The sequence below is a fragment of the Mycobacterium sp. ACS4054 genome, from assembly GCF_001667275.1.
In the GTDB taxonomy this organism is placed as follows: Bacteria; Actinomycetota; Actinomycetes; order Mycobacteriales; family Mycobacteriaceae; genus Mycobacterium.
In genome coordinates, this window is the sequence record NZ_LZHV01000071.1 from 1 (window position 1) to 87850 (window position 87850).

Consider the following 87850-nt stretch of genomic DNA (forward strand, 5'->3'; position numbering starts at 1 on the left):
CCTATACCACCCCCTTTGTGTGGGGCCGTTTTTTTTTTTTTTGGGGGGGGGGGGGGGGCCCGCGGGCGCGGCGGTTTATTTTTATTTGCTTCGTGGGGGTTTAACAGGCATCCGGCCTACTGCGGGCCCGCCCCGCGTTTCCCGTTCACAGGTAGCGCAAAGGTAAGCCATAGCCACGGCTCAGCACGGTGCGCATACTGGAACGTGTGACACAGCCGCGAGCGTCCGTCGAGCGGGTTGTCATGTGTCGCGCCGACGGCAATCCGATCAACGTTCTGGTGGTGGACGACGAGTCCGTCTTGGCCGAGATGGTGTCGATGGCGCTGCGGTACGAGGGCTGGAACATCGCCACGGCCAGTGACGGGTCATCGGCTATCGCCGCGGCCCGCGCCCAGCGCCCGGATGTGGTCGTCCTCGATGTGATGCTGCCCGACATGAGCGGGCTCGACGTCCTGCACAAGCTGCGCGAGGAGAACCCCCAGCTGCCGGTGCTCCTGCTGACGGCCAAGGATGCCGTCGAAGACCGCATCGCCGGGTTGACCGCGGGCGGCGACGACTATGTCACCAAACCGTTCAGTATCGAAGAGGTGGTGCTGCGGCTGCGGGCGCTGTTGCGGCGCACCGGCGTGACGACGGTGGACAGCGGCGCGCAACTGGTGGTCGGCGACCTGGTGCTCGACGAGGACAGTCACGAGGTCACCCGCGCCGGCGAGCCGATCGCGTTGACCTCCACCGAATTCGAGTTGCTGCGCTTCATGATGCGCAATTCCAAGCGGGTGCTGAGCAAGGCCCAGATTCTCGACCGGGTGTGGAGTTATGACTTCGGCGGCCGGTCCAACATCGTCGAGCTGTACATCTCGTACCTGCGCAAGAAGATCGACAACGGCCGCGAGCCCATGATCCACACGCTGCGAGGCGCGGGCTATGTCCTCAAGCCCGCCCGCTAGTAGCGATCGCAAGCGCGGCGAAGCCGGGCGCCGCGGGTTGCGACCGTCGAGTAGGAGCAATCGCAAGCGCGGCGAAGCCGGGCGCCGCGGGTCGCGACCGTCGAGTAGGAGCGATCGCAAGCGCGGCGAAGCCGGGCGCCGCGGGTCGCGACCGTTGGCCAGCTCGCGCCGGGTCTGGTCGCTGCGCCTGCGGCTGCTGGTCGGACAGATCGTCGTGCTGGCCATCGTGTGCGTCGGCATCACCGCGGTGACCGAGCTGGCGCTGAACCACCACTTGGTGAAGCAGCTCGACGGCCAACTCGCCGGCACGTCGTTCCGGTCGGCGCTGATGTACCCCGAACCGAACCGGCCGCGGCGCGACCACTCCTACTATCAGCGGCCCGGCCCGGGTCCCCGATTCCTGGACGCCCCCGGTCAGCCGGCCGGCATGGTCGCCGCGGTGGTCAACCACGGCAAGACGGTCGACGCCGGCTACCTCACCAGCAGTGGGACCCGGGCCGCACTGACCTCAACCGCCCAGACCCAACTGGAACAGATCGCCGACAGCCGCGCGCCCGTCACCCTGAACCTGGACGGCCTCGGCCGCTACCGGGTGGTGGCGGCCCCGAGCCGCAACGGCGGCGACATCATCGTCACCGGCCTGTCGATGTCCAACGTCGACGCCACCCTGATCCGGATGCTGATCATCTTCGCGATCGTCACCGTGATAGCGCTGGCGGCCGCGACCATCGCCGGGGTGATCATCATCCGGCGGGCGCTGGCGCCGCTGCGTCGCGTCGCGCAGACCGCGAGCAACGTGGCCGACCTGCCGCTGGACCGCGGTGAGGTCCAGCTGCCGGTCCGGGTCCGCGAATCCGACGCGAACCCGGCCACCGAGGTGGGCCAGCTCGGGTCGGCCCTCAACCGGATGCTCGACCACATCGCGGCCGCGCTGTCGGCGCGGCAGGCGAGCGAGACCCGGGTCCGCCAGTTCGTCGCCGACGCCAGTCACGAACTGCGCACGCCGCTGGCCGCGATCCGCGGCTACACCGAACTCACCCAGCGCATGGACCGCGAAGGGGGAGACCGGGAGGCAATAGCCCACGCGATGAGCCGGGTGGCCTCCGAGACCGAACGGATGACGCGCCTGGTCGAGGACCTGCTGCTATTGGCCCGCCTGGATTCCGGCCGGCCGCTGGAACGCGAACCGGTCGATTTGTCGCGGCTGGCGGTCGACGCGGTCAACGACGCGCACGTCGCCGGAGGCGACCATCAATGGGAGCTCGACCTGCCCGAGGAGCCCGTGATCGTCACGGGTGATGGCGCCCGGCTGCACCAGGTGCTGACCAACCTGCTCGCCAACGCCCGCCTGCACACCGGCGCGGGCACGGTGGTGACCACGCGGTTGAGCACCGAGCCGGCACACACCGTGCTGCAGGTCATCGACAACGGACCCGGCATCCCGGCGGCGTTGCAGTCCGAGGTGTTCGAGCGGTTCGCCCGCGGAGACACCTCGCGTTCACGCAAGGGCGGCAGCACCGGACTGGGTCTGGCAATCGTGTCCGCTGTGGTCAAGGCGCACGACGGCACGATCACGGTAAAAAGTTCACCCGGCCATACCGAGTTCACGGTGCGGTTGCCACTGAACGGGTGGCAACCGCCCGCGAGCTCAGCTAGCTAGAGCAGTTGACGTCGATTTCGAACGGCTTGTTCACCGGTTGCATCGGGTTGGCCATGTCGACCCCGGTGGCTGTGCCGGTGATCTTGTAGCTGTTGCCGTTCTTTTCGGCGGAGGCGTTGCCCTGGCCGGTCCCGGAGGTGTAGCCGAGCGTCACGCCGTTGACGTTGCCCAGCCCAACCGATTTCACCTGGGGCGGGTTGGCGTCGGTGAGCACGGCGGCGATTCCGGTCGCCGCGCCGCCGATCGCGATGTTCACGTTGCCGCCTGCGGTCGTGCACACGACCGAGCCGCTCACGTTCTGGTCCTTGCCGTCGATGAGGACCTTGGTTCCGCTGGCAGCGCCCGCCGAGGTGTTGATGGCCGAACTAGTGCCCGAACCGCCCGAACTCGACTTGTTGCTGGAACAGCCGGAAATACCGGCGGCTAGAACTGCCGCTCCAACCGCCGCGACCATCAGTCCACGCTTCACGTGTTCTCCTTCGCCCGAAAGTTGCGACCCTCGGCATTGAGGGCCGTCTGGGCAGTATGCGGCTTAACTGGACTCAATATCTAGGGTTCGAGGTAATTGTTTGCCTGTTCATTGGTCGGTTGCCAATGAACGCTGTGCGGAATGGCCGCGCAATGGCAATGTATTGGCGTGGAACACAAACGCCCCACCGCGGTCATCGAGGCGGCACACGGCGCGCACGCGCTGCCATTCGAGGACGACGCGGACTTCGACAACGCCGATCGTGGCTTCATCGCCGCCCTGTCGCCGTGCGTCATCAAGGCGGCCGACGGACGGGTGGTGTGGGACAACGACGCCTACGCCTTCCTCGGCGGCCCCGCTCCGACGTCGGTGCACCCCAGCCTGTGGCGGCAGTCGACGCTGGCCGCGAAACAAGGTCTCTACGAAGTGGTTCCGGGCATCTACCAGGTCCGTGGGCTCGACATCTCCAACGTCACGTTCGTCGAAACGGACTCCGGCATCATCGTCATCGACCCGCTGGTCTCCACCGAGGTCGCGGCCGCCGCCCTGGGCCTGTACCGCACGCACCGCGGCGACCGCCCCGTCGTCGCGGTGATCTACACGCACAGCCATGTGGACCATTTCGGCGGCGTCCTGGGCGTCACCTCGCAGGCGGAGGTCGACTCCGGTGCGGTGGCCGTGCTGGCGCCGGAGGGTTTCGTCGAGCACGCCGTGCAGGAGAACGTGTACGCCGGCCCGGCCATGACGCGCCGCGCGACCTACATGTACGGCTCCCTGCTGCCGCGCGGCCCAATGGGCCAGGTGGGCTGCGGGCTGGGTCAGGCCCCGTCCACCGGCGAGGTGGCGATCATCGTCCCGACCATCGACATCCGTGAGACCGGCGAGAAGCACACCATCGACGGCGTGGAGATCGAATTCCAGATGGCGCCCGGCACCGAGGCCCCGGCCGAAATGCATTTCTACTTCCCGGCTTTCCGCGCGCTGTGCATGGCCGAAAACGCCACGCACAACCTGCACAACCTGCTTACGCTGCGCGGCGCGCTGGTGCGCGACCCGCACGCCTGGTCCGGCTACCTCACCGAGGCGATCGACACCTTCGCCGACCGCGCCGACGTGGTGTTCGCCTCCCACCACTGGCCGACCTGGGGCAGGGACAGCATCGTCGAGTTTCTATCCCTGCAACGCGATATGTACGCCTACCTGCACGACCAGACGCTGCGACTGCTCAACCGGGGCTACACCGGGGTGGAGATCGCGGAGATGTTCCGGATGCCGCCCGCGCTCGAACGCGCTTGGCACACCCACGGTTATTACGGGTCGGTCAGCCACAACGTGAAGGCGGTCTACCAGCGCTACATGGGCTGGTTCGACGGCAACCCGGCCCGGTTGTGGCCGCATCCGCCGGAGGCCCTCGCGCCGCGTTACGTCGAGGCGATGGGTGGAATCGACCGGGTCGTGGGCCTGGCTCAGGCGGCGTACGACGCCGGCGACTTTCGTTGGGCGGCAACGCTGCTGGATCACGCGACCTTCGCCGACGACGGGCACGCCGGTGCCCGCGAGCTGTACGCCGACACGCTCGAACAGCTGGCCTACGGCGCGGAGAACGCGACCTGGCGCAACTTCTTCCTCAGCGGCGCAACCGAATTGCGCAGCGGCAACTTCGGCACCGCGGCTCAGGTCGCCTCGCCCACCATGCTGTCCCAGTTGACGCCGGAGCAGATCTTCGACAGCCTCGCCATCCGCGTCGACGGGCCGAGAAGCTGGGATCTCGACGTCGCCATCGATATCGCCTTCGCGGACCTGGCCGTCAACTACCGGCTCACCCTGCGCAACGGGGTGCTGGTGTACCGCAGGGCGGCGGCCGATCCGGAGACGGCCACCGTTACGGTCAAGCTGGACAGCAAGTCTCGGATCCTCACGGCGGCGCTGGGCGACTTCGCCTCGCCCGGCCTGCAGATATCCGGCGACCAGGACGCGCTGCGGGCCTTCTTGGGGGTGCTGGACCAGCCGGACCCGAGCTTCAACATCGTCACGCCGTGACGTCGATGACGACCTTGCCCAGCACCTTGCGGTCCGCCACATGCCGCAGCGCGGCTGCGGTGTCGGACAACGGGAATCGCGCCCCGATGTACGGCCGGATCGTTCCGGCGGCGAACATCTCCGACAATTCCCGCATGTCGCGGACGGCCTCGTCGGGATGGTCGGTCATGAAGGTGCGGATCTCCATGCCGCGCACGCAGATGTCCTTGAGCAGAACGAGGTTCAGCGGGATGGCCGGTATCGTCCCGGCCGCATAGCCCAGCGTGACGAAGGTGCCGCCGCGTGCCAGCGCGCGTAGCGCCGGCTCCGCGTACGGCCCGCCCACCGGGTCGATGACCACCCTGGCGGCGTCGCCGGTGAGCTCGCGGATGCGTGCCTTCAAGTCCTCCCGGTCGTAGTCGACGGTCGCCTCGGCGCCGCGTTGGCGGCAGAGTTCGAGTTTGTCGGGGCTCGACGCCGCGGCGAGCACCCGCGCTTTCAGGGCGACGGCCAGGTCGACGGCGGCCAGATGGACGCCGCCCGCCGCGCCCAGCACGACCACCCAATCCCCTTGCGCCACCGGGGCGGTCGAGCGCAGCGCGTGATACGCGGTGCGGTAGGTGACGCCGAAGGCGGCCGCCGAGGCGAAGTCGGCGTCGTCGGGGACGAGCGTCGCCTGGCTCGCGTCCAGCAGCGCCTGCTCGGCGAACGCCCCGAAAGTGGTTCCGGCGACGCGCTGACCCGGGCGAAACGGCGCGCCGTCGCCGGCGGCAATCACCTCACCGGCGATCTCGTTGCCCGGGATGAACGGCGGCGGGATCTTGACCTGATACTTGCCGGCGATGAACAGGACGTCGGGGAAGTTGACGGCGGCGGCGTGGACGCGCACCAACAGCTGCCCGGGACCGGCCACGGGATCGTCGACATCCTCGAGAACCAGATCTTCCGGGGTGCCATAGGAACGGCAGACGACCGCGCGCATCAACGGACCCCCAGGCCGCGTAGACAGAATTGCACCAGGTGTGCGATGTCGTCGGGCTTCGGCCGGTCGCCCGAGCCCACGTATCGGCGCATCGTCGCCGCCGTGCAACTGAACACGGCGTCCACGTCCCGCTCGACGTCGCTGCTGCCCAGCGCCGCAACGGGTTCGACGAGCAGATCGCGCAGCGGCCGCATCATCTCCTGATCCGCCGCCCGCCAATTCGTGCCGGCCGACATCTGCCCGGCGGCCGCGCGGCTCATGCTGATCAGGTGCGGGTCGGCCACCTGCGCGAGCGTGCCCTCGATCCAGCGCGCGACCTGGTCCCGGGGCTTCGGCTCCTTGGCCATCTGGTGCTCGAGGTAGGAAACCACGATGCCCACCCCGCGTTCCATCACGGCCAGGATGAGTTCGTCCTTGCCGGCGAAATAGCGGTAGAACGCCTTGTTCGACGAGCCGGCCTCGGCGACGATGTCGCTGACCCGCGGCGGTTCGGGCGCAACGCGTTCCATGACGCGCACCGCGGCGGCCAGGATGCGCTCGACCTCTTCGGTGGCTTCGCGCTGGCGGTCGTCGAGCGCCCGCTCGACCGCCGCGGTCACCCTGCTACTCACGGCGAATCGGGCAGCGCCGGAACCCGGTCGATGAGGTCGCGGTACTTGGACCGGGCGGCCTCGCGCCGGATGTCCAGCAGTTCGCTCGGCCATTCGGCGTCCTCGGCCTCGTACCCCTTGAGCAGCAGCCGGGCCAGGTTCACCTTGTGGGCCTCGGTCGGCCCGTCGGCCAGCCCGAGCGCAACCCCGCCGAGCAACACGTTGACCAGCGGCAGCTGATCGGTGGTGCCGAGGGCGCCGTGCACCTGGATCGCGCGCAGCCCAATCGATTTGAGCACCTGCGACGCCAAGATCTTGCACGCGCCGATCTCGGCGCGTGCCGCGTGCTCCCCGGCGGTGTCGATCAGCCATGCCGCGTGCAGTACCGCCAACCGGAACGGCATCAATTCGGTGTAGGAGTCGGCGATGAACGCCTGCACCAGCTGCTTGTCGGCCAGCGAACTACCTTGTGTGAAACGGCTTTTGGCGCGCCGGGCCATCATCTCCACCGCGCGTTGGGCCACCCCGATCGAGCGCATCGCGTGGTGCAGGCGCCCACCGGCGAGCCGGGTCTGCAGGATCATGAAGCCCTGCCCTGCTTCGCCCAGCAGCGCGTCCGACGGCACCCGGACCCCGTCGTAGTGCACCAGCGAGTGCCCGGGCTCGTGCGGCAGCGCGCCGACCAGGTGATGGGTGGCCTCGATGGTCAGCCCCTCGCTACCGGCCGGCACCAGAAAGGTCGAGGCGCCGCGGTGGACGGGCACGTCCGGGTCGGTGATCGCGACGACGATGAAGAAGGACGCGACGGAGGCATTGGAGGAGAAGTACTTTCGCCCGGTGATCACCCAGTCGTCGCCATCACGGAAGGCGCGCGTGCGGAAGACTCGCGGGTCGGCCCCGCCCTGCGGCTCGGTCATCGAAAAGCACGAGAAGATCTCCCCGGACAACAGCCCGGCGAGATAGCGGTCCTTTTGTTCCTGCGTGCCGAAGCGGGCGATGATCTCGGCGTTGCCCGTGTCGGGCGCCTGGGTGCCGAACACGATCGGCGCCCACGGGCTGCGGCCCAGGATTTCGTTGATCAACGTCAGCTTCACCGCGCCGAAGCCCTGGCCACCGAGTTCGGGGCCCAAATGCGGCGCCCACAGGCCCTTGTCGCGGACCTGCTGCTTGAGCGGATCGACGATGCGCCGGCGCTCGTCGTTCAGCGGCAGGAACTCGCAACCCGGGAACAGCACCTCGAGGGGTTCCACCTCCTGGCGGACGAACTCGCGGACCCAGCCGATCTTTTCGGCAAATTCCGGTTCGGTGGAGAAGTCCCAAGACATTCGATCGCTCCTATCTGCTAGGGGATTCCGCCGTCGGCGCGCAGGATGGAGCCGGTGGTGAAACTGGACGCATCGGACGCCAAAAACAGTGCAGCGCCCACGATTTCGGCCGGATCCCCGGCCCGCTGCAGGGCCAGGTGCGCGAACGGCTTGCCGTGGGCCGCCTCGAGGTTCCAGGCCTTGCTCACGTCGGTCAGGAACGGGCCGGCCATCAACGTGTTGACCCGCACCGCCGGCCCGAACGCCTTCGCCAAGGCTTCGGTCATGGCATTGAGGCCGGCCTTGGCGGCGGCATAGGGGACGATGTCGGGTGTCGGGCGCAGCGATCCGGCCGTGCTCACGTTGATGATCGACCCGCGCCCGGCCGCCACCATGCGCTCGCCAACCAGGGCCGACAACCGGAACGGTCCCTTGAGGTTCGGGTTGACGACCGCGTCGAACAGCTTCTCGGTGACGTCGGTCAGCTTGTCGTACAGCGGCGACATGCCGGCGTTGTTGATCAGGGTGTCGACCTTGCCGAACCGGTCATAGGTCGCCTCGACCAAGCCGTCCAGCTGATCCCAGCGGCCCACGTGCACCTGATACGGCATGGCTGCGCGCCCGGTCTCGGCCTCGATCTCCGTGGCGGTGGCCACGCAGTTGTCCATGTTGCGGCTGGCGATCACCACGTCGGCGCCGCAGCGGGCGGCGCCGAACGCCATCTCGCGGCCCAGCCCGCGGCTGCCGCCGGTGACCAGCACCACCCGGTCGGTGAGGTCGAAAAGCCGCTCCGCGTAGGTCATTTCAGTGTGCCCTCGCCAGCTCGGCCGCCGTGGCGATGAGCTGGGGGATCATCGCCCCGAAGGCGCCTTGAATCTTGGAGTCCACCTTGCCGGTTCGCACGCCGGCCGCATAGGTCTTCTCCAGCACGATGCCGAGCTTCCAATTCGCCAGCACCAGGTAATAGTCGATGTTCTCCGTCGACAGCCCGCTGATCCGCTCGTAGTGCTCGAGCAATTCGCCGCGCCTGGGCATGCCGCCCATGTCCAGATAGAATCCGTCGGCGCGGGGCTCCTCTCCGTCGTAGCCCAGCAGGCACCACGCCAGGTCCAGCAGCGGGTCGCCGACCGTCGTCATCTCCCAGTCGACGATCGCGGCCAGTCGCGCCGGCTCCCCGTGCGCGAACATCACGTTGGCGAACTGGTAGTCGCCGTGCATGATGCCCGGCCGGTAATGCGCCGGGCGGTTGTTGCGCAGCCAGTCGGCGGCCTCCTCGAGGCCGGGCAGTTCGCGCACCCTGTAGGCGTCGAGGAAGGCCAGCCAGCGGTCGACCTGCCGCTCGTGGAAGCCGTCCGGGCGGCCGAAACCGTCCAGGCCCTGGGCCCGCCAATCCACCCGGCCCAGCTTGGCGGCGCCCTCGACGAGCTGGAAGGCCAGCCCGCGCCGGGCGGCAAGGTCGGTGTCGAACGGTGGTTGCCAGCCCCCGTCCATCGGGCTCCACCCGTCGATGGCCTGCATGACGTAGAACGGCATGCCGAGCACGGTGCCGGTGTCGTCGGCGGCGATCAGCGCCGCGTGCGGGACGTCGGTGCCGGACAGCGCGCGCACCAAGCGGATCTCGCGCAGCAGGCCGTCGATGCGGGCGGCGTCGGCGCGGGCGCCGGGCATGCGCAACACCATCCGCTCACCGCCGCGGTCGAGCAGATACAGCGTGTTCTGCGAGCCGCCCTTCAGCTGCTCCAGCCGCGGTGGTGCACCGTTTCCCGGGGCGCCGTTTGAGTCCAGCCAGCGGCCAAGCACGCCCGCGTCCAGTTGGGTCTGACCTACCGTCGTCATCCGCACACCCCACTCTCTGCGCGGAGAATAGCATTCTCCGCAGCGTGGGCGGGCCGGATCAGCCCGGCTTGTGGGCGCTGAGCAGAAAGCCCGGCGCCATGAAGTGGCCGTCGCCGTCGTGTTCCAGGTGCGGCAGCGGGTAGTCGGGCGAAGCGTTGCCGTAGACCTTGGCCGGCCGCAGGTCGTCGACCCGCCAGAGCTCCGACACGGCGTCACGCAACTCGGCTTCGGCGAAGCCGCGCGGGCCGCCCTGACTCGCGTCGCCGAGCGCGCCGGTGGCGAAGGCCAGGATGTACAGCGTCGCGCCGGGGGCGGCCGCCCGGAAGATCGACCGCAGGTAATCCTGGCGCCGTTCCGGCGGCAGCGCGTGCAGCAGCCCGCTGTCCAGGACAGTCGAGAAGCGGTCGTCATAGCCGCGGAAGTTGGTGACGTCGGCTTGGGCGAAAGTCGCTGTGGTCAGCCCCCGTTCCGCGGCCGCGGCGGCCGCGGCCTCGATGGCTGTGGCGCTGGCGTCCAGGCCGACCACGGTGTGGCCCCGCTCGGCGAGCGCCAGCGACAGGGCGGCGTGGCCGCAGCCCGCGTCCAGCACGTCGCCGCGGATCTTGCCCTGGTCGATCAGCGCCGCCAGCTCGGGCTGCGGCCGGCCGATGCTCCACGGCGGCGGCGTTTCCTGCCGGTATGCGGCGTCCCAATCCATGCTCGGCCCGGTCATTCGTCCTCCTCGCGATCGGCCTTCCCCTGAGCCCTATTCTGCGGGGGCCCCTCGAGGAGCCTTGAATGAACACGTCGCGCTGAACCACAGACAGGAACGAACACATGCAATTGCTTCTGGTCCGGCACGCGCTGCCGCTGCGCAGCGAACACGGCGAGGGCTCCGACCCGGACCTGTCGGACGAGGGATTGGCGCAGACCGAGCGTCTGCCCAAGGCGCTGGACCGGTTTCCCATTTCCCGGGTGGTGAGCAGCCCGCAGCGGCGCGCGATCCAGACCGCCGAACCGGTGGCGGCGGCGCGGGGGCTCGCCGTCGAGATCGACGACCGGTTCGCCGAATACGATCGCGACCTTCCGCTGTACATCCCCGTCGAGCAGATCCGCCAGGAGATGCCCGAAGAGTGGGCGCGCCTGGCGCAGGGGCATCTGCCCAGCGCGGTCGACGAGGACGCGTTTCTCGCCCGGGTGCGCGCGGCGGTCGACGACCTCGTCGCCTCCGTCGACCCCGAGGACACCGTCGCCGTCTTCAGCCACGGCGGCGTGATCAACGTGCTGCTGCACCAGATCCTGGGGACCGCCCGGCTGCTGTCGTTCCCCGTCGACTACGCGTCGGTGACCCGGCTGCTGTTCTCGCGATCGGGTCAGGCGACGGTGGCGGGGGTCAACGGGGTCGAGCACGTGTGGGACCTGCTGCCGCGAAATCAAAGGTGGTAAACAAGTCCGGTGACTTCAGCTGACCAACTCGAAGGTCTCGACCTGGCCTCGCTGGACTCCTATCTGCGTTCGCTGGGCATCGGACGCGTCGGCGAGCTGCGCGCGGACTTCATCTCCGGTGGCCGATCCAATCTGACCTTCCGCGTCTACGACGACGCGACCAGTTGGCTGGTGCGGCGCCCGCCGCTGCACGGGCTGACCCCGTCGGCCCACGACATGGCCCGCGAGTACCGGGTGGTCGCGGCGCTGCGCGACACGCCCGTTCCGGTGGCGCGCGCGATCGCGCTGTGCGAGGACGACGCGGTGCTGGGGGCGCCGTTCCAGATCGTCGAGTTCGTCGCCGGGCAGGTGGTGCGCCGGCGCGCCCAGCTGGAAGCCTTCAGCCACACCGTCATCGGGGGCTGCGTCGACTCGCTGATCCGGGTCCTGGTCGATTTGCACAGCGTGGACCCCGAGGCCGTCGGCCTGGCCGATTTCGGCAAGCCCAGCGGTTACCTGGAGCGCCAGGTGCGGCGGTGGGGGTCGCAGTGGGCGTTGGTGCGGCTGCCCGACGACCGTCGCGACGCCGATGTCGAGCGCCTGCATTCCGGTCTGCAGCAAGCGATTCCCCGGCAAAGCCGCACGTCGATCGTGCACGGCGACTACCGGATCGACAACACCATTCTGGACGCCGACGACCCGACGAAGGTTCGCGCCGTCGTCGACTGGGAGCTGTCCACCCTCGGGGACCCGCTGTCCGACGCGGCGCTGATGTGCGTCTACCGCGACCCGGCGTTGGACCTGATCGTCAACGCGCAAGCCGCCTGGACGTCGCCGCTGCTGCCGACGGCCGACGAGCTGGCCGACCGGTATTCACTGGTCGCCGGTTTGCCATTGGCGCATTGGGAGTTCTACATGGCGCTGGCGTACTTCAAGCTCGCGATCATCGCCGCCGGCATCGACTTCCGCCGGCGGATGTCGGACCAGGCGCGCGGACTGGACTCCGATCACATGCCGGAGGTCGTGGCGCCGCTGATTTCCCGGGGGCTCGCGGAGCTGGCCAAGCTTCCCGGCTAGGCCACTAGCGCGACGCCGCGTGGTGCTTCTTGGCGGCGCGGCGCAGCTGCAGGATGCGCGCGGTGCCGACGGCGACCGTGATCAGGCCGCCGACCACCGCCGCCAGCAGGATGGCCACCCCCAGCGGCAGACTCCAGTGCCAGCCCAAGAACTGGAACGGCGTCGACGTCGTGTTCTGGGTGATGAAAATCAGCAGCAGGATCAAGATCAAAAAGCCGGCGATCAGGGACGACCACAGCGCACCGGCGCGGGTGAACCCGATGGCCGGTTCCCTGGGTGCCGCACCCGTCGAGGGCGTCGCTGCGTGCTCGCGATGCGGCTGGCTGGGCGAGTCAGGGCTGGGGCTGCTCATAGTGCCATCTTTGTCCCATCCGGCACAGAATGAAACCAAACCGCGCAACCGGCCCGGCGCGCCCCCGCACCGCCGCGATTCTGGCGTTACTGTCGGCGGTATGGGGATGACGTCGCGCGCGCACCGCGCGATCATCCAGGCGGCGGTATGGCTGACGGCGATCTGCGTGCTCGCGGCGTGCAGCAGTTCCGACCCGCTGGGCGCCGAGGTCGGCAGCCCCAAATCCATCGTCGTGGGATCCGGCGACTTCCCGGAGTCGCAAATCATCGCCGAGATCTACGCGCAAGCGTTGCAGGCCAACGGGTTCGAGGTCGGCAGGCGGATGGGCATCGGCAGCCGGGAAACCTACATCCCCGCGCTCAAGGACCACTCGATCGACCTGGTGCCGGAGTACATCGGCAACCTGCTGCTCTACTTCGCACCCCAGTCGACGGCGACCATGCTCGACGCCGTCGAGCTGGAGCTCGACCGCAGGCTGCCCGGCGACCTGTCGATCCTGACCCCGTCGCCGGCCACCGACACTGACACCGTGACCGTGAGCTCCGCAACCGCTAATGCGTGGAAGCTGAAGACAATCGCCGACCTGGCGGCACACTCGGACGACGTGCGGTTCGGGGCGCCCTCGGCGTTCGCGACCCGACCGGCCGGCCTGCCGGGGCTGCGGCAGAAGTACGGACTCGACATCCGGCCGGGCAACTTTGTCGCCATCAACGACGGCGGCGGCGCCGTCACGGTGCGTGCGCTGGTGGAAGGAAGGGTAAACGCCGCGAACATCTTCACGACGTCCCCCGCGATCCCGCAGAACCAACTGGTGGTGCTCGACGACCCCGAGCACAACTTCCTGGCCGGCAACATTGTGCCGCTGGTCAATTCGCAGAAGAAGTCGGACCGCCTCAAGGGGGTGCTGGACGCCGTGTCGGCGAAGCTGACCACCCCCGGGGTGGCCGGACTCAACGCCGCCGTGGCCGGAAACTCAGGCATCGACCCCGACGAGGCGGCACGGAACTGGCTGCGGGACAACGGCTTCAACCACCCAGTCGGCCGATGATCGTCTTCGACAACGTCACCAAGGCCTTCCCCGACGGCACCACCGCGGTGGACCAGCTCAGCCTGGTGGTCCCCAACGGAAAGCTGACGGTATTCGTCGGCTCGTCCGGCAGCGGCAAGACCACCGCGCTGCGGATGGTCAATCGCATGATCGAACCGACGTCGGGCACCATCACCGTCGACGGGGTGGACGTGTCCACCCTGGACCCGGTGCGGCTTCGCCTGGGCATCGGCTACGTCATCCAGCATGCCGGCCTGATGCCGCACCTGCGGGTAATCGACAACGTCGCAACGGTTCCCGTGCTGAAGGGACAGTCGCGGCGGGCGGCCCGCGCCGCCGCCTACGAGGTGCTCGAACGGGTGGGCCTGGACACCAAGCTGGCCACCCGCTACCCCGCCCAGCTGTCCGGCGGTGAGCAACAACGCGTCGGCGTGGCGCGCGCGCTGGCCGCCGACCCGCCCATCATGTTGATGGACGAACCGTTCTCGGCCGTGGACCCGGTGGTGCGCGTCGAGCTGCAGAACGAAATCCTGCGTCTGCAAAGCGAATTGCACAAGACGATCGTGTTCGTCACGCACGACATCGACGAGGCGCTCAAACTGGCCGACCAGGTCGCGGTGTTCCGGTCCGGTTCGCTGCAGCAGTACGACGAGCCCGCCGAAGTGTTGTCGCGGCCGGCCAACGATTTCGTGGCCAGGTTCATCGGTCTCGGCCGCGGCTATCGATGGCTGCAACTCATCGACGCGGCCGGCTTGCCGCGGCACGACGTCACGCGCGTCCCGGCGGACGACCTCCCCGACGCACTTTCCGGCGGGTGGGCGGTGGTCGTGGACGCCGCCGGCATGCCGATCGGTTGGATCGACACCGACGGCCTGCGCCGGCACCGCGGCGGTGCGCCGTTGTCGGACAGCATGAGCGGCATCGGGTCGCTGTTTCGGCCCGGCGGCAATCTCAGCCACGCGCTGGACGCGGCGCTGTCGTCGCCGTCCGGGGTGGGCGTCGCCGTTGACGACGGCGGCCGGGTCATCGGCGGGGTGCTGGCCGGCGACGTGCTGGCCGCAGTGGAAGCCCAACGGCGGGGGTAAGCGATGCGCTACCTGCTCACCCACCTCGACGACGCCTGGGCGCTGCTTGTCGTCCACCTGCGGCTGTCGCTGGTGCCGGTGCTGATCGGCTTGGCGATCGCCGTCCCGCTGGGCGCGGCGGTCCGGCGGGCGCCCGTCGCCCGCCGGCTGACCACGGCAACCGCGAGCGTCGTATTCACCATCCCGTCGCTGGCGCTGTTCGTCGTCCTGCCGATGATCATCGGCACCCGCATCCTCGACGAGGCCAACGTCATGGTGGCGCTGACGGCCTACACCGCGGCGCTGCTGGTGCGGGCGGTCCTCGAGGCGCTGGACGCGGTGCCGGCGCAGGTGCGCGACGCCGCCACCGCGGTCGGCTACCCGCCGATCACCCGGATGCTGAAAGTCGAACTGCCGCTGTCGATTCCGGTGCTGGTGGCCGGGCTGCGGGTGGTGGTGGTCACCAACATCGCGATGGTGTCGGTGGGTTCGGTGATCGGCATCGGCGGCCTGGGCACCTGGTTCACCGAGGGCTACCAGACCAACAAGAGCGATCAGATTCTCGCCGGCATCATCGCGCTGTTCCTGCTCGCGGTCGTCATCGACGCGCTGCTCGTGGTCGCCGGGAAACTGGTCACGCCGTGGGAACGCGCGGCGCGCGCGCCGTGGCGGCGCTCGGTGGTGGCCCCGATCGTGGGCGGCGCGCGATGAACTTCGTGCAGCACGCCATCTCCTACCTGTTGACCGCCGACAACTGGACCGGCCCGGTCGGGCTCGCCGCGCGCGTCTTGGAGCACCTGGAATACACGACCATCGCGGTGGGCGCCTCGGCGCTGATCGCCGTCCCCGCCGGGCTCGTCATCGGGCACACCGGGCGCGGCACGCTGCTGGTCGTTGGGGCGGTCAACGGGTTACGCGCCCTGCCGACGCTGGGCGTGCTGCTGCTCGGGACGCTGCTGTTCGGGCTCGGGATGGGGCCGCCACTGGTCGCCCTGATGCTGCTGGGTGTCCCGGCGCTGCTGGCCGGCACCTATGCGGGGATCGCCAACGTCGACCCGACCGTGGTCGACGCCGCCCGCGCGATGGGCATGACGGAGGTCCAGGTGCTGCGGGTGGAGGCGCGCAACGCGCTGCCGTTGATCCTGGGTGGGTTGCGCAGCGCCACGCTGCAGGTGGTCGCCACCGCGACGGTCGCGGCCTACGGGAGTCTGGGCGGGCTGGGCAGGTACCTGATCGACGGGATCAAGGAGCGCGAGTTCCATCTGGCCCTGGTCGGCGCGTTGATGGTGGCCGTGTTGGCGCTGGCGCTCGACGGGCTGCTGGCGTTGGCGGTGTGGGCGTCGGCGCCGGGCACCGGTCGACTGCGCCACACTTATCGGACACTTCCCGCACGCTTCGCGGGCACGATTTACGGTAGATGAGTGAACGCAGATTCCCCTGATTCGACTCGGCGCGTGTGGCAGGCGATGCTCACCTGGCGTGCACAGGACGTATCGCGGATGGAATCGGTACGAATCCAGGTGTCCGGCAAGAGAATCAAGGCCAACGGCCGCATCGTTGCCGCGGCCACCGCGACCAACCCGGCGTTCGGCGCGTACTACGACCTGCAGACCGACGAGACCGGTGCCACCAAGCGGCTCGGCATGACCGTCACGCTCGCCGAGCGGGAACGCGTGCTGTCCATCGCGCGTGACGAAGAGAACATGTGGCTGGTCACCGACCACCAGGGCGAGCACCGCGCGGGGTACAACGGCGCGCTCGACTGCGACGTGGTGTTCAGCCCGTTCTTCAACGCGCTGCCCATCCGGCGGCGCGGCCTGCACGAGCAGGCGGAGTCGGTGACGCTGCCGGTGGTGTACGTCAACCTGCCCGACATGTCCATCACCCCAGACGTCGTGAGCTACACCAGCTCGGGCGGCCTCGAGGGCATCAAGCTGCGCTCCCCGGTCGCCGACACCACGGTCAGCGTCGACGAAGAGGGGTTCATCGTCGACTATCCAGGGTTGGCAGAGCGGATCTGATCACCCCGCCGGCCCGGCCGGCGGCGGCCAGCTCCTCACGCCAGTTTTCGGCGCCGATGACGACGTGGAAGACGTCGGATCGCGGGAAGCTGTCGTAGCGCGTCCGGGCGGCGTGGCCCGCCTCGACGAGTTCGGCCACCGAGTTGTTCTCCACCAGCGACTCGCGGGCCCGGCTCAACAGCTCGATGACCCGGTCCACGGCCGGCACCAGGTGATCCGCGTTGCCCTCGGACATCGCCCGAACCAGGTCCGGGGCGGTGGCCGCCACCCGCGTCCCATCGCGGAAGGACCCGGCGGCCAGCGCGAACGCCAGCGGGACCTCCCCGGCGATGACCGCCAGCGCCTCGGCGAGCAGGTGCGGCAGGTGCGAGATGGCGGCCGCCGCGGCGTCGTGGTCGTCCGACTTGGCCGGCACCACCACCGCGCCGCAGTCCAGCGCCAACGCCATCACCATCGACCACACCGCCGGATCGACGTGGTCGTCCACGCTGAGCACCCAGGGCGCCCCGGTGAACAGCCCGGGGTGGCCGGCGGCCCAGCCGGAGTGCGCGGTGCCCGCCATCGGGTGGCCGCCGACGAAGCGTTCCTGCAGACCGGCCGCGGCGACCTCGTCGAGCACCGCTTTCTTGACGCTGGTGACATCGGTCAGCGGGCAGGCCGGCGCGAGTTCGGCGATGTGGGCGAGCATGCCGGCCATCGCCGGCATCGGCACCGCCAGGACGATCAGCGCGCCGGTGTCGGCGGCGCGGCTCAGCGTCGCGGTCAGGTCGGTGGTCGCGTCGAAACCGTCGGCGGCGGCTCCCTGCGCGCCCTCCACCGACCGGTTGTAGCCGAACACTTCTCGGCCCGCCGCGGTGGCGGCGCGCATGATCGACCCCCCGATCAGGCCCAACCCGAGCACGCACACCGGTGTTTGAGAAGCAGGGCTAGCCACAGACCTAAGGTTGGCACAAACCGGTGGCGGGGGTGCGCCCAGATGTTGCCGCGGCGCCCGGTTCGTCTCGCGCCGTCTGGTCAGGGGGCCTGTTCTGCGACTACCGTAAGCGGCCATGGGAGCACAACGAGCCCCAGCCCAAGGGCTGTCCGCCGATACGCCGGACGGTTTCGGCGTAGCGGTCGTGCGCGAAGAGGGCCAGTGGCGATGCTCTCCAATGGCCCGTAAATCGCTGCTGAGCCTCAAGGCCGCCGAGACGGAGCTGCGGGAATTGCGCAGCGCCGGCGCCGTCTTCGGGCTGCTCGACGTGGACGACGAATTTTTCGTGATCGTGCGCCCCGCGCCGTCGGGAACGCGGCTGCTGTTGTCGGACGCCACCGCCGCACTGGATTACGACATCGCCGCCGAGGTGCTGGACAAGCTGGACGCCGACATCGACCCCGAAGACCTGGAGGATTCCGACCCCTTCGAGGAGGGCGACCTCGGCTTGCTGTCCGACATCGGGCTGCCCGAGGCGGTGCTGGGGGTCATTCTCGACGAGGCCGACCTGTACGCGGACGAGCAGCTGGGCCGCATCGCGCGGGAGATGGGTTTCGCCGACCAGCTGTCGGCCGTGATCGACCGCATCGGTCGGTGATCGCAAGCGCGGCGGAGCCGGGCGCAGCGGGTCGCCGCCATCAAACCCGGTCGGTGATCGCGAGCGACGAGGATCTGATCCGCGCCGCGTTGGCGGTCGCCGCGACTGCGGGCCCCCGCGACGTGCCCATCGGCGCGGTGGTGGTCGGCGCCGACGGCACCGAGCTGGCCCGCGCGGTCAACGCCCGCGAAGCCCTGGGCGATCCCACCGCACACGCCGAGATCCTGGCGCTGCGCGCGGCGGCGGGCGCCCTCGGCGACGGCTGGCGGCTGGAGGGCGCCACGCTGGCCGTCACCGTCGAACCGTGCACCATGTGCGCCGGCGCGCTGGTCCTGGCCCGCGTCGGCCGACTGGTGTTCGGGGCGTGGGAGCCGAAGACGGGCGCGGTCGGGTCGCTGTGGGACGTGGTGCGCGATCGGCGGCTCAATCATCGGCCGGAAGTGCGCGGCGGGGTGCTCGCCGACGAGTGCGCCGCACCGCTGGAGGCCTTCTTCGCCCGCCAGCGATTGGGGTAAGCGGCCAACGGTTCGGTAAGCTGCTCGGCGGTGGCGTGTCCGAGCGGCCTAAGGAGCACGCCTCGAAAGCGTGTGACGGCTAACACCGTCCGAGGGTTCAAATCCCTCCGCCACCGCCATCACCGCCGGAGTACGTTGCGGCTCCGCCGGATGAATTTCCATCGCTCGTGAGGCTGTCGGCATGCCCAACGCGACTGATCGGACGATGATGAAGGTGATCGCGTCACGCAAACCCTAGGCAAGACATGCCGCAGTCAATCGATCGCAACACGATCGCCGCCGATCTCGAACGAGCCCGCATCGACTTCCACCGTCTCATCGCGATGGCCGACGACGATGATTGGAGCAAGCCCACCAACGGAACCAGGTGGAACAACGAGCAATTGTTGTTTCACATGGTGTTCGGATACATGGTGGTGCAACGCCTGCTGTTGCTGGTGCGCGTATTCGACCGGCTTCCCGACGCGGTCAGCCGAGGCTTCGCCCGGATGCTGAATGCGACGACGCCGGCGTTTCATGCGGTCAACTTTCATGGATCGCGGCTCGCCGCTTGCGTCTACAACCGGAAACGGATGGCTGCCAAGCTGGACCGGATAATCGAATCGCTACAACGGTCGCTTCGTCGAGCGCCAGACGACGCCTTCAAACGCGGCATGCACTATCCCGAACACTGGGATCCCTACTTCCACGACTTCATGACGTTGGAGGATGTTTACCGCTACCCCGGTCAGCACTACGACCATCACCGGCGACAGCTGACACTGACGAACTTGCGTTGAACCTCGGCCCAGCGGCCTCATCACTTCTGTAAGCAGTACATCCGGTAATCCGTCACGCCCCCACTTTGCAGGCTCTGATGCGTTTTCCACACCAGCTGGTAGCCAGGGACCAACGCGAAGCCGTGCGCGAATGCCGGCACGATGGCGTCCATAAACGCCTTCCACCAGTGCGAGTTCTTCTCCATGCCGCGCGCGACCTCTGCATTGATCAGGCGCTGCGAGAGCATCCGCATCGGCGCGTTGGCCAACTGCGCCTCCCATGCGGCGATGCCGCCCGTGAATCGGAAGTCGGCGTACAGAAGATGTCCCCCCGGTCGCAGCACACGCGCCACCTCGGTGAGGAATCGCGGGAATTCGGCGTACAGGTGCGAGGATTCGATGTTGATCACCGCGTCGAAGGATTCGTCGGGGAACGGCAGATCCTCGGCGTCACCTTGCACGAAGTCCAGTCCGGCCACCCTGTGCCTTTCTCGGCAGAAGGCGATGCCGGCTGGGTTCAAATCCATTCCGGTGTATGAAGCCGGGTGCAGGGCGCGCGTGAGGTATGACGCCCCACCGCCATGCCCGCAGCCGACCTCGAGCACCTGCTTGCCGTTGAGATCCACCTGGGTCGCCACGCGGCGATAGAGCTGAATAAAGAACCGGTTGGGCTCGTCGGACGGAGACAGGGGGACGCCCATCGGGGGATCCTCTTCGTACCCGTAATTGAGAAATACGACGTCGTCCGAGGCAAGCCGGTGGGTCAGATACCGGTACAGGAATCTGTTGTGGAACTCCCGAGCAAGCATCACGTACGTCTCGTTGGCCTTGCCGACGAGAAGCCGAGAAAAGCCGCGCTCCTGGCTCTTCAGCGCCCCCATTTGCGGAGCATAGCTCGGTGGCTGCAGCAAAGTCCGGTTTTCGTCAAGTGGGACCGACCGAATCCGGCATCTGCCCGTGCATTGAATGATCGCCATGAGTGGCCAAGGTCGGTCCGCCGTGGATAGCATCTACTCACGGATAACTGCAAAGCGCGCAGCAAGAGGCTTACATGACGAAGAAAGTCGAGATTGTCGCGGTCTTCTCGCTTTGTGTTGCCCTGGTGCCGATTCCGGGCGGTATTGCTGAATCCGTCGCGCGCGCAGACGATTTCGGTACGGCGCTGTACAGCGGTGTCAACGGACTTCGTCAGCCTTGCGGGCCACTCGCGGACGACCCGCGGCTGCGGGCGGCGGCGCAGCGGCACGCCGACGATCTGCTGCACACCGGTCTGAGTGGGCACATCGGATCGGATGGTTCTTCGCCGCAGACGCGCATCGCGGACGCCGGCTACACCGGATCGCATGCCACGGGGGAGATCGTCTATTGGGGCACCGGATCGGCAGCGAATCCCGCCCAGGCACTTGACTCGTGGATGCACAGCCCCCCGCACCGGGGGCTGATCGTGAATTGTGCTTTCACCACGAGCGGCTTCGCCACCGCCTCGGACGGCAACAAGATGACCGCGGTGGGCGATTTCGCGGCTCTCTAAAGTCATTGGTTTGGAAGCTGTTTCGTGGCTCGTTTCTGCGCTCTCGATCAAACGGTGACATAGAGTCGAGTCGTGACGTCGGCTGGTCGCGGTTTCCTCGGTGCGGTGATCGCCGCGGCGCTCGTGTTGACCGGGGGCGCTTGCACCAACCAAAAGCATGAATCGCAGTCCAGTCCGGCCACACTCTCGGCCGCGCCGGCCGCGACGGGGGATTGCGCTCCAGATCGGTTGGCGCGCTGCGTACCCGGGCTGAGTGACGTCGAGGACAACTTGTTCGGCGGCGTCAGCGTCTACGAGGCCCATCCGGGCTTCGGGGCCGAACCGCCCTTTCCGGGCCGCGGGTCCGCGCCCGAAGACTGCCAACGGCTGCCACGCTTCGGGGCGACCGACAAACCGGAAGTCGATGTGGAATACAACCAGGCTACGGACGCCAATGGGGGTTCGGTCAGCAAGCGATTCGCCGCCCACGACGCCGACGTCGTCCGGGTCCGCCTTACCGTCGCAAGCGACGGTGACGACGTCACCGGCGCGATGGCCGCGTGGTCTCAGCACTGCCCCATGTGGGCCGTCGCCCATCCGATCGACAGCGCCGGCAGCCAAGGTTGGCTGGTCGGCGAATCGAGCGCCGCGCTGACCCAGTATCAAGCGGGGGACACCGGCCAATGGCCCTCCGTCGTCAACATGGCGGCGACGGTGCTTCCCAACCGGGTGATCGTGCAGGCCTGGTACCGGACACCCGATCCGTCGCGGGCCTCGCGTGACCAACTCTTGTCGGGATTGATCGGCGCGGCCGGTCATCCCCGGCCGCGCTCGGCGCTGCCGCCCATGCTCGCCGACTGGAATCAGGCGCAAATCTCGACGCTGCTGCCGGCGCTGGCGGTGGACATCGCCATATCAACCGCTTCCAACGACAACGCCAGCCTCGCAGCCGATCCGGGTGGCGCGTCGTGGTCGCTCTGCCCGTCCGCCGGCCACGTCCCCATCCCGCGGTACGACCCCCTGGCGGGCTGGCAGAACTTCGACCCGTCGAAGTGGGACAACGCCGGGAAACCGCCACGACCCAAGGTGACGATCGCCCGGCCGCATGCGGGCGACGACTTCGTGGCCGATCTGCGGCGCGAGGTCGGCACATGTTCGGCGCATCTGGGCGAGAAGCCCCCAGTCTGTGCCGACCGAGAGAATCATCAAGCACTGCAAGCGGATTCGGCTGTCGCCGAAGGCGAGGACACGGTGCGGCTCACGCATCAGTGGATGCGGGAGGTCGAGGTACGCGGGCATGCCCAATGTGGCGAGGGCATCGAGGCGCTGAGGGTCACCCAGGTGCGGGGGCTGATCGTCATCAGCAGCTCGAGCGTGGGCGGGTGGCTGTTCAATGGGGACGCGCCGCCCCTGCCGCTGAATACTCTCGACGAGCTTCTCGCCAAGACCGTACGCACAATCAAGGCCGCGTGAAACAGGCTTTACACGTGGGGCAGCCAGCCGGAGCCGCGCGGTGAGAGCACGAAGCCACGCCCCTGCGGATCCTTGCACGCGGTCGTCCCCGAATCGTCGACCCCGCAGACGAAGCCATTCACGGTAAGCGAGTGGGCGGGGGGAAGCGTCTTGACAGGCTGTCCGGCGATCACGCGCGACGGTTCGCCGCCGCTCGTCTGATTGAGCCCGCTCGTGGTGCCGATCCAATTGACGCCGGTGATCCCGGATTCGGGGTTTGACGCCGCCGGCGGTATGTCCGGCAAGTTGTTCCCACTGCACGATGCCTGATCGAGCGTGAACTTGCAGACGATGCCGTCTGGCGTGAGGAAATACACCGTGGGTAACGGTTGCCGTCCCGGATTCGGCACCAGGATCTCGTAGTCCTTAGCATTGGCGGGCGTGTCCTTGCTGAGGTCGGGAAAGCTGGGAGCGTCGGCGTGCGCCGTGCCTGCCGCTGTCAACGCCGCGCCCATGACTGCGCTGAAGCCGGTGATTGTCTTTGCGATCATGATGTTCCTCTCCGACGCGTAGGGCCCCTCATCTCAGGTGCTCACTGGAACGGGTTGACTTGTAATTCTCGAGTCAGATAGGGCATGCCGACCGGCACCCCGCTACTGTCCTTCCCCGTATTCCATTGACTTACAAGCACTTTGAGGTCATCCAGTGTTGAGCCGGGCATGATGTACCCACCGTACGGCTGGGGCAGGAACTTCGGTGCAACCGGATCGCCATTCTGCGCCACAATCGTAGTCGGCACGTTGCCGAAGATACCCGTCGGATTCGACCCGACCCGCACTTCCATGCGGCCGCCCTGGGCGTCGACATTGAAACCGGACAAGACCGGCTTACCACCGATTTCACGGAAGCTGAGTTCGCCGTAGCGGTCAGTGGTTACGGGTGCGGCTGGTTGGCCGGACTGTCCCCAGGAGTTCCCGGTCCACGGTTGCCAGCTGCTGCGATCGAACACCTTGTCCGGATCCGCCCGATACATGGTGACGCCCCGGCTGCGGTCGAAGGAATCCGCCGCGATGTATACCTTGCCGTCCGACCCTTTGTAGCCGCTGACTTGGCTGGGCGCGTCTGTCGCGGCCCGGAAGGAGCCCGGCACCATCGTCCACCCCTTGCCGGGGTCGCCGTTTACTTCCACCAGCCACGAACCCGCCGGCTGAAGGTCCCCTTTGGTGCCGGTCACCATCATGTAGGTCTTGTTCCCAAGCGTGATCGTCCCGGCGGGCAGCGTGTCGGTGATTCCCGCCTTGACCGCCTCGGACGGCATCGTGAACAGCTCGTGACCGCTGCCTTCCGGTCCGGTCAGTGGCGCGCCGAAATGCGGTCGTCCGTCGGCATCGAAGGTCACCGGCACGGCGACGGACCGGTAATGCTGGCCGTCGCCAACCTTGTTGCCGGAGAACGAATCCCCGAAGATTGCGAGAAACTTCCCGGGCTGCCCGGGCACCTCGACGATCTCCCCGAGGTCCGCCGCTCCGATCCCCGGGATGCCGGGTACGCCTCCTGTCCCGGCAATCGGGCCCAAGTCGCGGACCTCACCGCGCAGCGGACGCTCCATCGTGTCGTCGACGGGTGGGGGCGGGTCGTAACCCTCGGTGTGCAACGAGCCCAGCGCTTTGTGCAAGGTGTCGGAGTACGCGTTGCGGATCGATTCCATCTGCTTGAGGGCATCGCGGACGTCGTCTACGGCGTCGGCATGCGCAAGTTTGATCAGGTTCTCGAGGGCGGCGCGGTCTTTCGCGGAAAGGCTGCGATCCTCCAAATCCTTCTTCGCCGCTCCGATGATCTTGTCGAGCACCTGCAGCTGGTGGTCCAAGGCGGCGATCTCTGCGGTGCCTTGCTTTTGCGCGTCGGCCAACGCGGCGGCGATGGTTTCCAGGTCCGCGCCGATCTTGGGCAACTGCTCGGACTGCTCGCCGAGGGCCTTCGTCACCCGCTGTACCTCGGCGGAGTCGTTGATCGGATTGTCGCCGTTCTGGTGGTTCCACGACGCCTCGAAGCGTTTTCTGGCTTGCTCGAAGGCGTGGTCGGCTTCGACCGTGTGTCGGCCGGCGCCATGGAAGGCCTCCGCGAGACGTGAGATCTGAAACGGGCTTCCGGCCTGGAGGCTGTGGTTGATCGCCCAGGGATCGCCGCCGGCTGCGCCGATCAACTCCGCTTCGCTCAAGTTTGCCAGCGTCATCGCACCGTCAGCGGTTACTCAACGCCACAAACATCGCCGCCCCCTTCTACGGGGCAAGCCTATACCGCATTCGCGCTGGTCGAGGACGTAATTGGACCGCTCAGCCCCGCCAGAGCCCCGCTCAGGCCTGGCTGCCGGCCAGCTTTCGGGTCGTCAGCGCCTCGGTGTCCTGGAACGGCCGGCCGTCGGGCCGCAGCAAGTCGTGGAACCAGACCTTCGGGATCGCCGTGTACGGGTGGTCCCACGATTCCCACGGAAAGTAGGTCTGCGTTTTGCCCGCGACCAGGCCCCAGTTGATGGCACCGACGTTGTGCCGCTTGGCCACCGGGAGGATTCCCTCCACCGTGCTGCCTCTGGGCCGGGCCATGTACTCGGTGCACAGGATCGGCCTCCCCAGCGGGGCAAGCTCGCCGATCCGGTTCTCGAAGCCCGCGGGATCTGCGTAGGAATGGAACGTGATCACGTCGGCGTTGGCCAGCTGAATGTCGCTAATTGCGCTGCGGCCCTGGGGTTGTCCCCAGTCGCCGCGCCACACGCCGCTGGTGAGCGGCTGACTCGGATCCACCGCGCGCGCCCAACGGAACACCTGGGGGAGCAGGTTGGCGACCAACTGATCCTTGTCGCTGCGCTCGACGTTGCGATACTGGCGCGCGGGGTTGTCGGGCTCGTTCCACAGGTCCCAACCGAGAACGCGGTCGTCGCTGCGGAACTGGGTCAGCACCGCGGTGACGTAGTCGCGCATGACGCCGGCGTAGCGGGGATCACCCAGCCGTTCGGCCCCGGGGCTCTGCACCCAGCCGGAGTTGTGCACCCCGGGCGTCGGGGCCCGCTGCCGGCCCGCCTTGGGGGCGGGGTCCCAGCACGAGTCGAAGAAGACGAACAGCGGCTTGATGCGATGCCGCGCGGCGATGTCGACGAACTGCGCCAGCCGCGTCTGGAAGCCGCGCTGATCCTGGGCCCACAGCTGATCGTGCAGGAACACCCGCGCGGTGTTGTGCCCGTAGAACCGGGCCCAGCCGAGCTCAGCGTCGATGCGACGGGGGTCGTAGGTGTCGGCCTGGAACATCTCGAGTTGGTTGATGGCGTTGGAGGTGATGTAGTTCGATCCGACGAGGAAACCTTGCGCCTGATACCAGCGGTTGGCGCGGTCGGCGGGCCACCGGCCCGCTTCCTCGGCGGAGGCGCGGGGCGCTCGCGCCAGCGCGGTGCCAGCCGCCAGGAAAAGTGGCAGCTTGAGGGCCGTTCGTCGTTGCACGATGTGACGATAAATTTCCCCGGCGATTTCCCCGGGATTTGCTCAGCGCGTCGCGCCAGCTTGACGTGGGAATTGTTATCGCCTCGTCACCCGGCGCCCATCGGAGCGGTTCCCGGCTAGCGCAACTTGCGGCCGTACTTGTCGGTGACGCTGCCGGTGAACATCATGATGGCGTCGACGATGCCCCAAATCATGCCGGCGAGCAGCACCGGGAAACCCACGAAGCAAAACAGTGTGAACAGAAACCCGAACAGGCCCAGACACAGCTGCGCGACGGCGATTTGAGTCGAGTCGAGATAGAAGCGGCCGACCCCGAACGACCCGAAGAACAGCTGCAGCAGGCCGGCCGTCGAGGCCGACTTATCCGACAGCGGCTGGCCGGTGACGGGATCCCGCCCGTACGGCGCATGGGGATCGCCGTATCCGGGGTAGCTCCCATACGGATAGCCGGGATAGGGCTGCGGCGGCGGAAACCCCGGAGGCGGCGGCCGCCAGCCTCCGGGCGGTTCGCCGGACGGGTCTCCGGGCGGGTTCGGCGTCGACATTGGCCCGAGTTAACTCTCGTGCCGGCGCCGCGTCTACTTAGCGGTTTCTCAGCAAAAGTTTGGTATAGGCATAGTTGCCTAATGCTACTATCGCCACACGACATCGTCGGATGTGTGGAGGAGGGGCCCGTGCAGGCATTGTCGTTCGACCCGGCCGCCGCCAACATCGGGTCCGACGTTGTCCGCGGCGCCCTGCAAGGCCTGCAGGCCGGTGTGACGGCTTCGCCCTCGACCACCGCGTTGGTGCCCGCCGGGGCCGACGAGGTGTCGGCGCAGGCGGCCCTCGCTTTCGCCGCCGAGGCCACCGCCTTCTTGGCGCTGCACACGGCCGCCCAGGAAGAGCTGGTCCGAACGGGCACGGCGGTGGTCGACATCGCCCGGATGTACTCGGAGGTCGACGCCGCGGCGGCCGGCGGCGTGCTCGGCATCCGCCCGCCGGGCACCTACCGGATGGCCGGATAGGCGGCCGCCCGGGCGGGACAAATTCGCGCCCGCGGAGACGGCAAAGTTACTTCAAACTTCACCCCCGGGAGCGCGATACTGAAGGGGTGCCCGAGCGAAACGTGTTAGGCGGTCCCCTGGAACCGTGCGGCACAGAGCCACTGACCGGCTACTACCGCGACGGCTGTTGCTCGACGGGCACTGAGGATCTGGGCCGGCACACGATCTGCGCGGTCATGACGACCGAATTCCTGGAGCATCAGCGCTCGATCGGCAACGACTTGCTGACGCCGGTGCCCGAATACCGCTTCCCCGGATTGCTGCCCGGCGATCGTTGGTGCGTCACGGCGCTGAACTGGCTTCGGGCGCACCAGGATGGCTGTGCCGCACCGGTGGTCCTGGCCTCGACGCACGAGCGCACCCTCGAGGTGGTGCCCCTAGAGGCGTTGCAGGAACACAAGGTCGACGTGCCCGACGACTTGGCGAACCTGTAGGGACCACGGCGGATCCACGCCTGGCGCCTGTGTCATATTTCTCTTCGACGACGCGTCGAAAAGAGGATCCGGTGGGCTCTGCCGTGGACGACATCGACTTCGACGATCTGACCGCGCCCAAGCTCACCGACGTTCAACGCCAAATCCTGGAATTCACCGAGGCCAAAGCCGTCGACTTCGACGTCGACCGGATGCTCGGCGAGGCCGTCGAACAGGCGGGAGTCAATGACCTCGACGACTTCGACGGCTTCGGTGATCGGCTCACCGCGCACGTCGCGGCGATAGAAGGCGACGAGGGCCTGCGCCAGCTCACCCGATCCACCCTGCGGCAACGCGTCGTGCGCTTGCTGCGCAACCGGTTGTCGCTGACCGAGCTCCTCAAGCGGTATCCCGAAATCGAAACCATCGCTATCGAGAAGCCGTTCATCGTCGTGGGGATGCCCCGATCGGGCACCACCCACCTGGTGAATCTCATTGCCGCCGATCCCCGCCGCCGGGCGCTGCCGTACTGGGAGAGCCAGGAGCCCATCCCCGCCCGCGGGCAGGGGCCCGACATCGACGGGATCGACCCCCGGTACGCGCGAGCCAAATCCGAGCACGACGCGCTCATGGTCAGCGCCCCGGTGGTGGCCGCCATGCACGACCGGTTCCCGGAGGCGATCGAAGAAGAAGTCGAGCTCCTCGACCTCGATCTGGCCGGCTACGTCCTGGAATGGCATGCGCGCGTGCCGGACTGGCGCGACTACTACCTGAGCCTGGATCAGACCCGGCACTACGCATACCTGCGGAAAGTGCTGCAGGCGTTGACGTTTCTGCGGGGGCCGCGGACCTGGGTGCTGAAGAGCCCGCAGCACTGCGAACAACTCGGCCCGCTCATGGCGACGTTTCCCGATGCGACGGTGGCATTCACACACCGTGACCCCGTGGCGGTGATCCAATCGGCGATCACCATGATGGCCTACTCCGATCGGCTCCGCCGAACCAGCATCGACCCGGACTGGTTGCTGGACTACTGGAGCGATCGGGTGCGCCGGCTGCTCGGCGCATGCGTGCGCGACCGCGAGCTGGTGCCGGCCGAACGCAGCATCGACATCGGCTTCCACCAGCTCAACGGCAACGAAATGGCAATCCTCGAACGGCTTTACGCGTGCGGCGATGTCGAGTTGACCCCGAAGGTGCGTAAACGGTTCGAGAAATACCTCGACGGCAACCCCCGCGGCAAGCACGGCCGCATCCGCTACGACCTGCACCGGCACTTCGGCATCACGGCCGACGAGCTGCGCGCGCGATTCGGCTTCTACTTCGACAAGTTCGACGTCCATGCCGAGACCTGACCGGAGGGCCACCCAGCGATGACTTTCGAACCGGTCTACCGCGGCCGGCCCGGCGCCGACGCCATGCGGCCCGCCGTTGCCGAACGGGCGGAGGAGATCGCGCCCGGGCTGTGGTGCTCGCCGGGGCTCTCGAATTCCTACCTGCTCACCACCAACGAGGGCCGGGTGATCGTCAACACCGGCATGGGTTTCGAGGGGCCGGTGCATCGCGCGAACTTCGACGCCGTCGACCCGTCGCCGGTGCGCTACATCATCTTCACCCAGGGCCACGTCGACCACGTCGGCGGTTTGGACAGCGTGCGCGACCCGGAGACAATCGTCGTCGCGCAAGCCAACTGGACGTTGTGGCGCGACGACAACGAACGTCTCATCCCGTATCGCGCCAGCCGTAGCGCGTTCGCGTTCAAGGACACCCTGGCGGCCGGCATCCAGGCGATCCAGCGGCGCCTGGGCGTCACCCGGTTGGCCGGCCAAAGCGTTCCCGTCGTCGACCTCGACTTCGAGGACAGCATGACCCTGTCGGTCGGCGGCCGTCGGATGGAACTGATCTCGGTGCCCGGCGGTGAGACGACCGACTCCCTGGTGATCTGGTTGCCGGATGAGCGGATCTGCCTGTGCGGCAACACCTTCGGCCCGTTATTCGGCCATATTCCGAATCTGGTCACCATGCGTGGCGACCGGTACCGCGACGCCCTGACCGCCATCGCGTCGGTGGAGCGCGTGCGCGACCTGCGGCCCGACCTCCTGGTCACCGGCCATTTCGGACCCATCGCGGGCGCCGAGCGCATCCATGCGGAGCTGACCCGGCTGAGCGACGCGATCCGGTATGTCCACGACCGGACGGTCGAGGGGATGAACGCCGGCAAGGACGTGCGCACGCTGATGCGCGAGATCACCTTGCCCGCGGAATACGAAGTGGGGCAAGGCTACGGGAAGGTGTCCTGGGATGTGCGGGCCATCTGGGAGAACTACTCCGGCTGGTTTCACCACGAGTCCACGACCGAGCTCTATCCGGTCGGGTTCGACGCCGTGGCCGCCGACGTGGTCGAGCTGGCCGGGGCCGATGAATTGCTGGACCGGGCCCGCGAGCACCTGGCCGGCGGCCGGCCGCTGCAGGCCATTCACCTCGCCGAGCTCGTGGGGTCCGACCAACCGGGGGCGCGCGCCGTGCTGCGGGAGGCCCACGAAAGTCTTCTGGCCGCAAGCACCAATTTCTGGGAAAGCGCCTGGCTCACCAACCAGATAGCGAGGAACTCATGACGGCGAGCGTCAGCTTCGACTTCACCGGGACCACGGCCCTGATCACCGGCGGCACCAGCGGGATCGGGCACGCCACCGCGGTCCTGTTCCGCGACGCCGGGGCTCGTGTCGCCGTCACCGGGACCAAACCGGCGGCGGCCGATTATTCGGCCGACCTGTCCGGCATGGAATACCACAAGCTACAGATCACCGACCCCGGTTCGGTGGACGCGCTGGCCGGGAGGTTCACCACCCTGGACGTGCTCGTCAACAACGCCGGTGCCAATTTCCCTGGCGGCCTTGACGAGTCGAAGCCCGACGGGTTCGAGGCGTCGGTCGCGCTGAACCTCACCGGGCCCTATCGGCTGACGATGGGCCTCTACCGGGCCCTGCGGGCCTCGGCCGCGGCAGGTGGAGCCAGTGTGGTGAACCTGGCGTCGATGTCGGCGCTGCGGGCCGTCCCCCTGGTGCCCGGATACGGCGCCGCAAAGGCCGGGATCGTCTGCATCACCAGAAATCTCGCCGTCAAATGGGCGGCCAAGGGGATCCGGGTCAACGCGGTGGCGCCGGGCGCCGTCGACACCCCGATGACCGCGCCCATGCGCGGCTCCGACGAGTTGATGGAGTCGGAGCTGGCACACATCCCGCTGCGCCGCTTCGGCACCGTCGGCGAGATCGCACCGACGATCGCCTTCTTGTGCACCGAGCAGAGTAGCTACACCAGCGGCGCGGTGTTCGTTGTCGACGCCGCATCGGACTGCGTCTGAAATGCGAGGAACGCCATGGCATTAGCGCTTCGACCCGAAGACCTCTACCACACCGGCATCGTCGTGCCGGACCTCGATGCGGCGATGGAACGCCTGAGCAAGCTGGCCGGCTACCGGTGGATCAGCCCGATGAGTTACACGCTGCCGTTCCGCACCGCGGAAGGCGTCCGGGAACTGACGTCGACCATCGTCTACTCCTTACAAAGCCCGCACCTCGAGTTGGTGCAGGAAGTGCCGGGCAGCCCCTGGGCGGCCGCCCCAGGCAACGCCGTGCACCACCTCGGCTACTTCAGCGACAACCTGGCCGAGAGCGGGCGGGCGCTCGAGGCCAACGGGTTCACCCTGGAGATGACCGCGGAGGTGCCCGGCGCCGACCTCGGCCTATTCGCTTACTACACGGACGATTGGGGCGCCCGCATCGAGATCGTCGACCGCTCGCTGTTTCCCGACTTTCCCGCATTCCTGCAGTCGATGACCGCGCGGGAGGAGGCGTGACGTGCTGCTGACGGTGCTGCGTTTCAACTTCGCCTCCCCGCACGGTGACCCGCGCACCCAGAGCGCGCTGCTCTCCGCCGCGTTGGAGTTGGCGCAATGGGGCGAGTCGCACGGCATCACCTCCGTCAGCGTCGACGAGCACCACGCCACCGGCCAGGGCTGGAGTTGCAATCCGATCATGGCGGCGGCGATGTTCCTCGCCCGCACCTCGACGCTGATCGCCAGCGTGGACTGCGCGCTTGGGCCGCTGTGGAATCCGGTGCGGCTCGCCGAGGACATCGCCCTGGTCGACAACATGAGCCGCGGCCGGCTGCACACCACGGTCGGGCTTGGCTACCGCACGGTCGAATACGAGGCCATGGGAACCGATTTCGCGCAGCGCGGCGCCCTGATGGACGCCCTGCTGGAGCGGATGTTGTCGGTGTGGTCCGACGCCGACGCGGGAATCTGCACCGGCACCTGGACCCGGCCCCATCCACCGCTCTATGTCGGCGGCGGGGCGCGCGCGACGGCGCGGCGGGCGGCGCGATTCCGGCTGCCGCTCAGCCTGGCCGATCACCTGCCCGACGTCGCCGTCTACTATCGCGAGCTGTGCGGCGAGGCCGGCATGACCCCGTTCATTCTGATGCCGGGGCCGGTCAACCGCGGGATGATCTACCTGCACGAGGACCCGGACCGGGCGTGGGCGGAACTGGGTGAGCACATCCTTTGGGAGGCGGTCACTTACGGCGGCTGGTCCACCGACCAACGGTCGCTGATGCATTTGCCCGGCGTGCAGTCGCTGGACGAGGTCCGGGCGTCCGGCAGGTACCGCTTCCTGACGCCCGACGAGTTGATCGCCGAGGTGCGCGACGCCGACAACTACGGCCCCCTGGTGATGCACCCACTCGTCGGTGGCATGCCCGTCGACGAGGCGTGGAAGTCGGTCCAGCTACTCACCGACAAGGTGCTGCCCGCGCTGGGCTGATCACCCCGAAGCTGCCCGCATAGGGTTCAATGGGGTGATGGCGGACCCCATGCCCCGGGTGGCGATACTCGACGACTATGCCGGCGTGGCCCTGCGGCTCGCGGACTGGTCACCGGTGCAAACGCGTTCCCACGTCACCGTTTTCGACCGGCACCTCGCCGAGGAGGAGGCGGCCGACGCGCTGCGGCCGTTCGACGTGATCTGCACCCTGCGCGAGCGAATGGCGCTGCCGCGGACGTTGCTCGAGCGGTTAGAAAACCTGAAGCTGATCACCATCGTGGGCAGGAACCTGCCCAACCTGGACATGGCCGCGGCAACGGAGCTGGGGATTTTGGTCGCCCACAGCGACTTCGCGCATCCCCGATTCCGATCCGTGCACGACGCCACCCCCGAGTTCGCCTGGGGATTGCTGATCGCCACGGTGCGTAACCTGGCCGAGGAACACCGCCGCATGCGAGACGGCGGCTGGCAGTCCACGACGGGTCTCACGCTGTCCGGCAAGACGCTCGGGCTGCTCGGCCTCGGGCGGGTGGGCAGCAGGATGGCCGAATACGCCAAAGTGTTTGGCATGGACGTCATTGCGTGGAGCCAGAACCTCACCGCGGACGCCGCGGCGGCGGTCGGCGCGCGCCGGGTCGAGAAGGCGACGCTGTTCGAGCAGGCCGATGTCGTCTCCATACACGTGGTGCTCTCGGAACGCACCCGAGGGCTGGTGGGCGAACCCGAGTTGGCGCTGATGAAGTCGAGCGCGTACCTGATCAACACCTCGCGGGGGCCGATCGTCGACGAGGCCGCGCTGCTGAGCGCCCTGCGTTCCGGGCGCATCGCCGGCGCCGGCCTCGACGTCTACGACGTCGAACCGCTGCCACCGGATCACCCGTTGCGACTGCTGCAGAATGTGACCCTGTCGCCGCACCTGGGATACGTCACCCGCGAAATGCTCGGCGCCTTCTACGCCGACACGGTGGAGGCGGTGGGCGCCTGGCTGGACGGGACCCCGACCCGAATCGCCAACCCCGAGGCGTCTCGCGCCTGATCAGGTGCGCTTGCGTCTCCAGTGCGGACTCTTGACCGCTTCGAGCGCTTCGGTGACATAGCGGTCCAGCGGCCATTGGCGGCCGGACGGACGCACCCATTGCTGGAAGCCGAAATCCGCTGCGGCGAAGGCGAGTTGGACCAGCAGGCCGGGGCGAATGTCGGTGTCGGGATTCACGCCCATCCGCTCGGCGATCAGCTTGGCCGCGCGCTCCTTGTCGGCGGGCGTGTGCACCGTCACCTTGCGCAGCCGATCCGGGGCAACAAGTAGCGCTTGTCGCCACTCGTCGGTGTCGGCCTGCTCGAACGACCGCGTGCGGGTGACGATGGCGTTGATCAACGCGACGTCCGGCGGCTCGTTGGCCGGCCGCTGCTCGAGCAGGTTGACGATGGCGGCGCCGCCGTGCCGGACGGGCGCGAGCAACAACTCTTCCTTCGCCGGCACGTAACGGAAGAAGGTTCGCGGGGAAACGCCCGCGGCAGCGGCGATTTCCTCCGTTGTCACGGCGTCGTATCCGCGTTCGACGAACAACCGGAACGCCGCGCGCCGGATGTCGGCCCGGATCTGTGCGCGCTGCCGATCGCGCAGCGACTCGCCTCTGGTGGGTGGCGTCACCGGAAGCAGCCGATCCCGCCGTCGACGTGGATGGTCTGTCCGGTGATGAACGAAGAGTCGCCGCCCAGGAGGAACGCCACCAGCGCGCCCACATCGGTGCGAACGTCGCCGATGCGTTTCATCGGAACGCGCCCAACCGCCTTCGCATAATCGTTGGGCGCGAATTGTTTCCACAGCTTGACGCCGTCCGACTCGGCGAACGGGCAGATGACGTTGACCCGGATGTTGTCCCTGCCCCACTCCAGCGCGGCGACCTTCGACAGGCCGCGGATGGCCTCCTTCGCGGCGGCGTAGCCGCCCCACCGGGGCTCGCCGCCGGTGCCCGTGCCCGAACCCAGGTTGACGATCGACCCTCCGCCCGCCTCGACCATCACCGGGTGCACGGCCTGCATGAGCAGAAACGTCGCACGCGGGCCCACGTCGTGCCCGAGCGCGAAATCCTCGGCGGTGATGTCGACGAACGCCTTGGGCTCGTTGGTGGCGATGGCGTTATTGACCAGGCCGTGGACCGCGCCGAACGCGTCGACAGCGGCCGCCACGATGCGTGCGGCGCTGTGCGGGTCGCGCAGGTCCGCGGTCAGCTTCTCGACCCGTCCCATCGAGGACAGCTCGGCGGTCGTCGTGCCGAGCAGCTCGTCCTGAATGTCGACCAGCAGCACCGCCGCGCCGCGTTCCAGGAGCGCCGCGGCGACGCCCTTGCCAACGCCTTGGGCAGCGCCGGTGACGATCGCGACGTGGTCACGCATCGAGGCGGGGTGGCTGTAGGTCATTCGGACGGCCCCATGCGAAGCGGCACGCCGCGGTGCATCTCGTAGGTGCTGCGCGCACCCTCGGGCAGCTCGATGAATTCGACGGGGGTGCCGTCCGGGTCCTTGACGAAAAACATGCGCACCCCGCCGATTTCGAATGGCGGCTGGTCGGGTGTGTAGCCGGCCGCGATGACACGGCGGTGTGTGTCATCGAGGTCGCGCACCGACAGGGACACGTTGTGGATTCCGGTGATGCCGCGACGCGGGGGTTGGTGATTCGGCGGATCGGCGCCCAGCGACAGCAGCTCGACCATCAGCCCGCCCAGCAGGCCGCCCACCACGCGGCCCTCCTGCTTGCGGGTGGCGTGCAGGACCGCGTCGAAAGGCTCACCGGAGACCAGGGTTTCGAACACCACCTCCATGCCGAGCAGCTCACGGTAGAACGCCATGGCGCGGTCCATATCGGTCACCCCGACGACGAGGTGACAGAACGAGACGTCGCCCAGGGCGCCGGTCATGACGACGCGAGGCCGGGAGCCGGGCGGCCGGCGAACAGGGGGAGATCGAGGTAGGTCTTGATTCCGGGTCCGGCGGCGCAGACGTCGGGGATGGCGTTGACGCAATGGTTGGCCGTGGCCACCACGCCCGGGTTTTTCACCAGGCCTTCGGCGATGGTTTCCGGTTGCAGACCCTTGAAGGTGAGGCTCACGGTGGGGTCACCGGTGATCTCGACCTCGAAGCGTTCGCCCCGACCGCCGAAATTCCAGGCGGGTTCCAGGTTTTCCTCGCCCATCAACCAGTTCACCGCCGCGGTGATGACCGGCTCGCCGTCCACCAGGGCCTGCCAGCGGAACCGGCGCGCGGCGACCGTCCCCGTGGTGATCGGGAAGGGGGCATAGTCGATGTCGGCGGTCGCCACCGCGACGTCCTGAATGGTCCTGATGTTCGGGTCGATGCGGAATCCCATGTGATCGGCGATCATTCGGACCGACTGTTTGAAGCCCGCCTCCAGCAGGCTGGCCATGGGCCCCTGCATGGCTTCCTCGGGGGTACCGCCGAAGCCCATGATGTGGCGCACGACGTCCGGGGCGTTGTAGGTGCGGATGTCGGAGAATTCCTCGGCGCGAATGTGGGTGACCGCAGAGGAAAGCGAGGACAGCATGAGTGGGAATCGTTCGGTGATGCCCCCGGGGTGGATCCCCGAGCCGTGCAGGGTCACCCCGGCTTGGGCCGCGGCGTCGGCGACGGCTTGGTGCCGCGCATTGCCCGGGTCGGGGTACACCCAGCCGACGGGGGTGACGACGTTCTTACCGGATCGCAGGATCGCGATGACCTCGTCATCGTTGGGCACCAGGGGGCTGTACACGACACAGTCGGCGTCCAGCGCCAGGATCTCGTCGATGCTCGAGGTCGCGGTGACCCCGAGGTCCTGTGTTCCGAGGATCCGTCCGACGTCCATGCCGTCCTTGCCGGCGCTGTGCACCCAGCACCCGGCCAGCTCCAGCTGCGGATGATTCAGGACGCACGCGATGGCCGCCTTGCCGACGCCCCCGGTCGCCCATTGGATGACGCGGAGCTTGGACGGACCACTCATCAGCTGACCTCCGATTTGCGTGCCTTTACAGGCCAACGACCGGAATGGCACAGTATGACCCGCTGACAGTGACTGTCAACATCGGCTCCGGTAGGAAGGCCTGGCATGAGCGTCCTGGACGGCAAAGTCGCGATCGTCACCGGAACCAGCCGCGGGGTGGGCGTCGGGATCGCACACGAACTGCTTCGCGCCGGTGCGACCGTCGTCGGCTGTTCGCGCTCGCCGCTGGACGCCATTCCCGGGATCGAACCCGACTGGGCGGCCCGGGCCTCCCAACGGGTCTGCGACCAAGGAGACTTCCGCGCGATCGACTCCTTCGTCGCCGGCGTCGTCGCCGAGCACGGCCGCATCGACATCCTGGTGAACAACGCCGGCGGCACCGTGCCGACACCCCACGTCGAAAGCATTCCCCAACTGGTGCAACGGATTCAGGGGGCGCCCGCCAGCGACGACGAGTACGAGCGCACGGCGCTGTTTCACGCGTTCGCGGTGCAGATGAACCTCATCAGCCCGCTCTGGTTCGCGATCCGCGTCTACCGGCAGATGCGCACGCAGGACGGCGTCGGCTGCATCATCAACATCTCCAGCGGCGCCGGGCATCCCGCGGGATCACCGACGTTGGTTTCCTACGGCGCGGCCAAAAGCGGGCTGAACCATCTCACCCGCTCGCTGGCGCAGGAGTGGGGACCCCAGGTGCGGGTCAACTGCATCGCCCTGGGGCCGACGATGACCGAGAACTTCCGGTCGTTCGTCCTGCCCAAGGACGACCCTTCTGGCGCAAAGTATTTCGCGGCCGTCCCGCTCCGGCGGGCGGGCGAGCCCGCCGAGGTGGGCAGGGTCTGCGTGTTCCTGGCCGGCGGTGAGGCCGACTTCGTCAACGGCACCACGATCGAACACGACGGCGGGATGCTCCCCGGCGTGCTGTACGACGCGGGCCTGAAGACCATCACCGATCTGCTGTAATCGTCACCATGAGCAGCCCCCTGGAACCCACCGCCGAGCAGTTCGCCGCTCTGGCCGCACGCCCGGCCAACGAACCGGTGGTGATGGTCAACCTGCTGAAGTTCAAGACCCCCGACGGCCTAGCGGCCTACCAGCGCTACGGCGTGGCCGTGATCCCCCACCTGGAGCATGCGGGCGCCGTCGTCCGCTATGCCGGCATCGCGCCGACCGTCGTGGTTGGTGAGGGCGAAAGCCTTGGTGGGATGCCATTCTCATCGTCGAGTACCCGACCCCGAAGGCCTTCATCGAGATGGTGAGCGACCCTGGCTATGCGAAGGCCCACGAGCATCGCGTCGAGGCGCTGGACCGGGGCGACCTGATCGCGACGTCGGTATGGTCGTTGACCCTGGATTGAGCGAGTTGTAGCGGTCGCTCCCCGGCCGGGGTCTAATTGGTGGATGGAACTGATGATGCCCACCGACGCGATCTTTCTGCTGGGCGAGTCGCGGGAGCATCCCATGCACGTCGGCGGCTTGCAGTTGTTCGAGTTGCCGAGCGGTGCCGACCGTGGCTTCGTTCGCGAGCTGTACGACCGGTTGGTGGCGCAGGATGACTTCCAGCCGACGTTTCGCAAGCATCCGGCGGCGTTCGTCGGCGGCATCGCAAACCTGGGGTGGTCCTATGACAAGGACGTCGACGTGGACTATCACGTTCGCCGCTCGGCGGTACCGTCGCCCGGGCGGATCCGCGAATTGCTCGAGCTGACGTCGCGGTGGCACAGCAGCCTGCTGGACCGGCACCGCCCGCTGTGGGAGACGCACATCATCGAGGGCATCAAGGACGGCCGGTTCGCGATCTACACCAAGATCCACCACGCCCTGATCGACGGGGTCTCCGCGCAGAAGCTGATGCAGCGCGCGCTGTCGACGGACCCCGACGACACCGAGATGCGCGCGCCCTGGAGCCTGCCCAAACCCAAGCGCAAGGCCAGCCCGGCCAGCCCGCTGCGGTCGGCGCTGCAGGCGGCGGGATCCATTGCGGCCCTGGCCCCTTCGTCGATTTCTCTCGCTCGGGCCGCGCTCTTCGAACAGCAGCTCACGCTGCCCTTCGGCGCCCCGCGCACCATGTTGAACGTCAAGATCGGCGGTGCGCGCCGCTGCGCGGCGCAGTCCTGGTCGCTGGACCGCATCAAGGGTGTCAAGAAGGCCGCCGGCGTGACCGTCAATGATGTGGTCCTGGCGATGTGTTCGGGGGCGCTGCGCTACTACCTGCTCGAGCAGAACGCGCTGCCGGACACGCCGCTGATCGCGATGGTCCCGGTGAGCTTGCGCACCGAGGAGGAGGCCGACGCGGGCGGCAACCTGGTGGGCGCCATCCTGTGCAACCTCGCCACCGATACCGACGATCCCGCCCAGCGACTGCAGACCATCAGCGATTCCATGCGCAGCAACAAGCAGGTGTTCTCGCAGTTGCCCCGGTTCCAGGCGCTGGCGCTGTCCGCGGCCAACACGTCCGCCCTGGCGCTGGCGGCGGTGCCGGGCTGGGTGGCGTCGACGTCGCCACCGTTCAACATCATCATCTCGAACGTGCCCGGGCCCACCCAGCCGATCTATTACGGGGGCGCCCGGCTCGACGGCAACTACCCTCTGTCGATCGCGCTGGACGGGCAGGCGCTGAACATCACCCTGACCAACAACGCCGGCAATCTGGACTTCGGGTTGGTCGGCTGCCGGCGCAGCGTGCCGCACCTGCAGCGCCTGCTCGCGCACCTGGAGTCGTCGCTCAAGGACCTGGAACGTTCGGTCGGGTCCTGACACCGATGCCGAAGCGCAGTGCCGGTGTGCTGTTGTATCGCGTCCGTGACGGCGTCGTCGAAGTGCTGATCGCGCATCCGGGCGGCCCGTTCTGGGCGCGAAAGGACGACGGGGCCTGGTCCATTCCCAAGGGGGAGTACGCGGAGGGGGAGGACCCCTGGGCCGCGGCGCAACGCGAATTCGCCGAGGAGCTCGGGCTTTCGGTACCGCCCGGCGCCCGGCTGGATCTCGGTGAGCTGAAACAGTCTGGCGGCAAGGTGGTTTCCGCCTTCGCCGTCGGCGCTGACCTCGACGTCACCGACGCGCGCAGCAACACCTTCGAACTGGAGTGGCCGAAGGGATCGGGCAGGTTGCGGGAGTATCCGGAAGTCGATCGGGTGGGCTGGTTTTCGGTGACCCAGGCGCGGGTGAAGCTGCTGAAGGGTCAGTTGGGTTTCCTGGACCGCCTGATGGCGGATCCGGCCTTAGCGGGATTCGCCGAAGGGCCGTAGCGGGTCACCCCGCCGCCGCGGCGGGCAGAATGGCCGCATGACGACCGCGCCCACCGAACGAGCCGAATCCCAGGGCTTGCTGCTGGAGCTTCTGGACCCGGCCAACCGGCCCGACCCGTATCGGGTCTGTGCGCGGCTTCGCGACGGGGGAGCGCTGCAGCTGCCCGACGCCAAACTGGTCGTCTTCTCCAGCTGCCGCGACTGCGACGAGGTGTTGAGGCACCCGTCGTCAAGCAGCGACAACGTCAACTCGACGGTCGCCAAGCGGCAGGCCGAGGCGGGCACGGCGCCGCCCCGGCAGGGGCCGCCGGGATTTCTGTTTCTCGATCCGCCCGATCACACCCGGCTGCGCAGGTTGGTCAGCAAGGCGTTTGCGCCGAAGGTGGTGAGCGCCCTGGAGCCCGACATCCGGTCGCTGGTCGACGGAATGCTCGGTCGGGTTGCCGAGAAGGGGCGCTTCGACGTGGTCGAGGATTTCGCCTACCCGCTGCCGGTGGCGGTGATCTGCCGGCTGCTCGGCGTGCCGCTCGACGACGAGCCGGAGTTCAGCCGCGCGTCGGCCTTGCTGGCTCAGGCGCTGGACCCCTTTTCGACGATTACCGGCGTGCCGCCGGACGTCGCGACCGAAAGGCAACAGGCCGGTGCGTGGCTACGCGCATACTTCCACGGGTTGATCAAACGCCGCCGTTCGCGACCCGGCGACGATCTGCTGTCGGGGCTGATCGCGGTGGAGGAGTCCGGAGATCAACTGACCGAGGACGAAATTGTCGCGACCTGCAATCTGCTCTTGATCGCCGGACACGAGACCACGGTGAACCTCATCGGGAACGCCGTGCTGGCCATGCTGCGAAATTCCGGGGAGTGGACGGCTTTGGGCGCCGACCCCGGTCGAGCGTCGGCGATTGTGGAAGAGACCTTGCGATACGACCCACCCGTGCAGCTCGTCGGCCGAATTGCCCTCGCCGACATGATAATTGGCGGCGTCGACGTGCCCGCGGGCGATATCATGATGCTGCTGCTCGCCGCAGCCCACCGCGACCCCGAGGAGTTCGACCAGCCCGACACCTTCAATCCCGATCGGGCGTTGTTGCGGCACTTGGGATTTGGCCGGGGAGCCCACTACTGCCTGGGCGCACCCCTGGCCCGGCTGGAAGCCGGTGTCGCCCTGTCGGCGATCACGGCCCGCTTCCCGGACGCGCGGCTGGACGGTGAGCCGCAATACAAGGCCAACGTGACGCTGCGTGGCTTGTCGCGGCTCATGGTCGCGGTCTAGCTCACTGGCGCTCCCACGGTGGGCGCTCGCCCATCTTCGCGTAGTACTTGGCGAGGTGGCTCTTGACCCGGTCGACGTCCGTCTTCGGCAGGTCGATGCCCCCGCGCGCACCGTCCATGATGGCGCCCGCCGCCATCACCCCGCGCGGCACCGCCTTGAGGTCGCCACCGATGACATCGGCGATCAACAGCTTGTACGCGGTGAAGTTGCCCTTCTTTTCGCCGTCGAACCAGACGTGGGCGTCGCGGTACTTCTGATTCGGCGCGTCCTCGGCACCGGCCCACTTGCGGACCCGCTTTTCGGCGGCGTCACCGTCCCACTTGCGGTCGCGATCGGCCAACGGCAGGTCCTGGAAAGCTGTCACGGACATGTACGTTTGCGTGCCCGCCCACCGCGGGTGCTAAACGCGTGGCGCTCGCGTAGACGGGCTGAAAGCCGGCGAAAACCCGCTTAATACGCGGTAGCGTCAGTGGTGGGCTGTCGACGTAATTGGTGACGGGAGACAACCATGAAGCGTGGCGTGGTCGGAGGATTGGCCGCCCTGCTGGTGGCCGCCGGGTCGATCGTCGCGGCGCCGCCGGCGAGCGCAGGCTGCCTGTATGGGGGACCGGTCCTGAGCAAGTGCGATGGACCCGTGCAGCCGGACGGCAGCTGGCAACGGTGCGTGGCGGTTACCCGCTTGGTTCCCAACGGCGCCAGTTCCTACCTCGTGCCCGACAAGCGCTGCGACGTAATGGGTCCCGACCAGCGCCCAGCCGACCTCGCCTTCGCCGACCCGCCGAACCACATCGACGGCTGAGCCGGGACCCGCAACGCCTCGCGGCGGGCGCGGCTAGATGGCGGCGAACACCTCGTTCCTGGCAATCCAGTCATCGATCACCCCCATGGTGACGGGCAGCGCCGCGCCCGAAAACATCATGTGGTCGGAAGCGGGTATCTCGACCGAGGAACCGCGTTGATACCGGGCCGCGGTCCGGCGCACGACTCCGGGTGGGACGATGCGATCGCACTCGGCCCCTATCACCATCACCGGGCCGGTGACCGTCGCGAAATCGACGACGGTGGCTTTGGAACGCTTTGTCACCGCCATGGCCATCTCGCAAAACGCGCGCCCGGATTCGCAAACCAAGCCGTCATATATCTCGCGGGCGACGGCATCGGTCTGGGTGTTGGCGATCCATTGCCGACACCGCTGAAGTGGCGGGGGATATATCGGCTTGGCCCAGGGGCGTGCCCGCAACAACGATGGCAGCGACATGCGCACGTTCGTCGGAGTCGTGCCGAGGATTCCCGCAACCGAGGCGGGACATGCCGCCACCAGCCCGGCGTGGCGCGGGCGCGCCGCGACCGCCTGCGCCAGTAGGCCGCCCATCGAATGACCGATGAGCAGCGGTGGGGAATCCAGCGCATTGACGAAGGACACCAAGTCGTCGGTGTAGTCGCGAAGGCTCAGCGACGCGACCTTTTCGGCGCCCTCGTGCAAGGGCAGCTCGTGATGGCGCAGGGTCGGTGTGTGGGCCCGGTAGCCGCGTTCTTCGAACGCCGTGCGGGCAGGGGTCAGCTGCTCACCTCGGCTCCACGCGCCGTGGATGAGGACGACGTGCTTCGTGCCGGGCATGAAGCCAAGAATGACAGTCGAACCGCCCGGCGGGTGCCGCATTGGCGCGATGAGTGAGCCCGCTAGCCCGCTCCCAGGCCGGGCACGATGTCGCCGAGGCTGAAGGTGACCGGCTGTTCGAGCTGTTCGTAGGTGCACGAGCGGGGCTCGCGGTCGGGTCGCCACCGGTTGAACTGCGCGGTATGCCGAAAGCGCCGGCCCTCCATGTGGTCGTAGCGGACCTCGACCACGCGCTCGGGTCGCAGCGGCACGAACGAAAGGTCCTTTCCGGCGTTCCAGCGGGAGAATTCGTTCTTGCGCGGCGTTCGTTCACCCGCCTCGTGGGCGGCCCAGTTCCACGGGTGACCGTCGAAATCGGTGACGAGCGGCTGCAATTCGGTGAACAGGCGCCTTCGCTCGGCCATCGGGAAGGCGCCGATCACCCCGACGGAGGCGAGCTGGCCGTCGTCTTGGTAGAGCCCGAGCAGCAGCGAGCCTATCGCGTCCTCGCCGGACTTGTGCACGCGATAGCCCGCGACGACGCAGTCGGCGGTGCGCTCGTGCTTGATCTTGAACATGACCCGCTTGTCGGGCTGGTAGGTCACGGTCAGCGGCTTGGCGACGACACCGTCGAGGCCGGCGCCCTCGAATTCGTCGAACCAACGCTGCGCGAGCTCGATGTCGGTGGTGGCCGGCGTGACGTGGATCGACGGGCCCGAGCCTGCCAACGCGTCGACGAGGGCGGCGCGCCGCTCGGTGAACGGCCGGCGGGTGTAATCGTCGTCCCCCAGGGCGAGCAAGTCGAACGCGATGAACGACGCGGGCGTCGCCTCGGCGAGCATCCGCACCCGCGAATCCGCCGGGTGGATACGTTGTTGCAGCGCCTCGAAATCCAGGCCGTGGTCGGTAGCGATGACGATCTCCCCGTCGATCACGCAGCGCTCGGGCAGCTCCGCCCGCGCCGCGGCAACCAGTTCGGGGAAATACCGCGTCATCGGCCGCTCGTTGCGGCTGCCCAGCTCCACCTCCTCGCGGTCCCGAAAACAGATGGACCTGAATCCGTCCCACTTGGGCTCGTACGACGCTTCCGGCGGGATCGACCGCACCGACTTGGCCAGCATGGGCGACACCGGGGGCATGACAGGTAGGTCCATAGCCCGATTGTGCTGGAATCGTTGGTATGGCTGCTGCGGAGGAGCTCGATGTCGACGGTGTTGCGGTGCGCCTGACCAACCCGGACAAGGTCTATTTCCCCAAATTGGGCGCGAAAGGCACGAAGCGCCGGCTCGTCGACTACTACCTGGCCGTGGCGGGCGGTCCGATGCTGGACGCGCTGCGCGACCGGCCGACCCATTTGCAGCGCTTCCCCGACGGCGTCGACGGCGAGGAGATCTACCAGAAGCGGATTCCACAGCATCATCCCGACTATCTACAGACCTGCCGGGTCACCTTCCCCTCGGGCCGCACCGCCGACGCGCTGAAGGTGACGCACCCGTCGGCCATCGTGTGGGCGGCACAGATGGGCACCGTCACGTTGCACCCGTGGCAGGTGCGCTGCCCGGATACCGACCATCCCGACGAATTGCGCATCGATCTGGATCCGCAACCCGGCGTCGGCTTCGAGCAGGCGCGCACGGTCGCGGTAGACGTGTTGCGACCGCTGCTCGACGAGCTCGGCCTGGTGGGGTACGCCAAGACATCGGGCGGCCGCGGCATCCATGTCTTTCTGCGGATCGCCACCGACTGGGATTTCATCGAGGTGCGCCGCGCCGGCATCGCCCTGGCCCGCGAGGTAGAGCGGCGCGCGCCCGAGGCCGTCACCACGTCGTGGTGGAAAGAAGAGCGTGGCGAGCGCATCTTCATCGACTTCAATCAGAACGCCCGGGACCGCACGATGGCGTCGGCATACTCGGTGCGGCGCACCCCGATCGCGACGGTATCGACGCCGCTGACGTGGGACGAGCTGGCCGGCGCCGAACCGGACGACTACACCATCGCGACCGTTCCGGACCTGGTGCGGGGCCGCGAGGATCCTTGGGCGGCAATGGATGACGCGGCCCAGTCGATCGTGCCGTTGCTGGAGATGGCCCAGGCGGACGAAGAGCGCGGACTCGGCGACATGCCCTATCCGCCGAACTACCCGAAGATGCCGGGTGAACCCAAACGCGTTCAGCCCAGCCGCGATACGGACCTCAAAGGACCGAAGGCGCCGTAGCGCCGCCGATCGTTGTCCTAAAGCGCTTGTGGCCCAGGAATTCTGGGCTACTTCATCGTTTGAAGCCGTACGCTACTGGCACGTCATGCAACCGCGTTGCAATCGGCAGGCCAAATCGTGAGCCGTACCGACTAGGACGTGCCAGTAGCGCAACCCCCGAAAACCGGAGGCGCCCCCTACGGCACGCAGACAGCAGGTGGTAGGCACTCGATCGTGACTGGGAACGTGCAGCCCGATGCCCCCAATGCGGTGGCGGCAAGGACTAGTCCGAGGACAACTTTGTACTTCAAACGAGACATGCCCACTCCGTTCGTCGAGAAGAAATGTTTCGCCCGAGGAGCGTTATGCTACGTGAGTGCAATGCGGAATACCATGTGATTCAGCAAAATTGCGCCGATTAACGTAATCGCCTTACCGTAGCCGGCCGGCCCGGCCGAGCCGCACAGAAGGCCACCCTAAGCGCGATTTGCATTCATCCCGCAATATCTTCCGTGCGCGCGTCGGACGCGATAGTATGGAACGGCGCACGAACGAGCCTGCATTTCTGACAATGCAGGGCGATGCGAAATGTGCTCGGGGGAAACGATATTCGGGCCAGCCGCTTAGAAAGCGGCTGATACTCGCCTCTCCCGACTTTGTCGTGGCCATTGCGAGGCCGTCACCTGGGCGCGTAGCCTTTGCTGAGGAGCAACTCGAACGCGCCGCGGGATCCGCTCGTGCCAGCTCCGAATCGCGATGCGCGAACCGCCAACACCTTGAATGCATTTCGGATCGCCGGACCATTCTGCACGGGTGAGTATCAGGTTCCAAACCTGGCCAACCCGGCCGAGAAAGTAAGCTTCGTTGGCATGTCGGTGGCTCCTCGTGCATGGCTCGCGGCCGCCGTCGTCATGCTGCTGACGGTGGCGGGCGTCGCCACCGCTGCGGCCACTCCCGCTGAGCCGCTCGGCGACGGTCCGGCAGCAAGGCTGATCGGCTGGGACACCTACCGCCGGCTGGACCTGTTGCCTTTTTTGCGCACGGACACCCAGGCCTTGCAGCTGTCCAGCTTCGACCGCAGCGGCGGTGATTTCGACCTCTCCACCGGGAATCACAACGGCACGGGCGGGTGCCTGGGACCCGGCGGCGCCGGCTGTGTGGTCGCCGAGGATCACGGTGCGGGCGAGGTGGATTCGATCTGGTTCACCCGTGACGGCGGCGACGTGACCCGAATCGGGAACATCCGCATCGAATTGGATGGACGGACGGTGATCGACGCCCCCTTGCAGTCCGTGGTCGACGGGGCGCTGGGCGCACCGTTCGAATGGCCGCTGGTGGCCAACGCGGCGCAGTCGCCGGGCGGGGTGTACATCAAGATTCCGATGCCCTACCGAGTTTCGATGCGGATCAGCGTGGCGTCGCATCTCGAGTACTACCACGTCGACTATCGCCAATTCTCCACGGCCGCGGGCGTCTCCGCTTTCTCGCTCGCCGACCCCGCGCTGGACGTCCTAGCCACCTTGCGCGCCGCGGGCACCGCCGACCCCAAACCGGGGGCGCTTGCGGCGGTTCACGACGATCGCGCCGTCGAGATTCCCGCCGGGGGCGGGGTGAGTATCGCGGAAGCGACCGGCCCGGGCAGCATCTCGGAGCTACGCGTGCGGCTGCCCCAACCGGCGGATCAACTCCTCGGCGGGCTGCGGCTGCAGCTGGATTTCGACGGCCGGACCATGGTCGACTCCCCCCTCGGGGAGTTCTTCGGCGCCGGATTGGGCACCGACACCGTGCGGGCGCTGATGTTCGCCGCGATCCCGCAACCCGGCGGACCGTTGTCGTTGTCCGCGTGGTGGCCCATGCCGTTCGCCCATGACGCGCGCATCTCGCTGGTGAACACCACCGGCGAGCCCGTGGCGGGCATCGACACCGCGGTGACGTCCACTCCCGACCCCCAGTGGGCGTCCGCGCTGGCAAGCGGGCGGGCGGGCTATTTCACCGCCCGCTCGCACGCCGCGCCGACAATGCCGGGCCAGGATTGGCTGTTCGCCGACGAACCGGGCCACGGCAAGTTCGTCGGCGTCAGCCACACCATCCGGGGATCCCGGATCAAGACCGCGTTCAGCGACGGTGCCCCTTACTTTCTCGAAGGCGCCGAGCGGGTGTACACCGACGGCGCCGCGTCGCCCCAGTGGTATGGCACCGGCACCGAAGACCTCTACGAGGGCGGCTGGTATTTCAAGGACGGCACCCGCTTCAGCGACCCGCTCACCGGCCAGCCCGATCGGCGCACGGCGACCGACGGCTGCGCGGATTACTGCGCGGCCGTCTACCGGCTGATGCTCGCCGACGCCATCGATTACCGCTCCGCGATCCGGTTCGGCATCGAGCACGGCAAGCGCAACATGGTGCAACCGGACTACAGCTCAACCGCTTTCCTCTATACGCAACCCAACGACATTCTCGCCCAGGGCGACGACGTCCGTCCCGGTGACGCGGTCAGTCGACTTCTGCACGGTTACACCGATGCCGACGCCACGGACCAGCTGTTGGTCAGCGACTACGAGGGCACCGACGACACCCATCCGATCGTCGGGTCGGTCCGCGCCACCAACGCGCCGATCACGTTCCACCTCGAAACCGACCCGGACAACCGCGGTGTCCTGCTGCGTCGCACCTCGGATCAAGCCGATGGTTTCCAATCGGCGGACGTCGCCATCGACGGCGTCCCCGTCGGCAACTGGCTACAGCCGCGCGCCAACAACTTTCACCGCTGGCTCGACGACACGTACCTCTTGCCGCAATCGGTAACCGCGGGCAAAGCGCAGCTGACGATCACTTTGACGCCGGTGCCCGGCTCCCCGCCCTGGACGGCGAGCCGCTACCAGGTCGAGACGATCACGCAGCGGTAGAACGCATCACCCGACCGGCCAGGAGCGTGGCGATCAGCACCCCGGTCAGCCCGGCGGCGGGCGCCACCGACGACGACCAGCCCGACAGCACGAAATAGCCGAAGGCGGCGCCAACGACGAGCAACGCCGCATGCACGGGTGTCCAGCGCGCGATCGAGGGCAACCGCAGCGACAGGCCCATGCCGAGGAGAAGCGCCAGCACGTGACCGAACGCCGTGAAGTCCGCATCGGCCGTTGCCACCAACGCGATGCCGAGCCACCAACCGATCCAGGCCGGCCGCCAGCGCAACGGAATCGACGTGGTCAGGGCACCGAGCACGCACACCGCGCCGTAGCTGATCCCGACATCGGTGGCGCGCGCCACCGAGAACGGCAGCCATCCCGTCTCCACCGCGGCGACCAGACCGACCGCGACGATAGCGGTGGCGCCGATGTGCCCGACCGCGAACGTGATCAGCAAACCCCTTCCGCGCCAGATGAGTTCGCCCAGCGCCAGCAAGCACACCAGCCCCGGAAGCCATAGGTAGACGTCGCCGCCGTCGCTGACGAACGCGCTACCCACCAAGGAACCCAGGTGGCCGTGCGCCAGGTTGTGCAGGTTGGTGCTCATTTCCCGGACTACCGCGGCGCGCGTGTGAGCACCCAGTGCCGTCAGGGTGACCGAGACCGCCAGCAGCAGCACGGTGTACGCCGCCGTCACCCGCAATCGGTCGGCGCGGGGACGAACCTCCGTGCCGGACAGCATCATTGACCGGTCCAGCCGCGATCGCGGGCCAGCAGGTCGGCCACCGTTTCCCGGCGCACCAGTTCGCGGGGCGAGCCCCCGGAGACCGCGATTAGCGGCGGACGTCCGAGCAGACTGCGGCTGGATTCCGTCGAATGTTGATAGGCGCCGGTGCAGGCCACCGCCAGCAGGTCTCCGGGCCGGATGTCGGCGGGCAACTCGATGCCGCGGGCGATCTCGTCGCCGACGCCATGCCGGCCCACCACGGTGACGGGTGCGGTCGCGGTCGGGCGGTGGCGATTGGCCAGCGCCACCGTGTATTTCGCGCCTCGGCTTGCCGCTTGGGGCATGTCGCCCGTGCCGCCGTCCACCGCGACGAACGTGTGCCCGCCGGGCTGGCGCTTGACGGCGATGACCCGGCACAGGGTGATCCCGGCGCGCGCGGCGATCGCCCGGCCCGGCTCGATCACGATCTTCGGGCGCGGGAAGTCGTGCTCCGCGCAGGCGGAATCAAGCGCCTCGTCGATGGTGGACCCGAGCGACCGCAGGTTCAGCTCCGCGTCGCCGGACAGGTAGGGGATCGCGTGCCCGCCACCGAGGTTGAGTTCGCTGAGCACCACGCGATGACGGTCGCGGACCTCGGCCATCAGGCCGATCGTCTGCCGGACTGCCTCGCCGTAGACCGCGGGGTCGGTGAGCTGCGAGCCGAGCCGGAATTGGAGCCCCACCAGGTCCAGCCATGGCTGATCCAGCACACGCCGCAGGGCACCGGCCGCCTGGCCCCCCGATAGCGCGAAGCCGAATTTCTGGTCCATGGCCCCGACGTCGGGGATGACCCCCAACAGGACGCGCTGCGGATGACGCACCCGGCACGCGAGCAGCGAGACCTCGCTCGGGGTGTCGATGACGATCCGCCCGACGCCGGCCGCGACCGCGTCGTACAACTCGGCCGCCGTGATCACGCCGTCCAGGACGATGCGCGACGGCGGGACGTCGGCGGCCAGCGCGGTGGCCAGCTCGCCGGCGGAGCAGACGTTCACGCCGGCCCCCTCGTCCGCGGCCCACCGGGCCACGTCCACGCTCAACAAGGCCTTGGCGGCGTAGATCAGCTCGGCGTCGGGGAGCGTGGCGCGATAGCAGCGGATGCGGGCCCGAAAATCCTCCTCGTCCACCACGTAGGTGGGGGTGCCGAACTCGGCGGCGATGTCGTCGGCGGCCACGTCGCCCACGCAGAGCCGGCCCAGATCGTCGACGTAGGCGCTCAGCGGCCAGATCGCACGATCGAGGTGCGGGTTCTGCCCGTGCCTCAGCGATGGCAGCAGCTCGAAGAGCGTCATGCCTCCACGGTGCCGGGCCGATCCCGGCCGTGCCGCGTTCTTAACGAAGCTTTCACACCCGGGCCGCAAATCTTCACAGGTTTGGAACACTGGGCGCGATCGAGGAGCTTCGCGGCGGCGTCTTGACTAGCTCATCTCCGCGCTGCTAGACATGGGTGCGCCAGGAAATTGGGCGATCGCCCAAATTGGCTGCAGATGGAGGTGGCGATGGGCCGGATGGATGGCAAGGTCGCATTCGTGACCGGTGCCGCGCGCGGGCAGGGCAGGAGTCACGCCGTCCGCCTGGCGCGGGAGGGCGCCGACATCATCGCCGTCGACATCTGCCGCAAGTTCGAGGCGTCACCCGCGGACGGCGCCACACCCGAAGACCTCGACGAGACCGCCGGCTTGGTCAAGGACGCCGGGGGCCGCGTCGTCACCGCCGAAGTGGACGTGCGCGATTTCGACGCGTTGCGGGCCGCCGTCGACGGCGGCGTCGAACAGTTGGGGCGACTGGACGTCATCGTCGCCAACGCCGGCATCGGGACGACCGCGGGAAAGCTGCACAAAACCGATGAGGCGCTGTGGCAGGAGATGATCGACGTCAACCTCAGCGGCGTGTGGAAGACGGTGAAGGCCGGCGTCCCACACATCCTCAGCGGTGACCGCGGCGGCTCGGTAATCCTGACGTCGTCGGTGGCCGGGTTCAAGGCCTACCCGCACGTCGGCCACTACGTCGCGGCCAAGCACGGCGTGATCGGCCTGATGCGTTCCTTCGCAGTCGAATTGGGCCCACGAATGATCAGGGTCAACGCTGTCCTCCCGACCCACGTGAATTCGCCGCTGCTGATGAACGAGACCACGTACCGCGCCTTCAGGCCGGAATTGGAAAATCCCGGACCCGAAGACCTCGCGCCGGTGTGCCAGAGCTTCCACTACCTGCCCATTCCCTGGGTGACGCCCGAGGACATCAGTAACGCCGTGCTGTTCTTGGCCTCCGACGAAGCCCGTTACATCACCGGCGTCGCGCTCCCGGTGGACGCCGGCAGCTGCCTGAAATAGAGGAAACCATGACCGTCGCCAACGACACCGACGTCTACTACGACCCCTACGACACCGGCATCATCGCCGACCCGTACCCGACCTACGCCCGGCTGCGCGAAGAGGCGCCCATCTACTACAACGAGCGCTACGACTTCTGGGCGCTGTCAAGGCATTCCGACGTCGAACGGGCGCTGGCCAACTGGGAGACGTTCTCCAACAGGCGCAGCGACATCCTCGAGCTCATCCAGTCGAAATTCGACATGCCCGGCGGGGTGATGATGTTCCAGGATCCGCCCGAGCACACCAGGCTGCGCGGCCTGATGTCTCGCGTGTTCACCCCGCGCCGCATGGCCGAACTGGAAGACCAGATCCGGCGGTACTGCGTGCGGTGCCTGGATCCGCTCGTCGGGTCCGAGTCATTCGACATCATCGCCGAACTCGCCTCCATGATGCCGATGCGGGTGATCGGCATGCTGTTGGGAATCCCGGAGTCCGAACAGGTCTCGGTGCGCGACGCCAACGACGCCAACCTGCGCACCAAGCCGGGGGCACCGATGAAGGTCGCCGACGCCGACGTGATCGCCGACGGCCGGATCTACGCCGACTATGTCCAGTGGCGGTCCGAGAACCCCTCCGACGACCTGATGACCACACTGCTCAACGTCGAGTTCGACGACGAGAACGGGGTGCACCGAAAGCTGACCCGCAAGGAGGTGCTGCACTACACGCAGGTGGTGGCCGGGGCGGGCAACGAGACGACCGGCCGGCTGATCGGCTGGTTGGCCAAGGTGCTCGCCGAGCATCCCGACCAGCGCCGGGCCGTCTATGAGGACAGGTCGCTGTTGACTCGTAGCGTCGACGAGACGCTGCGATTCGAACCGACGGGTCCGCATGTCGCCCGTTGGATGGCAAAGGATTTCGAGTGCTACGGCACGACGGTTCCGGCCGGCAGCGCCATGCTGCTGCTGTTCGGCGCCGCCAACCGCGATCACCGCCGCTACACCGATCCCGACACCTACAACATCCGTCGCGACAACATCTCGCACATCACCTTCGGCAAGGGCGTGCACTACTGCCTCGGTGCCAACCTCGCTCGCCTGGAGGGTCGGGTGGCGCTGGACGAGATCCTCAACCGCTGGCCCGAGTGGGGGATCGACTACGACACGGCGCAATTGGCGTCGACCTCAACCGTGCGGGGCTGGGAACGGCTGCGAGTCGTGTTGCCCTGAAACGGGTTAACCCGGCCTCTCGAATCGGTCGATGACCCGGTTCACCAGCGCGACGGCCTCAAAGTGGCCGGTCGTGGCGCCCAGCGCCTGTTCCAGGATCAGCATGCGACCGACCGCGGCGATGATGACCGCGATGCCGGCGGGCGGGAAATCGGCCGTGTCCAGATCTTGTTCGCGAACGATGGAATCGAGCGCGGCGGTCTGCATCTCGCGCCACCGCTGGAACCACGCCGCGATCTCGGCCCTGATCTCCTTGCGATGATTGGCCAGTCCCATGAATTCCAGCAGCAGGCGGGTGTCCTTCGGCTCGATGAGCGTGCCCCAGAAGGCATGCAGGGGGTGGTCCGAATCCAGCGCCCGTTGTTGGCGGTCCAGATACGCGGCGGCGCCGCGCCGGAACACGTTCAGGTACAGCTCGTCCATGGTTGGGAAGTAGTAGTGCACCAGGGCCGGTTTGACGCCGGCCTGTCCCGCCACCCGCCGCGACGTCGCCGCGGCGTAGCCCTCCTCGACCATGACCTGGATGGTCGCGTCGATCAGCATGTCGCGCGTCGTCGAATCCCGCTGCTTCGGTCGTGGGGAAGCGGTCATGGTGGGGTGTTCCTGTCGGGGACGGCCGAGGACTTGGGCGATCGCCCAAGATTCTAGCGTGACGGGTTGGCGCCGGTAGCCGAGGATTAGGAAGTCACGCGATCGGGCAATTGGATTGCCAATATCGCAATACAGGAAGGAAGGCCGTGCCTCCCAGCTTTCAGGACGTCATCAATTCCAAGTACCTGCTGTTGACGACGTTCACCAAGGACGGCCGTCCCAAGCCGACGCCCATCTGGGGTGTTCCGGAGGGCGACAAGCTGCTGGTGATCACCGACGACGGTTCGTGGAAAACCAAGCGGATCAAGAACACCCCGCGGGTGACGATCGCCAAGAGCGCCGCGTTGGGCAAACCGAAGAGCGAGCCGGTCGAGGGCATCGCCCGGGTGCTGCCGAAGTCGGAGACCCGGCGGGTCTACAACGCCGTGCTCAAGCGGTATTGGTATCACGCCTGGTGGTTCTACGCGCACTCGATCGTGCGCGGCGGCATCGACAAGGTGCACGTCGGGCTGGAGATCAGGCCGGCCGCTTAGCGTCGCTCTTGGGGTCGATCAAAATCTTGGCGTGCGCCTCGGGGTCGGCGAGCGCATCGAACGCGCCGGCGACGCCGTCCAACCCGACCGTCCCCGTGATCAGCGGCGCCACGTCGACCTTGCCGTCGGCGAGCATGTGCAGGGTGTCGCGGAACTCGAGCGGCGTGTAGCCGAGCACGAACCGCAGGTCGATCTCCTTGTTGATCGCCATGGCCGGCCGAATGTGGTCGGCGCCCATGCAAACACCGACCACGACCACGCGCGAGAACAGCGGCGCGCTGGCGATGATGCCGTCGATGATGCCGGGCACGCCGACGCATTCGAAGACGACGGGATGCTTGGGCGTCGCGGCGCCCGCGGCGTCGGCGGCGCGCCACAGGTGCCACCACGGCAGGCGCAGGCGCTGCAGCTTCTCGATCGTCCCGACCGCGAGGTCGAACGCCTCCAGGATGCCGTGCAGGTGTTGGCGGCCCGCCTCCGTCGCATAGGGCGAGTCCTGTGCGGGGTCGACGACGATATCGGCCCCGCACGCGGTCGCCAGGGCGCGGCGGCCGGGTGAGAAGTCACTGGCGATGACCGCGCGCACACCGTGCGACTTGAGCATGCAGATCACCGCGAGACCGATTGGCCCGCAACCGATGACGATCGCGACGTCGCGTTTGCTCACCTCGCCGCGCCGGACGGCGTGCCACCCGACGGCCATCGGCTCGGTCAGCGCGGCGATCTCCGGCGGCAACCCGTTGGGCACGGCGAAGGTCAGCGACCGCTCGACGAGCAACTGCTCGGCGTAGGCGCCGGGCGCCATCGTCGAGAGCCCGATCCCGTGCACCTCCTTGTCGCGGCGCAGCAGCGGCAGGGCGACCACGGGCGTGCCGGGACGCGGGGCCTTGCGGGTGCCGGGGCCGTAATCGAGCACCTCGCCGCAGAATTCGTGGCCGAACACGACCTGCTGGTCCGACCGCATGAACGCGTCGTAACCGGATTCGGCCATCACGTCGGCGAGCTCGTCGCAGTGGCGGCGGGCGTGCAGGTCCGACCCGCAGATGCCACACCGCAGGACCTCGACCAGCAGCTGGCCTTTGGCCGGAATCGGGGCGGGGAGGTCGACGACGTCCAGCCGCGCGTTGGTGCAAGTCACGCTCTTCATCGGTCGGACCTCCTCACGCGAAGCGTGCCCTAGGTCGCCGCCGCGCGGTACGCCGCCAAGGTGTCGGCCACGGTTTCCTGCGGGTCCCGGTACTTGATGCCGAGCTCGCGTTCGCTGGGCGCATCATCGGACGCCGGCATCTGCGTGTAGTACTGCATCCCCGCCCAGGTGAAGGGGGTCTCGAACGGCAGGAAGCGATTGGCGCGGTCCAGGACCGCGCCCGCGACGCGCAGCGCGGTGTCGGGGATGGGCACCGACACCATGGGCGTGCCCGCGACCTCGCCGAGCAGCGTCGCCAACTCGGCCGCCGGGACCCGGTGGCCGCCGGCGGTGTAGCGGCGCGGCCCGCGGCCGGGCTCCAGCAGCGCCGCGTGGAGCGCGGCCAGGTCGCGGACGTCGACGATCAACCAGGCGGCGCTTCGCCCCGGGATCGCGTGCATCTGCACGGCCGCCTTGACGCCCTCGCCGGCCTCACCGAACTGGTCGCCGACGGGCGGGCCGAGCACCATGCCGGGATAGGTGATGTTCACCGGCGCGCCGGCGTCCTGCAGCCCCCGCGCGTAGATCTCGACCTGCGCCTTGGACGTCCCGTAGCCGTCGGCCCCGCCGACCACCGGCAGATCCGCCGTCAACGTTTCCAGGCTCGGGTGGAACAGCGCTGTGAAGCTGGACACGTGAACGATCGGATCCAGCCCCAGCTCGACCGACTGACCGAGGACGTTCTGGGCGCCCTGCATGTTGGTGGTGAGCATCTGCGTCGTCTGGCGCGGGTCGGTGGCCACCAAGGCGGCGCTGTGCACGACGGCATCGCAGCCGTCCAGCGCCTTGCGCACCGCCATGCGGTCGGTGATGTCGGCGACGGCGAAGTCGGACACGTCCACGCCCAGCTTCGCCACCGAAGTCTCCAGCTTGGCGGGGGTGCGCACCAGAAACCGGATGTCGTGCCCCGCATCGGCGACGGCCTTGGCCGTCCAACCGCCGACGAACCCCGTGCCGCCTGTGATCAAAACGCGCATGGTGCGATCTTTGCAGGGCCGTCCGGCCTACAGATGACTGGAGGCGAAGTTGGCGGCCTGGTTGGTCATCCCGTTGGCCCCGTAGGAAACGTGCGCGGCGAAATCGTTGCCGTTGCCGCTGCCACACACAGGGTCGCCCTGGGCGCACAGCTCCAAGGTCTTGGGCTGATAAAGCGGGCCGATGGACAGCGGCGGTGCGTGATACTTCTGCAGGAAGTCGCCCGACGGGGTCCCGAAAAGGGTCACGGCGGCGACGTGGTTCGCTACGTCCGGGGGCATGGGCGCGGGCACCGCCGAGGCCGGTACGCCGGGCGGGACCGCGGCCGACGTGACGTAGCCGGCCAGGGCCGCGCCCTGCGAGTATCCGCCGAGGACCTCGCGGGTGTTGGGGCAATTCTTGGCCGTCGCTTCGATGTGCGAGCTGGCGTCGCGGATGCCGTCGACGACGGTCGCCGGGAAGCCCGGATTCGAAAAGTCCGTGCTGGCAGGGTAATTGACCGCGTACACGCCGAGCGAGCGGGACCCGAGCTGCGAGCGCAGCGCGTCCACGAACGACCCGCCGATCCCGCCGACGCCGGGCGGCTCGCCCGACCCGCGGGCGAAGACGACCTCGACATCCGGGCAGGGTTCCGCCGACGCCGTCGGGGAGGGGGCGCTCGAAACCAGAGCACCGGCCGCCAGCGCCGCCAACCCGGCGAGCACCGGCAGGCGGCGCCGCGCGGCCAGTCTGCTCACTTCTTGAACGCGTCCTTCACCTTTTCGCCGGCGTCCTTCAGGCTCGACTTGGCCTGATCCGCCCGACCCTCGTCCCTGGTGTCGTGGTCGCCGGTCGCCTTGCCGATGGCCTCCTTGGCCCGGCCACCGAGGTCCTCGATCTTGTTCTTCAGCTTGTCCTCGTTACTCATGCCGCTCTGGCTACCCCGCTAGGGGAGCTATTGAAACCCCACCCTGCCATCATGGATTCGTGAGCACCGCGATCGTGGTGGCAATAGTGGTGGTGCTGATGCTGCTCGGCATCGGCATCGTGGTCAACCAACTGCTCCGGCTGCGCAAGTATCTCGGGGATTCGCCCACGCCGCCGCCCGAGCCTCCCGACCCCCCGGCCCCGCCCGCGTAGCTCCGCGATGTCAAAACGTCCGCAGTCCCAGAGGGCGGACTGATAGCTTCGTCTCGTGGTAGCGGGGCGTCGGGGCGCCGTGAAACCGTCGGCCCTTCTGGTCGCCGACGATGGCCTGCCGCGCGGAGTCTCCGGCGCGGCCGATCCCCGTTTCGCCAACGTCGTCAGGCTGTTCGGGCAGCTGTTTCCCGGCCGCCGATTCGGCGGCGGGGCGCTGAGCGTGTACATCGACGGCGTGCCCGTCGTCGACGTCTGGACCGGATGGTCGGATCGCGCCGGGACCCAGCCCTGGACCGCCGACACCGGCGCCATGGTGTTCTCGGCGACCAAGGGGGTCGCGTCGACGGTGATCCATCGGCTGGTCGACCGTGGCCTGCTGTCCTATGACGAGCCCGTCGCCGAATACTGGCCCGAGTTCGCCGCCAACGGCAAGGCGGAGATCACCGTTCGCGACGTCCTGCGGCACCGCTCCGGGCTGTCACACCTGCGCGGCGTGACCAAGGAGCAATTGATGGACCACGCCCTGATGGAAGAGCGCCTCGCCGCCGCGTCGGTCGACCATCTGCGCGGCGTGCAGGCCTATCACGCGCTGACTTACGGCTGGCTGCTGTCCGGTCTGGCCCGGGCGGTGACGGGCAAGGGCATGCGCGAACTCATTCGCCAGGAAGTCGCGCGCCCCCTCAACACCGACGGCCTACACCTCGGCCGGCCCCCGGAGGGCTCGCCCACCAAGCCGGCGGAGATCCTCATCCCGCAGGGCAGGCTGCGGGCCCCGGTGTTCAACTTCATCGCCCCCAAGATGGCCGGCCTGCCGTTCTCGGGCGCGTTGGGCGCGATGTACTTCCCCGGCATCATCTCCCTGCTCAAGGGGGACACCCCCTTCCTCGACGGGGAGGTTCCCGCCGCCAACGGCGTGGTCACCGGCCGGGGGCTGGCGAAGATGTATGCCGTGCTCGCCAACGACGGCCGCATCGACGGCAAGAAGTATCTGTCCGAGGACCTCGCGCGCGGCCTGGCGGGCAGCGCCCGGCGGAAGTGGCCGGACGCAAACATGGTGGTGCCCATGCCGTTTCATCTGGGCTACCACGAATCACCGGTACCCGGCTTGCTGCGCGGCTTCGGCCACGTCGGTCTCGGTGGAACGCTGGGCTGGTCCGACCCGGAAGCCGGCAGCTCGTTCGGTTTTGTGCACAACCGGTTGCTCACGCCGCTGCTCTTCGATATGGGATCCTTTGCGGGACTTGCCCGTCCGCTGCGCAACGCCATCCTGGCCGCGCGCGAACAGGGTCCGCTGCCGGTGCCGCAGCTCGGTGCCGCCTACGCCAAGGCCGGCAGGCGCAATGCGGCCCTATGACCGCTTGGCGCCGACGTGGGCGTTCCCGCGCGGCAGCGTCAGCGGAAGGTCGGCGTAGGTGACGATGCCCGGCGCGGCGGCCACGACGGCGGGGATCGCGTTGATCGCGGGCATCGCGGTCATGATGTGGCCGAGGTCCATGAACTCCTCGATCGTGGTGGCCTCGAAGTACGGCGGCGGCAAGAAGCCGACCTTGGTGGTCACGGTCGGTTGCCCGTCGATCTGGATGACCCAGCCGTCCTGCTCGATCTTCCAGTCCGGCTCGAGCGTTTGGCCCTTGCGCCACCGCACGTTCAGGTCGATCAGGGTGGTGTCGCCGACGATGCCCTGCCAGCTGATGTAGACGCCGGCCACGCATCCGGCGGGGATGGTCCAGGACGCCATCTCGAGATCCGCCGTGGTCTGGGCGAACTCGGCCACGCACTTCACCTCGTCGAGCTCCACGCCGAGCGCGTCGCCCACCAACCGGACCGCCTCGCCGAAGATCGCCGTTCCCTTCGCGGCCATCGCCGGTAGCTCGGGGTGGTCGATCGGCTGGCCGAAACCCACCGGTTTCTCGGTCTCCGGTGAGTCGTAGAACGTGGTGTCGGCGGCCTCGTTGACGGTGACCTTGTCGATCCGGTTGCACACCATCGCCGAGACGATGGCCAGCAGTTCGGCGAATCCCGGGCTGACCCCGGAACCGAAGATCGTGGACCCGCCCAACTCGGCGGCCTGCGCCAACCTTTCGCGGCCGTTGCCCAGGTTGCCCCCGGTGATGAACGACGCGGTGGTGACCACGTTGACGCCGGCCGACAGGATGCGGACCAGCTCGTCGACGTCGATCCACATCGGGTTGTAGACCACGCAGTCGGGTTTCAGCGCGAGCAGCGCGTCGACGTCGTTGGTGGCCGCCACGCCAACGGGGGCGATCCCGACGAGCTCGCCGGCATCGCGGCCCACCTTCTCCGCCGACCAGGCGTAGCAGCCCACCAGTTCATACGTGGGGTTGGCGACGATCGATTTCAGCGAACTCTTGCCGACGTTGCCGGTGTTCCACTGAACCACGCGATAGTTGTTTGGCACTCGCTCAGCATAGGGAATCGCGGTCCACGTTAATAGGCGGATTCGGCCGCCAATATTTCGGCGAGGAAGGCGTCGCCGGCCGGGCGGTCCAGCCGCGCCCGCGCCCACCGGCGCACCCGTTCGCGGGTGTCGGCCGACTCCGGCGTCTCGGCCCCGACGACTATCGACGTGACCGACCAGTCGTGGTCCCAGGCCACCGATTCGGTGAGGGGGCGTTGTTCGGCGTCGACCAATTGCAGGGTCGCGCGGCCGGCGGCGTCCAGGGTCCCGGCGCCGGAGAGGGCCCCGGAGCGCAGTCGCACCGCCACGCCGGTCGGCGCGTCCGGCCCGATGACGGCCGCGCGCACCCGGGCGACCACCGCCGGTCCCGCGGCCTCCACCGTCCAGTCGACGGTGTTCTCACCGGCATCGAAGATCGCGGGCGGGACCCCGCCCCAGCTCACGGACGCGGCACCACGGGCGATCGGGGCCGCCGAGCGCGGGCCCGCGGCAGCGCCGGCCGCCAGCGCGTAGTCGTCTTGGCGTCCGCTGGGGACGGCCAGGGCCAGGCCCGAATCATCAAGGGCGGCAAAGAGTTCGGGCCAGCCGGGGCCGTCCACACCCACTTCGTCTGCCAGGTCGGCGCCCGCCCGCACCAAATCGGACGCGCGCGGGTCGCCGTCCGCCAGGTGCGCGGCCAGGGCCGCGGCGTGCGGCGCCAGCAAGCCGGCGACGTCCGAATCCAGGGTGTCGTCGGCGAAGTAGCCCTGCGCGCCTGCGGTCAGCAGCGCGACCTCGAGGTCCAGCAGCGCGCGGTCGAGCCCGGCGATGCCGTCCTGCCGGCTGGCGGGCCACCAGCGCCGCAGCCAGTGGCCCACGGCCAGCCTGCGTAGCTGGCGCAGCGAGCCGGGCACGATGTCCACGCCCGCGAGGTCGATGCCGTGCGGCTGGTCCGCCGATTCCAGCGCGGAAACCAGGGCGACATGGCCGGATTCGCCGAGGATCCGCCAAAGCCAGTCCGCGCGGCCGAAATCGGTGAACGTGATGTGGGTTGCCGCATCGTGGTCGTCGGGCTCGTCCAGGGTCCACGACAACACGGCCCCGCTGACCTCCAGCACCGCCGCCAGCGGCGACGCCTCGCTGGCGGGGCCGGTGCTCCACAAACCCGAGTCGGCAACCAATCTCATCCGGCCACCTGCAATTCCAGCATCGCCTTGATGCGCTGCCGGTGGTCCAGGCTCACCGACCGCGCGACCCCCTCGAGCAGCGAGCGCACGTCATCGACGTCGTCGCAAGGCTCCTGCCACACGTCGCGCCCGTGCAGCCGCGCCCACAGGCGACTCAGGTAGGGCTGGGCGTACGCGGCGAGGTCGTCGACCACCTGCCGCTGCCGCGGATGGATGGGCCCGCCCTCGGCGAGGTAGCGCCGGGCGTGCAGCACGTAGGCCTCCTTGCGCAGCCGGGCCTGAATCTGCGCCGCCAGGGCGTAGCGGCTGGCGACGGACGGGTCCAGTGGGGCCAGCTCCACCGCGATCTCGATGCCCGCGACGAGCGTTGCTTGTTTGTCCTCGGCCAGCAGCCCCCAGGGCGCGCAGGCCCGGTCCACCTCCTCCTCGCACAGCAGGGGGATATCGGGCAACGCATCGCGGTCCAGCGCGCGGCGCAGCGTGGCGCGCACTCGGTCCACCACGCTGCGGTCCAACGGCCGGTCGCTGTCGGCACCGCCGGCGACGCGCGGGGGCCGTTGCGGGGCAACCGAACTCAGGCCCAGGCCGACGATCGACCAGGGCAGTTCAGCCGACTCGACACGGGCCAGCGCGCCCAGGTTGTACGGCGTGGTGTCGGCGATCATCGCCTGCCAGACGCGCTGCCGCGCCGTCGCGGTGCGGTGGCTGTTGGCCGGGCCGAGGACGGTGGCGAGTTCGGCCAGGAACGGGCCGGTGACCGTGTCGGCCGCCCGCACGTCGCGCCAGCTCCGGTCGAGCTGATCGGCCAGCTTGGCGACCGTTTCACCGTCGGCCACGTACTGATGCAGCACCTCGATCGCGGTGCGGTCGCGACCCTGGTGAATGTCGGCCAGCACCGCGGCCGCGGTCTGGCGATCCTCCGCTGCCGGTAGGCCTTTCGTCACCGCCAGCTCGAAGCACACCGGGAAGTACAGTTCCTGGGCGTTTCCGGTGCGGATGCGCTGCCTGCGCCGCTCCAGTTTGAGGACCTCGAACCACGCTGCGGCCGAGCGCAATTCGGGGCCGCTGCCGACGATCAGGTCACGCATCGCGGCGGCCGTCTCGGGGTTGACGACGGGCGCCGAGTACTGGGGGTTCGACCGCAACCGGAGCACCAGCGGATCGATGATGCGTTTGACGGTGCGGCTCAGGGGGCCGCCGTCGTCGCTGCTGAGCACCTCCACGCCGGCACCGATCGCCCGCCACGCCGCGTCGATTACCGAGCGGCGTGGGTGGCCGACCGCGACGGCCAGCTGCGAATCCGCGCTCATCTGCACAGAATAGGGGCAGCGCGCGAAATGCGGCAGCCGAAAAGTTGGGTTCGGTAGCCGGCCGGCGGCTTCACGCTGGTCGCATGAACAAGCTGTGGCTGCTGGTCGACCGCGTCAGGTCCGCCCGGCGCCGGGGCGCCGCCGACCGCGCCGTCGGCGTCGGCACCGTGCGGGCGGTCGAGCGTCAAATTTTCATCGAAGTCGTCGCGGTTTCCGGGGAAACGTTCATCGGGAAGCTGGCCCGGTGCGGCGACGACCTCGACTTGTCAATGTTGCGGCCTGGCCTGGTCGTTTTGGTCGCCTTCGATCCCGCTGCGCGCGAGGAGCTTTCGCTGCCCGACGACGTGCTGGCCGTCCATACGGCCTGGGTGGCCTCGCTGTGAGCGCTACCGTGCACCGTCGACCGCGAAGGTGACCACGGCGCCCCAATACAGCGGGCTGGCCGTCGCGTCGCCGTCGCGCCAGCGGCGCATTTGTGCCCGTTGCCAACGGTTCACCGCGCATCCGGCGTCGGGCTCGGCCTCGTGGGCCCGATCCACGGCGGCCACGGCCTCGGCCATCGGATCGGCCGCCCCGGTGGCGAATTGCCGATACGCCGCCGTGGTGGGCAGGGACCACAGGGTGGCGGTCACCAACTGCGCGCCACCCAGAATCATCGCCGCGACCAGTCCGGTGGCCTCGTCGAATTGATAGTCCCCGCCCGAGCCGCACGCCAGCATCGCCACCCGGGGCGGCATCGGCAGTTGCAGGGCGATGAGGTCCGACGCGGTCAGCGGGCGGTGGTCACCGACGGGGTCGGCGTCGCCGGGGACGTCGGCGGTATCGGCCAGGTGCAGCGCGGCCCGATCGGCTTGGCCTTCGGCCGAACTCGCGTGCCCCACGTACAGCAGCCGGCTCGGGGCTTGGGCGAGCAGCTTGGCCAGCCAGGTGCGGTCCGCGTCCTGCCGGCGGAACAGCTCGACCGCGGTCTCGACGGCGGGCAGCACCGGTCGCTGCCCCATCACGTCGCTGAAGTGCCGCGCCAGCGGCGTTTCCGGCCCCGGCCTGCCGAGCACCGACCCCAGCGCGGAGTCGGGGCGCTGGCCCGGCACCCGGGGGTCGAGGACCAGCACCGGGGGACCGTCCTTCCTGGCGTCCCATCCGGCCGGCAGCCGCGGTGAGTGCACGATGTTCGGCGGGACCGCCATCAAGACGTCGACCAGTTCCATCAGCCGGTGGCCGTCGGTGTGTTGCCGGATATCGGCCAGCTGCCAGGGGATCCGGGCCGCGGCCCGGCCGCTGGCGGTGATGGCCTCCTGCCGGGCGCGCACCAATTCCTCCTTGCTGGGGCCCGATTTCGGCACGGCCAGCAGCCCCCAGGGCACGCGCGCCAGTCGCGCGCTGGGCGAGACGAGCAGCACCGCGCGCGGCGTGGTCACGCACTCGGCCAACAGCTGCCAGCCCGGGGCTCCGATCAACAACACCCCGAGGATGTAGGCCAGCGTCAGCTCGCCCTCCTGAGCCGCGAACGCCCCGGTGGTCAGCGCGCGCTCGATGGCGTCCCGGCTGCCCTCGGAGCCGTGCGGCTCGGGCAGGGCGCCCGCCAGCTCTTCCAGGGCGGCCAGCAACAGCGGCTCTTCGACCAGCCAGGTGACGGTTCTCGACGGCTGCCCGACGACGCGCAAGCTCGCGTAGGTGGCGATCCCGACGTCGGCGTACCGCAGGATCAGGGTGGTCCGGTCGGCGTCGCTCATCGCCAGGTCGACCAGGCCGGCTCGGCCGCGGTGACGTCGCGGCCGTAGCGCTGGGCGGCCAGCTCGCGATAGTGGCTCAGGATCGGCTCGGCGTCGGGCTGCATCCGCAGGGGTGGCAACGGTCCCAGCCGGGTCAGGGATGCGCCGCCGGGTGCCGAGGGGCCGGACGCGGCCAGCGCCGGGACCGGCTCGAGGTGGGTCTCCACGGGCACCGGCGCGGTGGCCGTCGACGCCCATTCACCGGTTTGCGGACGCTGTGGACCGGTGTCGAAAGTGCCTCGCGCGCTATGGTATTCGACGAGCTCGCTGATCAGCTCGGTGTTCTCCCATTCCCAGGCGACCGCGAAGGCGCCGGCCAGGACGGGGCCCGAAATGCTGGCGGCCCAGCGCGCCCTCGCGTCCGCGTCGGCGATCGAGTACCGCACCGAGTCGACAGCCAGCGCGGCCGGCACCTTGAGCTCGGCGGCCTGCTCGAGCTTGGTCATGCCGCGCCAGTATTCGTCGGTCCCGATCTCGCCGTGCAGGATGCCCAGTCCCTCCGCCTGCCGCGCCTCGGTCTCCTGCAGCGTCTCGTCGGGGTCGCCCGAGCTGTCGAAGCCGAGGTCCGCCAGCGCGTCCGCGCGCCACACCGTGCCGAGGTGGCTGTCGAGCAGCGCGTACTGCAACCAGCTGCTGCGCGGCGACGAGTCGAGCAGTTCGCGGGCCTGCGCGATCAACTCCACGGCGTCGGCGAAGCGGCTCCAGAAGATGGCTATCCAGCTGCGTTGCAACAAGATTCGGTGCAGATACAGGGGTTTGCCCAGCTCGCGCCAGTGCCGTTCGGCGTGTTCCCAGCACTCGTCGGCGGCTTCCAGCGCGCCGGAACCCAGCCGGGTGAGTCCCATGTACAGCCAGCAGCGGGCGATGTCGTGGGTGCGGGCGTGCCGCGCGATGACGGGATGGGCCTCGGAAACCAGTTGCTCGGTGCCGGCGTGATCGTTCGCCGACCAGCGCGCCGCCGCGCGCTCCAATTGCGCTCGGGCCACGGCCAGTTCCCAACCGTTGGCCCGGGAGCGCGCTTCGGCGCGCCGCAGCCAGGGATCGGCTTCCGCCAGCCGTCCGGTGTCGACGCAGAATTTGCCGTACCCGATGCCGGCGATGACCCGGACGTGGTCCGCGCCCTGGCCGGTGCCGCGGTAGTCACTCAAGTCGCTAACGACCTTCTCCCACAACGGGACTGATTGCGTGTGCAGGTCGTCATCGCATAGCGCGGTGGCACACAAGACCCGGGCACGGATGCGCAGCCGGGCGTGTTCGTCGGCCAGGCCGGGGAGATCGGCGCCGCGGTCCTCCAACGCCGCCAGCGCCGCCGCCGCGCCGTCGTGATCGCCGATCGCCGCGGCCAAACCGGCTTGCAGGAACTGGGCTCGGCGCGAGTACCGGCGGACCAGGTGTGTGCTGTCGGCGTCGGCGGGCATCCCCGCGTAGATCGCCACGCAGTCTTGGATGCGCCGGATGGATTCGCGCACCCCGTCATTCACGCCGCGGTCAAGGTAGATCTCGCCGAGCTGCGCGAGGACTTCCAGCATGAGATCGTCCCGATCTTCCCGCTCGATGTGCGGTATCAGGGACAGCAACAGGTCGCGGGCCCCGGCCTCGTCGCCCGCGAACGCCAGGCGGCGCGCGTTGTCCAGCTCGTCGGGGATCAACACGGCTGCATCATAAGTCCGAAGGTGTCGCGTGGGCAGGGAAAGCGGTGAGCGGCGGGCGCGTGAGTGAGCGCGTCCGCCGCTCGGTCGCAGCGGATCAGCCGCAGGTCACCTTGATGTTGAAGTCCTTGGTGATCATTCCGGCCATCGGGTTCTTCAAGTCGGCGCCCTGCGCCTGCCCCGTGATGGTGTAGGTCTTGCCGTCCACCGCCACGTTGGCCGAGCCGACCTTCGCGCCCATGTTGTTGCTGACCGACAGGGCGTTGCCGTCGACAACCATCGCCAACGACTCGACCTTCGGGGTGGCCTCGTCGGTCATCACGACGGCGAGTGCCTGCCGTCCACCGCTGGAACCACTGCCGATGTCGATCTTGCCGCCGGTCCTGACGCACGTCACCGAGGCCGGGTCCAGGCCGGCCAGGTCGGCGCCGCCAACCTTGACCTGCGCCCCGCCGCCGTTGGCGACGCTGGGAGCCGTGCTCGACGCCGGGCTGGCTGAGTGGCCGCCGCTGGAGCACCCCACCAGCACCGATGCGGCGCCAAGTGTCCCAATCGCAGCCGCGAGAAGACGTTTCACTTGCGGTTTCCTTCCCTCATGCGCCGCCCCGATGGCGTCGCCATGGCGCAAGTACAGAACGCACGATTCGCTACCGATCCCAAATTTCGCGGTGCCGAGCCGGTAGGCTGCGTCGAGGTCGGCTGACGAAGGGAAGGCCCGCGATGCTGAGCGTGAAGTGGCTGGAAAAGCCTGAGGCCCATGACTTTCCGGCGGCCGCTGACTACCTCACCATGCTCGCGGACTCGGCAACCGTGAAAAAGGTGATCAAGAAGCTAAAGGCCGGCACCGTGACGCACCGGAAGGCCAAAGACATCCTGCGTGCTGCGCGGCTGGGCCTGCTGCCAGTCGACAACCCGCACGTCGCCGCGGACCTGACGAAAATCGAGAAGGGCCAACCGTTGTCGCCCATCCTGCTGGTGCGCGGCGACTTTCCGACCGGCGCACCGCTGCAGATCGCCGACGGCTACCACCGCGTGTGCGCGAGCTATCACACCGACGAGAACACCGACATCCCGGTCGTGATCGCGGCCGTCAGCCGTTGACCGAGGAGGTGGCCATGATCGACGTCAAGACGGTCGGGGACGTGCGGGTGCTGACCCTGTCGTCGGGTGCCGTCAACGCGCAGGACGTGGAGCTGCTCGAGGCGCTTACCTCGGCCGTTCGCGATCTGGGCCGCGCGGATGCCGGTGCCCTGGTCGTCACCGGCGCCGGCCGGGCCTTCAGCGCGGGGGTCGACCTCAATCGCGTGGTGCAGGGCGGCGCCGGCTATACCGATCGGCTGGTCCCGGCGCTGTCCGCGGCCTTCGAGGCGGTGTTCTGCTATCCCGGTCCGACCGTCGCCGCGATCAACGGCGCCGCCATCGCGGGCGGCTGCGTGCTCGCCTGCGCCTGCGACCGGCGCCTCATCGGCCCGCGGGCGCAGATCGGGGCGGCCGAGGTGCGCGTCGGCGTGCCGTTCCCGGTCGCCGCGCTGGAGGTCATGCGCTACGCCTGCGGGGATCGCGCCGAGGAAGTGCTGCTGGGCGGTCTCAACTACCGGGGCGACGACGCCGTGGCGCGCGGACTCGCCCATCGCGTGGTCGACGACGACCTGCTGGAGGCGGCGGTGGCCGAGGCGACCGATCTCGGCGGCATCCCGGCCGGCGCCTATCGCCAGACCAAGACCCAGCTGCGGGCGCCGACGCTGGCGCGGATTCGCGACGGCGGCGCGATCGACGACGAGGTCCGCCGGATGTGGGGCGCGGACGACACCCTGCAACGCATCGCCGCCTACGTGGAGCGCCTGCGGCGGCGCGACTGATCAGCGCGGGCTATTCCTCATCGAGGGCCACCCCACCGCGGGTGCGCCGGCGCCGCATCCGGTGCGACCCCTTGCCCGTCGGGCGGCGATTGCGCAGCCTGGCCTGGGCTTCCTCGGTCTCCCCGGTGTCCTCGGTGTCCTCGGGCTCCGGGGTGGCCTCCGCCGAAGCGGGCGCCTCGGCGGGTTCGGTGGCCTCGGGCTCGGGCGTCTCGGTCTCGGCCTTGACGGCCTCGGTCTCCTCCGCCTCGGTGGTCTCGGCGTCCTCCTCGGCTTCGGCGTCGTCCTCCTCGGCCTCGGCGTCCTCGCCGTCGGCCTCCTCGCCCTTCTTGCGGCGCAGTCGGCGCTTCTTGGGTTCCTTCGCCTTGATCGGTTTGGGCGGTGGCGGCGGCAACTCGGCGACGAACGACAGGTAGAAGGCGAAGAATCCGATCAGCGCGATCGCGGCGGCCGCCCCGTAAATGGCGAACAGATACTGCCCCGCGGTGTCCAGGCTCAGCCAGATCTCACTGATCGCGGTCCCGATGATCAGCACGCCCGCCAGCACGTGGGCCACGATCGAGGCGACCCTGAGGTTCAGGGCCAGCTGCGGGGTCCCCAGCTCCGGCCTGCGCACCCGCAACAGGTTGAACACCACGGGCAGCGCGGCCAGGGCGAACAGCGCGCCCGTCGTGATCCGCAGCGCCGTCCCCAACGAATGGGAGGTGTCGCCCATCAGCTCCGGCCAACGGGGCAACACGAAAAAGAAGTAGAGGACGCCGGCGACGAGGGAGAACAGCAGGTGCCACGGCACCGCAATCTTGCGCCCCATACCCCTCCTCGTGCTGGTGAGTTCACGCCAGCCTAAAGGCGGCCAACCCGAATCCATATCAATTCGTGCCGGTCCGCATGGCGGACCAATTGCGGAGGATGCGGGATTTGAACCCGCGAGGGCTGTTAACCCAACCCGCGTTCCAGGCGAGCGCCATAGGCCACTAGGCGAATCCTCCGTGGCCATGGTAACCGAGGCCGCCATAGCGACCGCGAGTCACTCCGCGCCAGGTATTACACTCGCGGTGGACCCCGCGCGGCGTCTATCCTGTGAACTCCCCCAGGGCCGGAAGGCAGCAAGGGTCAATGGGCTCTGTCGGGTGCGCGGGGTCCCCTATATCCACGAGTGGCGACCCGCTTCGCCCGGCTCCGCCGCGCTTGCGATCGCCACGAGGCCACGAGTGGCGACCCGCTTCGCCCGGCTCCGCCGCGCTTGCGATCGCCACTTGTTTCCAGCCTTCGACAGCGAAAGGGTCCATCGTGTCGCTGGATTCCCTCAGCCCGGAAGAGCTTGCCGCCGCACACGCGCGCAACCAGCAGGATTACGCGGATCTGCAGGCCAAGAGGTTGTCCCTCGATCTGACCCGTGGCAAACCGGCGCCGCAGCAGCTCGACCTGTCCAACCAGCTGCTGAGCCTGCCCGGCGACGACTACCGCGACAGCGAGGGCACCGACACCCGCAACTACGGGGGCCTGCACGGCCTGCCCGAGCTGCGGGCCATCTTCGGCGAGCTGCTCGGCATCGGAGTGCCCAACCTGATCGCCGGCAACAACTCCAGCCTGGAGCTGATGCACGACCTCGTCGCCTTCTCGATGCTGTACGGCGGCGTCGACTCGCAGCGGCCCTGGAAGGACGAACCGAGCGTCAAGTTCCTGTGCCCGGTCCCCGGCTACGACCGGCACTTCGCGATCACCGAGACGATGGGCATCGAGATGATTCCCGTCCCGATGCTGCAGGACGGGCCCGACGTCGATCTGATCGAGGAGCTGGTGGCCGCCGATCCCGCGATCAAGGGCATGTGGTCGGTGCCGGTGTTCGGCAACCCCACCGGGATCACCTACTCGTGGGAGACGGTGCGCCGGCTGGTGCAGATGCGCACGGCCGCGCCGGACTTCCGGCTGTTCTGGGACAACGCCTACGCGGTGCACACGCTGACGCACGAATTCATCCGGCAGGTAGACGTGCTCGGGCTGGCGGCCAAGGCCGGCAACCCCAACCGGCCCTACGTCTTCGCGTCCACCTCCAAGATCACCTTCGCCGGCGCGGGCGTCAGCTTCCTGGGCGGCTCACTGGGCAACATCGCGTGGTACCTGCAATACGCGGGCAAGAAGTCAATCGGCCCGGACAAGGTCAACCAGCTGAGGCACCTGCGCTTCTTCCGCGACGCCGACGGGGTGCGCCTGCACATGCTGCGCCACCAGCAGATCCTGGCGCCCAAATTCGAGTTGGCGCTGGACATCCTGGACAAGCGGCTGAGCGACTCCAAGATCGCTTCCTGGACCGAACCCCAAGGCGGCTACTTCATCAGCCTCGACGTGCTGCCCGGCACCGCTCGGCGGACCGTGGCCCTGGCCAAGGACGCGGGGATCGCCGTGACCGAGGCGGGCGCGTCGTTCCCGTACCGAAAAGACCCGGACGACAAGAACATTCGGATCGCGCCCACCTTCCCGTCGCTGCCGGATTTGCGCGACGCGGTCGACGGGCTGGCCACCTGCGCGCTCTTGGCAGCCTCCGAGTCGCTCTTGGTCTCCGCCCCATCGAGTGTGAGCTGACGGCGACGACACGCCGAGCGAGCCGACCCTGGGTCCACCCCGAAAGCCGGAGATGCACACTGAAAACCCGTCGCGCTGTCGTCGGCCGGCGCCGGTAGCCTGCTGACCGTGGCCCTCTACCGCAAGTACCGACCGGCAACCTTCGCCGAGGTGGTGGGGCAGGAGCACGTCACCGAGCCGTTGTCGATCGCCCTGGAAGCCGGCCGCATCAACCATGCGTACCTGTTCTCAGGGCCGCGCGGCTGCGGGAAGACCTCGTCCGCGCGGATTCTGGCCCGCTCCCTGAACTGCGTGCAGGGCCCGACGGCGACGCCGTGCGGGGTCTGCGAATCGTGCACGGCGCTGGCCCCCAACGCCCCCGGCAGCATCGACGTGGTGGAGCTGGACGCCGCCAGCCACGGCGGCGTGGACGACACCCGCGAGCTGCGTGACCGAGCGTTCTACGCGCCCGCGCAGTCGCGCTACCGGGTGTTCATCATCGACGAGGCGCATATGGTGACCACGGCGGGGTTCAACGCGCTGCTCAAGATCGTGGAGGAACCGCCCGAGCACCTCATCTTCATCTTCGCCACCACCGAACCGGAGAAGGTGCTGCCCACCATCCGGTCGCGCACCCACCACTACCCGTTCCGGCTGTTGCCGCCGAAGACCATGCGCGCGTTGATCGGGCGGATCTGCGAGCAGGAGGGCGTCGCCGTCGACGACGCGGTGTACCCGCTGGTGATCCGCGCCGGCGGCGGCTCCCCGCGCGACACGCTGTCGGTGCTCGACCAGCTGCTGGCGGGCGCCGAGGGGAACCACGTCACCTACCCGCGGGCGCTCGGGCTGCTGGGCGCCACCGATGTCGCGCTGATCGACGACGCGGTCGACGCCCTCGCCGCGTCGGACGCCGCCGCGCTGTTCGGTGCCGTGGAGTCGGTGATCGATGCGGGCCACGACCCACGCCGCTTCGCCACCGACCTGCTGGAGCGGTTCCGCGATCTCATCGTGTTGCAGGCGGTTCCGGACGCGGTCAGCCGCGGCGTGGTGGACGCCCCGGAGGACGTGCTCGACCGGATGCGCGACCAGGCGACCCGCCTCGGGGCGGCCACGCTGACGCGATACGCCGAGGTCGTGCAGGCGGGCCTGGGGGAGATGCGCGGCGCGACGGCCCCACGCCTGCTGCTCGAGGTCGTTTGCGCGCGGCTGCTGCTGCCCTCGGCCAGCGACACCGAGTCGGCGCTGCTGCAACGCGTCGAGCGGATCGAGACCCGGTTGGACATGTCCATTCCCGCCGACGAGGTGGCCGCCGCGCACCCGCCGCGGCCGGCGGTCGCCGCTCCCGCGCGGCCGCGCAGGGAGGCCACCCCGCCCCGGGAGGCCACCCCGCCCAGGTCCGCTCCGCCCGTGCCCATGCCGGAGGCCGTCCCCGAACCGGTCCCGGCGCCCACGATCCCCGAGCCGGTCCCCGCGCCGGCCCACGAACCGGCCGCCGCACCCGGCGAACTCAACGCGGCCGCCGTGCGAACGATGTGGCCGACGGTGCGCGACAAGGTGCGCCAGCGCAGCCGCACCACCGAGGTGATGCTGGCCGGTGCCACCGTGCGCGCGCTCGAGGAAAACACGCTGGTGCTGACGCATTCCTCGGCGCCGCTGGCCAAGCGGCTGTGCGAGCAGCGCAACGCCGACGTCATCGCCGAAGCGCTCAAGGACGCGCTGGGCGTCAACTGGCGGGTGCGTTGCGAGGTCGGCGACGCCGCGCCGGTCGAGCCGAGCCCGCAGACCCCGAAGACCGAAGAGCCCGCCCCCGACGTGGCCCAGCGCGACGAAGAGGAACACATGCTCGCCGAGGCCGGCCGCGCGGAGTCGGCCGGGCCGCGTCGCGACCCCGAGGAGGTCGCGCTCGAGCTGCTACAGACCGAGCTGGGCGCCCGCCGGATCGATAACGCCTAGAGCTGCCACCTGGCTAGGGCGTCCACCACGGGCGCAGCGGCAGCTGATCGTCGCCCCTCGGGTCGACATTGGCCGCCAGCACGTGATGCAGCTGCAGGTTGTTCTGCTCGAACGCGACCCGCGAGGCCGCCATGTACAGGCCCCACACCTTGGCGGTGGCCAGCCCCACCTCGTCGACGGCGGCGTCCCAGTGCTCGACCAGGTTGCGGCACCAGTCCCGCAGCGTCATCGCGTAGTGATGCCGGAAGTTCTCCTCGTGCAGCACCTCGAAGCCGACGTCCTGGATCTCGGTGATGATGCGGCCCGAGCCGGTCAGCTCGCCGTCCGGGAAGACGTACCGGTCTGTGAAGCCGCCCGCGAAGGACGTCGACTTGTTGTCGTGGCGGGTGATGCAGTGGTTGAGCAGCAGGCCCCCGGTGCGCAGCTTCGACTTGAGGAACCCGAAGTAGGCCGGGTAGTTCTTGACCCCGATGTGTTCGGTCAATCCGATCGAGGACACGGCGTCGAAGCCGCCCTCGCCGATGTCGCGGTAGTCCGAATGCCGGACCTCGGCGAGTTCCGCGAGCCCGTCGTTCTCGATCGCCCGCTGCGCCCACTTCGCCTGCTCCGCCGACAGGGTGGCGCCGATCACCCGCACGCCGCGCCGCGCGGCGAAGCGCACCATGCCGCCCCAGCCGCAGCCGACGTCGAGCAACCGATCGCCGGCTTGCAGCCCGAGCTTTTCGAACACCAGCCGGTATTTGTTCTCCTGAGCCTGTTCCAGCGTCGCGTCGGCGTCGGGGTACACCGCGCACGTGTAGGTCATCGACGGGCCGAGCACCCATTCGTAGAACGTGTTCGAGACGTCGTAGTGGTGGTGGATGGCCTCGGCATCGCGCGTCTTGGTGTGCATCAGCCCGTCGGCGACCCGCCGCCACCGGGGCGGGGTCTCCTGGGGCGGCGGCGCGACCGGCACGAGCCGCTCCAGCCCCATCGAACGCACCACGTTGGCCAGCACCCGCGCCGGCGGCCGCTTGAACTGGACGCGGTCGGTCAGAGTCTTGAGCAGCTGATAGGGGTCACCGGGATGGACGCCGTACAGGTCCATGTCGCCCGCCACGTACGCGCGGGCGAGGCCGAGTTCGCCGGGGGCGGTGGCCAGGTAGGTCGCGCCGCGCGGGGTCCGTAGGCCCAGGCCCAGCTCGGCGTCCTTGCAACCCGCGGTGCTGCCGTCGTAGGCGGTGAACTTCAGCGGGTGGCGTCCGGTCGCGGCGAAGATTTCCAAAATCTCCGCCATGCTCAGTTTTCCGGTGGTGCGGTGGGTTTCTTTGGTCGTTGTCATCGCCGTTGTACCGCCTTTGCGTAGAGATCGAGGAGACGGGAATCGGGATCGTAGGTTTTCTTGACCGTGTTGTAGGCCTCGCCGCCGTACAACTCGTCGAACTCCTCGCGGGCATAGTACGAGTCGGAATACAGCGACTTGTGCCCGTCGAGCTCGCTCACCTTCGCTTCGATCATCCGGTTGGTGGCGCCCTCCGTGGCGCCCACCGGCACCGAAGACCAGAAGCCGACATTGACGTAGGTGTGGTCCGCCCGCATCGGGTACAGCGGCCAGCCCTCGTGGTCGCGCAGCCGTAGCGGGCACAGCCAGATCGGGGCGATCGGCACGTTGCCCAGGAACCATTCCAGGAACTCGCAGGTCCGTTCCACCGGCAGCTCGACGTCCTGGACCACCCGCTCCCGCGGGGGGCGGCCGTGGCGCTTCTCGATCCGGTCCGCGATTCCGAAGCGCTGGTCGATGGCGACGAGCTTCGAGTACACGCTGCTGCGCCGGTAGCGGCGCGGCCACCAGCGCCGCAGCCGGGGGTTCTGCACACCGAACGCGCGCGAGCACCAGAACCAGTCGGTGTCCCAGCGCCAGATGTAGTCGTGCATGGTCAGCCGGTCGTCCTTGGTGGCCTCCGGCCCCGCGGAGTCGTGCCGGATGGACTGGTAGTAGATGTTCTTGCCGGTGTAGTCGCTGACCGGTCCGGCCGTGGTGGTGCGCCGGCCCACGCACAGGTAGCTTTCGTCGGCGCTGAACACCACCCCGTCCAGGTAGTCGACGGGTGTGCCGCCCTGGCCGCCGGTGTCGATGATGCGTTCCATCGCCGCGATCAGCGCGGGCAACGACCGGAACCGGATGTGGCGCAACGCGACGAACGGCGCGATGGGCTCCAGCTCGATCCGCAGGCGGGTCGAATAGCCAAGCGTCCCATACGAATTGGGGAAAGCACGGAAGAGGTCGGGGTATTGGGTGCGTGAAGCGGTGAGCAAATCGCCGGCGCCGGTGAGGATGTCCATCTCCAGCACCGATTCGTGCGGCAGGCCATTGCGGAACGACGCCGACTCGATGCCCAGGCCGCTGACCGCACCGCCGAGGGTGATGGTCTTCAATTGCGGTACCACCAGTGGCGAAAGGCCGAACGGCAACGTCGCGGCGACCAGATCCTCATAGGTGCACATCCCGGCCACGTCGGCGGTGCGGGATTCCGGGTCGACGCCCAGGACGCCGGTCAGCCCCGACGTGTCCAGGCCGGGCGCGTCGCGTTTGGCGCGGGCGCGGAACAGGTTTGACGTAGGTTTGGCGAGCCGAACGGCGGACGTCGCGGGGATGGATCGATAACTCGCCATCAACCGGTCAACGCCCGACTTGTGCGCCGAGAGTGCAGATCCAGGGACAGGCACCACATATACCCTAGTCTTCGACCACAGCCCGTGCACCCGAGCGCGGGCGGCATAGCTTCAGGAGTTGTCTTGGGACAGGTGAGTGCTGCCAGCACGATTTTGGTGAACGTGGAGCCGGCCGCCACCCTCGCGGCGGTCGCGGACTATCAGACGGTGCGCCCGAAGATCCTGTCCCCCGAGTACAGCGACTACCAGGTGTTGCAGGGTGGCCAGGGGGCTGGCACGGTCGCCAAGTGGAAGTTGCAGGCCACCAAGTCGCGCGTCCGCGATGTGCAGGTCGACGTCGACGTCGCCGGCCACTCCGTCATCGAGAAGGACGCGAACTCGTCGATGATCATCAACTGGACGGTGGCGCCCGCCGGCCCCGGCTCCAGCGTCACGGTGAAGACCACTTGGACGGGCGCGGGCGGCGTCAAGGGTTTCTTCGAAAAGACCTTTGCGCCCTTGGGACTGAAGAGGATTCAGGGCGAGGTCTTGGCCAATTTGAAGCGGGAACTGGAAGGCTAGCCGCGATAGGCCACCGCGACCGTCGGGCCCAGCGCCCGGGTGCGGAACTCGACGGTGATACCCGGATCCGCATGATGGGCCAGGGCCGTCAGCGCCGACGGGCTGTACGCCCGTAACGAGCTGATGACCCCGTCGTGTGCCAGCGGGACCAGACGAGTGAACGGCAGCACCGCCGCCAACACCAGGACGTGCAGCGCGGCGGGCGGCCTGCGGAGGTCGATGATCAGCAGCTTCTTCGCCGCTCGGGTCCCCTCGGCGAACACCCGGGCGGCCGGCTCGGGGGGCAGGTGGTGCAGCGACAGCGCGAACAGGGCGAGGTCGTAGTGTCCATCGGGGGCGTCGATCGCCGTGGCGTCCATCTGCCGCACCGTGGCGCGAGCGTGGTTCCCCAGGTCGCTGTCGGCGAGCGCGGCGACGAACGTCGGATCGACGTCTGTGACGGTGACCTGCGCCGTCGCGTGGTTCGCGAGCAGCCTGCGCGACAGACCGCCGAACCCGGCCCCCAGTTCGAGGATCTTCGGCGACGGCACGTCGGCCACCTCGCCGAGGACCACCCGGGCCAGCGCCTCGTGCGCGCGGGACTGCCGCCGCTCGGCGCGGTCGAGCGCGGAGATCACCCTGCGCTTGAGGTCGTCGACGTCGTCGCGGTCCAGGTATTCCAGCCGGTCGGTTTGCAACCGCCGGTCCAACCAGGAAGCGTCCGGGCCGCCCCGGGGCATGTCCGCAAAGTCGGCCCGGTCCTCGGCGCGCGTTTTCTTCACCATGCCCACCTCACGTTTCTCCTACCGTTCCAAAGCGAATTTCAGGTGCTCGCCGTACATGTTGAGCGATGCGCTGGTCAACATGTCGTAATGCGAGCAGTCGATCGAGTACGCGGTGAAGGCCCCGGCGGTGTGGGATTTCCACTTCCGCAAGCGGGATCGGATCAGTAGCTGGGTGCCCATCCGATGCACTTGCGCCCTCAATCCGGGGCTGTCGCCATTCCCGTTCCCATTACGTGCCGCGGAGAACACCACCATGTCACCCTCGAAGACATCGGGAACGTGGTCGACCAGGTACGACTGGCTGGCGTTGGCGCTGTTGACCATGAACTCCAGCAACCGCGCGGGCGGCAGGGCGGGATCTCCCAGCTGTCGGCGGATCAGCTCTTCGGCCCGCCGGGCGGTGAGGGGCCCCGACCCCGCCGGGATGTCTATGCCGTTGTTCCGCAGGATGCGTTCCAGGACATGGCTTTCGACGGACGCCCGGATTCTGGTGGCGGCCAACCTCGGTACCCCCTTGGCCGCGGAGTACGGCGCGTCCAGCAGCACCAGGCTCTGGACGACGCACCCGCGGCGCTGCAGCTCGATCGCGAGCTCGTGCGCGACGACACCGCCGAACGACCAGCCGAGCAGCTTGTAGGGACCATCCGGGTAGGCGCTTTGCAGCCGGTCGGCATATCTTTCCGCCATGCCGCGAATCGATTCGGGTTGGCCTTCCCCGTTCTGTGGGACGTGGTTGATCCCGATGATCGGGCAGTCCAGATATTCGCCCAGCGCGCGATACGGCCAGCTGAGCCCGAAGCCGTCGTGAATGCACCAAACCGGTACGCCGCTGCCCTCTTTCAGGGTCTCGACGGGAACCAACTCTTCGTCGCGCTCGGTCTTGCCCAGCTGCCGGCTCAGGCCTCTGACGGTCGGCGCGTAGAACAAGGTCCGCACGGCGAGGCCGGCATCCAGGGTGCTGTTGACGGCGGCGACGGCACGCATCGCCGAGATGCTGTCCCCACCGAGGTCGAAGAACGAGTCGTCGACCCCGACGCGCTCGACACCAAGGACTTGGGCGTAGATGCCCGCCAGCGCCCGTTCGACCCGATTAGCCGGGGCGCGGTACCGATCGGCGTCGTCGTATCGCGGCGGCGGGAGGGCGCGGGCGTTGAGTTTGCCGTTGACGGTCAGTGGCAGCGCCTCCAGCGCCACCACCGAGGCCGGGACCATGTGGGCCGGTAGCCGGTCGGCCAGTGCCGCGCGCACGGCGGTTGGGTCGGCGGAGCCCGTGATGTAGCCGACGAGGCGTTTGTCCCCGGGCCGGTCCTCGCGGGCGATCACCGCCGCGTGCTCGACGCCGTCGAGTTCGATTAGGGCCGTTTGGATTTCGCCCAGTTCGATGCGGTAGCCGCGAATCTTCACCTGGTCGTCGGCCCGGCCGACGTACTCGAGTTGTCCGTCCGAGCGCCACCGGACCAGGTCGCCGGTGCGATACATCCGTGTTCCCGGTGGCCCGATCGGGCAGGCGACGAAGCGCGTAGCGGACAGTCCCGCCCGGCGCCAATAGCCAACTCCGACAGCGTGTCCGGCCACGTACAGTTCGCCGACCACGCCGGCCGACACCGGGCGCAGCCAGCCGTCCAGCACCAACAACGCCGCCCCGGGCACCGGCGCTCCGATGGGCACCACGTCCGACCCCGCCGCGAGGGGCGCGCTCAACGTCACCCACATCGTCGTTTCGGTGGGGCCGTATTCGTTGATCATCAGCCGCCCCGGGGCCCATCGGTCCACCACCTCGGGCGGGCACGCTTCGCCGCCGACCAACAGCGCCACGGACTCCAGCCCTTCGGGCGCGAGCGCGCTGACGGCGGTCGGGGTTTGACACAGCACCGTCACCTTCTCCGCAATAAGCAGGTCATGGAAGTCGTCCGGGGAGGCGGCAATCGGCTCGGGCACCACCACCAGTCGGCCGCCGTGCAGCAGGGCACCGAAGATCTCCCAGCCCGAGATGTCGAAGCTGTAGGAGTGCCATTGGGTCCAAACCTGCTGTGGCGACGCAAGATCCCGATCGAGCGACGCGATCAGCTGGGTCACGTTGTGGTGGGTGATCGATACGCCCTTGGGGACGCCGGTGGTTCCGGAGGTGTAGATGATGTAGGCGAGGTCGTCGGGGTCCGGCAGTGGCAAGGCCGTCGCCGGGTAGGCGCCGAGCCGGGGGTCGTCGGCATCGATGATCGGCAGGGCGCCGAGGTCCAACCGGCCGGCCGATTCCCCGGTGACGACGGCGGCGATCGGCGCGGCGTCGGTCATCATGAATTCGATCCGGTCCCACGGCAAAGCCGGGTCGATCGGCAGGTAGGCGGCCCCGCATTTCAGTATCGCCAGGATCGCCACGATCGCCTCGGCCGTCCGGGTGGACAGCAGCGCCGCGCATCGTCCCGGACCCGCCCCCTGCTCGGTTAGCAAGTGCGCCAACCGGTTCGCCGCCGCGTCGAGCTCCGAGTAGGTCATCGAGCGGCCATCGCAAGTGAGCGCCGCCACGTCGGGAGTCCGCGCGACTTGGGCGGCGAAGAGCGCCGGAATCGACACGGGCGTCACCGGCCGGTCCAACGCTGCCCGGTTGCCCCACGCGTCGAGCCGGGCGTGTTCGGGCTCGTCGAGCAAGTCGACGGCCGACAAGCGGGCGGAGGGATCGGCGGTCATGGCCTCGAGCACTCGCCGCAATCGTGTGATGAGTGTGTCGATGGTGTCGGTGTCGAAGGTGTTGCTGTCGTATTCCAGGCGCACGCCCAGCTGCTCGCCCGTCCGGGCTTCCAGAGTCAGCGGGTAGTGGGTGGACTCGTGGGTGGTCATGTCGGTGACGGTGAATTCCTGCGCGCCCGCCATCGCGGTGGTGTCGACCGGATAGTTCTCGTAGACGAACAGCGTGTCGAACAACTGGTCGTGACCGGTGAGGTGGTGGATGGCCGTCAGCGCCAGGTGCTGGTGGTCCAGCGTCTGGTTGTGGGCGTGCTGGAGTTGGTTGAGCAACGCGGTAGTCGTGGTGTCGGCGGCGATCGTGGCCCGCACCGGCACGGTGTTGATCAACAGCCCCACAATCGATTCCGCTCCGGGAAGCTCGGTCGGGCGTCCGGACACGGCGGCGCCGAAGGCGACGTCGCGCTGGCCGGTCAGCCACATCAGCAGCTGCGCCCAGCCGGCCTGCAACACGGTGTTGATGGTGGTGTGGTGCGAGCGGGCCAGTTCGGTCAGGGCGCGCGTCGTCTGCTCCGAGAACCGGTACGTGGCCTCGCCCCGCCGCCCGGGTCCCGCCCGGTTGAAAGAGCTTACGAGGGTGGGGGAATCGAATCCCGCCAGCACCTCGCTCCAGGCGGCGTGGGCGGCCTGCACATCGCGCTCGGCCAGCCAGGTGACGAATCGACGATACGACGTCGCCGCGGGCAGCCGCTGCCCGTAGTACGCGGCGAACATCTCTTGCAGCAAGATCGACGTCGACCAACCGTCGAGCACGATGTGGTGGTTGGTGACGACGATCCGGTGCCGGTCTCCTCCGGTGCGGATCAGCGCCACCCGGAACGCCGGCGGATTCGACAGGTCGCAGACCGCGACGCGCTCGGCCGCGCACAGCCGCTTTATCTGCGCGTCGGCGTCGCCATCGCCCAGTTCGATGTACTGCCATGCCGCCGCGGGATGCGCCGGGATGAGCTGCACCGGTTCATCCTGGGTGCAGAACCGGGCCGCCAGGTTCGGGTGGCGATCGAGCACCGTTTGCACCGCCGCTCGCATCCGGTCGGGCTCGAGCGGGCCGGCCACGGTGAAATCGAGCTGCACGGAATACATTTCGGACAGCCCGTCCAAACCTTGGGTGGCGCTGGCATGGAACAGCAGGCCCTGCTGCAGCGGCGTCAGGGGCAGGATGTCGGCGATCGGGTAGCGCTGCTGCAGGCTGTCGATCTGCTGTTGGGTGAGTCGTGCGGGCGCGATGTCGGAGGGGGTCAGCCCGCCGCCTCCCCGTGCGACGTGGGCGCAGATCCCGGCGAGGGCCTCGAACCACAACCGGTTGAGCCGGTCGACGCGGGCGTGATCGAGCGCCGAGGGCGCCCAGGTCCAGGTGGCGTTCAGCTGCGCACCCGCATCGGTGTCGACGGCGACGGCGCTGAGCTCGAGGGTGTGCATCAACGGCATGGTCACCGCGGTCGCGGCCTCGACGAACGCCGAGCCGTCCTCGCTGATCAGCCACAGATCGTTGATAGCCCCGGCTTCGGTGCCCCGTGCGCCGAGGCGGCCCAGGTAGTTGAACCCGATGGTGGGGTCGGGGCCGGCCAGATCGATGTCGGCGCTGAGGTAGCGCAGCAGTCCGTAGGTCACGGGATCGGGAAGCGCGCGGAGTTGTTCCTTGGCGCGCTTGATGATCGGGCCGAGCGCGTCGCCACCGGTGACGACTTGCGCCCAGGGCAGTGCGCCGGCGGTCACCGCGACGGGGTATTTGGTGGTGAACCAGCCCACGGTGCGGGACAGGTCCACATCGGCGGCCAATTCTTCTTGGCGCCCGTGACCTTCGACGTCGATGCCGATCGCCGCGTCACCGGTGCCCAGGAATTCGGCGCACGCCAAGGCGAACGCGATCAGCAAGATGTCCTGGATCCCCACGTGGAAGGCCGCGGGCGCTTCGCTCATCAGCGCGCGGGCGATCTCGCCGTCGACCGAGACCGACAGGTGCCCGGCGCTGGCGTAGGTATCGACCGCGCCCTGGATGGGCGGCAGCGCCGGCTGAGTCGCCGCGATTTCCTTCCAGGTGTCGGCGTGCGCCAATACCGCTGGCGCACACGCGTGTTCAGCGAGCAAGGCGGCCCAGCGCCGGAAGGACGTGCCCGCCGCGGGAAGCGTTATGGGCTGCCCGGTGTGGTGTTGGGCCCAGGCGATATTGAGGTCTTCGAGCAGGATCCGCCACGACACCGCGTCGACGGCCAGGTGGTGAACGATCAGCGCCAGCTGTCCGGTGGTGGTGGCCCAGACGGCGGTGAGCATGACGCCGGCTGCCGGATCGAGCAGCGACCGCGCGGAGACGATCGCGCCCTCGCTGAGCGTGTCGGCGGCATGCACGCGGGAGGCGGCGTGCACCGACTCCGGTTCGGGCACAGCCAGTTTCCAGCCGTCGGGGGCGTCGACGACCCGCAGCCGCAGCATGGGGTGCCGATCCAGCAGGGCCTGCAGCACGGCGACGACATCGGCCTGGCCGACGCCCGCCGGCGCCTGCACGACCATGGTCTGATTGAACTGGTCGACCGGGCCGTCGACGCCCTGCAACCACCGGATGATCGGCGTCGCGACCACGTCGCCGGTTCCCTCGTCGATCGGTGCGGTCGTATCGGTCACGCTGACCACCCTGGCCAGGCCGGCCACGGTCTGTTCGACGAAGATGTCACGGGGCCGGCAGCTGAGCCCGGCCGCGCGGGCGCGCGCCACCACTTGCATGGACAAGATGCTGTCGCCGCCGAGGTCGAAGAATGATTCGTCCACCCCGACCCGTTCGAGCCCGAGCACCTGGGCGTAGATGCCGGACAGGATTTCTTCGGTCGGGGTTTGGGGCGCACGGAACGGTGTGTCGGCAAACACCGGTGTCGGCAGCCCCTTTCGGTCGATCTTGCCGGACGACGTGATGGGGAACTCGTTGAGGACCACGATCTGGGTCGGCAGCATGTAGTCGGGCAACCGGGCACTCAGCCGCCGGCGCACCGCGCTGATACGGGTGTTGTTGCGGGGGTCGTTCGAGTGACTGCCGCCTTCGGCGCTCGGCAGGTAGGCGTCGGTGAGGGCCGGAATGTGCTCGGCCCCTTCGCTATCCGGTGCGATGAAGACTGCGTCGAGCGTGCCAGGTTGGGCGCCCCAGCTGAAGGCGGCGCGGTAGCCGATGCTCTCGGCGGCGCGGTGCAGCTGTTCGGGCGTCACGGCGTCCGACGGCTCGGCGGCGGAGGCCCGGGCGACCGCGTCGACAAGCGGAAGCCCTTCTGCGAGGGCCTGTTCGATATGGACGTCGGCGATCAATCCGGCGCGGGGGATGCCGGAAATGCGGATCGCGGCGGGACGTTGGGCGGCCAGCCGTTCGTGCAATCCGCCCGGGCCCCCGCATTCGGCCCACGCCCACGAAGGCGTGGCGGCGAGGCTGCGCACCGGTGTGGGTGCCTTGCGGACGACGACGTCGTAGCGGTAGCGGTTCAGTTCGTTGTCGGCCGCTCCGCGCTTGACTTGGATGTCGAGCCCTGACACCGACGGGTGGTCGGCGAATCGGGTCGTGAAGAACTCGGGGGCGAGCAGGAGCTCGGCTTCCCCGACCACGGCGCGCTGGACGCGTTGACGAAGCTCGGCCGTCTCGGGGGTGTCGCTGCGGGCGAGTGCGACCGCGGTCTGGAACGCGCTCTGCAGCGTGTGGTTGCGCACGTCGCCGATGAACAGCGTGCCGCCGGGGCACAGTAACTCCAACACGTTGTCGACGAGGTCGGCCAGATATTCCGCGTTCGGAAAGTACTGAACGACGGAGTTGAGGATGACGGTGTCGAAGAATCCCAGCGGCAAACCCTCGGTCACGTGAGCCGGTTGCGTCAGCAGTTGGACGCGATCACGCCAGGGGAGCTCCAGCTGCTCCATCGAACGGGCGAGGTAATCGATTGCGGCCGCGGACATGTCGGTGGCGACGTACCGCTCACACTCCGGCGCGACCTGGGACAGGATCAGGCCGAGGCCGACGCCGATCTCCAACACCCGCCGCGGCCGCAGGGCCATGATCCGGTCCACGGTGGCAGAACGCCACTCCTCCATCTCCGTGAGCGGGATCGGATCGCCGGTGTAGCTGCTGTTCCAGCCGCGGAAGTCGGCGCCGAGCCCCGTCGCGCCGGCGTCCGTGCCGTAGAGGTCGTCGTAAACGTGTTGCCACTGGGCGACGATTTCGTCGTCGCCGGCGTCGTCGTCGGGGTAGGCGGTGGTGGTGTGCTCGAAGGTCACATAGGCGACCAGGTGGGCGCCGGTGCCATTGTTGTGCACCGTGGCCGCGGCCATGGTGACGTGTGGGCAGGCCAACAGGCTGTTCTCGATTTCGCCCAATTCGATGCGCTGTCCGCGCAGCTTGATCTGGCTGTCGGCGCGTCCGAGGTAGTCGAGGGTCCCGGCGGAGGTCCAGCGGACCAGGTCGCCCGTGCGGTACAGACGCGCCCCGGCATCGCCAAAGGGGTTGGCTACGAACCGTTCCGCGGTCAACTCCGGCCGACCGACGTAACCGTGTGCCAGGGCGGGGCCACCCAGATACAGTTCGCCCACCACGCCGATGGGGGCGGGGTTGAGCCGGGCATCCAGCACCAGAGCGTGCACGCCCGGGATGGGCGTTCCGATGCCGACGGGCTGCCCCGCCGACAGGGCCGCGCTGCAGGTGGACCAGATGGTGGCCTCGGTAGGGCCGTAGGCGTTGAACAGCTGCCTGGCCGCCGCCCAGGCGGCCGCCAGTTCGGCCGGGCACGCTTCCCCGGTGGTGATGAGTGTGCCGACCGCGTCCAGCCGGGCGGGATCGAGCGACGACAGCACCGACGGGGTCAGTACCGAAGCGTTGACGCGTTGGTCGCGCAGCAACGCGGTCAGCGCCTCTCCCGCGGCGGCTTCCGGCGGTGCCACGACGAGCGCCGCGCGCGAGCCGGCGGCCAGTAACAGTTCGCCGATCGACACGTCGAAGGTCGGTGCGGCGAGCATCAGCAACCGCGTGTCCGCGCTCAGGCCGAGTGCCTCGCCCAGCGCGGCGATTTGCAGCAGGCCGGCGTGGCTGACCGCGACTCCCTTTGGCGCGCCGGTGGATCCGGACGTGAAGACCACGTGGGCGGTGGTGTCCGCCGTAAGGGGGGCCAGCCGGTCGGCGTCGGTGATTGGGTCCGCGGCGCGTCCAGTTAGGTCCACACCGTCGAGGCGGAGTACGGGGCGCGTCCCCGCACCGGCAACGGTGTCTTCACCGCGGGTCAACACGCAGGCCGCGGCCACGGTGTCCAGCACCATCGCGATGCGCTCGACCGGATGCGAGGGGTCGATCGGGACATAGGTGCCACCGGCTTTCACGACGGCCCACCAGGCGACTACCAACTCGACGGATCGATCCATCGCGACGGCCACCGCGCGCTCCGGGCCCACGCCCTCGTCAATCAGGATGCGCGCCAACCGCGTCGACGACTCGTCGAGCTCGCGATACGACGTCGCGCGGCCGTCGTCGACCACCGCCACCGCGTCCGGGTCGGCCGCGACCGCCGAGGCCAACAACTGCGGCGCGAGACCCGCCCGGGCGTTCGCTGCGGCGCCGGCCCATGTCGACTGCACGAGTTCGCGCTCCGCGCAATCCATTAACGGGATCTCGCCCACCACCACCGACGGATCCGCGACGACCGCGTCCAGTATGCGCCCGAAGCGCTCGACCAACCGCACGATCGTGGACCGGTCGAACAGATCCGTCGCATACGTCACCGACCCGGCGGCCCTCGGTGCGCCCGGCTCGTCGCTGGGCACCTCCACCAGTTCGAAATCCAAGTCGAATCGGGCGGCGCGGGTGGGCACCGCCCACTGCTCGACGGCGACACCGTCGATCGCGAATGATTCTGGGCGTACGTTGTTCTGCAAGACCATCAGCACCTGGAACAGCGGGTGGTGCGCGGCGGACCGCACGGGGTTGAGCTGCTCGACCAGGCGCTCGAACGGCACGTCCTGGTTGCCGTAGGCGTCCAGCGCCTTGTGCCGCACCCGTGCGAGTACATCGGAGAACCGGCGCGCGGGGTCGAGGTCCACCCGCAGCACCCAGGTGTTGACGAAGAACCCGACCAGGTCGTTGAGCGCCCGATCCGATCGCCCGGCGATCGGCGTGCCCATCACCACGTCGTCGCCAACTCCGGAGCGGTGCAACAACACCGCCATGACCGCCTGCAACACCATCGAGGCCGTCGCGTTGTGCGTCGCGGCCAGCCGCTTGACCCCCGCCCAGGCCTGGGGCTCGATCAGCAGGTCCACCTCGTCGCCGCGGTAGCTGGGCGCGGGGGGCCGGACACGGTCCGTCGGCAGCGACGTTATCTCGGGCAGATCCGCGAGTTCCTCTTGCCAGTAACGCAATTGCCGAGAAATGACGCTGTCCGGGTCGGACTCCGCCCCCAACAGTTCCTGGTGCCAAAGCGTGTAGTCGACGTATTGCACCGGCAGCTCGGTCCAGCTCGGGGCGTGCCCGGCGCATCGGCTCGCGTACGCGACGCCGATGTCGGTGAACATGGGGGCCAGCGACCACCCGTCAAAGGCGATGTGGTGCAACACGATCGCGAGCACGTGGTCGTCGGGAGCCGCCGCGTAGATCTGCGCGCGAATCGGGATCTCCGCGGCCAGGTTGAATGGGTGACCCGCCAACGTGATCAACTCACCGGCGACGGCCTGCTGATCGGGCACCGCCACCACGGTGGCGTCGCCGCGCCGCCACATCCCCGGCCGAGCCGGCAAGACCTCTTGGAACGGCACACCGTCGACGTCGGGAAACACGGTGCGCAGCGACTCATGCCGGGCCACAAGGTCATCGAGGGCGGCGGCGAGTGCCTCGAGGTCCAGCTCCCCGGTGATGCGGAACGCCGTCGGCATGTTGTAGGTCGCAACCCCGCCTTCGAACTGGTTGACGAACCACAGTCGGTTCTGGGCGAACGACAGCGGGATCTTCGCGGGGCGCTCCGCGGGTAAAAGCGGCTTGCGTCGGCTCTCCCCTGTGGCCAGGCGGGGCGCCAGCTCGGAAACCGTTGGGGCGTCGAACAACGTCCGCACCGAAACGTCGGCGTTCAGGTCGGCGTTGATGGCGGCGATGAGGCGCATGGCCGACAGTGAATCGCCGCCGAGGTCGAAGAAGGAGTCGTCGATGCCGACGCGGTCGAGGCCGAGGGTCTGGGCGTAAATGCCGGCCAGGATTTCTTCGATGGCGGTGGTGGGGGCGCGGTAGTGGTCAGCATCGGTGTAGTCGGGTGGGGGTAGGGCGCGGGTGTCGAGTTTGCCGTTCAGCGTGGTGGGCAGGGTGTCGAGGGTGACGATGGCGGTGGGCACCATGTAGGGCGGGAGCCGGTCGGCCAGGGCGGCGCGGGCGTGGGTGGGGGTGGTGCTGCCCACCAGGTAGCCGGTGAGGCGTTTGTCGCCGGGGCGGTCTTCGCGCACGATGACCGCGGCCTGCGCCACCCCGTCGAGACTGGCGAGGGCGGCCTGGATTTCGCCGAGTTCGATGCGATACCCGCGGATCTTGACCTGTTGATCGGCGCGGCCCAGATAGTCGAGTTGGCCGTCGGGGCGCCAGCGCACCAGATCCCCGCTGCGATACATCCGGGTTCCCGGTCCCCCGAACGGGCAGGCGATAAAGCGGTGGGCAGTCAGCGAGGCCCGACGCCAATAGCCCAGGCCGACCCCGCGCCCGGCGACATAGAGTTCACCGACCACCCCGGGCGGGACCGGCCGCAACCACGCGTCCAGCACGAACAGCGCCGCCCCGGGCACCGGTGCCCCGATCGGCACGCTCGTGACACCCGGGGTCAGGGGGGTGCTGATGGTGGCATAGACGGTGGTTTCGGTGGGGCCGTAGCCGTTGAGCATCACCCGCCCCGGCGCCCACCGCTCGATCACCTCGGGTGGGCAGGCCTCCCCGGCCGCCATCAGGGTCATCGGTGGCAGGTCGTGTGGGGACAGGGCGGCCAGCGCCGAAGGCGTCTGGCTGAACACGCTGATGTGTTCGGTGCGCAGCAGGGTGTGTAGCTCCTCGGGGGAGCGGGTGATGTCCTCGGGCACCACCACCAGCCGGCCCCCGTGCAGCAGGGCGCCCCAGATCTCCCACACCGAGAAGTCGAAGGCATAGGAGTGGCATTGGGTCCACACCTGTGCACCGTGCAGGTCGATGCCCACATTCAGGGTGTCGAACAGGCGGGTGATGTTGTGGTGGGTGACCGCCACCCCCTTGGGCACCCCGGTGGTGCCCGAGGTGTAAATGATGTGCGCCACATTGTCGGCCGACGGGATCGGCAGGGCGGTGTCGGGCCGGGTGTCGATGGCGGGGTCGGCGATGTCCACGACGGTGAAGTCGCGCCCGCCCAGCCGTGGGCGCAACTCGCTGGTGGTCAGCACCGCGATCGGTGCGGCGTCGCCCAGCACGAACCCGATCCGTTCGTCGGGCAGGGCGGGGTCGATGGGCAGGTAGGCCGCCCCGGTCTTGAGTACCGCCAGGATCGCGATGATCGCCTCGGCCGACCGCGGCGCCAGCAGCGCCACACACTGCCCCGGGCCGGCGCCGTGATCGATCAGGAAGTGCGCCAACCGGTTTGACGCCTCATCGAGGTGCCGGTAGGTCCACGACCGGCCCGCGCAGCGCAGTGCCACCGCCGCCGGGACCCGCGCCACCTGCGCGGCGAACAACCCCGCAACCGAGTGCTCCACCACCGACCGGCCCAACAGCGCCCGATGACCCCACACCTCGACCCGGTCCCGCTCACCCTCATCGAGCACATCAATCGCCGACAACCGTGTGCCCGGATCGGCCGTCATCGCCACCAACACCCGCCGCAACCGCTCCACCAACTTGCTCACGGTGCCCGGATCGAACACAGCGGTGTCGTACTCGACACGCAGACCGAGTTCGGGGCCGGGGGTGGCTTGCATGGTCAGTGGGTAGTGGTTGGATTCGCGGCTGGTGAACTCGTCCATGACCAGCTCACCGTCGGCAGCCGACGTCGCGGCGTCTATCGGGTAGTTCTCGTAGACGAATAGGGTGTCGAACAGTTGGTCGTGGCCGGTGGCGCGGTGAATCTCGTTGAGCGCCAGGTGTTGGTGGTCGAGGGTGTGGTTGTGGGCGTTGTGCAGTTGTTCGAGCAGGTCGGCGGTGGTGGTGGCCGGGGTGATGGTGGCCCGCACCGGCACGGTGTTGATCATCAGGCCGACGATCGTTTCGGCGCCGGCCACCTCCGTGGGCCGTCCCGACACCGCGGTGCCGAACACGACGTCGCGCTGACCGGTCATGCCCATCAGCAGCTGCGCCCAGGCGGCCTGCAGCACGGTGTTGACCGTGGTGTGATTCGCACGCGCCAGTTCGCTTACGGATTGCGTGATTTCGGCGGATAGCCGATTCGATGAGACGGCCCGCGGCCCCAGAGCCAACCGGTTCGACGGGCCGACCAGGGTCGGGACGTCGAAGCCGGCGAGTGCCTGGCACCAGGCGGCGCGGGCGGCGTCGAGGTCCCGCTGGGCCAGCCAGGTGACGAACCGGCGGTATGGCGTCGGGGCGGGCAGTGGCCGGCCCTGGTAGGCGGCGAAGATCTCTTGCAGCAGAATCGGCAGTGACCAGCCGTCGAGCACGATGTGGTGGTTGGTCACCACGATTCGGTGCCGGTCCTCGGCGGTGCGGATCAACGCCACCCGGAAGACCGGCTCCTCGGTGAGGCTGCAAACCGCGGCACGTTCGGCGGCGCACAGATCCGCGATCCGGTCCTCGGTTTCGGTGTCAAATTCGACGTATTGCCAAGGTGTTTCGGGGCTGGCGGCGATGACTTGTACGGGCTGGTCGAATCGTTGGCAGAACCGGGCCACCAGGTTGGGGTGGCGCTTGACGACGGTTTGGACGGCATCCCGCAGCCGGCGAGGGGCCAGCGGACCCGTCACGGCGATCTGCAGCTGTAGGGCGTAGACGTCGTTGTCGTCGTGCGTGGTGACGCTGTGGAAGAGCAGCCCTTGCTGCATCGGGGTGAGCGGCAGGATGTCGGCGATCTCGTATTGCTGTTGTAGTTGGTCGATTTGGTCCTGGGTGAGTTGGGCGGGGGTGATGTCGGAGGGGGTCAGGCCGCCGCCACCGTGTCGGACGTGGTTCGAGATTGCGGTCAGGGCGTCGAACCAGAGTTGGCTGAGCCGGCCGAT

Annotated in this window: 81 protein-coding genes, 2 tRNA genes and 1 other RNA gene; 44 read left to right on the top strand and 40 right to left on the bottom strand. The window is 68.5% G+C overall.

Annotated features, from left to right (window positions below; genetic code table 11):
- Window positions 1-242: 242 nt before the first annotated feature.
- Window positions 243-947: a two-component system response regulator TcrX gene (tcrX, locus tag A5730_RS22320; protein WP_055405310.1), complete on the top strand. Its 705-nt coding sequence runs from the start codon at window positions 243-245 to the stop codon at window positions 945-947.
- Window positions 948-1101: 154 nt separating this feature from the next.
- Window positions 1102-2607: a cell wall metabolism sensor histidine kinase WalK gene (locus A5730_RS22325; RefSeq protein WP_067905418.1), complete on the top strand. Its 1506-nt coding sequence runs from the start codon at window positions 1102-1104 to the stop codon at window positions 2605-2607.
- On the opposite strand, the gene A5730_RS22330 is transcribed toward A5730_RS22325, so the two are convergent.
- The gene (locus tag A5730_RS22330) at window positions 2600-3076 is read right to left on the bottom strand and encodes a lipoprotein LpqH (RefSeq protein ID WP_055405309.1); all 477 of its coding nucleotides are present in this window, start codon (window positions 3074-3076) and stop codon (window positions 2600-2602) included. The two genes, A5730_RS22325 and A5730_RS22330, sit on opposite strands and share 8 nt — an antisense overlap.
- Before the next feature lie 162 nt (window positions 3077-3238).
- Here A5730_RS22330 and A5730_RS22335 point away from each other — a divergent pair, with 162 nt between their 5' ends.
- On the top strand, window positions 3239-5116 hold the full coding sequence (locus A5730_RS22335) for an alkyl/aryl-sulfatase (protein ID WP_197506323.1): 1878 nt from the start codon (window positions 3239-3241) through the stop codon (window positions 5114-5116).
- On the opposite strand, the gene A5730_RS22340 is transcribed toward A5730_RS22335, so the two are convergent.
- The 6 genes from A5730_RS22340 to A5730_RS22365 are packed head-to-tail and all read right to left on the bottom strand — an operon-like array spanning window position 5106 to window position 10519.
- A complete protein-coding gene (locus A5730_RS22340) occupies window positions 5106-6077 on the bottom strand; it encodes an NADPH:quinone oxidoreductase family protein (RefSeq protein ID WP_067905422.1) in 972 nt (323 codons plus the stop codon). The genes A5730_RS22335 and A5730_RS22340 overlap by 11 nt on opposite strands.
- A complete protein-coding gene (locus A5730_RS22345) occupies window positions 6077-6688 on the bottom strand; it encodes a TetR/AcrR family transcriptional regulator (protein ID WP_067905424.1) in 612 nt (203 codons plus the stop codon). Before A5730_RS22345 ends, A5730_RS22340 begins: the two co-directional genes overlap by 1 nt.
- Entirely contained in the window at window positions 6685-7992 is a 1308-nt protein-coding gene (locus tag A5730_RS22350) for an acyl-CoA dehydrogenase family protein (RefSeq protein ID WP_067905426.1), read from the bottom strand. Before A5730_RS22350 ends, A5730_RS22345 begins: the two co-directional genes overlap by 4 nt.
- A 17-nt stretch (window positions 7993-8009) precedes the next feature.
- A complete protein-coding gene (locus tag A5730_RS22355) occupies window positions 8010-8774 on the bottom strand; it encodes an SDR family NAD(P)-dependent oxidoreductase (RefSeq protein WP_067905428.1) in 765 nt (254 codons plus the stop codon).
- A 1-nt stretch (window position 8775) separates the two neighbouring features.
- Window positions 8776-9807 (bottom strand): phosphotransferase family protein, encoded by a 1032-nt coding sequence (locus A5730_RS22360; RefSeq protein WP_067905431.1) that lies wholly within the window; start codon window positions 9805-9807, stop codon window positions 8776-8778.
- Between the two features lie 58 nt (window positions 9808-9865).
- Complete coding sequence (locus A5730_RS22365; protein WP_067905433.1) at window positions 9866-10519, bottom strand: class I SAM-dependent methyltransferase; 654 nt, start codon at window positions 10517-10519, stop codon at window positions 9866-9868.
- Window positions 10520-10623: 104 nt separating this feature from the next.
- Between A5730_RS22365 and A5730_RS22370 the strand changes: the two genes are divergently transcribed.
- Together A5730_RS22370 and A5730_RS22375 are read left to right on the top strand one after the other, a co-directional pair.
- Complete coding sequence (locus tag A5730_RS22370) at window positions 10624-11232, top strand: histidine phosphatase family protein (RefSeq protein WP_067905436.1); 609 nt, start codon at window positions 10624-10626, stop codon at window positions 11230-11232.
- A 9-nt stretch (window positions 11233-11241) separates the two neighbouring features.
- Window positions 11242-12288, top strand: a complete 1047-nt coding sequence (locus A5730_RS22375; RefSeq protein ID WP_067905438.1) for a phosphotransferase family protein — start codon at window positions 11242-11244, stop codon at window positions 12286-12288.
- A 4-nt stretch (window positions 12289-12292) separates the two neighbouring features.
- Here A5730_RS22375 and A5730_RS22380 read toward each other — a convergent pair whose 3' ends face one another.
- Window positions 12293-12640 carry a lipopolysaccharide assembly LapA domain-containing protein gene (locus A5730_RS22380; RefSeq protein ID WP_067905440.1) on the bottom strand — a complete coding sequence of 116 codons (348 nt, stop codon included), beginning with the start codon at window positions 12638-12640 and terminating at the stop codon, window positions 12293-12295.
- Between the two features lie 100 nt (window positions 12641-12740).
- Between A5730_RS22380 and A5730_RS22385 the strand changes: the two genes are divergently transcribed.
- The 5 genes from A5730_RS22385 to A5730_RS22405 are packed head-to-tail and all read left to right on the top strand — an operon-like array spanning window position 12741 to window position 16773.
- On the top strand, window positions 12741-13688 hold the full coding sequence (locus A5730_RS22385) for an ABC transporter substrate-binding protein (RefSeq protein WP_067905442.1): 948 nt from the start codon (window positions 12741-12743) through the stop codon (window positions 13686-13688).
- Window positions 13685-14773, top strand: a complete 1089-nt coding sequence (locus tag A5730_RS22390; protein ID WP_067905444.1) for an ABC transporter ATP-binding protein — start codon at window positions 13685-13687, stop codon at window positions 14771-14773. The genes A5730_RS22385 and A5730_RS22390 overlap by 4 nt, the downstream gene beginning before the upstream one ends.
- 3 nt (window positions 14774-14776) lie before the next feature.
- A complete protein-coding gene (locus tag A5730_RS22395) occupies window positions 14777-15463 on the top strand; it encodes an ABC transporter permease (RefSeq protein ID WP_067905446.1) in 687 nt (228 codons plus the stop codon).
- Window positions 15460-16173: an ABC transporter permease gene (locus tag A5730_RS22400; protein ID WP_067905536.1), complete on the top strand. Its 714-nt coding sequence runs from the start codon at window positions 15460-15462 to the stop codon at window positions 16171-16173. The genes A5730_RS22395 and A5730_RS22400 overlap by 4 nt, the downstream gene beginning before the upstream one ends.
- 45 nt (window positions 16174-16218) lie before the next feature.
- A complete protein-coding gene (locus tag A5730_RS22405) occupies window positions 16219-16773 on the top strand; it encodes a putative glycolipid-binding domain-containing protein (RefSeq protein ID WP_082459870.1) in 555 nt (184 codons plus the stop codon).
- Here the strand turns inward: A5730_RS22405 and A5730_RS22410 are convergent.
- The gene (locus A5730_RS22410; RefSeq protein WP_197506324.1) at window positions 16736-17680 is read right to left on the bottom strand and encodes a prephenate dehydrogenase; all 945 of its coding nucleotides are present in this window, start codon (window positions 17678-17680) and stop codon (window positions 16736-16738) included. The genes A5730_RS22405 and A5730_RS22410 overlap by 38 nt on opposite strands.
- Before the next feature lie 142 nt (window positions 17681-17822).
- Here A5730_RS22410 and A5730_RS22415 point away from each other — a divergent pair, with 142 nt between their 5' ends.
- The 4 genes from A5730_RS22415 to A5730_RS22430 all read left to right on the top strand — a co-directional run bounded on the left by A5730_RS22415 (window position 17823) and on the right by A5730_RS22430 (window position 19638).
- Window positions 17823-18344, top strand: a complete 522-nt coding sequence (locus A5730_RS22415; protein ID WP_066954912.1) for a tRNA adenosine deaminase-associated protein — start codon at window positions 17823-17825, stop codon at window positions 18342-18344.
- A 56-nt stretch (window positions 18345-18400) separates the two neighbouring features.
- Entirely contained in the window at window positions 18401-18859 is a 459-nt protein-coding gene (locus tag A5730_RS22420; protein ID WP_067905538.1) for a nucleoside deaminase, read from the top strand.
- A gap of 29 nt (window positions 18860-18888) precedes the next feature.
- Window positions 18889-18978, top strand: a tRNA-Ser gene (locus tag A5730_RS22425).
- Between the two features lie 126 nt (window positions 18979-19104).
- Window positions 19105-19638 (top strand): DinB family protein, encoded by a 534-nt coding sequence (locus A5730_RS22430; protein ID WP_197506319.1) that lies wholly within the window; start codon window positions 19105-19107, stop codon window positions 19636-19638.
- A 20-nt stretch (window positions 19639-19658) separates the two neighbouring features.
- Here A5730_RS22430 and mtf2 read toward each other — a convergent pair whose 3' ends face one another.
- Window positions 19659-20426 (bottom strand): fatty-acid O-methyltransferase Mtf2, encoded by a 768-nt coding sequence (mtf2, locus tag A5730_RS22435; RefSeq protein ID WP_067905542.1) that lies wholly within the window; start codon window positions 20424-20426, stop codon window positions 19659-19661.
- Between the two features lie 242 nt (window positions 20427-20668).
- Between mtf2 and A5730_RS22440 the strand changes: the two genes are divergently transcribed.
- A complete protein-coding gene (locus A5730_RS22440; RefSeq protein ID WP_197506320.1) occupies window positions 20669-21148 on the top strand; it encodes a CAP domain-containing protein in 480 nt (159 codons plus the stop codon).
- Window positions 21149-21220: 72 nt separating this feature from the next.
- Window positions 21221-22600, top strand: coding sequence for a hypothetical protein (locus A5730_RS25270; RefSeq protein ID WP_231994772.1), 1380 nt, complete (start codon window positions 21221-21223; stop codon window positions 22598-22600).
- Between the two features lie 8 nt (window positions 22601-22608).
- Here the strand turns inward: A5730_RS25270 and A5730_RS22450 are convergent, their stop codons facing one another.
- From A5730_RS22450 to A5730_RS22465, 4 genes are all read right to left on the bottom strand, one after another.
- Window positions 22609-23094, bottom strand: a complete 486-nt coding sequence (locus A5730_RS22450; protein ID WP_197506325.1) for a hypothetical protein — start codon at window positions 23092-23094, stop codon at window positions 22609-22611.
- A gap of 77 nt (window positions 23095-23171) precedes the next feature.
- Window positions 23172-24812, bottom strand: a complete 1641-nt coding sequence (locus A5730_RS22455) for a DUF4185 domain-containing protein (protein WP_067905452.1) — start codon at window positions 24810-24812, stop codon at window positions 23172-23174.
- A gap of 121 nt (window positions 24813-24933) precedes the next feature.
- Entirely contained in the window at window positions 24934-26067 is a 1134-nt protein-coding gene (locus A5730_RS22460) for a 1,4-beta-xylanase (protein WP_067905454.1), read from the bottom strand.
- 116 nt (window positions 26068-26183) lie between these two features.
- The gene (locus tag A5730_RS22465; RefSeq protein WP_067905456.1) at window positions 26184-26612 is read right to left on the bottom strand and encodes a TM2 domain-containing protein; all 429 of its coding nucleotides are present in this window, start codon (window positions 26610-26612) and stop codon (window positions 26184-26186) included.
- Between the two features lie 129 nt (window positions 26613-26741).
- Between A5730_RS22465 and A5730_RS22470 the strand changes: the two genes are divergently transcribed.
- The 8 genes from A5730_RS22470 to A5730_RS22505 all read left to right on the top strand — a co-directional run bounded on the left by A5730_RS22470 (window position 26742) and on the right by A5730_RS22505 (window position 33385).
- A complete protein-coding gene (locus A5730_RS22470) occupies window positions 26742-27074 on the top strand; it encodes a PE domain-containing protein (protein ID WP_067905458.1) in 333 nt (110 codons plus the stop codon).
- Between the two features lie 86 nt (window positions 27075-27160).
- A complete protein-coding gene (locus tag A5730_RS22475) occupies window positions 27161-27547 on the top strand; it encodes a DUF2237 family protein (RefSeq protein ID WP_067905461.1) in 387 nt (128 codons plus the stop codon).
- A gap of 71 nt (window positions 27548-27618) precedes the next feature.
- A complete protein-coding gene (locus A5730_RS22480; protein ID WP_067905463.1) occupies window positions 27619-28881 on the top strand; it encodes a sulfotransferase in 1263 nt (420 codons plus the stop codon).
- Between the two features lie 18 nt (window positions 28882-28899).
- Window positions 28900-30141, top strand: a complete 1242-nt coding sequence (locus A5730_RS22485; protein WP_067905465.1) for an MBL fold metallo-hydrolase — start codon at window positions 28900-28902, stop codon at window positions 30139-30141.
- Window positions 30138-30887, top strand: coding sequence for an SDR family NAD(P)-dependent oxidoreductase (locus tag A5730_RS22490; RefSeq protein WP_067905467.1), 750 nt, complete (start codon window positions 30138-30140; stop codon window positions 30885-30887). Before A5730_RS22485 ends, A5730_RS22490 begins: the two co-directional genes overlap by 4 nt.
- A 15-nt stretch (window positions 30888-30902) precedes the next feature.
- Window positions 30903-31382, top strand: coding sequence for a VOC family protein (locus tag A5730_RS22495; protein ID WP_067905469.1), 480 nt, complete (start codon window positions 30903-30905; stop codon window positions 31380-31382).
- A 1-nt stretch (window position 31383) separates the two neighbouring features.
- Window positions 31384-32349 (top strand): LLM class flavin-dependent oxidoreductase, encoded by a 966-nt coding sequence (locus A5730_RS22500; protein ID WP_067905472.1) that lies wholly within the window; start codon window positions 31384-31386, stop codon window positions 32347-32349.
- A 49-nt stretch (window positions 32350-32398) separates the two neighbouring features.
- Window positions 32399-33385 carry a D-2-hydroxyacid dehydrogenase family protein gene (locus A5730_RS22505; protein ID WP_067905548.1) on the top strand — a complete coding sequence of 329 codons (987 nt, stop codon included), beginning with the start codon at window positions 32399-32401 and terminating at the stop codon, window positions 33383-33385.
- On the opposite strand, the gene A5730_RS22510 is transcribed toward A5730_RS22505, so the two are convergent.
- Genes A5730_RS22510 through A5730_RS22525 form a run of 4 tightly spaced genes read right to left on the bottom strand, consistent with a single transcriptional unit; the run spans window position 33386 to window position 36343 of the window.
- Window positions 33386-34000: a TetR family transcriptional regulator gene (locus A5730_RS22510; protein WP_067905474.1), complete on the bottom strand. Its 615-nt coding sequence runs from the start codon at window positions 33998-34000 to the stop codon at window positions 33386-33388.
- On the bottom strand, window positions 33997-34770 hold the full coding sequence (locus A5730_RS22515; protein ID WP_067905476.1) for an SDR family NAD(P)-dependent oxidoreductase: 774 nt from the start codon (window positions 34768-34770) through the stop codon (window positions 33997-33999). The genes A5730_RS22510 and A5730_RS22515 overlap by 4 nt, the downstream gene beginning before the upstream one ends.
- Complete coding sequence (locus A5730_RS22520; protein WP_067905478.1) at window positions 34767-35267, bottom strand: VOC family protein; 501 nt, start codon at window positions 35265-35267, stop codon at window positions 34767-34769. The genes A5730_RS22515 and A5730_RS22520 overlap by 4 nt, the downstream gene beginning before the upstream one ends.
- Complete coding sequence (locus tag A5730_RS22525; protein ID WP_067905480.1) at window positions 35264-36343, bottom strand: dihydrodipicolinate reductase; 1080 nt, start codon at window positions 36341-36343, stop codon at window positions 35264-35266. Before A5730_RS22525 ends, A5730_RS22520 begins: the two co-directional genes overlap by 4 nt.
- Window positions 36344-36448: 105 nt before the next feature.
- On the opposite strand from A5730_RS22525, the gene A5730_RS22530 reads away from it, so the two are divergent.
- The 5 genes from A5730_RS22530 to A5730_RS22550 all read left to right on the top strand — a co-directional run bounded on the left by A5730_RS22530 (window position 36449) and on the right by A5730_RS22550 (window position 40863).
- Window positions 36449-37306: an SDR family NAD(P)-dependent oxidoreductase gene (locus A5730_RS22530; protein WP_067905482.1), complete on the top strand. Its 858-nt coding sequence runs from the start codon at window positions 36449-36451 to the stop codon at window positions 37304-37306.
- Between the two features lie 8 nt (window positions 37307-37314).
- Complete coding sequence (locus A5730_RS22535; protein ID WP_231994773.1) at window positions 37315-37602, top strand: hypothetical protein; 288 nt, start codon at window positions 37315-37317, stop codon at window positions 37600-37602.
- A 141-nt stretch (window positions 37603-37743) separates the two neighbouring features.
- Window positions 37744-39099, top strand: coding sequence for a wax ester/triacylglycerol synthase family O-acyltransferase (locus A5730_RS22540; protein WP_067905484.1), 1356 nt, complete (start codon window positions 37744-37746; stop codon window positions 39097-39099).
- Window positions 39100-39104: 5 nt separating this feature from the next.
- Window positions 39105-39590 carry an NUDIX domain-containing protein gene (locus tag A5730_RS22545; protein ID WP_067905486.1) on the top strand — a complete coding sequence of 162 codons (486 nt, stop codon included), beginning with the start codon at window positions 39105-39107 and terminating at the stop codon, window positions 39588-39590.
- A 37-nt stretch (window positions 39591-39627) separates the two neighbouring features.
- Window positions 39628-40863: a cytochrome P450 gene (locus tag A5730_RS22550; RefSeq protein ID WP_067905488.1), complete on the top strand. Its 1236-nt coding sequence runs from the start codon at window positions 39628-39630 to the stop codon at window positions 40861-40863.
- Window position 40864: 1 nt separating this feature from the next.
- Here the strand turns inward: A5730_RS22550 and A5730_RS22555 are convergent, their stop codons facing one another.
- Window positions 40865-41233 (bottom strand): hypothetical protein, encoded by a 369-nt coding sequence (locus tag A5730_RS22555; RefSeq protein ID WP_067905490.1) that lies wholly within the window; start codon window positions 41231-41233, stop codon window positions 40865-40867.
- Window positions 41234-41371: 138 nt separating this feature from the next.
- On the opposite strand from A5730_RS22555, the gene A5730_RS22560 reads away from it, so the two are divergent.
- Window positions 41372-41662 carry a hypothetical protein gene (locus A5730_RS22560; RefSeq protein WP_067905492.1) on the top strand — a complete coding sequence of 97 codons (291 nt, stop codon included), beginning with the start codon at window positions 41372-41374 and terminating at the stop codon, window positions 41660-41662.
- Window positions 41663-41695: 33 nt separating this feature from the next.
- Here A5730_RS22560 and A5730_RS22565 read toward each other — a convergent pair whose 3' ends face one another.
- Both A5730_RS22565 and A5730_RS22570 read right to left on the bottom strand, forming a co-directional pair.
- Window positions 41696-42481, bottom strand: coding sequence for an alpha/beta hydrolase (locus tag A5730_RS22565; RefSeq protein ID WP_067905494.1), 786 nt, complete (start codon window positions 42479-42481; stop codon window positions 41696-41698).
- A gap of 62 nt (window positions 42482-42543) precedes the next feature.
- The gene (locus tag A5730_RS22570; protein WP_067905496.1) at window positions 42544-43614 is read right to left on the bottom strand and encodes an ATP-dependent DNA ligase; all 1071 of its coding nucleotides are present in this window, start codon (window positions 43612-43614) and stop codon (window positions 42544-42546) included.
- 26 nt (window positions 43615-43640) lie between these two features.
- On the opposite strand from A5730_RS22570, the gene ligD reads away from it, so the two are divergent.
- Both ligD and A5730_RS22580 read left to right on the top strand, forming a co-directional pair.
- Window positions 43641-44675, top strand: a complete 1035-nt coding sequence (gene ligD, locus A5730_RS22575) for a non-homologous end-joining DNA ligase (protein WP_067905498.1) — start codon at window positions 43641-43643, stop codon at window positions 44673-44675.
- A gap of 848 nt (window positions 44676-45523) precedes the next feature.
- A complete protein-coding gene (locus tag A5730_RS22580) occupies window positions 45524-47560 on the top strand; it encodes a glycoside hydrolase family 172 protein (protein WP_082946952.1) in 2037 nt (678 codons plus the stop codon).
- On the opposite strand, the gene A5730_RS22585 is transcribed toward A5730_RS22580, so the two are convergent.
- Together A5730_RS22585 and A5730_RS22590 are read right to left on the bottom strand one after the other, a co-directional pair.
- On the bottom strand, window positions 47547-48305 hold the full coding sequence (locus tag A5730_RS22585) for a rhomboid-like protein (protein ID WP_082946954.1): 759 nt from the start codon (window positions 48303-48305) through the stop codon (window positions 47547-47549). The genes A5730_RS22580 and A5730_RS22585 overlap by 14 nt on opposite strands.
- Window positions 48305-49621 (bottom strand): diaminopimelate decarboxylase, encoded by a 1317-nt coding sequence (locus A5730_RS22590; protein WP_067905501.1) that lies wholly within the window; start codon window positions 49619-49621, stop codon window positions 48305-48307. The genes A5730_RS22585 and A5730_RS22590 overlap by 1 nt, the downstream gene beginning before the upstream one ends.
- A gap of 207 nt (window positions 49622-49828) precedes the next feature.
- On the opposite strand from A5730_RS22590, the gene A5730_RS22595 reads away from it, so the two are divergent.
- Together A5730_RS22595 and A5730_RS22600 are read left to right on the top strand one after the other, a co-directional pair.
- On the top strand, window positions 49829-50662 hold the full coding sequence (locus A5730_RS22595; protein WP_067905553.1) for a mycofactocin-coupled SDR family oxidoreductase: 834 nt from the start codon (window positions 49829-49831) through the stop codon (window positions 50660-50662).
- Between the two features lie 8 nt (window positions 50663-50670).
- A complete protein-coding gene (locus A5730_RS22600) occupies window positions 50671-51873 on the top strand; it encodes a cytochrome P450 (RefSeq protein ID WP_067905503.1) in 1203 nt (400 codons plus the stop codon).
- A gap of 6 nt (window positions 51874-51879) precedes the next feature.
- Here the strand turns inward: A5730_RS22600 and A5730_RS22605 are convergent, their stop codons facing one another.
- A complete protein-coding gene (locus tag A5730_RS22605) occupies window positions 51880-52464 on the bottom strand; it encodes a TetR/AcrR family transcriptional regulator (RefSeq protein WP_067905505.1) in 585 nt (194 codons plus the stop codon).
- Window positions 52465-52610: 146 nt separating this feature from the next.
- Here A5730_RS22605 and A5730_RS22610 point away from each other — a divergent pair, with 146 nt between their 5' ends.
- Window positions 52611-52997, top strand: a complete 387-nt coding sequence (locus A5730_RS22610; protein WP_067905507.1) for a PPOX class F420-dependent oxidoreductase — start codon at window positions 52611-52613, stop codon at window positions 52995-52997.
- Here the strand turns inward: A5730_RS22610 and A5730_RS22615 are convergent.
- The 4 genes from A5730_RS22615 to A5730_RS22630 are packed head-to-tail and all read right to left on the bottom strand — an operon-like array spanning window position 52981 to window position 56065.
- The gene (locus A5730_RS22615) at window positions 52981-54144 is read right to left on the bottom strand and encodes a zinc-binding dehydrogenase (protein ID WP_067905509.1); all 1164 of its coding nucleotides are present in this window, start codon (window positions 54142-54144) and stop codon (window positions 52981-52983) included. The two genes, A5730_RS22610 and A5730_RS22615, sit on opposite strands and share 17 nt — an antisense overlap.
- Before the next feature lie 29 nt (window positions 54145-54173).
- Window positions 54174-55160 (bottom strand): SDR family NAD(P)-dependent oxidoreductase, encoded by a 987-nt coding sequence (locus A5730_RS22620; protein ID WP_067905511.1) that lies wholly within the window; start codon window positions 55158-55160, stop codon window positions 54174-54176.
- Between the two features lie 27 nt (window positions 55161-55187).
- A complete protein-coding gene (locus tag A5730_RS22625; protein WP_067905513.1) occupies window positions 55188-55895 on the bottom strand; it encodes a cutinase family protein in 708 nt (235 codons plus the stop codon).
- Entirely contained in the window at window positions 55892-56065 is a 174-nt protein-coding gene (locus A5730_RS22630) for a CsbD family protein (protein ID WP_046182002.1), read from the bottom strand. Before A5730_RS22630 ends, A5730_RS22625 begins: the two co-directional genes overlap by 4 nt.
- 59 nt (window positions 56066-56124) lie before the next feature.
- On the opposite strand from A5730_RS22630, the gene A5730_RS25030 reads away from it, so the two are divergent.
- Together A5730_RS25030 and A5730_RS22635 are read left to right on the top strand one after the other, a co-directional pair.
- Window positions 56125-56277 carry a hypothetical protein gene (locus A5730_RS25030; RefSeq protein ID WP_197506321.1) on the top strand — a complete coding sequence of 51 codons (153 nt, stop codon included), beginning with the start codon at window positions 56125-56127 and terminating at the stop codon, window positions 56275-56277.
- 79 nt (window positions 56278-56356) lie between these two features.
- Entirely contained in the window at window positions 56357-57631 is a 1275-nt protein-coding gene (locus A5730_RS22635; protein WP_067905515.1) for a serine hydrolase domain-containing protein, read from the top strand.
- On the opposite strand, the gene A5730_RS22640 is transcribed toward A5730_RS22635, so the two are convergent.
- The 3 genes from A5730_RS22640 to A5730_RS22650 are packed head-to-tail and all read right to left on the bottom strand — an operon-like array spanning window position 57626 to window position 61172.
- Window positions 57626-58696 carry a dihydrodipicolinate reductase gene (locus tag A5730_RS22640; RefSeq protein ID WP_067905517.1) on the bottom strand — a complete coding sequence of 357 codons (1071 nt, stop codon included), beginning with the start codon at window positions 58694-58696 and terminating at the stop codon, window positions 57626-57628. The two genes, A5730_RS22635 and A5730_RS22640, sit on opposite strands and share 6 nt — an antisense overlap.
- A 29-nt stretch (window positions 58697-58725) precedes the next feature.
- On the bottom strand, window positions 58726-59862 hold the full coding sequence (locus A5730_RS22645) for a hypothetical protein (RefSeq protein ID WP_067905518.1): 1137 nt from the start codon (window positions 59860-59862) through the stop codon (window positions 58726-58728).
- The gene (locus A5730_RS22650; RefSeq protein WP_067905555.1) at window positions 59859-61172 is read right to left on the bottom strand and encodes a hypothetical protein; all 1314 of its coding nucleotides are present in this window, start codon (window positions 61170-61172) and stop codon (window positions 59859-59861) included. The genes A5730_RS22645 and A5730_RS22650 overlap by 4 nt, the downstream gene beginning before the upstream one ends.
- Before the next feature lie 44 nt (window positions 61173-61216).
- Here A5730_RS22650 and A5730_RS22655 point away from each other — a divergent pair, with 44 nt between their 5' ends.
- Window positions 61217-61555, top strand: a complete 339-nt coding sequence (locus A5730_RS22655; RefSeq protein ID WP_067905519.1) for a hypothetical protein — start codon at window positions 61217-61219, stop codon at window positions 61553-61555.
- A gap of 3 nt (window positions 61556-61558) precedes the next feature.
- Here A5730_RS22655 and A5730_RS22660 read toward each other — a convergent pair whose 3' ends face one another.
- The 3 genes from A5730_RS22660 to A5730_RS22670 all read right to left on the bottom strand — a co-directional run bounded on the left by A5730_RS22660 (window position 61559) and on the right by A5730_RS22670 (window position 65170).
- Window positions 61559-62905, bottom strand: coding sequence for a CHAT domain-containing protein (locus A5730_RS22660; RefSeq protein WP_067905520.1), 1347 nt, complete (start codon window positions 62903-62905; stop codon window positions 61559-61561).
- On the bottom strand, window positions 62902-64596 hold the full coding sequence (locus A5730_RS22665) for a hypothetical protein (protein ID WP_067905522.1): 1695 nt from the start codon (window positions 64594-64596) through the stop codon (window positions 62902-62904). Before A5730_RS22665 ends, A5730_RS22660 begins: the two co-directional genes overlap by 4 nt.
- Before the next feature lie 94 nt (window positions 64597-64690).
- A complete protein-coding gene (locus A5730_RS22670) occupies window positions 64691-65170 on the bottom strand; it encodes a lipoprotein LpqH (protein WP_067905524.1) in 480 nt (159 codons plus the stop codon).
- A gap of 143 nt (window positions 65171-65313) precedes the next feature.
- On the opposite strand from A5730_RS22670, the gene A5730_RS22675 reads away from it, so the two are divergent.
- Window positions 65314-65694 (top strand): hypothetical protein, encoded by a 381-nt coding sequence (locus tag A5730_RS22675; RefSeq protein WP_055403158.1) that lies wholly within the window; start codon window positions 65314-65316, stop codon window positions 65692-65694.
- Window positions 65695-65708: 14 nt separating this feature from the next.
- Window positions 65709-66452: an enoyl-CoA hydratase/isomerase family protein gene (locus A5730_RS22680; protein WP_067905557.1), complete on the top strand. Its 744-nt coding sequence runs from the start codon at window positions 65709-65711 to the stop codon at window positions 66450-66452.
- A 10-nt stretch (window positions 66453-66462) separates the two neighbouring features.
- Here A5730_RS22680 and A5730_RS22685 read toward each other — a convergent pair whose 3' ends face one another.
- Together A5730_RS22685 and A5730_RS22690 are read right to left on the bottom strand one after the other, a co-directional pair.
- A complete protein-coding gene (locus A5730_RS22685) occupies window positions 66463-67260 on the bottom strand; it encodes a hypothetical protein (RefSeq protein ID WP_067905526.1) in 798 nt (265 codons plus the stop codon).
- A gap of 92 nt (window positions 67261-67352) precedes the next feature.
- Window positions 67353-67438, bottom strand: a tRNA-Ser gene (locus A5730_RS22690).
- Between the two features lie 65 nt (window positions 67439-67503).
- On the opposite strand from A5730_RS22690, the gene ffs reads away from it, so the two are divergent.
- The 3 genes from ffs to A5730_RS22705 all read left to right on the top strand — a co-directional run bounded on the left by ffs (window position 67504) and on the right by A5730_RS22705 (window position 70964).
- Window positions 67504-67598: signal recognition particle sRNA small type (ffs, locus tag A5730_RS22695), an RNA gene on the top strand.
- Between the two features lie 141 nt (window positions 67599-67739).
- On the top strand, window positions 67740-69032 hold the full coding sequence (locus tag A5730_RS22700) for an aminotransferase class I/II-fold pyridoxal phosphate-dependent enzyme (protein ID WP_156745897.1): 1293 nt from the start codon (window positions 67740-67742) through the stop codon (window positions 69030-69032).
- 108 nt (window positions 69033-69140) lie between these two features.
- Complete coding sequence (locus A5730_RS22705; RefSeq protein WP_067905528.1) at window positions 69141-70964, top strand: DNA polymerase III subunits gamma/tau; 1824 nt, start codon at window positions 69141-69143, stop codon at window positions 70962-70964.
- 13 nt (window positions 70965-70977) lie between these two features.
- On the opposite strand, the gene A5730_RS22710 is transcribed toward A5730_RS22705, so the two are convergent.
- Together A5730_RS22710 and A5730_RS22715 are read right to left on the bottom strand one after the other, a co-directional pair.
- Window positions 70978-72285 carry a class I SAM-dependent methyltransferase gene (locus A5730_RS22710; RefSeq protein ID WP_197506322.1) on the bottom strand — a complete coding sequence of 436 codons (1308 nt, stop codon included), beginning with the start codon at window positions 72283-72285 and terminating at the stop codon, window positions 70978-70980.
- A complete protein-coding gene (locus A5730_RS22715; protein ID WP_067905530.1) occupies window positions 72282-73673 on the bottom strand; it encodes an FAD-binding oxidoreductase in 1392 nt (463 codons plus the stop codon). Before A5730_RS22715 ends, A5730_RS22710 begins: the two co-directional genes overlap by 4 nt.
- Before the next feature lie 66 nt (window positions 73674-73739).
- Between A5730_RS22715 and A5730_RS22720 the strand changes: the two genes are divergently transcribed.
- Window positions 73740-74177, top strand: a complete 438-nt coding sequence (locus A5730_RS22720) for an SRPBCC family protein (protein ID WP_067905532.1) — start codon at window positions 73740-73742, stop codon at window positions 74175-74177.
- Here the strand turns inward: A5730_RS22720 and A5730_RS22725 are convergent.
- On the bottom strand, window positions 74174-74896 hold the full coding sequence (locus A5730_RS22725; RefSeq protein WP_231994776.1) for a class I SAM-dependent methyltransferase: 723 nt from the start codon (window positions 74894-74896) through the stop codon (window positions 74174-74176). The two genes, A5730_RS22720 and A5730_RS22725, sit on opposite strands and share 4 nt — an antisense overlap.
- Before the next feature lie 63 nt (window positions 74897-74959).
- A partial coding sequence (locus tag A5730_RS22730) for a non-ribosomal peptide synthetase (protein ID WP_156745899.1) occupies window positions 74960-87850 on the bottom strand: 12891 nt, incomplete at its 5' end.

Coding starts and splice junctions, on each gene's coding strand:
- A5730_RS22580 (WP_082946952.1), top strand. CDS start 45,524: ATGTCGGTGGCTCCTCGTGCATGGCTCGCGGCCGCCGTCGTCATGCTG.
- ligD (WP_067905498.1), top strand. CDS start 43,641: ATGGCTGCTGCGGAGGAGCTCGATGTCGACGGTGTTGCGGTGCGCCTG.
- mtf2 (WP_067905542.1), bottom strand. CDS start 20,426: ATGCTTGCTCGGGAGTTCCACAACAGATTCCTGTACCGGTATCTGACC.
- A5730_RS22620 (WP_067905511.1), bottom strand. CDS start 55,160: ATGCGCGTTTTGATCACAGGCGGCACGGGGTTCGTCGGCGGTTGGACG.
- A5730_RS22450 (WP_197506325.1), bottom strand. CDS start 23,094: ATGGGCGCGGCGTTGACAGCGGCAGGCACGGCGCACGCCGACGCTCCC.
- A5730_RS22675 (WP_055403158.1), top strand. CDS start 65,314: ATGCTGAGCGTGAAGTGGCTGGAAAAGCCTGAGGCCCATGACTTTCCG.
- A5730_RS22355 (WP_067905428.1), bottom strand. CDS start 8,774: ATGACCTACGCGGAGCGGCTTTTCGACCTCACCGACCGGGTGGTGCTG.
- A5730_RS22495 (WP_067905469.1), top strand. CDS start 30,903: ATGGCATTAGCGCTTCGACCCGAAGACCTCTACCACACCGGCATCGTC.
- A5730_RS22565 (WP_067905494.1), bottom strand. CDS start 42,481: ATGCCCGGCACGAAGCACGTCGTCCTCATCCACGGCGCGTGGAGCCGA.
- A5730_RS22485 (WP_067905465.1), top strand. CDS start 28,900: ATGACTTTCGAACCGGTCTACCGCGGCCGGCCCGGCGCCGACGCCATG.
- A5730_RS22540 (WP_067905484.1), top strand. CDS start 37,744: ATGGAACTGATGATGCCCACCGACGCGATCTTTCTGCTGGGCGAGTCG.
- A5730_RS22340 (WP_067905422.1), bottom strand. CDS start 6,077: ATGCGCGCGGTCGTCTGCCGTTCCTATGGCACCCCGGAAGATCTGGTT.
- A5730_RS22595 (WP_067905553.1), top strand. CDS start 49,829: ATGGGCCGGATGGATGGCAAGGTCGCATTCGTGACCGGTGCCGCGCGC.
- A5730_RS22590 (WP_067905501.1), bottom strand. CDS start 49,621: ATGACGCTCTTCGAGCTGCTGCCATCGCTGAGGCACGGGCAGAACCCG.
- A5730_RS22505 (WP_067905548.1), top strand. CDS start 32,399: ATGCCCCGGGTGGCGATACTCGACGACTATGCCGGCGTGGCCCTGCGG.
- A5730_RS22415 (WP_066954912.1), top strand. CDS start 17,823: ATGGGAGCACAACGAGCCCCAGCCCAAGGGCTGTCCGCCGATACGCCG.
- A5730_RS22660 (WP_067905520.1), bottom strand. CDS start 62,905: ATGAGCGACGCCGACCGGACCACCCTGATCCTGCGGTACGCCGACGTC.
- A5730_RS22525 (WP_067905480.1), bottom strand. CDS start 36,343: ATGAGTGGTCCGTCCAAGCTCCGCGTCATCCAATGGGCGACCGGGGGC.
- A5730_RS22680 (WP_067905557.1), top strand. CDS start 65,709: ATGATCGACGTCAAGACGGTCGGGGACGTGCGGGTGCTGACCCTGTCG.
- A5730_RS22605 (WP_067905505.1), bottom strand. CDS start 52,464: ATGACCGCTTCCCCACGACCGAAGCAGCGGGATTCGACGACGCGCGAC.
- A5730_RS22645 (WP_067905518.1), bottom strand. CDS start 59,862: ATGAGATTGGTTGCCGACTCGGGTTTGTGGAGCACCGGCCCCGCCAGC.
- A5730_RS22490 (WP_067905467.1), top strand. CDS start 30,138: ATGACGGCGAGCGTCAGCTTCGACTTCACCGGGACCACGGCCCTGATC.
- A5730_RS22465 (WP_067905456.1), bottom strand. CDS start 26,612: ATGTCGACGCCGAACCCGCCCGGAGACCCGTCCGGCGAACCGCCCGGA.
- A5730_RS22585 (WP_082946954.1), bottom strand. CDS start 48,305: ATGCTGTCCGGCACGGAGGTTCGTCCCCGCGCCGACCGATTGCGGGTG.
- A5730_RS22455 (WP_067905452.1), bottom strand. CDS start 24,812: ATGACGCTGGCAAACTTGAGCGAAGCGGAGTTGATCGGCGCAGCCGGC.
- A5730_RS22385 (WP_067905442.1), top strand. CDS start 12,741: ATGGGGATGACGTCGCGCGCGCACCGCGCGATCATCCAGGCGGCGGTA.
- A5730_RS22555 (WP_067905490.1), bottom strand. CDS start 41,233: ATGTCCGTGACAGCTTTCCAGGACCTGCCGTTGGCCGATCGCGACCGC.
- A5730_RS22405 (WP_082459870.1), top strand. CDS start 16,219: ATGCTCACCTGGCGTGCACAGGACGTATCGCGGATGGAATCGGTACGA.
- A5730_RS22430 (WP_197506319.1), top strand. CDS start 19,105: ATGCCGCAGTCAATCGATCGCAACACGATCGCCGCCGATCTCGAACGA.
- A5730_RS22440 (WP_197506320.1), top strand. CDS start 20,669: ATGACGAAGAAAGTCGAGATTGTCGCGGTCTTCTCGCTTTGTGTTGCC.
- A5730_RS22545 (WP_067905486.1), top strand. CDS start 39,105: ATGCCGAAGCGCAGTGCCGGTGTGCTGTTGTATCGCGTCCGTGACGGC.
- A5730_RS22570 (WP_067905496.1), bottom strand. CDS start 43,614: ATGGACCTACCTGTCATGCCCCCGGTGTCGCCCATGCTGGCCAAGTCG.
- A5730_RS22650 (WP_067905555.1), bottom strand. CDS start 61,172: ATGAGCGCGGATTCGCAGCTGGCCGTCGCGGTCGGCCACCCACGCCGC.
- A5730_RS22725 (WP_231994776.1), bottom strand. CDS start 74,896: ATGCCCCGGGGCGGCCCGGACGCTTCCTGGTTGGACCGGCGGTTGCAA.
- A5730_RS22365 (WP_067905433.1), bottom strand. CDS start 10,519: ATGACCGGGCCGAGCATGGATTGGGACGCCGCATACCGGCAGGAAACG.
- A5730_RS22380 (WP_067905440.1), bottom strand. CDS start 12,640: ATGAGCAGCCCCAGCCCTGACTCGCCCAGCCAGCCGCATCGCGAGCAC.
- A5730_RS22515 (WP_067905476.1), bottom strand. CDS start 34,770: ATGACCTACAGCCACCCCGCCTCGATGCGTGACCACGTCGCGATCGTC.
- A5730_RS22350 (WP_067905426.1), bottom strand. CDS start 7,992: ATGTCTTGGGACTTCTCCACCGAACCGGAATTTGCCGAAAAGATCGGC.
- A5730_RS22685 (WP_067905526.1), bottom strand. CDS start 67,260: ATGGGGCGCAAGATTGCGGTGCCGTGGCACCTGCTGTTCTCCCTCGTC.
- A5730_RS22550 (WP_067905488.1), top strand. CDS start 39,628: ATGACGACCGCGCCCACCGAACGAGCCGAATCCCAGGGCTTGCTGCTG.
- A5730_RS22520 (WP_067905478.1), bottom strand. CDS start 35,267: ATGACCGGCGCCCTGGGCGACGTCTCGTTCTGTCACCTCGTCGTCGGG.
- A5730_RS22360 (WP_067905431.1), bottom strand. CDS start 9,807: ATGACGACGGTAGGTCAGACCCAACTGGACGCGGGCGTGCTTGGCCGC.
- A5730_RS22600 (WP_067905503.1), top strand. CDS start 50,671: ATGACCGTCGCCAACGACACCGACGTCTACTACGACCCCTACGACACC.
- A5730_RS22560 (WP_067905492.1), top strand. CDS start 41,372: ATGAAGCGTGGCGTGGTCGGAGGATTGGCCGCCCTGCTGGTGGCCGCC.
- A5730_RS22710 (WP_197506322.1), bottom strand. CDS start 72,285: ATGACAACGACCAAAGAAACCCACCGCACCACCGGAAAACTGAGCATG.
- A5730_RS22530 (WP_067905482.1), top strand. CDS start 36,449: ATGAGCGTCCTGGACGGCAAAGTCGCGATCGTCACCGGAACCAGCCGC.
- A5730_RS22390 (WP_067905444.1), top strand. CDS start 13,685: ATGATCGTCTTCGACAACGTCACCAAGGCCTTCCCCGACGGCACCACC.
- A5730_RS22370 (WP_067905436.1), top strand. CDS start 10,624: ATGCAATTGCTTCTGGTCCGGCACGCGCTGCCGCTGCGCAGCGAACAC.
- A5730_RS22400 (WP_067905536.1), top strand. CDS start 15,460: ATGAACTTCGTGCAGCACGCCATCTCCTACCTGTTGACCGCCGACAAC.
- tcrX (WP_055405310.1), top strand. CDS start 243: ATGTGTCGCGCCGACGGCAATCCGATCAACGTTCTGGTGGTGGACGAC.
- A5730_RS22615 (WP_067905509.1), bottom strand. CDS start 54,144: ATGAAGAGCGTGACTTGCACCAACGCGCGGCTGGACGTCGTCGACCTC.
- A5730_RS22395 (WP_067905446.1), top strand. CDS start 14,777: ATGCGCTACCTGCTCACCCACCTCGACGACGCCTGGGCGCTGCTTGTC.
- A5730_RS22535 (WP_231994773.1), top strand. CDS start 37,315: ATGAGCAGCCCCCTGGAACCCACCGCCGAGCAGTTCGCCGCTCTGGCC.
- A5730_RS22630 (WP_046182002.1), bottom strand. CDS start 56,065: ATGAGTAACGAGGACAAGCTGAAGAACAAGATCGAGGACCTCGGTGGC.